Origin of the sequence: Psychrobacter urativorans (assembly GCF_904846695.1) — a bacterium.
GTDB lineage: Bacteria > Pseudomonadota > Gammaproteobacteria > Pseudomonadales > Moraxellaceae > Psychrobacter > Psychrobacter urativorans.
The window spans coordinates 1-115,343 of record NZ_CAJHBR010000007.1 but is presented as its reverse complement, the minus strand read 5'-3'; the positions used below and the strand labels follow the sequence as shown (position 1 = coordinate 115,343).

94 protein-coding genes are annotated in these 115,343 nt (G+C 42.7%); 50 read left to right on the top strand and 44 right to left on the bottom strand.

Annotation, left to right across the window (positions count from 1 at the left end):
- The first annotated feature begins 210 nt into the window (after positions 1-210).
- Complete coding sequence (locus tag JMY09_RS06925) at positions 211-867, top strand: hypothetical protein (RefSeq protein WP_201622866.1); 657 nt, start codon at positions 211-213, stop codon at positions 865-867.
- A 111-nt stretch (positions 868-978) separates the two neighbouring features.
- Here the strand turns inward: JMY09_RS06925 and JMY09_RS06920 are convergent, their stop codons facing one another.
- The 3 genes from JMY09_RS06920 to JMY09_RS06910 all read right to left on the bottom strand — a co-directional run bounded on the left by JMY09_RS06920 (position 979) and on the right by JMY09_RS06910 (position 5,905).
- On the bottom strand, positions 979-2,820 hold the full coding sequence (locus tag JMY09_RS06920; RefSeq protein ID WP_201622865.1) for a hypothetical protein: 1,842 nt from the start codon (positions 2,818-2,820) through the stop codon (positions 979-981).
- An 86-nt stretch (positions 2,821-2,906) separates the two neighbouring features.
- The gene (locus JMY09_RS06915) at positions 2,907-5,045 is read right to left on the bottom strand and encodes a hypothetical protein (protein ID WP_201622864.1); all 2,139 of its coding nucleotides are present in this window, start codon (positions 5,043-5,045) and stop codon (positions 2,907-2,909) included.
- 422 nt (positions 5,046-5,467) lie between these two features.
- Positions 5,468-5,905, bottom strand: coding sequence for a hypothetical protein (locus tag JMY09_RS06910; protein ID WP_201622863.1), 438 nt, complete (start codon positions 5,903-5,905; stop codon positions 5,468-5,470).
- Between the two features lie 190 nt (positions 5,906-6,095).
- On the opposite strand from JMY09_RS06910, the gene ggt reads away from it, so the two are divergent.
- The 4 genes from ggt (at position 6,096) to glcF (ending at position 12,022) form a co-directional block, all read left to right on the top strand.
- A complete protein-coding gene (gene ggt, locus JMY09_RS06905) occupies positions 6,096-8,021 on the top strand; it encodes a gamma-glutamyltransferase (RefSeq protein WP_201622862.1) in 1,926 nt (641 codons plus the stop codon).
- A gap of 201 nt (positions 8,022-8,222) precedes the next feature.
- Positions 8,223-9,704 (top strand): FAD-linked oxidase C-terminal domain-containing protein, encoded by a 1,482-nt coding sequence (locus JMY09_RS06900; protein WP_201622861.1) that lies wholly within the window; start codon positions 8,223-8,225, stop codon positions 9,702-9,704.
- The gene (gene glcE, locus JMY09_RS06895) at positions 9,701-10,759 is read left to right on the top strand and encodes a glycolate oxidase subunit GlcE (RefSeq protein WP_201622860.1); all 1,059 of its coding nucleotides are present in this window, start codon (positions 9,701-9,703) and stop codon (positions 10,757-10,759) included. The genes JMY09_RS06900 and glcE overlap by 4 nt, the downstream gene beginning before the upstream one ends.
- A 51-nt stretch (positions 10,760-10,810) precedes the next feature.
- Positions 10,811-12,022, top strand: coding sequence for a glycolate oxidase subunit GlcF (gene glcF / locus JMY09_RS06890; RefSeq protein WP_201622859.1), 1,212 nt, complete (start codon positions 10,811-10,813; stop codon positions 12,020-12,022).
- A 113-nt stretch (positions 12,023-12,135) separates the two neighbouring features.
- Here the strand turns inward: glcF and JMY09_RS06885 are convergent, their stop codons facing one another.
- The gene (locus JMY09_RS06885; RefSeq protein WP_201622858.1) at positions 12,136-12,660 is read right to left on the bottom strand and encodes a GNAT family N-acetyltransferase; all 525 of its coding nucleotides are present in this window, start codon (positions 12,658-12,660) and stop codon (positions 12,136-12,138) included.
- A gap of 523 nt (positions 12,661-13,183) precedes the next feature.
- Between JMY09_RS06885 and dnaE the strand changes: the two genes are divergently transcribed.
- The 7 genes from dnaE to JMY09_RS06850 all read left to right on the top strand — a co-directional run bounded on the left by dnaE (position 13,184) and on the right by JMY09_RS06850 (position 22,519).
- Positions 13,184-16,873, top strand: coding sequence for a DNA polymerase III subunit alpha (gene dnaE, locus JMY09_RS06880; protein WP_201622857.1), 3,690 nt, complete (start codon positions 13,184-13,186; stop codon positions 16,871-16,873).
- A gap of 263 nt (positions 16,874-17,136) precedes the next feature.
- Entirely contained in the window at positions 17,137-17,544 is a 408-nt protein-coding gene (locus tag JMY09_RS06875; protein WP_201622856.1) for an Hpt domain-containing protein, read from the top strand.
- A 5-nt stretch (positions 17,545-17,549) separates the two neighbouring features.
- Positions 17,550-18,452 carry an RNA methyltransferase gene (locus JMY09_RS06870; protein ID WP_201622855.1) on the top strand — a complete coding sequence of 301 codons (903 nt, stop codon included), beginning with the start codon at positions 17,550-17,552 and terminating at the stop codon, positions 18,450-18,452.
- 147 nt (positions 18,453-18,599) lie between these two features.
- Positions 18,600-19,043 carry a YtoQ family protein gene (locus tag JMY09_RS06865; RefSeq protein WP_201622854.1) on the top strand — a complete coding sequence of 148 codons (444 nt, stop codon included), beginning with the start codon at positions 18,600-18,602 and terminating at the stop codon, positions 19,041-19,043.
- 361 nt (positions 19,044-19,404) lie between these two features.
- A complete protein-coding gene (gene cysE, locus JMY09_RS06860) occupies positions 19,405-20,337 on the top strand; it encodes a serine O-acetyltransferase (protein ID WP_201622853.1) in 933 nt (310 codons plus the stop codon).
- A 168-nt stretch (positions 20,338-20,505) separates the two neighbouring features.
- Positions 20,506-21,252, top strand: a complete 747-nt coding sequence (locus tag JMY09_RS06855) for a glucose 1-dehydrogenase (protein ID WP_201622852.1) — start codon at positions 20,506-20,508, stop codon at positions 21,250-21,252.
- Positions 21,253-21,460: 208 nt separating this feature from the next.
- On the top strand, positions 21,461-22,519 hold the full coding sequence (locus JMY09_RS06850; RefSeq protein ID WP_201622851.1) for a BMP family protein: 1,059 nt from the start codon (positions 21,461-21,463) through the stop codon (positions 22,517-22,519).
- Between the two features lie 39 nt (positions 22,520-22,558).
- Here JMY09_RS06850 and JMY09_RS06845 read toward each other — a convergent pair whose 3' ends face one another.
- From JMY09_RS06845 to pheA, 6 genes are all read right to left on the bottom strand, one after another.
- Positions 22,559-23,077: a 2-amino-4-hydroxy-6-hydroxymethyldihydropteridine diphosphokinase gene (locus tag JMY09_RS06845; RefSeq protein ID WP_201622850.1), complete on the bottom strand. Its 519-nt coding sequence runs from the start codon at positions 23,075-23,077 to the stop codon at positions 22,559-22,561.
- Positions 23,070-23,510, bottom strand: coding sequence for a dihydroneopterin aldolase (folB, locus tag JMY09_RS06840; RefSeq protein WP_201622849.1), 441 nt, complete (start codon positions 23,508-23,510; stop codon positions 23,070-23,072). Before folB ends, JMY09_RS06845 begins: the two co-directional genes overlap by 8 nt.
- A gap of 47 nt (positions 23,511-23,557) precedes the next feature.
- Positions 23,558-24,508 (bottom strand): EamA family transporter RarD, encoded by a 951-nt coding sequence (rarD, locus tag JMY09_RS06835; RefSeq protein ID WP_201622848.1) that lies wholly within the window; start codon positions 24,506-24,508, stop codon positions 23,558-23,560.
- A gap of 256 nt (positions 24,509-24,764) precedes the next feature.
- Positions 24,765-27,065 carry a bifunctional prephenate dehydrogenase/3-phosphoshikimate 1-carboxyvinyltransferase gene (locus JMY09_RS06830; RefSeq protein WP_201622876.1) on the bottom strand — a complete coding sequence of 767 codons (2,301 nt, stop codon included), beginning with the start codon at positions 27,063-27,065 and terminating at the stop codon, positions 24,765-24,767.
- A 322-nt stretch (positions 27,066-27,387) separates the two neighbouring features.
- Positions 27,388-28,512 (bottom strand): histidinol-phosphate transaminase, encoded by a 1,125-nt coding sequence (gene hisC / locus JMY09_RS06825; RefSeq protein ID WP_201622847.1) that lies wholly within the window; start codon positions 28,510-28,512, stop codon positions 27,388-27,390.
- Positions 28,513-28,608: 96 nt separating this feature from the next.
- The gene (pheA, locus tag JMY09_RS06820; protein ID WP_227677212.1) at positions 28,609-29,709 is read right to left on the bottom strand and encodes a prephenate dehydratase; all 1,101 of its coding nucleotides are present in this window, start codon (positions 29,707-29,709) and stop codon (positions 28,609-28,611) included.
- 428 nt (positions 29,710-30,137) lie between these two features.
- On the opposite strand from pheA, the gene JMY09_RS06815 reads away from it, so the two are divergent.
- Together JMY09_RS06815 and JMY09_RS06810 are read left to right on the top strand one after the other, a co-directional pair.
- Positions 30,138-31,076 carry a transaldolase gene (locus JMY09_RS06815; protein WP_201622845.1) on the top strand — a complete coding sequence of 313 codons (939 nt, stop codon included), beginning with the start codon at positions 30,138-30,140 and terminating at the stop codon, positions 31,074-31,076.
- Between the two features lie 360 nt (positions 31,077-31,436).
- Positions 31,437-31,874: a hypothetical protein gene (locus JMY09_RS06810; protein ID WP_201622844.1), complete on the top strand. Its 438-nt coding sequence runs from the start codon at positions 31,437-31,439 to the stop codon at positions 31,872-31,874.
- 201 nt (positions 31,875-32,075) lie between these two features.
- Here JMY09_RS06810 and JMY09_RS06805 read toward each other — a convergent pair whose 3' ends face one another.
- Positions 32,076-32,660: an adenine phosphoribosyltransferase gene (locus JMY09_RS06805; protein ID WP_201622843.1), complete on the bottom strand. Its 585-nt coding sequence runs from the start codon at positions 32,658-32,660 to the stop codon at positions 32,076-32,078.
- Positions 32,661-33,011: 351 nt separating this feature from the next.
- Here JMY09_RS06805 and JMY09_RS06800 point away from each other — a divergent pair, with 351 nt between their 5' ends.
- Both JMY09_RS06800 and JMY09_RS06795 read left to right on the top strand, forming a co-directional pair.
- Positions 33,012-33,176, top strand: a complete 165-nt coding sequence (locus JMY09_RS06800) for a rubredoxin (protein ID WP_201622842.1) — start codon at positions 33,012-33,014, stop codon at positions 33,174-33,176.
- 28 nt (positions 33,177-33,204) lie between these two features.
- Positions 33,205-34,236, top strand: coding sequence for an alpha/beta fold hydrolase (locus JMY09_RS06795; protein WP_201622841.1), 1,032 nt, complete (start codon positions 33,205-33,207; stop codon positions 34,234-34,236).
- A gap of 108 nt (positions 34,237-34,344) precedes the next feature.
- Here the strand turns inward: JMY09_RS06795 and JMY09_RS06790 are convergent, their stop codons facing one another.
- Entirely contained in the window at positions 34,345-35,427 is a 1,083-nt protein-coding gene (locus JMY09_RS06790) for a WG repeat-containing protein (RefSeq protein ID WP_201622840.1), read from the bottom strand.
- A gap of 367 nt (positions 35,428-35,794) precedes the next feature.
- Between JMY09_RS06790 and JMY09_RS06785 the strand changes: the two genes are divergently transcribed.
- Positions 35,795-36,727, top strand: coding sequence for a DMT family transporter (locus JMY09_RS06785; protein ID WP_201622839.1), 933 nt, complete (start codon positions 35,795-35,797; stop codon positions 36,725-36,727).
- A gap of 121 nt (positions 36,728-36,848) precedes the next feature.
- On the opposite strand, the gene JMY09_RS06780 is transcribed toward JMY09_RS06785, so the two are convergent.
- Positions 36,849-38,285 carry a solute carrier family 23 protein gene (locus tag JMY09_RS06780; protein ID WP_201622838.1) on the bottom strand — a complete coding sequence of 479 codons (1,437 nt, stop codon included), beginning with the start codon at positions 38,283-38,285 and terminating at the stop codon, positions 36,849-36,851.
- A gap of 641 nt (positions 38,286-38,926) precedes the next feature.
- Here JMY09_RS06780 and JMY09_RS06775 point away from each other — a divergent pair.
- Entirely contained in the window at positions 38,927-40,360 is a 1,434-nt protein-coding gene (locus JMY09_RS06775) for an L-serine ammonia-lyase (protein WP_201622837.1), read from the top strand.
- 196 nt (positions 40,361-40,556) lie between these two features.
- Here the strand turns inward: JMY09_RS06775 and JMY09_RS06770 are convergent, their stop codons facing one another.
- The 3 genes from JMY09_RS06770 to xthA form a co-directional block, all read right to left on the bottom strand.
- Positions 40,557-40,955 (bottom strand): DUF4377 domain-containing protein, encoded by a 399-nt coding sequence (locus JMY09_RS06770; RefSeq protein ID WP_201622836.1) that lies wholly within the window; start codon positions 40,953-40,955, stop codon positions 40,557-40,559.
- A 309-nt stretch (positions 40,956-41,264) separates the two neighbouring features.
- Complete coding sequence (argJ, locus tag JMY09_RS06765) at positions 41,265-42,500, bottom strand: bifunctional glutamate N-acetyltransferase/amino-acid acetyltransferase ArgJ (protein WP_201622835.1); 1,236 nt, start codon at positions 42,498-42,500, stop codon at positions 41,265-41,267.
- A 240-nt stretch (positions 42,501-42,740) separates the two neighbouring features.
- A complete protein-coding gene (gene xthA / locus JMY09_RS06760) occupies positions 42,741-43,565 on the bottom strand; it encodes an exodeoxyribonuclease III (RefSeq protein ID WP_201622834.1) in 825 nt (274 codons plus the stop codon).
- A 243-nt stretch (positions 43,566-43,808) separates the two neighbouring features.
- On the opposite strand from xthA, the gene JMY09_RS06755 reads away from it, so the two are divergent.
- The 3 genes from JMY09_RS06755 to JMY09_RS06745 all read left to right on the top strand — a co-directional run bounded on the left by JMY09_RS06755 (position 43,809) and on the right by JMY09_RS06745 (position 46,162).
- Positions 43,809-44,414 carry a thioesterase family protein gene (locus JMY09_RS06755; protein WP_201622833.1) on the top strand — a complete coding sequence of 202 codons (606 nt, stop codon included), beginning with the start codon at positions 43,809-43,811 and terminating at the stop codon, positions 44,412-44,414.
- A 3-nt stretch (positions 44,415-44,417) separates the two neighbouring features.
- The gene (locus JMY09_RS06750; protein WP_201622832.1) at positions 44,418-45,290 is read left to right on the top strand and encodes an ABC transporter ATP-binding protein; all 873 of its coding nucleotides are present in this window, start codon (positions 44,418-44,420) and stop codon (positions 45,288-45,290) included.
- An 80-nt stretch (positions 45,291-45,370) separates the two neighbouring features.
- Positions 45,371-46,162, top strand: a complete 792-nt coding sequence (locus JMY09_RS06745) for an ABC transporter permease (RefSeq protein ID WP_201622831.1) — start codon at positions 45,371-45,373, stop codon at positions 46,160-46,162.
- A 225-nt stretch (positions 46,163-46,387) separates the two neighbouring features.
- On the opposite strand, the gene JMY09_RS06740 is transcribed toward JMY09_RS06745, so the two are convergent.
- The 5 genes from JMY09_RS06740 to sohB all read right to left on the bottom strand — a co-directional run bounded on the left by JMY09_RS06740 (position 46,388) and on the right by sohB (position 52,421).
- Entirely contained in the window at positions 46,388-47,257 is an 870-nt protein-coding gene (locus JMY09_RS06740) for an SDR family oxidoreductase (protein ID WP_201622830.1), read from the bottom strand.
- A 244-nt stretch (positions 47,258-47,501) separates the two neighbouring features.
- Positions 47,502-48,263 carry a histidine phosphatase family protein gene (locus tag JMY09_RS06735; protein ID WP_201622829.1) on the bottom strand — a complete coding sequence of 254 codons (762 nt, stop codon included), beginning with the start codon at positions 48,261-48,263 and terminating at the stop codon, positions 47,502-47,504.
- Positions 48,264-48,317: 54 nt separating this feature from the next.
- Positions 48,318-49,700: a phosphotransferase family protein gene (locus tag JMY09_RS06730; protein WP_201622828.1), complete on the bottom strand. Its 1,383-nt coding sequence runs from the start codon at positions 49,698-49,700 to the stop codon at positions 48,318-48,320.
- Between the two features lie 200 nt (positions 49,701-49,900).
- Entirely contained in the window at positions 49,901-51,139 is a 1,239-nt protein-coding gene (locus JMY09_RS06725; RefSeq protein ID WP_201622875.1) for an acyl-CoA dehydrogenase family protein, read from the bottom strand.
- A 307-nt stretch (positions 51,140-51,446) separates the two neighbouring features.
- Positions 51,447-52,421, bottom strand: coding sequence for a protease SohB (gene sohB, locus JMY09_RS06720; RefSeq protein ID WP_201622827.1), 975 nt, complete (start codon positions 52,419-52,421; stop codon positions 51,447-51,449).
- Positions 52,422-52,981: 560 nt separating this feature from the next.
- On the opposite strand from sohB, the gene aspS reads away from it, so the two are divergent.
- The 4 genes from aspS to JMY09_RS06700 are packed head-to-tail and all read left to right on the top strand — an operon-like array spanning position 52,982 to position 57,544.
- On the top strand, positions 52,982-54,811 hold the full coding sequence (aspS, locus tag JMY09_RS06715; RefSeq protein WP_201622874.1) for an aspartate--tRNA ligase: 1,830 nt from the start codon (positions 52,982-52,984) through the stop codon (positions 54,809-54,811).
- 58 nt (positions 54,812-54,869) lie between these two features.
- The gene (locus JMY09_RS06710; RefSeq protein ID WP_201622826.1) at positions 54,870-55,820 is read left to right on the top strand and encodes a lysophospholipid acyltransferase family protein; all 951 of its coding nucleotides are present in this window, start codon (positions 54,870-54,872) and stop codon (positions 55,818-55,820) included.
- A 35-nt stretch (positions 55,821-55,855) separates the two neighbouring features.
- The gene (locus JMY09_RS06705) at positions 55,856-56,656 is read left to right on the top strand and encodes a glycosyltransferase (protein ID WP_201622825.1); all 801 of its coding nucleotides are present in this window, start codon (positions 55,856-55,858) and stop codon (positions 56,654-56,656) included.
- Positions 56,657-56,695: 39 nt separating this feature from the next.
- Positions 56,696-57,544 carry a hypothetical protein gene (locus tag JMY09_RS06700; RefSeq protein WP_227677207.1) on the top strand — a complete coding sequence of 283 codons (849 nt, stop codon included), beginning with the start codon at positions 56,696-56,698 and terminating at the stop codon, positions 57,542-57,544.
- 39 nt (positions 57,545-57,583) lie between these two features.
- Here JMY09_RS06700 and JMY09_RS06695 read toward each other — a convergent pair whose 3' ends face one another.
- The gene (locus JMY09_RS06695) at positions 57,584-58,681 is read right to left on the bottom strand and encodes a glycosyltransferase (protein WP_201622823.1); all 1,098 of its coding nucleotides are present in this window, start codon (positions 58,679-58,681) and stop codon (positions 57,584-57,586) included.
- 301 nt (positions 58,682-58,982) lie between these two features.
- Here JMY09_RS06695 and JMY09_RS06690 point away from each other — a divergent pair, with 301 nt between their 5' ends.
- Together JMY09_RS06690 and JMY09_RS06685 are read left to right on the top strand one after the other, a co-directional pair.
- A complete protein-coding gene (locus JMY09_RS06690) occupies positions 58,983-59,639 on the top strand; it encodes a hypothetical protein (protein WP_227677206.1) in 657 nt (218 codons plus the stop codon).
- Between the two features lie 101 nt (positions 59,640-59,740).
- A complete protein-coding gene (locus JMY09_RS06685) occupies positions 59,741-60,439 on the top strand; it encodes a putative nucleotide-diphospho-sugar transferase (RefSeq protein ID WP_201622822.1) in 699 nt (232 codons plus the stop codon).
- Between the two features lie 182 nt (positions 60,440-60,621).
- Here the strand turns inward: JMY09_RS06685 and JMY09_RS06680 are convergent, their stop codons facing one another.
- Positions 60,622-61,707, bottom strand: a complete 1,086-nt coding sequence (locus JMY09_RS06680) for a glycosyltransferase (RefSeq protein WP_201622821.1) — start codon at positions 61,705-61,707, stop codon at positions 60,622-60,624.
- Positions 61,708-61,793: 86 nt separating this feature from the next.
- Entirely contained in the window at positions 61,794-62,657 is an 864-nt protein-coding gene (locus JMY09_RS06675; protein WP_201622873.1) for a glycosyltransferase, read from the bottom strand.
- A 266-nt stretch (positions 62,658-62,923) separates the two neighbouring features.
- Between JMY09_RS06675 and JMY09_RS06670 the strand changes: the two genes are divergently transcribed.
- The 4 genes from JMY09_RS06670 to JMY09_RS06655 all read left to right on the top strand — a co-directional run bounded on the left by JMY09_RS06670 (position 62,924) and on the right by JMY09_RS06655 (position 67,254).
- Positions 62,924-64,543 carry a glycosyltransferase family 39 protein gene (locus tag JMY09_RS06670; protein WP_201622820.1) on the top strand — a complete coding sequence of 540 codons (1,620 nt, stop codon included), beginning with the start codon at positions 62,924-62,926 and terminating at the stop codon, positions 64,541-64,543.
- Positions 64,544-64,668: 125 nt separating this feature from the next.
- A complete protein-coding gene (locus tag JMY09_RS06665; RefSeq protein WP_201622819.1) occupies positions 64,669-65,766 on the top strand; it encodes a glycosyltransferase family 2 protein in 1,098 nt (365 codons plus the stop codon).
- Positions 65,759-66,247 carry a GtrA family protein gene (locus JMY09_RS06660; protein WP_201622818.1) on the top strand — a complete coding sequence of 163 codons (489 nt, stop codon included), beginning with the start codon at positions 65,759-65,761 and terminating at the stop codon, positions 66,245-66,247. Before JMY09_RS06665 ends, JMY09_RS06660 begins: the two co-directional genes overlap by 8 nt.
- Entirely contained in the window at positions 66,244-67,254 is a 1,011-nt protein-coding gene (locus JMY09_RS06655; protein WP_201622817.1) for a ChbG/HpnK family deacetylase, read from the top strand. Before JMY09_RS06660 ends, JMY09_RS06655 begins: the two co-directional genes overlap by 4 nt.
- A gap of 137 nt (positions 67,255-67,391) precedes the next feature.
- Here the strand turns inward: JMY09_RS06655 and JMY09_RS06650 are convergent, their stop codons facing one another.
- Positions 67,392-68,321 carry a branched-chain amino acid transaminase gene (locus tag JMY09_RS06650; protein WP_201622816.1) on the bottom strand — a complete coding sequence of 310 codons (930 nt, stop codon included), beginning with the start codon at positions 68,319-68,321 and terminating at the stop codon, positions 67,392-67,394.
- A gap of 205 nt (positions 68,322-68,526) precedes the next feature.
- Positions 68,527-71,364, bottom strand: a complete 2,838-nt coding sequence (gene glnE, locus JMY09_RS06645) for a bifunctional [glutamate--ammonia ligase]-adenylyl-L-tyrosine phosphorylase/[glutamate--ammonia-ligase] adenylyltransferase (RefSeq protein WP_201622815.1) — start codon at positions 71,362-71,364, stop codon at positions 68,527-68,529.
- 426 nt (positions 71,365-71,790) lie between these two features.
- On the opposite strand from glnE, the gene JMY09_RS06640 reads away from it, so the two are divergent.
- The 6 genes from JMY09_RS06640 to JMY09_RS06615 all read left to right on the top strand — a co-directional run bounded on the left by JMY09_RS06640 (position 71,791) and on the right by JMY09_RS06615 (position 76,144).
- The gene (locus JMY09_RS06640; protein ID WP_201622814.1) at positions 71,791-73,077 is read left to right on the top strand and encodes an amidohydrolase; all 1,287 of its coding nucleotides are present in this window, start codon (positions 71,791-71,793) and stop codon (positions 73,075-73,077) included.
- Between the two features lie 199 nt (positions 73,078-73,276).
- On the top strand, positions 73,277-74,329 hold the full coding sequence (locus tag JMY09_RS06635; protein ID WP_201622813.1) for an NADP-dependent oxidoreductase: 1,053 nt from the start codon (positions 73,277-73,279) through the stop codon (positions 74,327-74,329).
- 160 nt (positions 74,330-74,489) lie between these two features.
- Positions 74,490-74,936 carry a sulfurtransferase complex subunit TusD gene (gene tusD / locus JMY09_RS06630; RefSeq protein ID WP_201622812.1) on the top strand — a complete coding sequence of 149 codons (447 nt, stop codon included), beginning with the start codon at positions 74,490-74,492 and terminating at the stop codon, positions 74,934-74,936.
- Between the two features lie 68 nt (positions 74,937-75,004).
- Positions 75,005-75,328, top strand: coding sequence for a hypothetical protein (locus JMY09_RS06625; protein WP_201622811.1), 324 nt, complete (start codon positions 75,005-75,007; stop codon positions 75,326-75,328).
- A 64-nt stretch (positions 75,329-75,392) separates the two neighbouring features.
- Entirely contained in the window at positions 75,393-75,737 is a 345-nt protein-coding gene (locus JMY09_RS06620) for a hypothetical protein (RefSeq protein ID WP_201622810.1), read from the top strand.
- A gap of 104 nt (positions 75,738-75,841) precedes the next feature.
- Positions 75,842-76,144 (top strand): TusE/DsrC/DsvC family sulfur relay protein, encoded by a 303-nt coding sequence (locus tag JMY09_RS06615; protein WP_379606678.1) that lies wholly within the window; start codon positions 75,842-75,844, stop codon positions 76,142-76,144.
- A 112-nt stretch (positions 76,145-76,256) separates the two neighbouring features.
- Here JMY09_RS06615 and JMY09_RS06610 read toward each other — a convergent pair whose 3' ends face one another.
- Complete coding sequence (locus tag JMY09_RS06610; RefSeq protein WP_201622808.1) at positions 76,257-76,808, bottom strand: tRNA (cytidine(34)-2'-O)-methyltransferase; 552 nt, start codon at positions 76,806-76,808, stop codon at positions 76,257-76,259.
- Between the two features lie 354 nt (positions 76,809-77,162).
- Between JMY09_RS06610 and JMY09_RS06605 the strand changes: the two genes are divergently transcribed.
- Positions 77,163-77,303 (top strand): entericidin A/B family lipoprotein, encoded by a 141-nt coding sequence (locus JMY09_RS06605; RefSeq protein ID WP_201622872.1) that lies wholly within the window; start codon positions 77,163-77,165, stop codon positions 77,301-77,303.
- Between the two features lie 100 nt (positions 77,304-77,403).
- Here JMY09_RS06605 and hemW read toward each other — a convergent pair whose 3' ends face one another.
- Entirely contained in the window at positions 77,404-78,696 is a 1,293-nt protein-coding gene (gene hemW, locus JMY09_RS06600) for a radical SAM family heme chaperone HemW (protein ID WP_379606679.1), read from the bottom strand.
- A 369-nt stretch (positions 78,697-79,065) separates the two neighbouring features.
- Here hemW and JMY09_RS06595 point away from each other — a divergent pair, with 369 nt between their 5' ends.
- Entirely contained in the window at positions 79,066-79,551 is a 486-nt protein-coding gene (locus JMY09_RS06595; RefSeq protein WP_201622806.1) for an EVE domain-containing protein, read from the top strand.
- A gap of 172 nt (positions 79,552-79,723) precedes the next feature.
- Here the strand turns inward: JMY09_RS06595 and JMY09_RS06590 are convergent, their stop codons facing one another.
- Positions 79,724-80,458 carry a tetratricopeptide repeat protein gene (locus tag JMY09_RS06590; RefSeq protein WP_201622805.1) on the bottom strand — a complete coding sequence of 245 codons (735 nt, stop codon included), beginning with the start codon at positions 80,456-80,458 and terminating at the stop codon, positions 79,724-79,726.
- Between the two features lie 639 nt (positions 80,459-81,097).
- Positions 81,098-81,664 (bottom strand): hypothetical protein, encoded by a 567-nt coding sequence (locus JMY09_RS06585; protein ID WP_201622804.1) that lies wholly within the window; start codon positions 81,662-81,664, stop codon positions 81,098-81,100.
- 957 nt (positions 81,665-82,621) lie between these two features.
- Here JMY09_RS06585 and JMY09_RS06580 point away from each other — a divergent pair.
- The 3 genes from JMY09_RS06580 (at position 82,622) to accC (ending at position 86,557) form a co-directional block, all read left to right on the top strand.
- The gene (locus JMY09_RS06580) at positions 82,622-83,989 is read left to right on the top strand and encodes an MATE family efflux transporter (protein WP_201622803.1); all 1,368 of its coding nucleotides are present in this window, start codon (positions 82,622-82,624) and stop codon (positions 83,987-83,989) included.
- Positions 83,990-84,562: 573 nt separating this feature from the next.
- Complete coding sequence (gene accB / locus JMY09_RS06575) at positions 84,563-84,991, top strand: acetyl-CoA carboxylase biotin carboxyl carrier protein (protein ID WP_201622802.1); 429 nt, start codon at positions 84,563-84,565, stop codon at positions 84,989-84,991.
- 204 nt (positions 84,992-85,195) lie between these two features.
- Entirely contained in the window at positions 85,196-86,557 is a 1,362-nt protein-coding gene (gene accC, locus JMY09_RS06570; protein WP_201622801.1) for an acetyl-CoA carboxylase biotin carboxylase subunit, read from the top strand.
- Between the two features lie 311 nt (positions 86,558-86,868).
- Here accC and JMY09_RS06565 read toward each other — a convergent pair whose 3' ends face one another.
- Together JMY09_RS06565 and leuA are read right to left on the bottom strand one after the other, a co-directional pair.
- Positions 86,869-87,528, bottom strand: coding sequence for a hypothetical protein (locus tag JMY09_RS06565; protein WP_201622800.1), 660 nt, complete (start codon positions 87,526-87,528; stop codon positions 86,869-86,871).
- A gap of 355 nt (positions 87,529-87,883) precedes the next feature.
- Complete coding sequence (leuA, locus tag JMY09_RS06560) at positions 87,884-89,674, bottom strand: 2-isopropylmalate synthase (RefSeq protein WP_201622799.1); 1,791 nt, start codon at positions 89,672-89,674, stop codon at positions 87,884-87,886.
- 219 nt (positions 89,675-89,893) lie between these two features.
- Here leuA and JMY09_RS06555 point away from each other — a divergent pair, with 219 nt between their 5' ends.
- Positions 89,894-90,391, top strand: coding sequence for an Lrp/AsnC family transcriptional regulator (locus tag JMY09_RS06555; RefSeq protein ID WP_201622798.1), 498 nt, complete (start codon positions 89,894-89,896; stop codon positions 90,389-90,391).
- Positions 90,392-90,491: 100 nt separating this feature from the next.
- Here JMY09_RS06555 and JMY09_RS06550 read toward each other — a convergent pair whose 3' ends face one another.
- The 5 genes from JMY09_RS06550 to JMY09_RS06530 all read right to left on the bottom strand — a co-directional run bounded on the left by JMY09_RS06550 (position 90,492) and on the right by JMY09_RS06530 (position 97,006).
- Complete coding sequence (locus tag JMY09_RS06550) at positions 90,492-91,748, bottom strand: YbfB/YjiJ family MFS transporter (protein ID WP_201622797.1); 1,257 nt, start codon at positions 91,746-91,748, stop codon at positions 90,492-90,494.
- 158 nt (positions 91,749-91,906) lie between these two features.
- Positions 91,907-93,256, bottom strand: coding sequence for an ABC1 kinase family protein (locus JMY09_RS06545; protein WP_201622796.1), 1,350 nt, complete (start codon positions 93,254-93,256; stop codon positions 91,907-91,909).
- A 194-nt stretch (positions 93,257-93,450) separates the two neighbouring features.
- Positions 93,451-94,275: a HesA/MoeB/ThiF family protein gene (locus JMY09_RS06540; protein WP_379606672.1), complete on the bottom strand. Its 825-nt coding sequence runs from the start codon at positions 94,273-94,275 to the stop codon at positions 93,451-93,453.
- 113 nt (positions 94,276-94,388) lie between these two features.
- Positions 94,389-95,276 carry a peptide chain release factor N(5)-glutamine methyltransferase gene (gene prmC, locus JMY09_RS06535; RefSeq protein WP_379606680.1) on the bottom strand — a complete coding sequence of 296 codons (888 nt, stop codon included), beginning with the start codon at positions 95,274-95,276 and terminating at the stop codon, positions 94,389-94,391.
- A 119-nt stretch (positions 95,277-95,395) separates the two neighbouring features.
- On the bottom strand, positions 95,396-97,006 hold the full coding sequence (locus JMY09_RS06530; protein ID WP_201622794.1) for an AmpG family muropeptide MFS transporter: 1,611 nt from the start codon (positions 97,004-97,006) through the stop codon (positions 95,396-95,398).
- A 615-nt stretch (positions 97,007-97,621) separates the two neighbouring features.
- On the opposite strand from JMY09_RS06530, the gene katG reads away from it, so the two are divergent.
- The 3 genes from katG (at position 97,622) to JMY09_RS06515 (ending at position 102,542) form a co-directional block, all read left to right on the top strand.
- Positions 97,622-99,814: a catalase/peroxidase HPI gene (gene katG / locus JMY09_RS06525; RefSeq protein ID WP_227677210.1), complete on the top strand. Its 2,193-nt coding sequence runs from the start codon at positions 97,622-97,624 to the stop codon at positions 99,812-99,814.
- 393 nt (positions 99,815-100,207) lie between these two features.
- Entirely contained in the window at positions 100,208-101,152 is a 945-nt protein-coding gene (locus tag JMY09_RS06520; protein ID WP_201622792.1) for a LysR substrate-binding domain-containing protein, read from the top strand.
- A gap of 370 nt (positions 101,153-101,522) precedes the next feature.
- Positions 101,523-102,542, top strand: coding sequence for an LLM class flavin-dependent oxidoreductase (locus JMY09_RS06515; protein ID WP_201622791.1), 1,020 nt, complete (start codon positions 101,523-101,525; stop codon positions 102,540-102,542).
- A 518-nt stretch (positions 102,543-103,060) separates the two neighbouring features.
- Here the strand turns inward: JMY09_RS06515 and JMY09_RS06510 are convergent.
- The 5 genes from JMY09_RS06510 to ispF all read right to left on the bottom strand — a co-directional run bounded on the left by JMY09_RS06510 (position 103,061) and on the right by ispF (position 108,402).
- Positions 103,061-104,020 (bottom strand): AEC family transporter, encoded by a 960-nt coding sequence (locus JMY09_RS06510; RefSeq protein ID WP_201622790.1) that lies wholly within the window; start codon positions 104,018-104,020, stop codon positions 103,061-103,063.
- Positions 104,021-104,225: 205 nt separating this feature from the next.
- The gene (gene mnmG, locus JMY09_RS06505) at positions 104,226-106,121 is read right to left on the bottom strand and encodes a tRNA uridine-5-carboxymethylaminomethyl(34) synthesis enzyme MnmG (RefSeq protein WP_201622789.1); all 1,896 of its coding nucleotides are present in this window, start codon (positions 106,119-106,121) and stop codon (positions 104,226-104,228) included.
- Between the two features lie 344 nt (positions 106,122-106,465).
- Positions 106,466-107,053 (bottom strand): hypothetical protein, encoded by a 588-nt coding sequence (locus JMY09_RS06500; protein ID WP_379606673.1) that lies wholly within the window; start codon positions 107,051-107,053, stop codon positions 106,466-106,468.
- A 261-nt stretch (positions 107,054-107,314) separates the two neighbouring features.
- Entirely contained in the window at positions 107,315-107,665 is a 351-nt protein-coding gene (gene grxD, locus JMY09_RS06495) for a Grx4 family monothiol glutaredoxin (RefSeq protein ID WP_201622788.1), read from the bottom strand.
- A 242-nt stretch (positions 107,666-107,907) separates the two neighbouring features.
- The gene (ispF, locus tag JMY09_RS06490; RefSeq protein ID WP_201622787.1) at positions 107,908-108,402 is read right to left on the bottom strand and encodes a 2-C-methyl-D-erythritol 2,4-cyclodiphosphate synthase; all 495 of its coding nucleotides are present in this window, start codon (positions 108,400-108,402) and stop codon (positions 107,908-107,910) included.
- A gap of 146 nt (positions 108,403-108,548) precedes the next feature.
- Between ispF and mnmA the strand changes: the two genes are divergently transcribed.
- The 3 genes from mnmA (at position 108,549) to JMY09_RS06475 (ending at position 111,972) form a co-directional block, all read left to right on the top strand.
- Positions 108,549-109,748: a tRNA 2-thiouridine(34) synthase MnmA gene (gene mnmA / locus JMY09_RS06485; protein WP_201622786.1), complete on the top strand. Its 1,200-nt coding sequence runs from the start codon at positions 108,549-108,551 to the stop codon at positions 109,746-109,748.
- Positions 109,749-109,906: 158 nt separating this feature from the next.
- A complete protein-coding gene (gene purB / locus JMY09_RS06480) occupies positions 109,907-111,310 on the top strand; it encodes an adenylosuccinate lyase (protein WP_201622785.1) in 1,404 nt (467 codons plus the stop codon).
- A gap of 20 nt (positions 111,311-111,330) precedes the next feature.
- The gene (locus tag JMY09_RS06475; protein ID WP_201622784.1) at positions 111,331-111,972 is read left to right on the top strand and encodes a DUF2238 domain-containing protein; all 642 of its coding nucleotides are present in this window, start codon (positions 111,331-111,333) and stop codon (positions 111,970-111,972) included.
- A gap of 24 nt (positions 111,973-111,996) precedes the next feature.
- On the opposite strand, the gene JMY09_RS06470 is transcribed toward JMY09_RS06475, so the two are convergent.
- Positions 111,997-112,182, bottom strand: coding sequence for an NF038104 family lipoprotein (locus JMY09_RS06470; protein ID WP_201622783.1), 186 nt, complete (start codon positions 112,180-112,182; stop codon positions 111,997-111,999).
- A gap of 123 nt (positions 112,183-112,305) precedes the next feature.
- Here JMY09_RS06470 and JMY09_RS06465 point away from each other — a divergent pair, with 123 nt between their 5' ends.
- Complete coding sequence (locus tag JMY09_RS06465) at positions 112,306-113,532, top strand: cupin domain-containing protein (RefSeq protein ID WP_201622782.1); 1,227 nt, start codon at positions 112,306-112,308, stop codon at positions 113,530-113,532.
- A gap of 126 nt (positions 113,533-113,658) precedes the next feature.
- Here the strand turns inward: JMY09_RS06465 and JMY09_RS06460 are convergent, their stop codons facing one another.
- Positions 113,659-115,080: an SLC13 family permease gene (locus JMY09_RS06460; protein WP_201622781.1), complete on the bottom strand. Its 1,422-nt coding sequence runs from the start codon at positions 115,078-115,080 to the stop codon at positions 113,659-113,661.
- Positions 115,081-115,343 lie beyond the last annotated feature (263 nt).

The following is a 115,343-nucleotide window of genomic DNA, read 5'->3' as shown; positions in this document are numbered from 1 at the left end:
AGCCTAGATTTAGGTAAAATAAATAGACTAAAGAGGGATTAAAGGTGGTCTGATAGTGTTTACAGCTCTTTTATTAGATACTAATAGTCAGCCCTAGCCGCTTTTAAATACTGCCGTTATTGCCTTAGGTACTGTGCGCAATTAGTAATATGAGGGGATGTCGAGCATTAATGAATGAGACGCTAATAATTTTACTACTGAGCATGCATTATGAAAAAGATTGTATTACTAGTCATCACTAGCACAGTAGCAGCTGTCCCTGTCTATGCGGCAAACTATAGTAGTTTTATTGCTCCCAGCTCTTTAGGTAAAGATGTAGAGGTCTTAAATAGTCAGTATAAGCTGGGTCTAAAGAAGCAAAATTGGAATGGCTACAGTAATGCTGGCGCTGGTGCTTGCCAGCTGGATGTTGAAGTCAATAAAGGTAACAAAATCCGCTCCATTAGGATCATCAATAGCGCAAGTTGTCGTTATATAACTAAGTCAAATGTCACTTATAACAGTAAGACCAATACAACCAAAGACTTACTTAGCCAAGTCGATGTTGAAAATATTCAGTTTATTCCGGGTTGCTTTAACTGCCCCTCAACCATTGCGATCAGCGATAACTTGCTGATCGATCGCTCTATAGACCCTTACTACACTAAGTTTGAAATATCAGGTTATAACAAATCTTACTTAGGCTATATTGCCAAAAAGCTGTTCGGTAATCCGGTTGGTGGCAATTACAATGCCATGATGGACATGCTGGAATTAAGAGCCGCGCAAGAGATAGACTTTTACGATCGTAATGCCTTTAAAATACAAGCTATCAAGAGTTATGATCTGCAAGATAAGCCTTTAAGCTACACCATTATTGTTAAATAGTTTGGGGGCATGCTACTGTTGACAGTGTCATCCCCGCTGTTACTGTTCCTCTTCCTGTCCGTGTTCCTATCAGCATTGTTACCTCTATTGCTCCTGTATAGCTCCTAAGCTTTATTCAGCATTTAGTCCCTCAGCTTTTGTCGCATAGATACTCTTATACATTGGCAAGGCGCTAAATAGCATCTTCCCTATCGTAGTACCGCCACCGTTACGGTAATAGTCAGCAAGCTCAGTACTATATTGTCTTATATCAACGCTGTTACTAGCATTAGGTAACTGCGCATCAGCGGGCAAGTTTGGAAACATAGGCTCTTGGCCTCTTAATGGCAGATAGCGCTGCAGAATGTCAGTGCTGATCTGACTGCCAAGCTTAGCTTGACTATCCACTGGCGCATAGCTACGGTTATGATGCCACTGCAACTGACCGCGATTATCGAGGCCATACAGGTCTTGTATTGGCGAGCTTACTAGTGTCTCTGACTCCACTGGCTGTTGTTGCTCTGGCTCATTGCTAGCTTTTTTCATCAGTGCCAATAGCTGCTCAACTAGCACCTTACTAGTAAAGGTCTGATCCTCTGCTGATGCATTACTCAGCTCATCATCTTGGCTTGGGGTGATTAGTTGCGGATACTGTTGAGTGATATCATGATAAAAGCTCTCGGCATAGTCGCTATAAGACTGTTTATAGCTGTCAAGACTACGGGTGCGCCTAATAATTTGAGCGCTTTGTAGCATCGGGATCAGTTGCTGGGTGGATAATTTAGGGGATAGAGCCGTCAAACTATTCGGCGCTATAAAGTCGAACTGGCTAGCGTCAGCATTGGCGTAGTTATTATCCAAAGCCTTGAGATGCGCTTTGATAACCGCACTGCCAAAACCTTTGGGCAAACTGCCATCGTCCAGCGCTAACTTCAACCATTTGTTCTGCCATTTAGTGCCTAATTTATTATCCAACAGCTCTGAATTAAACAGCGCAAAATTATCAGCCCAAAGATAGATATTGCCGCCCTTAAAATCGATATAAACCGGCTGATTCATACTAGTTTGATTATTGCGCCCTTGATACTGCACACTGCCGAGCATAGTGAATCTGCCAGCTAATGGCTGATAGACGCCTTGAGCGTTAATCGATAACGGTTTGAGTAAATAGGCATCTAGTAGTTGCGCTTTTTTATTATCCGTTACTGAGGTCATATCCTCGTAGTTATCGAACAGCTGCTGATAATAAGGCGATACTACTGCGCCTCGGCTAGCACTAGCGGCAGCAATAGTGCTGCTACTGCTTGTGGCTTGATTTTTAGCGCCCTTAATACGGCTAGTCTCAACGATAGTCGCGCCAGCCGCGCCAGAGGTTTCGCTGTTAAGCTTAGCACCTGCTTTTAGCGCTACCGCTGCGTCACGACTATCTATGCTATAGGCTGTGCTTTCACCTTCATCACTATAATCGCCATAACTGCTATCATCTTCAGGATACTGATTGGCATCCCAAGCCAAATAAGCCTCATTACAAGCTAAATAGTTCTGCTTTAGCGCTTGGCGCTGAGTCTCATAAGCGCTAGTAGAAATATCTAACTGCTGCGCTTGAGCTTGCACTAATAGATCGGCATAAGCTTGGTCATGAGTATCCTCACAGTAGTCATCGATATAGCCTGTTTTCGCTAAGGGTTGTATAGCCGCTGGCGTTGTATTGCCAGCGCTAAATTGCGCCTCATTACTTATTTCGACATTGCTATGATAGCTAAAAGACTGGCGACGCTGCTGCTGTAGCGCCGTTGCTAGAGCCGTTTTTGCAGCGCTGGGCGTGTTATTAGTGGCTATATTAGCTTGGCTCAAAGCAGTGGACTGGCACCCTGCCAATAACAAGCCGGCGCTTACTAATGCTCCTGTTAGCACTAGGCTAGTGGTTTTAATTGATTGCAAACGAGCGAGAGTAGATGCAGGTGCTATGTTCATTTTTTATCCTTAAAGCATAGTGTTAGACGTAACAGATGACCGGGAGCTGCCGTTAATTAGGTAGCTCCTACCTTTGCTAGTTAGAATCATTGACTATCAAGAGAGATATCCGCATCTTCAGTCTTTACGGCATCAACAGCGTCTATATAGTCTTGGGTAGTTTCATAGGTACTGTCGTCATCATAGCTATAGCGAGCATAGCGCGCTTGTCTCAGTTGCTCTGTGCGTTGGCGCTGGCTAGTTAACCAAGCATTACCATCCATAGCTGGTTGCGAGTTGGGGCCAAACGACTGGGCTAATAATGGCGTTAAGGCATGTTGGTTAAAGCTAGCTTGGTCATAGCGAATTTGATTGAGGACCGCAGTGCGTGCACCCATCAAATCGCCGCCCATGTTTATAGTCTGCTGTTTGGCCAATAGTCGATCTGCCCGGTCTAAATAGTAATAGTTGACCTGATTAAAGGAGATAGGACCTATAGCTTCTATCAGCTGTAGTAAGGCGCCAACATCAGCGCTTTGGTAGCCCTTATTATAGAGTTGGATTTTATTAATGGCTTTTTTCAGCGCCGCATCATCAGTATATTTATCAGGGTTAGCCTCGACATAGCGGGCTAAAGAGCGGCTGACATATTTGAGCATCTTACCGATCATCTCACCGCTTTGTTGACTACCGAAATAGACTTTTACGGCGCGTTCAGCCCCGACTTCTTTAGCAAAAGCATCGTCACGGATATCGACCGCACTGAAGTTTTCGGCCGACAACTCAGCCATACTATCTTGTATAGCAGCGATCACAGCATCATAAATCACTGCAGAAGGTAGCTGTGAGGTAATCGTTTCCGGTAAGCCAAAATTCACAGTATGGCTGCTCATTTGTTCAGGCAAAGGCGTATGTTCAGGGTTGACTAAGGCTACTAAAGGCAGTAGAGCTGAGGGGTCAATAGTGATACGGCTGTTGTTAAAATCGATCGCTAATGGTATCTGCACTGAGGAGCTAAGCGTTGGGGTGCTATAGTCATAGCTATAAACACTTTGCAGCTGCTTTTGCTTAGGCTGATAGTGGCTAACACTATTGAAGGTTAAATGCTTATACTGATATGCATTCATCGCCTCTACTTGCTCTGGCGTACGTTGCAACATACCTAAAGCTATGCCGATCATGCCAGCGAATGGATCGTACGCAGCAGCGCCACCTTGCGTAGCCGCTTGCTGTTTCTGGTTTTGCATCGCCTCATAATCTCTTAGCAGACCCTTTGGATTTAGCCTCCCTAGTCTTGATGAGCTGGCACTGCTGTCCTCCTCGTCTGAGTTATCGCCATAAACGCCGTCTTTATCATAGCCGTACTCATCCAAGCCGCGATTGTCAAAACCATTTACATCATAGCCATCGTAGTCATAACCTTGATAATCATAACCGTCTGTATTGTAGCCATCTTGGTCATAACCCTCTCGATCGTAACCGTCTTGATCATAGCCATATTGGTTAAAACCATCAGCATCGTATGACTCTGCTTCATCGCTATTTATTGCCGCTACCGCAGCAGCGACAGCTGCTTGTGCTGCTTCTACCGCTTCATCGTCAGTATAAGCCTCTGCTGCATAGTCAATATCAGAGTCTACAACACAGACTTCATAAGCGTCATCGTTACTACTGTCATTACAGCTATTTGATTGCGCTGCCTCTAGCTCTGCCCTAGCCTCAGCGACTTGTGCATCAGTATCACTATCACTATCACTATAGTCAGCTGAGTTTTGGTTTTTATAAGCATAAAGCTCGATCATGGTTCGCAGTAAACTACTAGATCCAGCATCGATACTGTCGGCTTTGGTAAAAGGTACTATCTGATAATGGGCTTGCGCTACCGCCACTTGTTCGCCTGCTAGATGCTGGCGGATGGCGCTAAGCAAACGTGATTTGGCTTGGGATTCGCTATTAGGGTATTTAGTCTGATCAAATAGCTGCTGATAGCGTTGATCATTGGCTAACAGCTGAGCATTAAATGCGCTTCCTTGTGCGCTATCGACTTTATTAAAATCAATCATCGCTTGGCTAGCGTTCTTCGAGGGCGTTGGGCTAGTCTGACAACCTGACAGCACTACAGCGGCGCTACCGAACACTAACAGATAGGCGGCGGTTATTACTGCAGGTTTTTTATTATGAGGGTCAGCTGACTTCCTGAGCTGCCCCTTATAACGACGCTGGAGGTAATGCGTAGGCAATGACATAAAAATCCCTTTATTCATGCTGATAGCTATTTTTGATTACTGTTTTTGCTTGCTATTTTTGCTTAATAAGGTCGAATATTCAATGCTCACTAATGAGCTGGGCATTGGTAAAAATTAATAAAAATAGCGTCTATATTACTATTTATAACACATAAAATTACATATTAGTAATTAATAAGCAATACAAAAATACTTATATATTGACTGCTATTACCAGTGGTAGAGCAAGGAGCATGGCAAGCTGCATTGCAACTAGCTGAACTAGGGTTTTCATGGTGGATAAACGCAGCCAATTATTGAGCTTATAGAGGTAAATAGTCTGATGTATAAACTTCTATCCATAAAAAAAGCATAATCTTTACTAGATAATGCTTTTTGTTAGGCCGTGTTAGCTTTGACTGCCATGAGCTCATAGGAGTAACTCACCATAAGCGAATGTGCTCTTTATTATTTTGGTCTTGAATAACTAGACCGTTATAAAAATTTAAACTAAACCCATCATTATTATCAGTTTTGTAATGATAGCTCCTACTATCGCCTAGATTAATTAACTTATAAACCTCATCACCGCCGATATCTAAATAGCGACCAACATCACCATCTGGCCATTTAATAGTCAGCAGCTCTAAATCTGCGCGGCTACCAAAAATCTTTTTCGCTCGACTATCTATCGATGATTTGACATTAGTTAAAGTTACTAGACACTTTTTACTGGCAATCTGCATCTTATAAGCACAATTATAATAACTAGAAGCTGGGGCTTCTTCTTGTATGAACTCTTCAATTGAAGGGGCGGCTCGTACTTGGGTTACGCTAAACATAACGGCTAAACCCATAGCGGTTGCGAATAGTTTTTTCATAATGATCTCCAGATAGTATTAATAAGGTGACGACCAGGATAAAATTTTATAACAAACTATAGTCTAAGCTTTCACTCATTAATATTACTATTAAACCACTAGCTTTTGAAGTGTTAAGCTGGTTATATATAACGGACAATTCTAGCAGATAAATTGACCTGCCTATCCCTCTCGTAAAAAGGACTTTGCGATGCAAAAACCAAGCTTACAGTCTCAACAGAATCTAGCCTCCATAAAAGCTGCTATTTTTGTTATCAGTAGCTCTTTTTTAATATCAGTATCAGCTAATGCTGCTGTGCCAAGCCATAGCACTATAAACAACAGTGCTATAAATACTAGTGCTATTAACCTAGCTATTATGACTGAGGCTCCAACGGTAGTGTCCGAGACTAAGCGTGTCACACGTGCCGCTCCTAATAGCCTCAAGACTGTGCCTGTTACCAGACCAGCTACCGCTAAAGCGGACCAAGCTATTTATTCAAACGATGCTATCGAACATCCGCTTTGGGCTAAGAACGGTATGGTCGCCAGCCAAGAAGCCTTAGCCTCTGATATTGGCTTACAGATACTCAAACAAGGCGGTAATGCCGTTGATGCTGCAGTAGCCGTAGGCTTTGCGTTAGCGGTAACTCTGCCTCGTGCTGGCAATATCGGCGGTGGGGGCTTTATGATGATTTATGATGCCAAGCAGGGCAAAACTATAGCGCTTGATTACCGTGAAAAAGCACCTAGTAGTGCTACCCGTGATATGTATTTGGATAAAGACGGTAATGCGGTCAGCGACTTGTCCCGCTATCATGGACTAGCAGTAGGTGTCCCAGGAACCGTGGCTGGGCTACTAAAAGCATTAGAGGATCACGGCACTATGAGCCGCGGAAAAGTGATGGCACCAGCGATTGCCTTGGCAGCCGATGGTATTGAAGTGACCCCCGGCTTATCTGAATCTCTAGAAGCCCTAAAAGATCGGATGCAAAAGTGGCCAAGCACTAGCAAGATATTCTTTAAACCTGATGGTAGCACTTATCAGCCCGGTGAGCGTTTGCGTCAGCCGGAGCTAGCTCAGTCTCTCAAACTCATTGCGGCACAAGGCAATGATGGTTTTTATAAAGGCGATACCGCCCGTAAGCTCGTCAAGGCAGTCAATGAGGCAGGGGGTAGTATGAGCTTGCAAGACTTAGCAGATTATCAAGCCATTGCTCGCCAGCCGGTCACCGGCAACTATCGCGGTTATGATATTGTCTCTATGCCACCACCCTCCTCTGGCGGTATTCACATCGTGCAGATCTTAAATATTTTAGAGGGTTATCCCCTAAAAGACTATGGGCAAAATAGTGCCCAAACTATCCATTTAATGGCCGAAGCAATGCAGTTAGCTTATGCCGATCGCTCAGAGTATTTAGGCGATTCTGACTTTATTGATGTTCCTAGCAGTGGTCTTACCGCTAGACCTTATGCCGATAAGTTACGCCAGTTAATCGATCCCAATAAAGCCACGCCAGCAGCAACTATTAAGGCCAATAATCCGCTCCCTTATGAGAGCGATCAGACAACCCATTTCTCTGTCGTTGATAAAGACGGCAATGCAGTAGCCAATACTTATACCCTTAACTTCTCTTATGGCACCGGCTTAGTCGCTGAAGGTACAGGGATTTTGTTGAATAACGAGATGGATGATTTCTCTGCCAAGTCTGGGGTGCCCAATGCTTATGGATTGATTGGTGGTGAGGCCAATAGCGTTGAAGCTGGCAAGCGCCCGCTGTCTTCTATGAGTCCTACTTTAGTATTCAAAGACAGCAAGCCTTATATCGTCACCGGTAGTCCTGGTGGCAGTCGTATTATTACTACTGTTACTCAAATCATCTCTAATGTCATCGACCATGATATGAATATCGCCGAAGCCACTCATGCTCCGCGTATTCATGACCAATGGCTACCCGATGAGATTCGTATCGAAAAAGCGCTTAATGTCGATACTATAAATAAGCTGCAGTCGATGGGACATAAAGTTAGTGCGCAACAAGCTATGGGCTCTACTCAATCTATTATGCTAACCCCAACAGGTATTTACGGCTCATCAGATCCACGCATTGTTGATGCGGCAGTAGTCGGCTATTAATCGTACATAATGTGCTTCTAGGTAAATTTGTATTATCGACTAAAAACGCTTGGTTTTTGGTCGATTTTCAGTTAACAATAAATGACAGCTAGAAGTATTTTTGTTGACCAGCAATCTAAGCTCGGTTAAGGGCAAGACCACGAATGCCAGACCGCAAAATAATTATCATCAACCCAGTTAACATAAGCTAGGGAGAGCAGTATGAACCAGAGCCAAAGACCTAATAAAGCCGAATTAGTACAGATGTTTAGTGCCTTTATTAAGCCTGAGTATGTGATTAGCGACGAAGAAACCCAGCGGCCTTTTGAATGTGATGGCTTGTCTGTTTATTGCGATATGCCGTTAATAGTAGTGTTACCAGATACCGTCGAGCAGATACAGCAAGTGATGCGACTTTGCTATCGCTATCAGATTCCAGTGGTAGCCCGTGGTGCTGGCACTGGCCTTTGTGCTGGAGCGATGCCCAACCCTGATGGGGTGCTGCTAGTACTGTCTCGCTTTAAGCATATTCTCGGTATCGATCCCCTTGCCCGTAGCGCACGTTTGCAACCAGGCGTACGTAACTTAGCTATTAGCGAAGCTGCAAGCGCTTTTGGCTTGTACTATGGTCCAGACCCTTCTTCACAAATCGCTTGTACTATAGGTGGTAATGTGGCCGAAAACTCGGGCGGGGTCCATTGCCTTAAATATGGACTAACCGTTCATAACTTATTAAAAGTGGAAATGGTTACCGTTGAAGGCGATTTAATCACTATTGGTAGTGAAGGTCTGGACAGTAATGGCTTCGATCTGATGGCTCTGATTACTGGTTCTGAGGGACTATTAGGGATAGTCACTGAAGTCACCGTCAAGCTATTACCTAGCCCCGAAAAAGCGCAAGTGATTATGGCCGCTTTTGATAACGTGCAGACTGCAGGGGACGCCGTAGGTAGCGTAATTGCCAAAGGTATTATTCCAGCCGGACTTGAGATGATGGACAGCTTAGCTATTATAGCTGCCGAGGCTTTTGTACATGCCGGCTATCCTACTGAATCCAAAGCGCTGCTGCTATGCGAATTGGATGGTAGCGCCGCTGAAGTTGCTGAGCAAATAAATGAAGTCGAGCAGCTATTTATTGAGCTTGGTGCCACCTCAACTCGGGTGTCTCAAAGTGAGGCGGAGCGTGCTTTATTATGGAAAGGTCGTAAGTCAGCGTTTCCAGCGGTAGGACGAATATCAGCCGATTACTACTGCATGGATGGCACTATTCCCCGTAGCCAACTTGCCTATGTGCTAACTGAAATGCAAAAAATGTCAGAACACTATGGCTTACGAGTGGCCAACGTCTTTCATGCCGGCGATGGTAATTTGCACCCATTAATCTTATTCGATGCCAATGTACCAGGTGATTTTGAAAAGACCGAAGAGTTTGGCGGTCGTATACTAGAGCTATGCGTAGCTGTGGGGGGCTGTATTACTGGTGAACATGGCGTTGGCATAGAAAAGATTCGCCAGATGAGAGTACAGTTCAACGAGCAAGAGTTAATCCAGTTTCATGCTATCAAACATGCCTTCGATCCTATTGGCACTCTTAATCCGGGTAAAGGTATTCCTGTGCTTAAACATTGTCAAGAGTATCGAGCACTCGATAGAGATAAAAACGAGCCAGCGCATCAGCATCAATCACAGGGAGCGCCAGCATGAGTGATATCAGTCAGCAGCTAATAGAGCAAGTTAAACAAGCTAGTGCTAATCGCACTGCGTTAACCATCACTGGCGGTGGCAGTAAGGATTTTATGGGTCGTCAGTCTCAAGGTGAGCCACTTAGTCTAGCCGGACATAGCGGTATTGTAAGCTATGAGCCGATTGAGCTGGTGCTTACGGCGCGTGCAGGTACACCGTTAGTGGAGATTAATGCCGCTTTAGCTGAGCATAACCAACGACTGGCATTTGAGCCGCCTACCTTTGATGGACGAGCTACTTTAGGCGGTACCTTAGCTTGCCATTTATCCGGCCCAGGACGACCTTGGAACGGCTCAGTAAGAGATCATGTCTTAGGTATTCGCTTAATCAATGGCCGTGCAGAAGAGCTGCGCTTTGGCGGGCAAGTGATGAAAAACGTCGCCGGATATGATGTGTCACGCCTGCAGGCTGGGGCTATGGGTACTTTAGGGATTATTAGTGAGGTCAGTCTAAAAGTGATGCCTAAGCCCGCCGCTACTGTAACCCTTAAGCGCGAAATGGATGCTGCCCAAGCCATTACCGAGATGAATCGCTTGGCAGGTCAATCTAAGCCGCTAACAGCAGCTTGTTGGATTGACGGCCAGTTATATTTACGCTTAGAAGGGGCAAGCAGTGCCGTTGCCAGTACTGTTAGTCAATGGCAGGGCACTGAGCTAGAAGACTGCGATGATCTATGGACTCAGTTACGTGAGCAGCAATTGAGTTACTTCGCTGGTGACAAGCCTTTATGGCGGTTTTCAGTTAATAGTAATGCCGAGCACCTATTGGCCAAGGAAGATTGGCTGATTGATTGGGGTGGCAGTCAGCGTTGGCTGCGTGGGGATTTTGTAGCTGCCGAGTTAGAAGCATTAGCTAACCGTGCTGGTGGGCAAGTCAGTGTCTATCGGGGTGGTGATCGCTTGCAAGAGGTCTTTCATACTCAGCCTGAAGCACTGCGTAAACTACACCAGCGCCTGAAACAAGCCTTCGATCCGAGTGGTATTTTTAACCCCGGTCGTCTCTATAGTTGGATGTAATAAATTAACCTACTCGTTAAGTGTAATAGCTAAATAGCATAAGAGGACATCATGCGTACCCAAATTAATGTGAAGTACCTAGAGCATCCAGACATCCAACAAGCCGACTCTATTTTGCGTAGCTGCGTACACTGTGGATTTTGTAATGCCACTTGCCCTACTTATCAAGAGCTAGGCGATGAGCGCGATGGTCCCCGTGGACGTATTTATTTGATCAAACAAATGCTAGAAACTGGTGAGGTCAGTGAAAAAACCCAGACCCATTTAGATCGCTGTTTAAGCTGCCGTAGTTGCGAGACTACTTGTCCTTCTGGGGTGAAATACGGTCGCTTAGCTGAAATAGGTCGTGACATTATGGAAGATCAGCTGCCGCGACCGATGGATCAAAAGGCGCTGCGTTGGCTGATTCGTAAAGTTCTGCCCTACCCCAACCGCTTTGGGTTCTTTCTGAAAATTGGTCAGATGCTGCGAGCATTCTTGCCCCGTAGTTTAAAAACCAAAGTACCAGAGCGACAGCTTAAGCTGTCCTTACCCGTACAACAGCACACTCGCCAAATGTTAGTATTAGCAGGCTGCGCTCAACCTGTAGCCACTCCGAACACCAATATTGTAGCCGCACGAGTGCTAGATAAATTAGGCATCAGCTTACTCACTGCCCCTGAAGCTGGCTGCTGCGGTGCGGTGAGTTATCATCTGTCCGCTCATGAAGAAGGGCTGGCCTTTATGCGCCGTAATATTGACGCTTGGTGGCCTTATATTGAGGCAGGAGTAGAAGCCATTGTCATCAGCGCTTCTGGCTGCGGCTCGATGGTCAAAGAGTATGGCGAAAAACTAAGCCACGACAGTGCTTATGCTGCCAAAGCACAGCGAGTAGGCGAGCTGGCCAAAGATCTAGGCGAGGTATTAGTAAAAGAAGATTTAAGCCAGCTGCAGTTACAAGGCTTAGGCCGTAAAACAGCCGTACACTGCCCTTGCTCACTGCAACATGCTCAGCAGTTAGGCGGCTTAGTCGAGCAAATTTTGCAGCAAGCCGGTGTTGAGCTGACCCGCACCCAAAATGGACATTTATGCTGCGGTTCTGCCGGTACTTACTCGATCCTACAGCCTGAGATGAGCCAGCAACTACTCTCTAATAAGTTACGAGACTTGACTGTTGGCAATCCTGAGCAGATAGTCACTGCTAATATTGGTTGTCAGCTACACTTAGGCACGAAGTCTTCGGTACCAGTGAAGCACTGGATTGAATTGTTAGATCCGCAGTAGGGCTTCCTAGATAAGCTATCGTTGCTATTTAAGCCCTCGATATTATGATGATAGCGAGGGTTTTTTTGTAGCTAGTACTAACAAAAGCTATCACAGCAATTAACTAAAGGCTTTCAAGACTCTCTATCGGGCATTGATCTAACCATTTTTATATCTACTATTTTACTGCCCTCATACCATTCTTCGCTACTGTGTGCACTAGCTACAAAGCCATGCTGTTGATAAAAACTGCTAGCCTTAACGTTAGTTGCTAGCACCCATAAATACAGCTTAGCTCGACTATTAGCCGCTAGGATATGGTCTAAAGCGCTGTTCATTAATTTGCTACCAATGCCTTGGCCTTGATAGTCAGGTAAGATGTATAGAGTGGTTATTTCCCACTCACTATCTTTGTTAAAACAACTGATAAACCCTACGCCATGCTCACAATCTTCATCATTTTTATCTTGAGCTACCCAAGTGCTCGCTTCAGGATGCGCTATGACTTTTTGCCACATCTCCACTTTGGCTGCTAAGCTATCTTGCTCCTTGATATAAGCGCTTGGCAACAGCTCGCCATAAGCAGCACTCCAGCTAACTAACTGTACTTTGGCAATAGCAAGACTATCGCTGCTATTTGCTTGGCGAATAGTAAACATTTTTTACTCCCAGTGTTATTGACTACTCTCTATCATCGTTAAAAACAGTTTATCAACATTAGCTTACTATCAAATCACTAATGGACTACTAGCCGTAAAGCAGATAATAGACATCACTATTACTCTAGCAGCAAAGTCGCCTTGGCCAATTCACTACCTGCACTACCTCAACGTCATATCGGTACTAATATTCAGGCTGATACTTAAGCTGATACTTAAGCTAATACTTAGGCTGATACTTAGGCTGATACTTAGGCTGACTCTTAAGCTAAGATTGAGCTTGCTGATCTGACACTGTGCGCCTTGAATTGGTGGCTGTTAGGCGCAAATAATGCTATTATTAGCCGCTAAGATTAAGTCCGTTATCGAGCAACATCAATCAGAACGACTAAGGCTATTATTAGCGTATGGCGGTCTTTACAGACAGCTAAAACACTGATAAATAGCCTTTATTTGCAGTTAGTGTAAAGCTGATAGCAGTCATTAACCTTAGCCTTTTTTAACCCTTTAGCAAGAGTATTCTATGGCATTTGTACACCTTGGCATTCACAGTGAATATTCGATTACCGATTCTATCGTACGTATCAAGCCATTAGTCAAAGCGGCAGCCGCCGATAATCAGCTAGCATTAGCCTTGACTGATTTATCAAACTTGTATGCGACTGTTAAATTCTATCGCGCTTGCTTGAGTGCTGGTATTAAGCCGATCATCGGTAGCGAAATCATTATGGACGATGAAGAGTCGCGTCTAGTGCTATTAGCGATGAACGATGAAGGCTATCAGAATATTACTCGCATTGTATCCTCAGGTTTTACTGAAGGTCGTGCTGACCCTGCCAATCACGGCACCCCTATTGTTAAACGTAGTGAGGTTATCAAGTACGCTGCTGGGGTCATCGTGCTGTTTACCGAAAAGTCAGATGTCGGACAAGCCTTAGTAGGCTCCATGCCAGAAAGAGCGGATGAGCTATTAATAGACTGGCAAGCGGCGTTTGCTGATCGCTTGTATTTTGCGATTAAACGGACTAACCGTAGCGGTGAAGATGCTTTTACCCAAGCGACTATTCATGCTGGTGCTAAACATCATATTCCTATTATTGCCCATAATGATGTGCGCTTTTTAGAGCAAGATGACTTCGATGCCCATGAAGCTCGTGTCTGTATCGCTGGCTCTTATGTGTTGGCCGACCTTAATCGCCCGCAGACTTATTCAGATGAGCAGTATCTAAAGACGCAAGAGCAAATGCAGCAGTTATTTGCAGATATTCCGCAAGTGATTGACAATACTTTGCAGTTAGCGACTCGCTGTAACGTGACGCTAGTATTAGGCATTAACGTACTCCCTGAGTTTCCAGTGCCTGAAGGCGAGACTACTGAATCTTTTTTTAGAGCTGAATCGCAGCGTGGTCTTACTCAGCGCTTAGCTAAGCTGTTCCCAGTTGAGGCCCGCAGTGATACTTGGGATAATATTAAACAAAAATACGATGAGCGCTTAGAATATGAGCTGGATGTCATTTTATCGATGGGCTTCCCGGGTTATTTCTTGATCGTTATGGACTTTATTCGTTGGGCAAAAGCCAATGGTGTCCCAGTAGGCCCCGGCCGAGGTTCCGGTGCTGGCTCGTTAGTGGCGTATGCGCTGAATATTACCGATCTTGATCCGATCCATTACGATTTATTATTCGAGCGCTTTTTGAATCCTGAACGGGTATCTATGCCCGATTTCGATATTGACTTTTGTATTGATGGGCGTGATCGAGTGATTGATTATGTCGCTCAAACTTATGGTCGTGACGCGGTTTCGCAGATCATTACTTTCGGTACTATGGCGGCCAAAGCGGTAGTTCGTGATGTGGCACGGGCGCAAAGTAAGTCCTATTTTCTAGCCAGCAAAATGTCCAAGCTAATACCTAAAACCCCAGGTATCACTCTCAGTCAAGCTTTAGAGCAAGAGCCACAGCTAAAAGATCTTATCTCCAATCCACACAATATGGATTATGAAGACGCTATTGAAATTTGGGAAATGGCCATTAAGCTTGAAGGTATCTGCCGTAACGTTGGCAAGCATGCTGGTGGGGTCCTTATTGCGCCAAATAAAATAACCGATTTTAGCGCTATCTACTGTGATGATGACGGATCACGGGTTAGCCAATTCGATAAAGATGATGTTGAGGCTGTAGGCTTAGTAAAATTCGACTTTTTAGGGCTACGTAACTTAACAGTAATCGACGCTGCTGTTAAGAATATTAACAAGCGCCGAGTCAATGAAGGCTTAGAGGAGCTGATCCTAGAGGACTTGCCGCTAGATGACAGTAAAGCTTACAAACTACTGCAAGATGCCAAAACTACGGCCGTATTCCAGTTAGAAAGTATGGGCATGAAAAAGTACTTAGCTAAATTGCAGCCGACTAACATCGAAGACGTGATCGCCATGTGTGCGCTTTATCGTCCCGGCCCACTAGATGCCGGTATGGTTGACATGTATATTGATCGTAAGCATGGCCGCGAAGAGGTCATCTATGATCATCCTAATCTAGAGCCTATTTTAGAGAATACTAACGGCGTTATCGTCTATCAAGAACAAGTAATGCAGATATCGCAAGTCATGGCCGGCTATAGCTTAGGCGGTGCTGATATGTTACGCCGAGCGATGGGTAAGAAAAAACCTGAAGAGATGGCCAAGCAGCGTGATATCTTCTTAACGGGCGCCACTGCACAAGGTATCGATGAGGTGACCTCAGGTGGGGTGTTTGACCTAATGGAGAAGTTTGCCGGCTACGGTTTTAACCGCTCGCATTCTGCTGCTTATGGGGTGCTGGCTTATCAGACTGCTTATCTCAAGCAATACTACCCTGCCGAGTTTATGGCAGCGGTATTGACTTCAGATATGAACAACACTGACAACGTAGTGTTCTTTATCAATGACTGCCGCGAGAACTTCAATCTTACTGTAGTCAACCCTTCGGTGAACCGTAGTGAATGGCACTTTGTTGCTGATACTCCGACCAACATTATTTACGGTTTAGGCGCTATCAAAGGCGTTGGTGAAGGGGCAGTTGACTCTATTGTGGAAGCTCGTCGCCGCGAGGGTTATTTTAAAGATTTGTATGATTTTTGCCGACGAGTTGATATCAAAAAAGTTAATAAACGTACCCTTGAGGCTTTAGTAAGTGCTGGCTGTTTTGATGATTTTGCAGCGACACTACGCCCAGACTTGCCAGCAGAGGAAGCCTACGAGATTCGAGGGGCGCTGATGAGTCAATTGCCTAGCGCCGTACAAGCAGCTGAACAGGATCGCCAGAATCGTGAGATCGGCATGATGGATCTATTCGGTGAGATGGATGGCGTAGTCGCCGCCCCACCGTTAGTGATGACCAGCGATCTAATCTGGGGCGATAAGCACCGACTAAAAGCTGAAAAAAACACTTTAGGACTGTACTTAACTGGTCATCCTATAAATGAGTATTTAGAAGAGCTTAAGCACTACACTTCAGGGTTACGCTTAAACAAGCTAACGGATACTGGCTATAACGGTAGCTGCTACTTTGCTGGGTTGGTCATCGATATGGCAAACTTCGGCAATCGTAATGTGATTACCTTAGATGATGGTACTTCAAGATTAGAAGTCAGCTGCTATGCCGAGCGCTTCAATCGAGTCAAAGAGCAACTAAAAGTGGATGAAGTAGTGATCATAAAAGGCAGTATACGTGAGCGTGATGGACGCCTATTCGCCCGTCTTGATAACGCCATGACTATGATCGATGCCCGCTTACGCTGGTTAAAAAAAATCAGTATAAAAATTCATGGTAATGATCTTGAGTTATTGACACAGTTACAACCATTACTAAAAGCCGCGCAAGCGAGTATCATTCCAGCGCCACGCTTAGCTTATGACCAAGATCAAGAGGATCAGGCTAATACCTTCTTTGATCCATCTTTAGGTGGTAGCGTATACGATGAAGCCGGTAACGACTTGATGGCACAAGCGCCAAATCCAGCCCAAGGTAATCACGAATTATCTGAACCTAACTTTGCCACTAACGATGCTCCGATCAATGATAACTGCACTATGCTCGGCTTGAGCGTCTACGCTGATTATGGCATTGCCAATGTGGCATTGTCTGAGCATTGGCGGGTATATCCTAATGATGACAATTTGCAGAAGCTCAAGGAGCTGATTAGTGAAGATAATTTGCACTTTCATTATAGTTAATAGCCTTTAAATGACTATCCAATAATGACTAGTTAAACCGCTGTCCACCTATAGTTAAATAATGGCTAAATATTAAATCTGTTATAGCCCTCATCAGCCCTTAATAAGTAACCGATGATACTGCTGCTAGTAGCACAGTATTATCAATGACTCTGTTTTATTATACTTGCCTATGTTTTATTTTAAATTGACTATACTAAAAGAGTTTATTAGCCGCTAGTTGTTAGCTATTAGTTATTAGTTATTTTTTAAGGTGGTATACCATGTTCGAGTCTCAACTTAGCAATGCCTTTAATAAGCCTTTAGTAGAGGATCAACTGCTAGCAGATAGCTATCAGCTCCTAGATGAAGAGCAGTTTGCAGATATGCGTGAGCTACTTGAAGAGGACTTCGCCGACTTGCTGCGGACTTATTTTATAGACAGTCTGCAACGTATTAAGCTTATGCATTTAGCGCAAGCTAGTAATGACAATGCTGATGGTTTTGAGGCGGCTCATGCGCTAAAAGGAGCCAGTGCTACATTAGGCGCTAAGCGGTTAGAGTTATTGTGTGGTCAGCTACAACAGCTTTGTCGTGAGCAGAAACTTGGTGAGCAAGCCGCCCTTATCGAGCAAATATCAGTAGCCTTGCGAGATACTGAACAAGAAATTAACCACCGTTTGGGTTTGTAATACTTATGATTAGTACTCCTGTAGCAGCTACCCCCTCATCTACGTTCGCAGTTAGCGACTATCTGTCTTGCTTGCAAGTGGTAATGGTCAATACCACATTACCAGCTAATATCGGCTCAGCAGCACGAGCCATGCATACTATGGGTTTATCTCGACTGACGGTCGTTGATCCTAAGCTCCCGATTGATGACACTAGTATCTCTCACGCCGCAGGTGGTAGTAAGATCTTAGCAGCAGCCACTATTACTAGCACTTTAGAGGCTGCTATTAGCGATTGTCAGTTGGTTTTTGCTGCTAGTAGTCGCAGTCGACACTTACCACGGCCTGTAGTGACACCTAGCCAAGCGGCTAAAATCATGCTGGACTTTATAGATAAGCAAAAGGCTATCGATCACTCTGTAAGTAGTGAGCAAACAGACCTCAGTACCGTTAAGCCAAACATCGCCATTTTATTTGGTCGTGAGGATCGTGGTCTAACCAACGAAGAGCTGGCTTACGCTGACTATCATATTCAGATTGATGCTAACCCTGAATACCCAGTACTCAATGTCGCTTCTGCAGTACAAGTCATTGCTAGCTTTATCTTTACTTACATTCAGAGTCATGTTAATAATAGCAGCCATCACAGCGCTTGTAACGCTGAAGCAGCTGCGCTAGACGATCAGTCAAAACAGCCCATGCTAGATACTTATATACGCCAGCAATGGGATGAGCCTGCCATTACTCAACAGCAGTTACAGCAGCTGACTCAGAGTACCACTGAGCTTATGGTTGCGCATGGTCTTGCTAATAGCGATCATTTGAGATCACTACCCTCACGCTTATCTCGTTTAGGTTCACGTATTCAACTTGATCAAAAAGAGTATCAACTACTAAGTGCCTTGATGGCAAAACTTCTAAAAGGCTAGCGCTTATATAAGCTAAGGCTTGCCAAGTTTTTGATCAGCACTGTTAAGGGTTGATATTGTCAGTATGGCCGGTTAATAATGGCGGCACTGTGCAATTGTTAGCTTACTAGCAGTTGCACCTCATTTAATAATAAAACGGAGTTAACTATGAAGTGGACAGTCTATTTATCTGGAGAAATTCACAGCGACTGGCGTCAAAAAATTATGCAAGGTGCTAAAGAACATGGCCTCAATATTGATTTCACCTCAGCGGTGACTGAACACGAAGCCAGCGATGCTGCTGGTGATGTATTGGGTAAAGACGAGAACTCGTTCTGGCGCGATCATAAGTCATCAAAGGTTAATTCGATTCGTACCAAAAACTTAATCCAAAAATGTGATATTGCTATCATTCGTTTTGGTGATAAATACAAGCAGTGGAATGCAGCATTCGACGCTGGCTGTTGCGCAGCTCTAGGCAAGCCTTATATTACCTTGCATGCTGAGGATATCATCCATCCGCTAAAAGAAGTTGATGCAGCCGCAATGGCATGGGCGCAAACCCCTGAGCAAGTGGTTGAACTGCTAAAATATACTACTAGTGATCACTAAAAAGTAGCGCACGCTGTTTGTCAGTTAAGCTTTAGTATCCCTGACAAGCAGCAACTGCCTTTAGCTGCCAGCTAAGTATAAAATAAGTATAAAAATAGCCGACAAAACTACAATGTTTTTGACTCTTCGATCCTAGCATAAGCAACTACACTACTAAGTTTTTACCTTATTGGGCATAGAGCTTGGCGTAATTAATAGCTAGCAACCCTACCTATTTATTATATAACCAACAGACCTCTACCCTGATTTTCACTTTGTACCACTCTTCAATTGCTGCTAATTAATAATTCATAGCTGTATTTAATGATGCAAAGCTGCTATAACTAAAAAAACTGTAATCAAAAATACGATAGGACGCGTTATGTTATCGCCAACCGCCTTGTTCAAATCATTTGCTCGCATAAAAAAAGATCTCAAAGAAGATATCGATGCAGTATTTACTCGCGATCCTGCTGCACGCAATAGCTTGGAGGTAGTACTTACCTACCCTGGTATTCACGCGCTGATTCTGCATCGCAGTGCCCATTATTTATGGCAACATGATCATAAGCTCTCTGCTCGGGTCATCTCCTACGGCTCACGCATTCTAACTAGTATTGAAATTCACCCAGCTGCCAAAATCGGCAAGCGCTTCTTTATCGATCATGGCGTCGGCGTAGTGATCGGTGAGACTGCTGAGATTGGCAATGATGTCACCTTATACCATGGCGTCACTTTAGGGGGAGTATCATGGAATAATGGTAAACGTCATCCCACTTTAGAAGATGGGGTCATCGTCGGTGCTGGGGCAAAAGTATTAGGACCATTCACAGTCGGTAAAGGCGCTAAAATTGGCTCGAATGCCGTAGTAGTCAAGCCAGTGCCTGCTGGCGCCACTATGGTTGGCAGTGCCGCAAGAATGATATCTGAGCATCATGACGAAAAGGGTAATCCTATCGTCAAAAAGGGTAATGATATCAAGCAACAAGAAGCTGCTGCCCAAGTAAATACTACCGAAGATAATGCTCAAGATGCTAGTAGCGATCAAACGCAAGCTCGCCATCAAAGCGCAGCACGAGCCACTACTTTTCAAGCTTATGGTATCGATCAATCTTCACAAGACCCAGTGGCCGAAGCTTTTGCTAAGATGCTTGAGCATATCCAACAGTCTGAGAACCGTCTTGATCAGCTGCAAGATGCTATGTGCAAGATTGATCCGAACTTCTGCAAAAAAGAATATGACAAGCTGTGCTTGCAGGATTTAGATGTGATCGGTCAAAGCGATATGGCGGCAGCCGATGCTAAGCAGAAGTAACTTGAACGTTTATAAGAGGCTGGGCTAAATGCTCAGCCTATTTTTTTGCTATCAATAAAATACCTATTAATGTGACTATTAACGCTGGTTGCTAAAGCTAATCAGTAAAGCTACTCAGTAAAGCTAGTAGCTCTACAACCTTTGCCTATACTCTAACTAGGAAATGCCATGTCTGGTTATCAAAACCGCCTACAAGATAAAGTGATTATTATTACTGGGGCTGCTCAAGGTATGGGGGCAACTCATGCCCGTTTATGCATTGCAGCAGGGGCTAAAGTCGTATTGACCGACCAACAAGCAGATAAGGGTCAACAGTTGGCCGATGAGTTGGGGAACAACGCTTTATTTATTAAGCACGATGTTACTAATGAGCAGGACTGGGCCCAAGTTATCCTTAAAACCGAAGAGACCTTTGGAGCCATTAATGTACTAGTAAACAACGCTGGTATTACCAGCTCTAAATCTATCTTAGACACTTCACTTGATGACTACCGCCGCATTATTGATATCAATCAAGTCTCTGTATTTTTAGGTATGAAAGCTGTCATCCCCTCAATGCAAAAAACCAAGCAAGGCTCGATCATCAACATCTCATCTATCAATGGCTTAGTTGGCGGTGCTATTGGCTATACCGACTCGAAGTTCGCCGTACGTGGTATGACTAAAGCAGTTGCTTTGGAGTGTGCGCCTTTTGGTATCCGTGTCAACTCAGTACATCCAGGGGTAATTGCGACACCTATGATTATGCAAGGAGATACCAAAGCAGCTGTAGAAGCTTTTGCCAAAACTATTCCCATGCAGCGCGTCGCAGAGCCGGAAGAAGTGAGTGGCATAGTACTGTTTTTAGCTTCAGATGATTCAAGCTATGCTACTGGCTCAGAGTTTATCATTGACGGTGGTATCACTGCGCGCTGACCAAATAACTCGATAGCTTTTAACATCACCTAGTGCTGGGCTAAAAGTCTAGCCTACAACAACTAAAAGTAGCTCTGTGTCGTTATTCAAACAAATATTACCCTCATTAATCATTTATTTAGTCACTTATGAGGGTTTATAAGATATAGTCGAAGCTAGCAACACTTATAAAATACAAATTCATATGCGTAATATTAAGGATGATACGATGCTCAAATTTGGAAGCGCCTTACTGCTGGCTGCTGGTCTGATTTTAACCCCTCTAACCCAAGCGATAGCTGCTGAGCGTCAAAGTATTGCTGTATTAATTCCCGGCAAACATAATGACAACGGCTTTATGCAATCTGCCTATCGGGGTTATGAGAAGATTAAGAATGAGCTGGATGTTGATGCCAGTTATGTCTCTAATATATCTGCAACTTCAGATCCAGTACTGTTAACTGACGCTATGCGTAAACTGGCTCAACAAGGCCCTGACATGATTATCGCTCATGGCGGTCAGTGTAATGGTCCGGCAGAAACAGTGAGCAAAGAGTTTCCCGATATTAAATTTGTAGTCATTCAAGGTCATGTACAAGGAAACAATCTGTCGAGCTATGTCGTACGCCAAGAAGATTCAGCTTGGTTAGCAGGTGCCCTCGCCGGCCTGACCACCAAATCTAATATTGTTGGTCATATCTCTGGTGCTTGGCCTAAGCCCGGCTTGATGGGTCGTGCTGCCTTTTACGATGGTCTAAAATACGTAAATCCTAATGCCAAGTTTCTGACGTGGTTCACCGGCGACTTAGATAATACTGATATCAATTCAGCAGCAGCCTCAGCAGAGATTTATAAAGGGGCAGATGTTATTTACACTATGCTCAATGCGGGTCGTCAAGGCGTGATTGATGAAATCAAAACTCATGACGGCAAAGTGCGTCACATCGGTAATGTATCTGACTGGACTCAAGTGGATGATAGTTTTGTCGGCTCAGCGGTAGCCGATGCTAGCGTCGCTATTCTTAATGCGGCGCAAGATCTAACGACAGGTAAATGGCAACCTAATCAAATACAAGAAATCGGTCTAGGTCAAGGGGACGTAGTTAAGTTGGCTTTGGCTGATGATGTATCGCCGCAAGTAAAAGCAAAATTAGACGCTTTGGCTGCTAAAATTGTCAGTGGTGATATTAGTATTTCGACCACTTACAGCGGTAAAGAATTTAACCCAGCTACCGGCAACCTTGTCGATCAGTCGTTTAAAGAAACTTTGAAAAATTTCAAAAACTAGTTATAGGACGCCCCTAACTTATGGACTATCGCGGATAGTCTATAAGCTCACCACAGCCAACTCTTCAATTCCTGCACGCTCATGCGCTTTAAAAGGGTAACGATCTAAGACCACTATCCAGTCATCAGCATCATTTTCTATCTGGACTAATAAAATATCAATGTCCATCGTCACTTGCCGTATAGCTGATGCTGGGTGTTGACGACACCTATTACAATCATCTTCGAGCTGTTTAAATAGCTGCTGTAATTTGTACAAACTCATCGGCAAGCTTAGAATTAGATAAACACACTGATTGATATAATCGGGTTTTGCTTGCTGCAAACTGGCGGTAAAATCAGGATTTTGCAAAGCACTAGACAGTTTTATGTCACCGAGTTCGGCAAGATTTTTACCAACGGTCATTAAATGCTGTTCAGAGTCATGATTGCTACCCAACGCTAACAATACTGCGGTCACTGTCTGCATTTGCAGCTGCTCAGACGACTGTCTTTTTAGTTTAGCTAGCGTTAATTGTAATGCTAAATCTAAAGACGCTTGGTCTATATCTTTATGCATTAGCAGACTTATCATCAGCAGACTTATGGACAGCCGTCTCATTTTCAGTGCTTTGGTCTTCAGCAGCTTTTGCATAGCGGGTAATCTGCACCCCAACTGCGTCTGCTTGTTGTATAGCGGTAGGCTTAGCGACACTTAAAGTAATTTTTTGACAGTCATAGCGGGCGAACAGCCTAGCTACCAGTTGCGCAGCTAAGTGTTCAAGCAACTGGGCTTTGATTTCTTGACACCAAACCGTGACATCATCGCAGACCTCTTTATAGCTCAAAGCATCTTTTACCTCATCTGAGAGCGCCGCATTACGAATATCTGTCTCTAAGGCAATATCGATCAAGATTGGCTGATCAATAGTGCGCTCCCAATCAAAAACTCCTATTACTGCTTCTACTTTTAAACCTTTTACAAACACCACATCAGCTTCAGTATGGAACATATTTTTATCCTTATTAGTGACTTACTAACTTTTATCTTATTATGCTTTTATAGGGCTTCATTATTTAAGGCTGCTATTTTTGACAGTTTACTTGGGCGATGACGCCACAAATCAATGCTGAATAGTAACAGACCTAACCAAATTAGACCAAATACCGCTAAGCGATGTAAATCAAACGCTTCTTTATAATAGAACACCGCTAAGAAGAAAATAAAGGTCGGGGTCAGATAGTTCATAAAACTGAGAATACTGTAAGCCACTTGCTTAGTAGATTTATTAAACAATAATAAGGGTATTAAAGTAATCGGACCTGCCAGCATTAATAGCCAAATATTGGAGCTGAACCAAAAGCTGAGTTGACTGCTCGCTACATCGGCCTGCCAAAACCACCATAAGCATATAGGCAATAGCATAGTAGTCTCAACAAACATAGCATCGACAGCCGTCAGTGGCGTTTGGCGCTGAATAGTACCGTAAGTACTAAAGCTAAAGGCTAAGATCAACGATATCCAAGGCACACTGCCGAGCATGACGACTTGAATCACTACTGATAACAGCGCAAAGCCAATAGCTACCCATTGCAGAGTACGCATACGCTCTTTGAATAAAATCATCGATAGCGCGACCCCAACTAATGGCCCGATGAAATATCCCAGACTGGCTTCTAGTATCTGATCGTTATTGACTGCCCATACATAAGTGAGCCAGTTGATGGCAATAATTATTCCGGATACAAAAGTAAGCGCAATCCATTTTGGATTTTGCTTTAACACGGCAATCCATTGCCAGCGCTTAGTGACCACCAATACTACTAGCAGACAAAGGAACGTCCAAACAATACGATGACCGATAATCTCAGTAGCGTTATAAGCAGCCAATTGCTTGAAGTATAAGGGGAAGGCGCCCCAAATAGAAAAAGCGATTAGCGCAGTGATTATGCCACGTTGAGTGGTCTTGATAGGAACAACTGGTTTTTTGACAACATTTTGGGTGGTCATAATAAAAAACAACTTTTTAGAGCAAAGCGCGCATCTGATTCAAAAAATAATTAGGAATCAGCTATAAAAACGCTGGATTACTGTTGGTGAAATGGAAAATAAAAAGCAATGTGCTAACGCCAATATAGACATCAACACATTGCTAACAAAGATATTACGGTTCCAACCATACTCAATAATTAATACTTAATGGCTGACAGGGCTGTTATTTATTGGCACTGTTATTAGTACTGACATTAGTACTGTTGTCAGCAAATCAATCAGCGTCAGTAACAGTATCAGCACCCCTATCCACTTCGACTGCCATACCGATTTGGTTGGCAAGCTCAGCGAAACCTGGGAAGCTAGTGTTAACGGTCTCCACCCCTTCGATGACGATCTGTCTAGAGGCACGCAAGCTAGCAACCGTAAAGCTCATAGCGATACGATGGTCGTGATGTGAGGTAATATCACCACCACCAAATACTGGATGGCTATTATTTACCACTTGATTGTCACTGCCCTCTACCCCTTGCCCTTCAATGATCAGACCATCTTCGGTAACTGTGCAATCAATACCAAGAGTTTGTAATCCTTCTGCCATCACCGCAATGCGATCTGACTCTTTGACTCTTAGCTCTTTGGCACCAGTCAACACGGTACGACCTTGAGCACAACTAGCAGCAATGAATAATACTGGGAACTCATCGATAGCCAACGGCACTAGCGACTCTGGTATCTCAATGCCAACTAGATTAGAGCTACGAATAGTGATGTCAGCCACTGGCTCACCACCAACGTGAGTCTCATTACTCAAGCTGATATCAGCATTCATGAGCTTAAGAATATCGATAATACCAGTACGAGTTGGATTGATACCTACTTGGGTCAAGGTCAGGGTGCTACCTTGGCTGATAGCTGCTGCCACCATAAAGAACGCTGCCGAGGAGATATCTGCAGGTACTGCAATATCACCACCTATAAGCTTACCACCGCCTTCAACACTAATGCGATTGCCTTGTACTTTTACCTCATAACCAAACGCTGCTAGCATACGCTCAGTATGGTCACGGCTGACCTCTGGCTGAGTAACCGTAGTCGTTCCTTGCGCCCATAGTCCTGCTAGCAATAAGCAAGATTTGATCTGCGCTGAAGCTACTGGCAGGTTATATTCAATGCCTTGTAATGGCTTACCAACGGTAGCGCGACCGGTGATGCTCAATGGCGAAGTGCCGCTAGTACCAGTGCTTTGCACTACTGCACCCATCTGGCGTAATGGCGCAGCTACACGCTCCATTGGACGCTTATTTAGGCTAGTATCACCAGTCAATACACTATCGAAGCTTTGTGCTGCTAGAATACCTGCTAGCAGGCGCATACTAGTACCAGAGTTGCCCATGTAGATAGGAGTTTTGCTAGGCTTTAAGCCATTCATACCAACGCCATGGATAGTCAACTTGCCTTTGTCAGGCCCTTCAATAGTGACCCCCATATCGCGAAAGGCTTGCAAAGTGGCTAGAGCGTCTTCGCCTTCTAGAAAGCCAGTAACTTGGGTGACGCCTTCAGCAAGGCTACCTAGCATAATACTGCGATGAGAGATGGACTTATCACCAGGAATGGCGATAGTACCAGTAACGGTATGACTGGGCGAGATAATGTAAGATGCTGACATGGTAGAGATATCCGTATAAGGAGTGCTGGCTAACATATGGCCAAAATGTCGCCGTGCGGCTTGCGCGCGGCCCAAAAGTCCCATCAGGGCGGTTGAATCTTTATCGATAATAAGCTGACGTATATTGTTCAGATAACTACTGTATTCATCAAGAGCACTGACTATCGAAGTTTGATTGGCAAAGAATATATCGTGCCACATCTTAGGATCGCTGGCGGCAATACGAGTAAAGTCACGAAAGCCTCCTGCAGCGTAGCGAAACATATTTAAATTGTCGTCATGACTAGCCAATTGGTCGACTAGATTGAACGCTAATAAATGCGGCAAATGACTAGTATGCGCCAGTATCGAATCATGGTGTTCAGCATCCATAGCCATTACTGTCGCGCCAATAGCCTCCCACAGCTGTCGTAGCTTAAAGATGGCTGTACGACTAGTCGTTGGTAGCTCACAGATAATGACGCTATGATTGACGAATAAATCGCTGCGCCGAGCATGATATCCTGAATTCTCAGCACCCGCAATCGGATGCGCAGGCACTAAACCTATAGGCAATGAGGCAAATACGCTTTGAGCGGCCTCGACCACATTGAGCTTAGTAGAGCACACATCACTGATGATACAATCAGCTGCCAATCGACCGCTGTCTATCAGCGCTTTTATATCGATAAATACCGCTGATACCGCTTGTACTGGTATGGCAATGATGATCAAATCGCTACCAGATGCCACTGCACTTAACTCAGTACTGCCAGCATCTAGCAGTCCTTGCTCTATGGCTTCAGTCAGACTGAGCTGGTCTCTATCGACTGCTACTATTCGTGCGCTCAGCTGCTGGTCTCTTATCGCTTGCGCCACACTAGCACCAATCAAACCTAAACCTATAATGCATACTTGTTGAAACATAGGCGCATTGTCTAGCTGGCGTTTTTTATTGACTAGCGCCGCAACCGCTATGGACGGCTTATCATTATTGTTCTGTAGGTTGTGCTCAATGTGGTTATTAATACTATGCTGACTGTTCACGGTTGTTCCCGTTATTCAAACTCACCTCTGTAAGCTTAGTTATAAGTTCAACTATCTGTTTATTGAAAGGTTAAGTAGTAAGTATAAATGGCAGTAAAAAGCTACCGCCAGCAAAACCCTAGGCGTTATCTTGTAATCAAGAATTAATAACTAATCACTAAGATAAAAAGTCTTGCCAGCTAGTAGTCATTGTATTAGCGAATTAATCGTTAATCAATATAGACCGCAAGGTATCAATCAGACGGGTGTTATCTTCGGCTAAACCGACGGTAATACGCAACCAGTTCTCCAAGCCATAGCCTAGTAGCGGACGCACAATAACACCTTGCTCGAGCAAAGCTTGGTTGATAACGGCGGCATCTTCTATTTCTACCATGATAAAATTGGCATGCGATTTAACAAAGCCTAAGCCTAACGCATCGAATTGTTTTTTTAGCCAACGCATCTGCCCATCATTGATTCGGCGTACTTCTGTGATAAAATCCTGATCAGATAACGCGGCAGCAGCAGCGGCTAATCCCAAACGACTGACGTTAAAGGGTTGGCGAATACGGTTCAATAGATCCGCTACTGCTGCTGAGCTAAGTGCATAACCAATACGTAATCCTGCCAGCCCGTAAGCTTTAGAAAAAGTACGCACGATAATCACATTATCGAACTCATCTAATAGCGCTCTATTATTACTTTCAGGGCTATATTCGATATAAGCCTCATCTAATACTACTAGTACTGAGGTTGGCAAGCTGGCAACAAACTGGTACAGCTCATCACGATCTAGCTGAGTACCAGTAGGGTTGTTAGGATTTGCAATGAACACAACTTTAGTATTGGGATTGTCTTCTACCGCCTGACGCATAGCTTTTAGATCATGACCGAAACGCTGTGCTGGCACTTCAATACCAGTTGCGCCCTGCATTTTAGCCAACATTGAATACACCACAAAGGCATATTGACTATAGACAATAGCGTCATTAGTACCGACGAAACTGCGTGCTAAAATATCGAGCAAATCGTTAGAACCATTACCCAAAGTAATACATTCAATAGCAACGTTATTAAAATCGGACAATGCTTGCTTGAGATAGTAGCCATTGCCATCTGGATAACGCGCCAGCTGAGATAATTGCTCAGTAATCGCTAACGTCACATAAGGCGAGCAGCCAGTCGGATTCTCATTACTGGCAAGCTTTACCACATCTGAGACCCCATATTCACGTGTCAACTCTTCAACGGGCTTACCCGTTTGATAAGCTGCCAGCTCTAGAATACTGTCATAAGCGGGCGCTGGACGTGTTGAGGGCTGATCAAAATCTTTCGAGGACTGCATAAGTTATCCTTAGATAGTATATCCATCTATGACTGGCTATTAATTACTAGCACTATTTATTATTTTTTCCAGTATTTCGCTGTTCTAAACTAGCGCTTATAGCACCGCTTTTGGATAGGAGCCTAAGATACGCACATCTTTTACTAAGGGGCGAATATCAGCGATAGCGGCACTCACGTTAGGGTCTTGAATATGACCATCCATATCAATAAAGAACACATAAGCCCATTTATTCGGACGCTCAGGACGAGTCTCGATACTAGTCATCGATACCCCATGATACGATAACGGCTTCAATATTTCGATCAGCGCCCCAGCTTTGTCATGAGCTGATACTACGATAGAAGTCTTATCTTGCCCTGAGGGAGCAATCGACTCGTGACCAATGATTAAGAAGCGAGTGGTGTTGCTAGGGTTGTCTTCAATGTTGGCATACAACTTATGTAGGTCGTACTCTGCTGCGGCAACATCGCCAGCGATAGCGGCTGAATGCCATTCATTTTTTAGACGTCGGGCCGCTTCACCATTACTAGAAACTGCGACACGCTCGACATTAGGATAATTGACATCTAACCAATGGCGACACTGCGCCAGCGACTGCTGATGTGAATAAATACGGCTAATACCATCAACCTTGGTATGCTCAGCAACTAAAAAGTTCTGATGAATAGGTAACTCGACTTCACCAATTATCTTTAGAGTTGAGGATAAGAAGCCATCCAAAGTATGATTGACTACGCCTTCAGAAGAGTTCTCAACGGGTACTACCCCGTACATAGCTGTGCCCGCTTCTACTTCGCGAAAGACGTCAGTAATAGTACTAAGGGGCAAAGTATCAGCCGCTTTGCCAAAGTGCTTTAGAGCAGCGGCGTGGGTAAAGGTTCCTAAAGGCCCTAAAAAGGCAATACGCTGCGGCGCTTCTAAATCGAGACAGACCGACATAATCTCTCGAAACAAACGAGCCATTTTTTCATCAGCTATTGGACCGACATTACGCGCCATTACCGCCTTTAATACTTGCGCTTCACGCTCAGGACGATAAAAAATAGGATCACGAGCTAAAGGATCATCGCTGTTAGCAACTTGAGATTTTTTGACAGTCGCTACTTGTTGAGCCAGCTTTGCACGATCATTAATCAACGTATGAATTTCACAGTCTACCGCATCAATATCTTGGCGCAGACGATTAAGAACCATTTGCTCAGTTGAAATATCGTTAGAGTCTTCAACGCTTGGATTTGAATTATTATTTTGCTCTGCTGACTGCTCGCTCATTAGCGCATATCCTTTATTATTTCTGTTAACGATTATTAGCTTGCAAGAGACTACTGTGTTTAGCTATTAGCAGATAATCACCTGACCTTAAAGCATAACTTACTTGTCGCCCCTACTATAACAAAAACTGTGCATAGTGCCCACGGGTAAATAGGCTAAATGCGGTAAACAGCTTAAAATCAGACGCTTTGGCGCTCAGTATTCTATTGGTAGATAAATTAAAGTCTAAACTATGTTAAAGTTTCAAACTATTGCCTGTCAAAGCAATTTTTCTAACAGCGCAAACTTAATAGCAAGCAAAAAAGCAACACTGCTAAAACACTGAATTAATTATACATTAAGGATTCCCAATGAGCGCACTACAGCAGCTTCGCACTATGACTACTATTGTTGCTGATACTGGCGATATTGCCGCTATTGCACGCCTAAAACCTATCGACGCTACTACCAATCCCAGCTTGATTACCAAAGCACTGCTGCAGCCTGATAACCATGCAATGCTAGCAGATATGATGAATCGTCATCAGGGTGATGTCGATGCGGTTATTGATGCGCTAACCATTCAAATTGGTTGCGATATTCTGCAGTTGATCGAAGGGCGAGTATCCACTGAGGTGGATGCTAGACTCTCTTATGATACTCAGGCTACTATCAACAAAGCTTTAGATTTTATGGCCGCTTATGATAGAGCCGGTATCGACTCTGAGCGAGTATTGATTAAAATGGCGGCGACTTGGCAAGGTATTGAGGCGGCGCGTTATCTGGAGACCCAAAATATCCATTGCAATTTGACCTTGCTCTTTGGGCAACATCAAGCGATTGCTTGTGCTGATGCTGGAGTGACTTTGATATCGCCATTTGTTGGCCGTATTCTAGACTGGCAAAAACGCCAACAGAATCGTCAAAATGTCCCCGCTTCTGATGATATGGGCGTACAGTCGGTCAAGCTTATCTATCAATATTACAAACAGCATGGCTACAAAACTCAAGTTATGGGCGCCAGCTTCCGTTCTGCTGAGCAAATTCTAGCGCTAGCCGGTTGTGACTTATTGACTATCGCACCGAACTTAATCGATGAGCTAGCAGCAATGGATATTGAGGTTAGTCGTCAGCTATCCCCTACTATGTCAACTGATATGGCTATTATGAATAAGGTAAGCTTGACCCATGAACAGTTCAGCCAAGCCTATCAGCAAGACAAAGTCACCCAAGACTTATTACCCAAAGGTATCGATGGTTTTATCAGTGCACGCGATGAGTTGGCGCAGACTTTAGCGGCTATTCGCTAGTTAATCAGTATGGACTTTAACTATAAGCTAAACGGGTTTTGTTTTAAATAAGAAAACGCCCCTATTGATTTAGCTAAAAGTATTTATAAAGTCTGCATTTATCCTTTATTTAGCCTGTCCTTAGTCTATATTTCAACTATGATTAGCTGATTATAGAATAACTATAAACTGTCTTTATCAGCCATTATTTCATCTTAATGTAGTTACCGCATGATAAGCTCAATAAAATAGTAATTTTAATCCACTATAAGTAAAACTTAATACCTATTTTGCTAACCAATGTATTATTATACTCAAGTAATACTTACTCACAGGACTGAACTATTGATTTGGTTCTGTTTTAATTAATAAGGATGTTCCATGCTAAATTCTAAAACCAAAAAACAACCACAAGAAGTTTTTATCCATATCGTTCACAGTAAGCGCCTAAAGCCTTTAAAGAAGCAGCCAGCGGTTAAGTGTGTCCAAGCAACAGGCCACATTGATCAACAGTATCTAGCTGAGTTAGCGGGTTCTGAAGAGTATATCTCAATCGCCTTTTGCTATAAAAACTATAACGAAGAAGCCAATCCACGCTTGAGTGAAAACGAGAGCTGTGCGGTAATCAGTGTAGCCAAAGCCAAAGAGTTATTACATACTGAAGTTCTAGCCGAAGAAGCTTTGAGCGCGGTAAGTATCATTTTGTTCAGCGCTGTATCACAGACTTTTGGTGGGTTCTTGACCGATGGCGAAACCAACAAGCGTTATGTACTGTCTAAAGGTACAGAGTATGCTGGCTTGTCATCAGTAGTATTATAGATCCCCTATATAGATCCTTTGTAAAGTCATGGCTTTGAGCATATTACTGCTAAGACAATGATTTAAAAACAGTAGATTTATAAAAAAAAGCGCCCTGACTTTATAATCAAGGCGCTTTTTTTGCTTTATTACTTGTTAAATACCTTAAGCCACTACTCTTACCAGCCCAAGCTTTTTAAATAGTATTTATAACAGGCTGTGTTAAATTTTTAGAACCGTATAAACAGGTACTGGAAATTCGCCATGTAGTGCCACTAGATCTAATAACACTAATGCCCCCACTACCGTATGACCAGCTGATTTACACAGCTCATAAGCCGTAGTCAAAGTACCACCAGTTGCCAAAATATCATCAACTAATAGGACACGCTCAGGGGGCAAATTGTTTTGCATCTCTAGCGTATCTTTACCATACTCTAGCGCGTAGGCCTTGTTTGCCACTGGTGGCGGTAGCTTGCCCGCCTTACGTAGCAGTATAATGCCTTTGCCCAATCGTCCTGCCAGCAAGCTTGCAAACACAAATCCGCGAGCTTCAACAGCCCCTAGACAATCCACCTCCTCCATCAATCCTGCAGGCAGCGACGCTAGCATAGCATCGATAACCGCATCAACGTGGTTACGCAGTAATGGGGTGATATCATAAAAATCGATGCCCGCTTTAGGGAAGTTAGGCACAGTGCGAATGACTTGCCAAAACGGATGATCAGTATTGAGATTATCGGTGTTACGATTAGTCGACGACTCAGATATGGTTTTAGCTTGCTTGTCAGTAGTAGTAACACTCATAATAACCCTTAACTTGGACGGCTTGAATAATGTAAGATTCACCTTAAATAAGACAAGCTCTTATAAAAGATAAAAATTAAAGCTGGATATAATAGCATAATCTTGCGGTCTTTTTTGACGGATAGCGCTAGCTAATACTTGAGAACAAATACGCTCTAAACCTAGCTGACACAAAACCATAACTTAATACAGATATAAAAATAAGCTAATGAGTACTCTGCAGTTCCAATATACAACTGTAAACTTAACTTTATATAGCACGGTTATATGCTAAACTGTGGGCGTTTTTATGGTGTAAATTTAGCTAGTAACGCTTTTAAAGCATAATAGTAATTATTGATAGGACGGTGTATGAAACGTTATGAATGTATTGTCTGTGGCTGGATCTACGATGAAGAACTAGGTTGCTCTGAAGAAGGCATCGCTCCTGGCACTAAATGGGAAGATATTCCTGATGATTGGACTTGTCCTGAATGTGGTGTTGGCAAGTTAGATTTTGAAATGATGGAAATCTAAGTAGATGACATGCTAAGCGGGAGATATCATGATCCACTCAAATAAATCAAGCCAAGATAAGGTTGCTGACGTGGCGACAGAAACAGCTTACTATCCAAATCCTGCATGGGAGAAGTTCGGTGCGCATAATTGGCGTACCTCTGACTTAAGTGAGCACCTTTATCAGGCCATGATCGATATCGGCGATAATATTAAGCTGTGTGTCGAAGCCGGTGGTAATCCAGACCATCCCCCATTATTGATGGTGATGGGTCTAGGCTCACAAATGATCTTTTGGCCAGATGATTTTATCAAGCGTCTGATTAATGCTGGGTTTTTTGTGATTCGTTTTGATAATCGTGATATCGGCTTATCCTCTAAAGTTCAAATCGAAGGATTGCCACGAATCAGCCAACTCAAAATGATGCTACGCTTGCAGACAGGTCTATCCAATAAATCAGCACAAGTCGCTTATAATTTGACCGATATGGCAGAGGATACGGTACGTCTGATAAAGGTGTTACAACTAAAAAGAACACATTTATTAGGAGCCTCGATGGGTGGTATGATTGCCCAAATTGTCGCTGCTCGCTATCCCAGCTTAATAGATCGTATGGTATTGATGTTCACTACTACCAATCGGGCATTTTTAAAGCCACCACGACCTAAGCAGCTCTATACTTTGATCAATAGACCGGAAAGCCATTCTGAACGTGATATCGTTCGGCACAGCGTCTGGTTCATGAAGACTGTAGGGACGCCCGGTCATGTCAATGTCCGTACTGTGCGTGAGATTGCCAAGTTACGTTATCAGCGCAACTTTCATCCGTTAGGAACCGTACAACAACTCAATGCTATCCTATCATCGGGCTCTATTGCGCGTTTTAGTAAGCAAGTCAAAGCACCGACTATCGTCATTCACGGTAGTGCTGATGGCCTATTGCCCTCCTCGCAAGGTCGGGTAGTAGCTAAGACTATTCCTAAAGCCAGCTTTCATCTGATTGATGGTATGGCTCATGATATCCCTGCCTACTATCAGCCATATTTAGTTGATTTGATAAGCAAGCATTTACTGTACTAATTATTCAGAAGATGCTGGAAATTAAAAAAGGGTGAGACTTATAAATAATATATAAGCCTCACCCTTTTTTTGCTGTTTAAAACACTATTATAGAGCTAACCCTAGTGGTTAATCGCAATCGACAACATTGCCTTGCGTGCCTATACAGATCTTAGCGCCGTTATTTAGAGTACCGATCCAAGCTTTACCTTGGTTAAAAATAAACATCGAGGCGTTCTCAGCATTCTGAGTCTCCTCACTATTGCTAAAGTTAAATGGGATAACCAGCTCACCGCCTAAATTTAAGAACCCCCATTTATTGTTAATACGTACCCCAGCCAGTCCTTCCGAGAAAGGTCTTACTTCATCGAACGAATAAGTAATCATGATGGTTTTTTGCTCATCAACAAAGCCCCATTTACCGTCTTGCTGATCGGCTTTTAAAGTAGTAAAAGTTTTGGACGTTACTGCGGTGGAGCTTGCTAGTGGCTTGTCTATTGCCAATGCCGATGCTTGCGCAGACCCCGCCTTAGTATTATTGCCATTGGCATTACTACTATTGCCATTACTACTATTGCCATTAGCGTTGTTAGTATTGTTAGCGTTGTTAGCATTAGCATTGTTAGCATTAGTACTACTAGGCTCGCTAATAGTATTGCCTTTGCTATCCAGCTTGATATTGACTTTATTCTTACGGGCTTTGGCAACCCCATTACTATAGTTATCAATATCACTAAAGGCTGAGGAAAAAGGCACAATAGTTTGATTGCTATTATCGATCACCCCATAGTTACCACCTTTTTTGACTACAATACGTCCTTCAGAAGCGGCTCGTGCCCAGCCTCTAGACTCTGCTAACACATCGTATATCAGCGGGATAATAGTTTGACCTTGCATATTGACATAACCAACACGGCCACTACGCTGTACTGGTATTAACCCGGCAGCTATTTTGTCGGCAGCAACTTTTTGATAGGCTGATAAATCAACTACCGGCTTGCCTTTGCTATCGATAAGAGCTACTGGTGCACCATAATCTTTACTGGCCAAAAAATAACCGCTCATAGAAGTACAAGCGACGTTCTTATAATAACTTTTGGGCGCTTTGCAGCTCGCAGCTTGTGCTGTTGGCAAAGTAAGCACTAACAGCAGCGAACTACTGAGCAGCCATCCTACTGTTGCTTTGAGTGCTAAAGCAGGCAAAAGAGGCATCAATAAGCTGGAACTTTTTTTAGGCTTTAAGGTATAGCATCGAGACATAGTAGAACCTAAGCGGAGTGTAGTGCTGATAAGGTTTATAGGCAATGTGATAATCAGTGTAGCCCTCTTAAATATTACTAGCTTAACAAATGTAGACCTCAGTACCCACTTGTATTCTGTAAGGGTGTGACCCTAAGCTTTAGAAACGGTTAGCTATTTGTCGCGAATTAAGCGGGTGGCTTGAACAAAAGCGCTCAACCTTATTGAGCCATATCCAAGTCTATTAATACTAGCCGTCTTTAGCTTTTAGCCGAAAAGGTTTACCATAGGATTTTTTATATCGCTTATTGATAATAGCGGATTCACACGAGGGCAACTTATGGCCGATTCTGCTTCACGCTCTGCTTCTATCGGCTTAGTCATTGGCTGTATTATTTTTGGCTTAGGCAGCTTAATTGTCGCTCATGTCGATATCGGTGGCTGGGCAATGGCGTTTTGGCGACTGGCTATCTCCGGTGTGGTGTTTGCTATGTTAGCAAAAGTGGCCGGCCAACGGCTACCAGCCTCTAGACGAGCTATCGTTTATAGTTTGTTATCTGGTGCATTTCTTGGATTCGATTTAGCGCTTTGGCATGAGAGTATTCATGCTGTTGGACCAGGTATCTCAACCTTACTTAACAGCTTACAAATCTTCTTTTTAGCGGCTATTGGCTTTGTCTATTTCAGCGAGCGCCAGTCTATCTTGCAGCTCCTTAGTCTCTGCCTAGCCATGCTAGGAGTGGCGATGATTGGCAGCCCTGAATTTGCGCAAAACTCAGCTGCCACTTGGGGCTTTGTTACGGGCATTGTTTCAGGCGCGATGTTAGCAGCCTCGATGACTTTTATTCGTAAGACTCACGATACCGAGCCGACACCGATATTTGTACTGATGCAGCTGATTAGTATCGGTGGGGTGCTGGCGATGATAGTACCGATGTTGTTAATTGATCAAGGTAATATATTACCCAATAGTTGGTCTGAGCTTGCTTGGGTATTGGTCTACGGCACAGTAATGCAGTGCTTAGCTTGGGGCCTGATTGCTTATTCTATTCCTAAGCTCTCACTAACCTTAGTCGGCTTGCTACTGCTCACTGAGCCGATTGCCGCTTTGGTCATAGACTATAGCTGGCTTGATAAACCGATTAATAGCTTACAGTGGGCCGGCGCCCTCCTAACTATGTTTGCTATTTTTTTGGGCTCACTCAAGCCCAAACCTCGGGCCCTAAGACGTTATCGCTTCTTTGCAAAATTCTATAAGCGTAACTATAAATAATAGGGTTAGGCACAACACCCCTATTAACCTTATCGATAATAAAAAAAGCTTAAATCTAAGTAGATTCAAGCTTTTTTTTATAACCGCTACAAGTCTTAGTGACGAATCAGCCTTATAATTCTTAGCCTTTTTGGCGATTGAATAAAGCGTTTAGGATGATAGCGGTCAAAGTTGCTGTACCGATGCCACCCAAATCGAAGCTGCCTAGATGCAAGCTAAAGTTACCTGTACCCATAATTACTGTCACGGCGGCAATAATAAGATTACTATTCTTGCTAAAGTCGATATGACTATCTATCCATATTTTAGCACCAGCGATAGCGATCAGGCCGAATACTACAATAGAGGCGCCGCCTAATAATGCTGCTGGAATAGTCTGAATCACAGCGCCAAACTTCGGTGATAATCCTAACAGAATAGCTACTAACCCAGCTATCACAAATATCGTAGTACTGTAGACTTTAGTGACTGCCATTACCCCGATGTTTTCAGCGTAAGTAGTGACCCCTGTGCCGCCAAAACCTGCAGAAAAAGTCGTCGCTAACCCATCTGCAAAGAACGCTTTGCCCATATGAGGGGTTACGCGAGTTTTAGTCATGCCTTCAACCGCTTTGAAATGTCCGAGGTTTTCGGCAATAAGAATAAAGGCGACGGGTGCTATTAATATGATAGCGCTAAGCTCAAAGCGTGGGGTATGAATGCTAGGCAAGCCAAACCATGAAGCTGCAGCAACCCCACTAAAATCAATCGGCACCCCAAATCCCATTAGGTTGCTGACGATATAGTAGGTGATATAAGACAGTATCAAGCCCACTAATAATAATAGGCGTCTGAGCATACCGCGCGTAAATACCGCCACGCCACTGATCAACAGCACCGTAAAGGCTGCCATCCAAGCGTCAAACTGATTGGCAGATACCCCTTGAATAGTCACCGGCGCTAAGTTAAGACCGATGATCATCACAATCGCCCCAGTGACGATAGGCGGCATCAAGCGCTCAATCCAGCCAGTACCAGTCTTCATCACTAGCAAGCCGACTAAGGCATAAATGATACCACAGACCATAATACCGCCTAACGCGACATCTAAGTTGGTATTGAAGCCGACGCCTGCATAGGCAGTAACCGCTATCACTGGTCCAATGAAGGCAAAACTAGACCCTAAGTAACTGGGCATACGTCCACCGGTGATGATAAAGAACATCACGGTACAGATACCCGACATTAAGATAGCTAAGTTGGGATCAAAACCCATCAGTAATGGAGCCAGTACTGTCGAGCCAAACATAGCAAAAGTATGTTGCACGCCTAGTAGCAAACTCTTAGAGGGCGGTAGATACTCATTGATACCTACCGGATTACGATCTATATCACCTTTGAACGGTCGCCAAGTAGGGAACCAACGGCCATTTTCAAAATCTGGATTGTCAGTATATTGCCTCTTTGCGCTGCTAATACCAGCATTGTGCAAAGCGTTAGGCTCATTATTAGATGATTCATTAGATGAATGACTATCTACAGCTTTAGATGAGGATGAATGCTCTGAGGGAGGTGTCATGCGCGCTTTTCCTTTAAGGCTTGATATTATAAAGCGATATCCTTAACTGACATCAAAAGATAACTGGGTAAAATTGGCTGGTAACAGTATTGGGCTGGGCTGGCTAGCCACTATATTACCTATATTGTATGACACTAGCGTATTTCGCTAGCTGTCAACGATTAGATATGCTTAACTAACTCCACTAGGTTGAGTATTGACAAGATAAGCATATTTTTTGGCATTGCCATATTTACAGGATGTTACATAATTATAGATGCCGAGCATCATAACGGAATTCAATAATAAACAACAGCTATTATTCACGTGTCTCACGTACTCTTACGTTTAAAAATTTCTATAGACCCTAGCATTAACTTACCTTTTTGCCTGCCTTACAAGCCACTGTTATCGATGCTATTTACTTTAGTATTTATGCTAGTGCTTATACTGATAGCTATGTTAATAGTTAAGTTGATAGTTCAGTTAATAGTTATGCTGCTATTGATCGTTATATTTGCCAGCTAATTACTAGCTGATGAGCCACTCAGCTAAACTCTAAAACTGCCCGAAAAACTAGATAAAAAATAAATAATTTTTCAATATAAAGCGGTGTATCATCACCACATTGACTCCCTTTAACTTCTCTTTGGTAATTGACTATGATTAGTGTATTTGATTTATTTAAAATTGGTATTGGTCCATCAAGCTCCCATACGGTAGGCCCAATGGTAGCAGCTAATTTATTCTTAGTCTCCCTACTCAAGCAAGCAAAACTGACGGATGTAACCGCTATTGAGATTGAGTTGTACGGCTCTTTAGCGGCAACTGGTAAAGGTCACGCTACCGATACTGCCATACTGTTAGGTTTACTTGGACATAAGCCAAGTACTATTGACACCCGCTTAACAGACCAGTATCTAACGCCGATATTTTCTGAGCAGCAATTGAACTTATCAGGTGAGCATAGCGTCGGCTTTGACATTGAACGCGATATTCGCTGGTACGGCGACACGGTATTGCCTTATCACCCTAACGCTATGACTATCTGCGCTGTATTGGCTGACGGCACTCGCTATCAGCAGACTTATTACTCCGTAGGTGGCGGTTTCGTCATCAATGAAGAAGACGCCAACGATCCTGAGCAAGATAGTGCTGCGCCAACTATTGGTCGCATTCCTTATCCCTTTGATAGCGCCGCAGAGCTACTTGAACAATGCCACCTGCATAACTTAACGGTTAGCGAACTAGTATTAGCCAATGAGTGTCACTATCGCCATAAAGATGAGGTTTATGCTTATCTAGATTCGATTTGGGAGGCGATGCAGGACTGTGTCACTAGAGGCTGTGAAAATGGCGGTATCCTACCCGGCGGCTTGAACGTTAGGCGTCGGGCGCAGGCTCTGCATTTGCAACTTTGTGCCGAAAAAGATCTTCCTGCTACTAAAAGTGATAAATTAGCAGCGATGGATTGGGTAGATTTATATGCCTTGGCAGTTAATGAAGAAAACGCTAATGGGGGCAACGTAGTGACTGCTCCGACTAATGGTGCTGCCGGTATTATCCCAGCAGTCATGCATTACTATCGTGATTTTATCGCCAGTTATAGTAATGATGGCGCGCGTAAATTTTTATTAAACTCTACTGCTATTGGTAGCCTAATTAAGCAAAACGCTTCTATTTCTGGTGCGGAAGTCGGCTGTCAAGGTGAAGTTGGTTCTGCTTGTGCTATGGCGGCTTCTGGTCTAGCTGAGATTATGGGCGGCGATCCTGCCAAGTGCTTAAATGCTGCTGAGATTGGTATTGAACATAACCTAGGTCTAACTTGTGACCCTGTCGGCGGCTTAGTACAAGTACCTTGCATTGAACGTAATGCTATGGGCGCGGTCAAAGCCATCAACGCTGCACGTCTAGCCTGCCGAGGCAATGGAGAGCATTTTGTCTCTTTCGATAAAGTAGTCGAAACTATGAAACAGACTGGCGCTGACATGCTAGATAATTATAAAGAGACTTCACGTGGTGGTCTGGCAGTTTATGCCGATAATCGTATTCCTACTGTCTCTCAAGGGGTCAGCGTCAAATACAGTCAATGCTAATACCTTGTATATTTTTTAGACACTAACAGATTTTAATATCAAAAGATAAGCAAAAAAAAGCCTCTAACGAATTAGAGGCTTTTTTTATTGAGCATCGCTGTCAAATATTATAGCTATCAGATTAAGCAGCTATCAGATTAAAAACTTATAAATCAGACAGCTATCTAATCAAATAATAACCCAACTTAGGCAATGATTACTCTGCAGTCTTTGAAACCACTTCATTCAAGATCCACATAGGCTTAACTGTACCAGCCGCTTCGTCAGCTACCGCTTCTTGACGTAAGTCTAGGATATAGCGATAGTTTGGCTCATAAGTGAACCCTTGGATGTTACCATTCAAAGTGTTGTAGTTCTTCTGATAAGTTTGACGATACTGAATACATTCAGCTTCAACAACATTGCCATCATTAGCAGTATATTCACAGATAGCCTTACGTGGGGCAATCTCTACTTTAAAGCTTGGAATGTTAACGACTTTAACGTTTACAGACTGGCCTTCAACAACCATAGTGCGCTCGTTATCTAAGCCCATAGTAGAACAACCCGCTAATACAAAAGTTGATGCTAATGCTGCTAATACTAATTTTTTCATTATGCTATTCCTCAGTTAATAAACGTTTTATGACTGTTAAATTATCTATATAAGCTTTTAGAATACTTACTATTGCCAAAACAATTGGTAATAAGCTTTAACCTTATCAAAAGCTATGTATCTTATTTTTTTGCTGCGATAAGTATAGACCGCTTAAAACCTTGTACTCTATAACTGCTTTGTAATTAAACGTCAAAGTTTGCAACAGCATTCGATCTCAGTCTTATAGTTATACCCTTAAACTGGTGCGATAGTAGTTTCTGTCAAAATCTGAATAAGCACTGGGGTTACTTATCTAAAACACCCTGATTAGCTGCGATAATCAGCATTAATCTTCACGTACTCATAAGATAAATCACAAGTATAAACCGTATCACTAGCACTGCCTCGTGCTAAATCAATATGAATAGTAATCTCAGGACGACTCATGACCTCATTACCTGCTTGTTCGTTATAACTAGGTGCTACTACGCCATTCTGACAGATCATCACTTCGTTCAACGACACATCGACTTGTTCTGTATCTAAATCTTCAACGCCAGCGTAACCGACTGCTGCTAATATCCGTCCCCAGTTGGCGTCACTAGCAAAAAATGCAGTCTTAACGAGCGGCGAATGGGCAACAGCATACGCCACATCACAGCACTCTTTAGTAGTCTTACCACTCGTAACTTTAACCGTTATAAACTTAGTAGCCCCTTCTCCATCACGCACAATCAATTGGGCTAAGCGCACAAAGACAGCCGTTAATGCGCTAAATAACGCTTGGTAATGAGGATGTTCTGGACTATCAATAACCTCGGCGCTGGCTTTACCGGTGGCAATCAATACACAACAGTCATTAGTCGATGTGTCACCATCTACGGTAATACGATTAAAGGACTGCTCATTAATAGCAGTGAGCATCTCTTGTAATAGATCAGCTGCGATGTTGGCATCAGTAGCAACATAGCCAAGCATAGTCGCCATGTTGGGACGAATCATTCCTGAGCCTTTAGACATACCAGTGATATGGTAGCTGATACTACTATCCCCACTAGTTATCTCTACTTTTTGGCTGGCTACTTTGGGTATAGTATCAGTAGTGCGGATACCATTAGCAGCGGCTAACCAATTGTCCGCGCCTAGCTGAGACAATGCTGTATCTAGTCCCGTTACTATAGCCTCGCTGTTTAATGGCTCACCAATGACCCCTGTTGAGAATGGTAATACCATTGTCGTATCAACTCCAGCTTTACTGGCTAACGCTTGGCAAATATCCAGTGCACGGCGTTTACCATCAGCACCAGTACCGGCATTGGCGTTACCCGTATTAGTCACTAGATAACGGGGACTATTAGCAGCAAAATGCTCACGCAATACTCGTACTGGCGCGGCACAAAATGCATTTTTGGTAGTGACCACTGCGGTATTAGCGCCTTGCGCAATCTCTATTACCACTAAATCATTGCGGTCTTGGTAACGTACCCCAGCGGCAGTAGCACTTAAAGTAATGCCATCGATAGCATAAATGGTATTTGGTACTGCAACATTGCCAACAGCCATAGTGACTCCTTATTATTGGTAGATTGTTATTAATAAATTATGATTAGTAAATTATTTTTAATGGTGCTCATTAGTACGTCTAACTGTTTATAGATATAACTGCGCGTAGCTATAGTTAAGAGTAGATATAAGCAGTAATTATTAACAGGAGGCGATCAAAAGTGCTGTTTAGAGTTGACGTCTAACAGCACTAGCTACTATAACTAACTGACCTTGAGCTTTATATCGATAAGGCAATAATTAAGATTTGCTTAAGTCAAACTTTGACCAAATAGGAGCATGATCAGAAGGCTTTTCCATAGCACGTAGCTCATAGCTTATACCAGAGTCTAGACATTGCTCAGTGAGATCTGGGGTACATAAAATATGATCAATTCGCATACCACGTTTAGGCTCGTCATTAAAGCCACGGCTGCGATAATCAAACCAGCTATATAGCTCATTGCTCTTTGGATAATGCTGACGATAAGTGTCGATAAGATCACGTGACATCAGTGCTGCATACCATTCGCGCTCCTCTGGCAAAAATGAAGTTTTACCATTTTTGAGCCAACGCTTAGCATTGACTTCACCAATACCAATATCGATATCTTCAGGAGCAATATTCATATCACCCATGACTATCAATGAGCGTCCTTCAGCTTTTAGCGTATCAATATACGCCATCAAATCAGCATAATAAGCACGTTTCATAGGGTATTTAGTGGGATGATCTTGACTCTCACCTTGTGGAAAATAGCCATTAAGCACATCTATCTCACGGCCCTGCAATAGATAACGGCCATGAATAAAACGCTTTTGCGCCTCTTCATCTTCTCCAGGAAAGCCTTTTTGCACAAAGATAGGCGGCTCTTTAGACATCAACGCCACGCCATAATGACCCTTTTGTCCAAAGTACTCTACATGATAACCAAGACCTTCTACATCATCAATAGGGAACTGATCATCATGTACTTTGGTCTCTTGTAGACCTATGACATCAGGGTCGATTATATCGCGTAAAGCCTCTAGCTGATGTGGGCGGGCACGAATACCATTAACATTAAAACTGACAAAACAAGTCATGCCTAATCCTATTCTTTTTAGTGGGTTTATTAACAGCGTTTTATTTTAAACAATATATAATTTTAATCAGCTACTGACATAAACTTTGCTTGGCTCTAGTGGTTAAGCTAAAGTATAAATATTATGGCTGCTATAAGTACTATGACTACCGCTATTGTCTTCTATAATGCTAGTCTAATAGCCAATAATACGCTAAAAACACTAGTAGAAACGCCTAATCATTAATCTCTATTGAGACCCTTTATGACTAATCAAAAAATAAGCAGTACTGCCAATCTATTACAACAAACCACGCCTCTATTCGCCACCGATTACCATATCTATATCAATCATACCGATGCTGGCGGCATAGTCTATCATGCCAATCATCTAGTGTTTTTTGAGAACTGCCGTCGTGACTGGTTTACTAAGATTGGACTTAATACCTATTTTTTGCAAGCTGATGATGGTCAAATCCAACATTTTGTAGTCAGTCAAGCCGAGCTACAATACCGTAAAGCTATCTTTCTCGATGAAATTATCACTGTACAAATCGATAAAGTTGACCTAAAACCAGCCAGCATTATATTTTATCAAAGCATTCACCGCCAATCAGCAGCAGCTGATTCACTAGCCACTACCAGTCCTAGTAGTAGCCTGTTAAGTAGCGCTAGAATTGTCATCGCTTGTGTACAAAATCAAATCAAAAGTGAAACGCCTTCGCCAATTGAAAACTCAGCGGACAACCAAGCAGCGACTCAAGCACCAGCAGCTGCCCCTAGTGCCGCGCCTATTAGACCGATTCGAGTGCCCAAAAAGCTGCATCATCTCATTGAGCAAGCCATGATTCAGCATGCACAAGGTCAATAGCCGTTGCCAATTCCTACTGCTATTAATAACCAGCCCTTATTGAGCTTTAGTGAGCTCAGTGCGCGGGGCACAGCTTCCCTAGGATCTCATACTGATAGTAGTATCGGGACTAGTAACGCTGTTGCTAAAACTGCCACTAACGCTGCCAAAGCACCTAAACCTTATAACCTAGCTAGCATCTATAAACCAGCTAAAAGCTGGTTTGGCAGTTTATGGCGCCAATCATTATCGACCCAGCTACCCTTAGAGACTCAGCGGCCCTTACTACTTGACGGTGCGAATGGTCAGCTATTAGCAGGACAATTGACAGTCTTAACTGGGGCCTCAGGCAGTGGCAAGTCGGTACTGCTACGCTTGCTTGCTGGCCTAACCTCAATCAGTACAGGCGACATTCATCTTAATGGAATTAGTATTTTTGATTCGTCGCCTATCTACTGGCGAGCTCAAGTAGCGTTGCTCAGTCAGCATCCACAGCTAATAGAAGGCAGCGTTCTTGACAATCTACAGTTGCCTTACACTCTAGATGCTCATCATAATCAGCAGTTTGATAAGCAATGGCACCTTAAACAGCTGAGCTATTTGCAGCGCGACGAGCAGTTATTATATCAGTCAACGGCCTATCTATCAGGTGGTGAACGACAACTAGTAAATATCTTGCGCTTATTACAATTAGACCCCCAAGTACTGCTACTAGATGAGCCCACGGCCGCTTTAGACCCACAAAGCGCAGCAGACTTGATTAGACTGTTGCTTAAGTGGCTGCATGATGACTCAAATCGTGCGCTACTATGGATAACTCATGATATCGATAGCATTATGCCGTTTGCTAATAGCCATTGGCAGATGCAAGCGGGGCGGCTGACCAAGCTGGCCTAAACCAGATCTACCATTAAATATATTTTACAGCTTAACCTCGCCCTGATAAAAATGACAAACACTTTTGATGATAAGCCCCTATGACTAACACTAATGAGCTGCAAATCTTGCTAACCACTACTGATATAGCTTTGGCCAGCAGCTTAATTTTGCTAGTCATGTTGGTATCTTGGCGCTTACGTTTACACTTAGGCTCTACTTTGCTGATAGCGGCAGTACGTACTATTGTACAGCTGAGCTTTATAGGGCTGATACTAGCTTGGGTGTTTGCCCGTGAGCAATGGTATGAAGTGCTCTTGATTCTAACCATGATGACTCTGATCGCTGGTATTGCTGCCAAAAACCGAGTCAAGCGGGTCTATAAAGGCTTGTTTACGGATACTTTGCTTGCCGTTAGTTTATCAGCAGTCCTAGTAACTACTATTGCTATCACGATAATATTGCAAGTTAGTCCTTGGTACACCCCGCAGTTCATTATCCCGATTCTAGGTCTCATACTGGGCAATTCACTTACCGCTATCTCTTTGACTAGCAATCAGCTTGTCGAGGCTTTTTATAGTCAGCAGCCACGAATTGAGATGATGTTGTCCTTATCCGCCACCCCTTATGAGGCGATACACTCGCCGATGCGCGCCGCTATTATCAGTGGTATGACCCCTACTCTGAACTCCATGTTGGTGGTCGGTATTGTTAGTTTACCAGGAATGATGACGGGTCAAATACTTGCGGGTGCTGATCCAAGCCAAGCGGTACGCTATCAAATAGTGACTATGTTTTTGATTTGTGCCAGTAGTACTCTTGGCTGCACTTTGAGCGCCCTACTCACTTACCGCCGGTTCTTTAATGCCAATAAGCAATTCGTCCTTCCTTAACTGCTCTTATCCGCTTGTTATTTAACTGATTTAAAATTACGTTTTTCTATAACTTCCTAAATACTTGTAAGCACTTGACTGTGAGGACTACCATTACACAGCCCCTCACTGGATAGTAAATAAAAAAATCAATAAAAAAGCCTTGCAAGCTACTTATTGATAATAAATAACTTACAGGGCTTTTGCTGGCGATTAATCAAAACCAACACCACAACGCTACCGAAATCAGCTTATTTTGTTGACCACATTTAAGGGAAGATGTTTCATTGCTTGACCAACTATAGACCATGGTAAGCTTGGCACACAAGCCTCATCAACCCCAGACTCAATCGCCGCTACCATAGCTTTAGTGCCAGTATCGGCATCCACCTGAAAAGGTAATGGCTTAGCATTAGTATTGATTTCAGTGCGGATATAACCCGGATAAATTGTCGAGACTTTGATCGGTAGCTTGGTGAGCAGCATATCAGCACGAATCCCTTCTGCTAAATGTGCCAAGCCCGCTTTACTAGCCCCATAAGTGGTCATGTGCTTAGGCAGTCCACGCATAGCGGACATACTCGATATCACTACTAGATGACCATTATTTTGTGCACGAAATATTTGCATAGCCGCTTCACACTGGGCCAAAGCTGAGACAAAGTTGATTTCAGCAGTACGGCGATTGGTTTCAAACCGGCCTTTACCGATCCGGCGACTCTCACCAACACCAGCATTAACGACTACCCGATCTATCTGGCCAAAGTCGCTAGCAAAGCGGTCGAACACTTCAAATATAGCAGCATAATCACTGACATCAAGCTCTCGATACTCCACTCGTATATTAGGGTAGCTAGTTGTCAGCTCTTCTTTAAGCTGCTCTAAGCGCTCAGTACGCCGTGCACAAATCGCTAAGTTATAGCCCAATTTGGCAAACAATCTTGCCATACCTTCACCTAAACCTGAGCTGGCACCAGTGATCAAAACGGTTTGGTCTTTCCCAACTTGCTTTTTGTTAAGAGTAGCTAGATAACGGGCAGGTTGAATGGCACCAAACGCTTGATCTTTAGTTTGCTTTGCCGCTTGGGTTACCAAGCTCAATAGTTTATGCTGCATGGGCAATCCTTGCTATGTCTGTAGGCAGATAAAGCCTAAAAATGTTGAGTTCAACCGGACATTATAAGGCTTATCGTTGCAACAATGAATGCAAGTTGTGTAGTTATGTAGGCCTAGCCCGCCCTCTAATTATTGGGCGAGCTGTTTTTGATAAACACCCCAGTTATCCTACGGCTGGAAAAATAGTGCTTAGTACTGATTGCTTGATACTGATTGCTTAGCACTGAGCAGTTACTAGTTAATACTAATGTTTAGTCACAAAACTATTACCGGCACTGAACAGATGACTGTGCTCGTTATACGATAGTAATTGTAGCTTCTGTTGATGAATACTAATAGCAGTAACCCCAGTGTTGACTGAACTCTGAGTCAATTGATAAGCAGTAGCACTATGCTGCTGCAACAGATGGGCAGTAATGGCGGCAATCACCCCACCTGAAGTAAATACTAATACTGTACTGTCTTGATTAAGATGCGCTAGATTGTCTACTTGCGTACGTAGCTGCTGTAGCGCTTGCTGCGCACGTTGGCTAAATTGTGGCCAGCTCTCCAAGTAATCTTCATCATGATCACCAGCATGCCAGCGTTGCATAGCCATCCCAAACAGCTCCCCTAATCGAGACAAGGGCTTATTTTCTCGCTTAAGCTCAGCGGCAATCTGAGCTTGCGTAGACAGCGTCGGATTAGACTTGACGAATACATCCTCGTGATTGAATTCATCGAATAAGGGCAATACATAACTTTCAGGGTTCGCTAGATCTAAAATAGTAGCGGAACCCTGATGATCAATGTTGGCTTGGGCTGGCTGATATGATTGCCAAAAATGCTGTGCTGAATCACGTTGACGCACTAAGCTGCCACTAAAGATAGCATCTATACGCCGCTGACTATTGCCATAATGCTGACCAAGCATCTTAGCTTGTAGCGTCCCAAGCTCTGAGAGCTGATCATAATTCTCTTGTCCAAATGAGGCTTGGCCGTGACGAGCTAAAAGGAGGGTTGTCATAAAGTAGTGCCTGTTATCATTATATTTTAGAATAAGGTTATAAATTTAAGCCGATTACTTATCTATAGCTTTTGCGTCCTGTTCAATAGCCGCTGCTGGCGCAAAATAAGCTTTAGGTAATACACTTTTAATTACCGCTTGTAGCGGGCCAGGAAGCTGTTCAATAGTAGTAGCATCGATACCTCTATCTGCTAAGTGTGGCTGCACGTGATTCATAAACAGCGCATCGCCTTCATACTTAGCGATCAGTTTAAGGCATTTAGCATGCAAGACATGGACAATAATCCAAAAGTTCTTAAAAGCCGGATTGCTAGTTTGTTTATGGTAAAAACGATAATAGATCTGCTGCACTATACCAGCTAAGCGGAACAAGCCAAACACTTCATAAAAGGTCCAATTGTCTAGCTCTAGGCCCGTCTGGGCAAGATAATACTCAACCACTTCATCACGAGTCATCATACCGGCAAGATGAGTGGGCTGTCGACGCGACTGCTGCATAATAATATTGTCATCGGCCTCAATCCAGTAAGCCAAGGCACTGCCTAAATCCATTAATGGATCGCCTAAAGTAGCCATTTCCCAATCGAGTACCCCTATCACTTGGGTGGGATCGTCAGCGGCCAAGATGACATTATCGAAGCGCCAATCATTGTGGATGACGCAAGTGTTACTGTCTTTAGGGGTATGGTTAGCTAGCCATTGTCTCACCACAGCGAAACTAGGTACATTCGGGGTCTTGGCTTTGACATAGCGCTTATCCCAACCACTGACTTGACGCTCACAGTAACCCTCACCGCGGCCTAAGGCTACTAGCTCAGGGTGCTGCTGATAATCAACTTGATGCAGCTTAATTAAGGCATCAATGACGTTAGTGCATAGCTCATGAGTTTGACTAGTATCAAAATCTATTTCTTTAGGCAAATTAGCACGAGGAATAATACCTTCCATGCGCTCCATCACATAAAAGTCGGCACCGATGACCGCCTCTTCAGTACACAGAGCAATCATCTTTGGCACGTAAGGATAGACCTCTACTAGCGCTTTTTGTACTGTATATTCCCGTACCATATCATGCGCTGATTTGGCTTTAGTGCCTTTAGGGGGACGACGTAGAATAAGGTCTTGATTGGCATATTGTAGACGATAAGTCCAGTTTGATGCCCCGCCTGAGAACTGAGTAACGACAGGCTCTCCTACTACCTCTACGCCTTGCTCGCGTAGCCATATAGTTACTGCTTGCGCATCAAGCTCCTCGCCTTCACGCACCTTACCGCCTTTATCTAGTACATTATGGGTCAATGATTTATCGGTGCTATTGGATTTTTGATTAGTATGGCTATCGGTAGCTAGGTTGTCGCTACTGTTATTGCCATTGTCATTGTCATTGCCACTGTTATTTGAGCGGCTACTTTGCAGATTGTTATTATTGTCTGACATGTGATAATCCTTATCTCGATGTTAAGCGAACTGCAAATTTTTATTAAAAAAACGAAATCTAATAAGGGCTAACGAAATTCCATTGTTTACTTAGGCTATTTTACATGAGTTCTTACTGGCTCATCGTAAGGTTGTAGCGGCTATCAAGTTGCTATTATTTAGCTAGTCTTGATAGCGCCATTAGCCTATATTTCGCTTTACTACTTGCGCTTAGAGCTAAAGCCTTGACGCTTAAGCTCCAATTTAGCAATCATAGTTTTATGCACTTCATCAGGGCCATCCGCCAGTCGTAGTGCTCTTGCTTGCGCAAAGAAACCCGGTAGCATAGTATCTTGACAGACTCCCATACCGCCGTATATTTGAATCGCCATATCGACTACTTCTTGCAACATCGTTGGTGCTACTACTTTGATCGCTGATATCTCAGTTAACGCCGCTTTGGTGCCTTGGCTGTCCATCTTTTGCGCAGCATATAAGGTTAGCAGACGCGCCTGATCAATTTTGATACGTGCCTCAGCGATACGCTCGAGATTGCCCCCCAATTGTAGTAATGGCTTACCAAAAGCTGTACGCGTCATACCACGACCGACAGCCAGCTCTAATGACTTTTCAGCAGCGCCAACACAGCGCATACAATGATGAATCCGGCCTGGCCCTAAGCGACCTTGCGCAATCTCAAAACCCATACCTGGCCCACCAATAAAGCTATCTAGCGGCACACGTACATCAACAAAGCTTACCTCACCATGACCGTGCGGCGCATCATAATCACCGAATACTTTTAGCATCCGCTCTATAGTGACACCAGCAGTATTGACGGGCACTAATACCATAGAGTGCTGATGATGACGATCTTTATCTTCGCTAGGGGTATGCGCCATAACGATCAATAAATCAACGGCAGGATCTCCCAAACCAGATGACCACCATTTGCTACCATTAATGATAATCTCATCGCCTTCTACTACTGCTGTTGCTTGCATGTTAGTGGCATCACTTGACGCTACCGAGGGCTCTGTCATGCAGAATACTGAGCGTGTCTTGCCTGCTAACAATGGCGTTAACCATCTGTCCTGCTGAATGCTACTGCCGTAACGCCATAATAGCTCCATATTGCCACTATCAGGAGCATTACAATTGAAGATATGTGGGGCCAATAAACTACGCCCCGTCAACTCGGCAATAGGAGCGTAATCGGTCACTGAAAGACCAGCTCCCAAAATATCATCAGGCAAGAACAAATTCCAAAGACCTGCTTCACGTGCTTGCTGACGTAATTGCTCATACGCTGCTGGCCATTGCCAACTCTTCCAGTTGCCATCAGGATTGAGCTCATGACACTGTTGCCAAAACTGGGCCTCTATTGGCTCGATTTGGGTGGCGATAAAATCTTTTACTTGCTGGTAAATAGCTTGGCCTTGCTCAGTAGTAGTGAACATCAAATCATTAGTAGACATCAATAACTTCCTTTTTATTCTAAATTAATTATCTTATTGAAGGTTGCTGGGAGGTTGGGTAGCAGTAGCTATTAAAAGCCATTTGAATAATAAGGTATATAGGGGCTTATTGTGGTTGCTCAATCCAGTTATAACATAGCAATTATTATTAAACAGTAAAAAAGGCGCGACTAGTTAGGTCACGCCCTTACAAAATACAAACACTGAGGCTATTAAAAAACCAGCACTAATAAATGCAGCTTTTAGTGCGTTTAAAGCTTAAGCTAAAAACACCTTTTATAGTCAATCCTTACTTTAAGATATTGAGGCGACTGTTGAAGTCAAAACGGGCTAAGGCTTCTGGTAATTTATCAATGACTATACTCAACGTGGCCTCTGCTGCTTGTGCTAGTCCTAGCTTTTCAGCAAAGGTTGGCTTTTGACGTGAGTGCAAAGCATAAACTTCATAATCTTCCATCAGCTCTAAAATATAGCTATCTGATGTCTGCAAGCTGTCTACTAAGTTAAGATGTAGCGCATCTTCGCCATACCAATGCTCACCAGTAGCCACTTTATCTAAATCTAGCATTGAGCGATAACGATTGACGAAATGCTTAAATAGCTCATGAGTTTGCTCTAGCTCTTGCTGATATTTGGCACGATCTTCATCGTCATTTTCACCGAATACAGTTACGGTGCGCTTATAGTCACCAGCAGTGAACTGCTCATAATCTACATCGTGATTCTTTAACCATTTATGGAAGTTGGGTAGCTGCGAAACCACGCCGATAGAACCAACAACTGCAAAGGGAGCCGCTACGATCTTGTCCGCAACACAAGCCATCATATAGCCACCGCTAGCTGCCACTTTGTCCACGCATACGGTTAGCTTTAAGCCGGCGTCTCTAAGACGAACCAATTGTGCTGCTGCTAGACCATAACCATGGACTATGCCGCCTGGTGACTCTAAGCGTATGACGACTTCATCACCTTTATTGGCAGTGCTGATTAACGTGCTAATCTCTTCACGTAAATGCTTGACGGCGGAAGCTTTCATATCACCATCGAAATCAAGGACAAAAACTTGCGCGCTTGGGGTTTTATTCTTACTTTTATTTTTAGCTTTTAATGCTTGCTTAGCTTTTTTGGCGAGCCCTTTTTTGAGTAGTTTGAGCGCCGCTTTACCTTGAGTGGCCTCAACCAAATCCTCACGATGCTGTTTTTGAGATTCATTAAGATGCATTACTTTTAGTTCGACAGGATTTTTAGGCGGATGAAATAACATCGATAGTATTCCTTAATTAATAGGTTAAATGACAAAGAGCTGCCAAGTTAAAACAGTAATATTTTTGGTATCAGCATGATATGACCCCTATATTAAAACTTTTCAAGTCGCTCAGCGATTATTGAAAGCTAAAACATTTTACAGGCATTATTTAGTAATCAGGAGTTACAAAATGGGCAGATACAGCCTATCCCTACCAGAGGATTCTATCAGCAGAGTTGTATAACAAAAGCACATTAGGCATAATATGCGTTTACACTTATTTTTATGCACTCCATTGTTATGAGTTTGCTGATATGGTGTTTTTTTGCTAATGGCAATTGTCTATCTAAAGACTAGCGCTTATTATCGCTAAAATTGCAACGCTTACAAGCAACTAACTCTTCAATTAACTGGCCCTAGTCTACAGCGCCAGTTAATTTGAGTGGGTTGAAATCTACTAACGATGGCTGCATTATTGTTCTTTGAATTGAGCAGACAACTGGATAACTATTATTATGACCGACCCTATCACAACCAACAGCATTATAAACCAAACTCAACTCGCCACAGAAAGTGAGATGAGTGTACATAGCGGTTACCGTGATGAATATTGTGGTGCAGTAACCGAAAATCTATTAGAGCAAACCATCACTATCGTCGGTTGGGTACATCGTCGTCGCGATCATGGTGGGGTTATCTTTTTAGACATGCGTGACCGTGCTGGTATTCTACAAGTGGTCGTTGATCCAGATACCCCAGAAGCTTTTGCTACTGCTGATGCTGTACGCCCTGAATATGTACTAAAAATAACTGGCCGTGTACGTCGTCGTTATGAAGGTACCGAAAACGCTACGATGACTAGTGGTCAAATTGAGTTATTGGGCAAAGAAATTGAAGTATTAGCAAAATCTGAAACCCCACCTTTTCCATTAAATGATGAAAATACTACGGTATCAGAAGATTTGCGTTTGAAATATCGCTACTTAGATATGCGCCGCCCACAAATGCAAGAACGCATGGTATTCCGTGCCAAAGCTACTTCAACGATTCGTCGCTACTTAGATGACCATGGTTTTTTAGACGTCGAAACCCCTATTTTGACTCGTGCTACCCCTGAAGGTGCTCGCGATTATTTAGTACCTTCACGTACACGTCCAGGTAACTTCTTTGCTTTACCACAGTCGCCACAGCTGTTTAAACAACTACTAATGGTTTCTGGCTTTGATCGCTATTATCAAATCGCTAAATGTTTCCGTGATGAAGATTTGCGTGCTGATCGTCAACCTGAATTTACCCAAGTCGATATCGAAACCTCTTTCTTAGATGAAGAAGGCATCATGGCCATCAACGAAGGCCTGATCAAGCATCTATTTAAGACTATGTTAGATGTTGAGTTTGAACAGTTTCCTCGTATGACTTACGCAGAAGCTATGCGCGATTACGCTTCAGATAAGCCTGACTTACGCATTCCGCTAAAATTAGTCGATGTCGCTGATCTAATGCAAAGCGTTGATTTTAAAGTATTCGCCGGCCCTGCTAATGATCCTAAAGGTCGTGTTGCCGCCTTACGTATCCCTAAGGGTGCTTCGATAAGCCGTAAGCAAATCGATGAATACACTAAATTCGTTGGTATCTATGGCGCGCGTGGTTTGGCTTATATCAAAGTCAACGATGCTAGCAATATCAATAACGGCGTTGATAAAGAGTCTGGCCTACAATCACCAATCATCAAAAACATGACGGATGAAGTGCTAGCTAGCTTGATTGAACGTACCCAAGCAGAAGATGGCGATATCATTTTCTTTGGTGCGGATAAAGCCAATATCGTTAATGATGCTATAGGCGCACTACGCCAAAAGATTGGTTTAGATCTGCAGATGACTACTTGTGAGTGGGCGCCACTTTGGGTGACTGATTTCCCAATGTTTGAAGAAACTGACGATGGCAAATGGACTTCAATGCATCATCCGTTTACTAAGCCTAAAGGATCTGTTCAAGAGCTAAAAGACAGCCCAGCAACCGCTCTATCTATAGCTTATGATATGGTAGTGAATGGTACAGAAGTTGGTGGTGGTAGCTTACGTATCAATACCTTTGATATGCAGCAAGCCGTACTTGAAGCTTTGGGTATAGGCGAGCAAGAAGCGCAAGACAAATTTGGCTTCTTACTTGATGCACTAAAATTCGGTGCACCACCGCATGGTGGTTTAGCTTTTGGTTTAGATCGCTTGATTATGCTGATGGTAGGTGCCAGCTCTATCCGTGATGTTATTGCTTTCCCAAAAACCAAAACTGCTGAGTGTCCTCTAACTCAAGCTCCTGCTGAAGTAGATAGCAAGCAGCTGCGTGATTTGGGTATCCGTGTACGAGAAAAGGTACAAGCTGACACTACTAAATCTGCTGAATAGATAATCTGACTATGCCCTATTGTATTTTACAGTCTCATCGACTAGCTTGTGATCGGTCATGAACCCTTATCACCTGTTCAAATATGTGCCATTGTCCCTGCTACAGGGGCTAGCACATATTGTCGCTTGGATTGTCATGCGTATGTCAGACGCAAGTTTAGTACGCACTATTGGCATTAATATAACTTTGACAGATCTAAACTTATCTGAATTACAAAAGCAAAAGTTGACTAAAGCTATCGTTGTCAATCAATGTCTTAGTAGCGTTGAGTCTATAAAAAGCTGGGCAATGCCTCCTAAGTGGAGTATGGAACAGATTCGAGATATCTATAATAAAGATATCTTGTTGCAAGGACTGGCTGACCCTAATGGGATGCTCGCAATTATACCGCATTTAGGTACTTGGGAGATGATGAACGCTTGGCTCAATCAGTTCGGTTCCCCCACTATCATGTACAAGCCGGTTAAGGGCAAGCTCATTAATGAGTTTGTACTGCAAGGTCGGCAGCGGCTTAATGCCACTTTAGTCCCTACTGACGGTAGTGGGGTTAAGGCGATTTTTAAAACGCTAAAACAGGGTGGCTTTAGTATGGTGCTGCCTGATCATGTGCCTGAACCTTCAGGTGGTGTAATTGTTCCTTTTTTTGGGGTGGAAACTTTAACTAGCACTTTAGCTTCCAAACTGGCCAGCAAAACCAACTGTGCTTTAGTAGGCGTGTCTTGTATTCGTCGTAGCGATGGTCAGGGCTTTGACATTCATTGTTATAAATTCGATGATCAAGCATTATATAGCCGCGATTCTGCGGTCTCTACTTATGCGCTTAATCAGGCTATGGAGCGAATGATCCGACCTCATTGTAGCCATTACATGTGGGGCTATCGACGTTTTAAGCATTTACCTAATTTAGGTAATCCCTATAATAGTGATGAAAAAACAATCGCTGCTTATGTACTTAATAAGCGCAACAGTACTGTTGAGCTAGATCCCCCTATGGATTTAAACAACTAGTTACCCGTTCTATGTGTTTCACTGACGAGTCCTCTATGACTACCAACAGCCCCAAAATCTCTTCAATCATCGAAACCGCTACTGACACCAGCTCAGCTGATCAGCGTTACGTTATCTGTATGAAATGGGGGGATAAGTATGGTGCTGAATATGTCAATCGCCTCTATAACATGGTCAGCCGTCATTTAACTTTAGACTTTCAGATGATTTGTCTCACTGATGATAGTAGCGGTATCGATCCTGCTATTCGCAGCTATCCTATTCCTGAGCTTAACTTACCCGCAGGACCTGAACGAGGCTGGAAAAAACTCACCACTTTTAAAACTGACTTATATGACTTAAAAGGTGTAGCGCTTTTTTTAGATATTGATATTGTTATCGTTAATAATATCGATGGCTTCTTTACTTACCAAGCACAGCATGAAGATAGCGTAGTCATCATCCGTGATTGGAAAAAGCCTTGGCGAATGATTGGCAATAGCTCAGTCTATCGTTTTAACGTTGGCATGAATACGTATCCTGACTTACTAAGCAATTTTGAGCGTAATTTTGACACTATCCGCCAACAAGTACGCCATGAACAGGCTTATTTATCGAATTATTTGCGTGAGCATCATCATTTAGAGTATTGGGACAAAACTTGGTGTGTCAGCTTTAAATACCAATGCATGGCTCCTGTGCCTTTTAACTTTTTACGCCCACCAAAGCTGCCAAAAGACGCAAAAATTGTTATCTTTCATGGCGAGATAAACCCGCCAGAAGCTATCAATGGTGGTGGTGGAAAATGGTATCGACACGTTAAGCCTAGTCCTTGGTTACAAGACCATTGGCTATAAAACCTAGGGTAATTATTTAAAGATAAAATGGAGCTTAATTTGGAACTACCGCCTACTGTTGTATTTAATATTGATGATCAACCTATCACTATTCACGCTTTTAATAGTAGTGAAGCGAAACAAAGTCTGAATAACCAAGCAGTCAACATTATTGCTTCAGGTCCCTCTGCTGCAAACTTGGCATTCTCAGAACTGATAGAGATAGCGACTATTTTTGTTAATGGTAGTATTAGTTTACTTGCTCAGCACGATTTTACTCAAGTCGTCGGCTGGGTAATAAGCGATGCCCGCTTTATTAATCATCAGCCAGAAATTCTTAAAAACCATTACAGAGGCCAGCCTTTATATGCAACCTTAGCCGTGTTTGAGGCTTTAGCAGCAGCTCATCCTGATATTATGCACAGTTATCATAGTTCGATGCGTATCTTATACCCAGTAGATAGGCCTTGGGGCGTTAAATCAAATAGGCTTTGGTTCAGCAAACTAACCTTTAAGAAAAAGCTACTAAATAAAAAGAAGCCCTTATCCTACTTTGTTAATGATCCTAACTTTGTTATTGATAGTAGCCATAAACCTGCTCCTATCGGCGTTTCATTAGATGTGACTTATGGATTTGTAGAAGCCGGTACGGTAGCTTATGTTGCAGCGCAATTGGCCTTTTCTAGATCTGTGTCTATCATCAATTTATATGGTATCGATTTACTAAACAGTGCTGAGCCTAGATTTTATGAAAATAAAGATAATAGTGCGCCAAGCAAGCTTGATAAAGCTATTACAGACCGTATCGTGCCATCATTCAATCTACTAGGGAAAGTTTATAAAGAGCACGGCGTCCCTATTGTCAATCACTCTGCTATTTCTAAAGATTTATTTAATAGTTTTGACTAATAGCTTTGATTGACTATTCCTCATATACCCAAATCACTGCTATAACTTCTCAGAAAATTTTAGATACTGATCAGCAATATTATCAGGCAGTAGCTGCTTATCAAACGGTGCTTTATAACGTTCAGGACTAATCAGGGCAGCACTGATTAGCTTGGCTAACCCCTCGATATCTCCTACCGCTACTAGGCTTTGCTTAGGCAATAACTCTCTTGGACCAAACGGACAGTCGGTACTAATCACTGGTACATTTAGTGCTTGCGCCTCGACGATGACATAGCCAAACCCTTCAAATTTAGAGGTGAGAACTAGCAGTGCTGCCGCTACTATTAACGGGTAAGGATTTGCTTGAAATCCCAAAAACTTGACGCAATCATCAATACCTAGCTGCTTAGCTAGCTGCTTTATTTGTTCTTCAAGTTTGCCACTGCCTACTAATACCAAAGGAAGTTTGCGATCTGTTTTAGCATAAGCTTGTAGTAAATCTTGATGACCTTTCATAATATCGAATGATGCCACATGAATAATATATCCATTAGCGCTCAGACCAAACTGATTGATGTTTGGCGGTTGTGCTACTGCTTGTTTAATCGTCTTAACGTCACAGGGATTATAAATTGTCTTAGTTCTATTAATATTACCTATTAACGCTAACAAATCTTGACGGGCCCCTTCACTAACACAGCTACACGGATACGCCCCATATACCATTTTTAAATGAGTAAGCGTTGGCACAGGTTCGGCTATCAGCTTGTCAGCGAACTGTTTGGAGAGCGCCGTGTGTAATACATTAATAATGTTGGGCAATTGACTATAGGCCATTATCCAGTTGAGCTTATAGATATTGACTAGTATTAGATTAGGCTTACCTATATTACCAAGCACATAATCATCGATACGCTTGGCAACTGATTTATAAGCAGTGGCTTGTTCTGAGTGTTGCGGCAAAAGCGGTTCATTATATGGCACAACATGATAATTAACCCGCTGATCTAGTGGCATCTTTTGCGTATCTTCTAGACAAAGCACATGAACACAGTAGTTCATATCTGCATAAGCACGCGCTAATGTGGTCACCATGCGCTCAGCACCACGACCTTCTAATGCTTTTAAGATAAGTAAAATAATAGGTTTGGTCATAGAGGCCTTTATATATGGAGGTTTTAAAATGATAAGATACAAGGCTTGCCAGTTTGAGTTGATTATTATTCAACTATGGCATAAGTAGCCATAAAATCGCGGCTTGGATATAGCTTAATGAGGTACTATTTGTCAAAATGTACCTGTTCGATAATTTAACATTGTATTTCTGAGTAAGGCTTAAATGAAATGACAGCACTTTCAAAATGGCAAAGTAAACTTATTTTACTATTCAAGAGTGAAAGAACTTTCAATGCTCAGGCAATCGTTAGTGAATTCACTAAAAAAAACGATTGCCGAGATGAAAGAAACTATTATTACAGAAGCCGTATGTAACACTGATGCACTGTCTGATAAGCCACGAACTAAAGACTTAACCGCTCATTTAGATAATTTAAAACATCAGTTTATTGGACAATCAGAACTGTGTTTTTACCATGCAACACTGGTGGTACTGCTACGTCGCAATTATAAAACAACAGATATCTTTGCTGAATTTCAAGCCTTGTGGGAAAGTGAGTTTGATTACCTATTAAAGCATTTGTCGCTGCGCTGGATTGTCTCTGCTTGTGATACTTTTATTGATTATTCAGACAATAATAACAGAGCTACTATTTTATTGAATGTCGTTACTTTGGTAAATACTTTAAAAGTTTATGAAACTAAGCAGTTTTTGCAACTAAACGATACTATCGAGCAAACCCCACTACTAACAGATAAAGTCAATGCGCTTTACCACAGCCATCTACCTTTATATGACGGACTTACTTATTTCCGTATCGGTACTGATGATAGTTTAAAAAATATGCGCAGTCGTTATGAAAAGTTTTATGCAATCGATAAAATGGCGACAATTATGCTACTATTCATTTTTGATAAACTTCAAAGCAATAACAGTGCGTTTGCTACTCTAAGAGCTCTACACACAGACGAAAAGTCTCAATGGTGGCTAGATTGAGTTTATCAGTTAAATAGGTTTGAATTAGCTTATAGCTTTAAAAACCTATCTCAAACCTATACTAATGCACTTTATCCTCATCTAAATTTATAGAGTATCAAATGTCTACAACATCTCAACCTTTGTCTTTCACCAATATGGAAGCTACAGATAGCTTTGTTGTTTGTTGTTTTTATACTGATAGCTATCTCAACCATGCTCTATCCTTAAAACAATCTTTGGACGACTTTGGCTTAAATTATTACTTTAAGCAAGTTGATGACGCTGGTTATTGGGAAGCCAACACTCGCATCAAGCCGCATTTTATTTTGCAATGCTTACAACAGTTTCCAAATAAAAACATTCTGTATTTGGATGCCGATGCTTTAGTCAAAAAGCCTTTAGATTACTTTAATCATATCACTACTGACGTTGCCTTTTACAAGACTAAAGGTATGCCAGGCATGTCTCATGATTACTTAGCCAGCACTATGTACTTTAGCAACACCCCTAATACTATAAGGCTAGTTGAGCAGTGGATAGAGGAACAAGTAGATGGCAAGCGCACGCAAGTTGATCAAGACAGCCTAGATACTGCTATGGAAAAGCTTGCTGATACCCTATCCGTCGAGCCTCTCAATCCGGGCTACATAAAGATTTTTGATAAAGACTATGACGGAGAGATATACATTGAGCAGTTTCAAGCTAGCCGTGGTCAAACTAAGCTCAAACGTCAAAACATTAGAACCCGTAATCGGATTATTGGTGGCGTCGCACTGTTAGTTATAATAGCGATTGCTAGCTATTTAATAATGAAGTGAAGTAACTTTTATAATCGGTAATAGATAAAATAATACCCGTCTCAATGGGTATAGCTGATAAGAATTGTAGCTCAATATTCAGCTATACTACTTTGCAGAACGGCTAAAAACCTCCCCACTTGTGCTTGCGTGTTTTTATTTCCAATGGTTCTAAAATTAGCCCTGTGCACATTCAGCATCAGTTAGCTTTGTATAAATGCCAAGTACTTCTCAGCTATAGTAGTAGGTAACAGTGCTTCATCAAAGTCAGCATAAAACTGCTGTGGATCTTGCATTGCCTGACTTAGCTTTTTAGAGATGGCGCTGATATCAGCTTTTGGCATCAAATTGTTCTCCGGTAAAAGCTCTCTTGGGCCAGATGGACAGTCGGTGCTAATAACAGGTACGCCAAGCGCTAGAGCTTCTGCTATTACTAGAGCAAATCCTTCCCAATCTGAGGCTAGCACCTTAAACTTTGCGTGTTTGATATAAGGATAAGGGTTTTCGCAGAAACCTAAGAATACTACCTTATCCGTCAGTCCCAACTGGGTAACTAATTGCTCTATATCTTTTTGTAGCTTTCCTTGGCCTAGTAGCAGTAACGGTAAAGACTGATCAGTTTGTGCATAAGCTTTCAGCAGTATATCGTGGCGTTTGGCTTCTTTAAAGCTACCCACATGAATGATATAGTTTTGATACTCTGGGACAAAGGCATCGGCTAACTTTTGAATCTCGTATCTATCTATCGGATTATGGATAGCTGCTATTGGAGTAATATCCGCAAACTGGGTTATAAAATCTTCCTTAACCCCAGCACTGACACAGACACAAGGATGCTTAGAATAAGTAGCTATCAATTTTGACTTCAATTGCTGAAGATTATCCGCTTGAGAAAACCTATAATATAATGACAAAGTATTATGAATGACGTAAACAATATTGGGCAATTTACTATAAGAAAAAATACCATCCGAGCGTTCAAGATTCGATAAAACTAGGATAGGATGACCAATTTTTTTGCCTATGTATTGATCAACGGTTCGAGCAATGACCGAATTGCGAATCTTACCTTTAGGTAGCCACCTATAGCGCTCATAGTCAATTAAATGGTAAGTTAAGTTTTCATTTAAGGTAAACTCAACTTTAGAATTAAAGGTTAATACGTGGACATCAAATCCTAATTGATGAAAAGCTGCCCCTATAGTTAATACAAAACGCTCGGCACCTGCGCCTTGTAAAGAGTTGATAGACAAAACGATTTTATCTTTTTTTGATAAGATAGCAGACATCTGGCACTCATTAAATTAAGTTATATTAGATTACTAATTTCGCATGCTACCTTCTTTTAACCATTATTAGTAGCTTCATTGGTAGTTTAACGATTAAATAAACGTGATAGAAACGACTTAGACTCATTTGCCCGAGTTACTTTATTACCTTTATAGCGCTTATGAGTCTTTTTTGGAAAGCTGCCAAAAGGTTGCACTCTATAGTTATCTAACTGGTAACCATCAGCAAGGGCATCGTTATAGTAGCTATCGAACAATTCAATAAGCTCTGATCTAGGGTGCGGTATTATTTTGCCATCAAACCAATGCTCAAAGCCTTCCTTCTCAACTCTTGCTAACGCATATTTATGGCTAAACTGAGTGCCCATATCTGAGTAATGCAGTATTTTGATATCTTCGATTGCCAGATCTTCTCCATCGACACAGTTATAGCTGTCTTGATACGGTTGCACCAATTGCGCTTTTTCTTTTAGTAAGTCCATCATTTTTTGATGACCGTCAGCATCCATCTTAAGCTGTTCCATAGGCAGGATAACATTTTGTGCTTTACTACAATCCCAGATACAAGTACATAGGCGTGTCATATCCGCTTTTGTTTTGGCTGCAACGATAGCTTGCCCAGCAATAGGATGCTGCCATAGCTTGGCTAGATCGCTTAAAACAATAACATCAGCATCCATATATATTGCTCTTCCAGAGTAGTTACAATACTCCGGAACTGCCCAACGAAATCCTGAAAAAGGGGTGGCCCATTTAGTAGTATTCCAGCCCTCACCCGTTTCAGGGTTAGAGTACCAGTAGCTCTGAGGATCACGTGATAGCTGCATCCATACGATTTCAACAGGCATGCTAGTATGTTTATGAATACTGTAGTCCAATACCATCATTTGTTCTAAATCACAGTTATTAGGATCGCAACCAACAAATACTCGGATAGTGTCATTGTTAATAAGACGTTCTCATAATTTTATAACGATATTAGAAAACAAAAAATTATCACGTCATGCTTTTACAGATGGCGCAATTATTTAGTCAATAATTGAATTTAGCTATATCTACAAATTCAGATAGAATGATAACTCTGACTATGACTTACTAGCAATAGACTTTATACTATCATCCAAACTATTTAGAGTCGCTCATAACACAGTGTTATATCGAGCAACAGCGATCTCAAAATGACTCCAAACCTTTGCATGATAAGAAGAGTTCAAACATGACCCCTAATAATGAACTTCTCTCCAGTTCTACTTCTAAAGATGGTAATTTTAAAGATAGTAGCAATACTGGCAAAAGTAACTTACAGCAATGGCAAAGATTTGGTCTATTGTTATTGGTTTACTTCCTGATTTGGTCAATAGCCCCAGTCTTTCTCGCTAGTAGCGTACCATTCGATGTCAGTGAAGGTATCAACTGGGGCAGCGAATGGCAATGGGGTTATTACAAGCATCCCCCATTTTCATCTTGGGTATTATACAGCTTCTATAAAATTTTTGGTCATGTTGGCCCCTACTTACTCAGCCAGCTCTATGTAATACTAACGCTGTTTTTAGTTTATCAGCTAGGCAAGCAAATTTGGTCACAAGCTATTGCACTGTTGGGCAGCGTGCTGACTTTGGCAATAGTCTATTATACTTACCCTAGCCTTGAGTTTAATCATAATGTAGCTCAATTTCCTATTTGGGCCGGATTGTATTTAGCTTTTTATCAAGCCTTAACTCGCAACCGTCTAACCGACTGGCTATTACTAGGGGTGTTGGGTGGTCTTGGTATGCTCACTAAGTACAGCGTAGTATTTTTGCTGCTACCGATGGCGCTATACTTGATTCTGCCAAGACAATGGCCGCTATTAAAACAGCCACAGCCTTGGTTTGCAGCTTTTATTATGCTGGCTATATTTGCACCGCACTTATATTGGCTAGTAAGCCATGACTGGCTGCCCTTTGGTTATGCCAGTGGCCGCGCCCATGATGTGGGTGAAGGTGCCGATAACATTAAGCGTCATTTTAGTTGGCTAAGTTTTATCATCGCCCAACTAGTGGCTCATATTCCGTTACTGCTGATACTATTATTTAATCGTAAACGCTTATTGGCTATTAGCGACTATAAGCATAGCTTGCCAAAGGGTGCTTCTTTACTTTGGTATCTTTGGCTGGCTCCTATAGGGGTACTAATCATATTGAGCTTATTATTTGGTATAGGTTTGCGTGATATGTGGGGTATGCCGATGTGGGCGCTATCAGGACTTCTTGCGGCCTCCTTTATCTCCCCTGCCAGCCAAAAGCTAACTACGAGCAAGATAACTAAGGCGCTTATTATTTGGTTGACACTCGCTACGGTATTGACAGTGATATACGTAGGGTTTGGTGATAAGATACGCGATAAGCCATCAAGGATGCAATGGCCAGAACAGGCACTTGCGGCACAAGCACAAGCTACTTGGCAGTCTTTAAGTAGTTGTCCACTTGACAGTGTATCAGGTGATCGCTGGCTTGGTGCTTTAGTGGCTATGAATAACGGTTTTCCCTCACAGATGATATCAGGACCTGCTAGCCATTCACCATGGATGAATACTGAGCGCTTACAACAAAATGGTACTTTAGTAGTCTGGCAAAACACGGGTGCTAATGCCAATAGTTATAAACAAGACGATATCGTTTTGCCTTTGCTAGAGGAAGTGGCTGTAAGTACGGCTAATCAGCAAGAAAGTGCAACTAACTCTAATTTATTGACTAAGCAACAAGGTCAATGGAGAATGGCTTGGCGAGATACAAATATCACTGAGCCGTTAGTCATAAACTGGGTTGCTTATATTCCTAGCAACTGTGCTAAGTAGCCTATATGTCCTAGATAGTCTGTAATCAAAGGCTATCTATCTATTATATTAAGTAGTTACTAATTAGAACCATCAAACCCTAATAATAAGCCCTCAATCCTCTTTGTAACCTTAACGAGTTTTTCATGTCGCAGGATTATAGTTACTCACCGTACTTGTCTATCATTATGCCAGCCTACAATGATGCTGAAGCGTTACAGGCGTTCTTACCACAAGTATTTGAGTTTGCCGCAGCATTAGCTACACCTAAAGCCGACGATATTACCGATAACAATAACCATAAGCGCCTAAGCTGTGAGATCATCATCGTTGACGATGGTAGTAGTGATCATCTATTAGAAGTAGTGACAACTTTGATGCCGAGTCGCCCTAATAACACTGAGCTGATTTTATTACGTTTATCGCGTAATTTTGGTAAGGAGCCAGCGCTGAGTGCTGGGCTTGCTCAAGCAGATGGTGAGTTAGTGGCAATGATAGATGCCGATGGCCAACATCCTTTGCCAGTATTAGCCCAAATGCTTAGCATGATTGAGCAGTCTAATATTGACATGGTTGCCGGTATTCAGGCTAACCGTCCTCATGAAAGCAAACTGGCTAAAACTTTAAAGCGTAGTTTTTACTTGTTTATCCAAGATCGTCAGCGTTATGAGATTCGCCCCAATGCTGGCGACTTTCGAGTGATGAATCGTAAGGTCGTAATGGCACTGCGCTCATTGCCTGAGCGTCAACGTTTTATGAAAGGCTTATATGCTTGGGTAGGTTTCAATACGGTTTATTTGCCTTTTACTGCCGATAATCGCGATACCGGCGAGAGTAAGTTTAACTTCGGTAGTCTGTTTGAGTTGGCCTTAGTAGGTATTACTTCTTTTTCACAAAAACCTTTACGCCTGATATCACGTATGGGCTTTATAGTGTCAGCACTAGCTTTTTTATATGGTCTTTATATCGTTATCGAAACCTTATTGTTTGGCAGTGACGTTGCTGGCTGGGCCACTGTTGCCGCTGGCATTATGTTCTCCACTGGTATCCAGCTAGTCTGCATTGGAGTCATTGGCGAATATGTCGGTCGTCTCTACGAAGAAGTAAAACAGCGCCCTTTATATTTAATTGATGAAGCTATTAGTAGCACTGATAACAATAATGGCGCAACTCGTGACATCAGCATCAATAGCTATGAGAGATCCAACTCCTTAACTAAACAAACAACGAACAATAATGAATAAAATAGCTATAACTCAGTCAGCATCGCAGCAAGCACTATGGTTTTTAGCTGTTGGTGCTAGTGCAGCTTTAGTGCATTTTTTGATACTTATAAGCGTTGTAAACTTTACTACTGTTAGTCCGGCATGGGCTAATGTTGTCGCCTTTTTAATAGCCTTTATTGTTAGTTTTTTTGGCCATTTTTATCTTACTTTTAGTCAGTCTAATAGTAGTACTGATAAACATAGTTCTAATAACGATGACTATATAAAAAATCGTCGTACCAGCGTTAACAAAACACCTTCATCTTGGCGCCATTCATTACCAATATTACTTAAATGGTTCGCCAGTTCGTTACTTGGTTTTATAGCCAATCAGAGTTTATTCGTCTTAGGACTAAGCTGGTTCGGTGAGCTTTATTACATAATAATATGGTTGGTAGTCACTGGTGTTATCACCGTGATGACTTTTGCATTAGGTAAACTTTGGGCATTTAAATCATGAATAACACCTCTCAAAATAATAAGGCGCAAAATAACGTGAGCTCTCCTCCTAATAACGCCCGCGCGGTCATCATTAACGTTGATGACTTAGGACTATCAGACGCTGTCAATAAGGCGGTAATACGTTTGGCTGAGCGTGGAATTATTGGTGCTAGTAGCTATATGGTCGGCGGCAATATCAGTGATAGCGATATCACTAAGCTGGCTGAAATGAATGTCGATATTGGTCTCCATTTAGATTTGACTGGTGTCTACCCATCAACGCTAAGTGCTACGCTTAAGTCTTTGATTATAGCTAGCTATCTACGTCGATTAAAACCCATGCAAGTGACTGAGGTTATCCAGCATCAGTTAGATAGTTTTGAAGATAAATTCAATCGTGCGCCAGCATTTATTGATGGTCATCAGCACATTCATCAGTTCCCGATCATACGTGAGCGTTTGATCCAAGAGTTAACTAGCCGTTATGGTAGTAGCAATGATAAAGCAAATAAAAGCTCGCATCATACTATTAGCGCGCGCGTGACCACCCCTCTTGTTAACGACTTTAAGTCTTGGGTTATCTATTCTCTTGGCGGTCGAGTATGGAATAAACTATGTCGGCAGCATAATATCGCTACTAATGATAAATTCGGTGGGGTTTATGGTTTTGATGTTACTAGCCAGCAGCTAGCAGCCCTATGGGACAAATGGCTGAGTGCAGCTCCACGGACTAGATATCTGCAGCCAGGTTTATATATTGAGTCTTTTACTTTTGAGTCTTCGGGGACTTATGCTCAGTATGGGTCAACCACCCCGCCTATTCATTCTGTACCGTTGTCTTTACCACGTGATGTAACGACTACTTTACTAATGTGCCATCCTGCTGTGCCTGATAATAGCTGGCAAGATGAGATTAAGGCGGCACGTGAGCGCGAGTTTGCCTGGTTGATGAGTAATCAATTTGAAGACTTATTGCAGCAGCAGCAAGTTAGGTTAGTGCGTTGGTCTGATATCGTAGCTATGTAGAGTAGACGATAATTATTTTTACTTTAGCCCAATAAAAAGCCAAGACTCGTAACAAGTCTTGGCTTTTTATTGGCACTATTCTTAGCTAAAAAGCTTTAATTAAAAGACTCTAGCTTAACAAACCTAGTTAATAAAGCTTAGTCAATAAAGCTTAACCAATGCATATACTGCTCATTACGGCCATGAACCACATCGAAGTACAAGGTTTGCAGTTTTTCAGTCAATGGGCCACGACCACCGTTACCAATAGTGCGGTCATCGTATTCACGAATAGGAGTGACTTCAGCAGCAGTACCTGTCATAAAGATTTCATCGGCTAAGTAAAACTCGTCACGAGTGATACGACGCTCAGTGACTTTAATGCCTAAATCGTTAGCGAATTGAATGATACTACGACGAGTAATGCCATCTAAAGCTCCGCCTGCTAGATCTGGTGTATGTAGCTCACCGTCTTTGACTAAGAATAAGTTCTCACCTGATCCTTGGCAAACATAGCCTTGTGAATCCATCATGATCGCTTCATCATAGCCGTTACGAGTCACTTCACGGTTAGCCATAATAGACACCGGATAGTTACTTGAGGCTTTGGCCTTACACATGGTGACATTTGGCAGATGATGAGTATAAGAGGAAGTCTTGACTCGGATACCATTTTGGATGCCCTCTTCACCAAGATAAGCGCCCCAATGCCAAGCAGCAACCATAGCATTGATACTATTATCATGAGCCGCTAAGCCCAATTTTTCAGCGCCAATCCATATTAATGGACGGATATAAGCTTCTGCTAAGTTATTCTGTTTGACTACATCTTTGTGCGCTTGCTCTAGAGTCGCTGCATCAAAAGGCACTTGCATTTGGAAGATTTTTGCTGAGCCTAATAGACGATCTACATGATCTTTTAGACGAAATACGGCCGTACGCTTGTCAGCAGTTTGATAAGCACGAACCCCTTCAAATACGGCGATACCATAATGCAAACTATGAGTAAGTACATGAATTTTGGCATCAGGCTGATCGATCATCGTGCCATTCATCCAAAGCTTGCCGTCTTGTGTTGCCATGTTCATTTGATATTCCTTATGCTAGCGCTAACGTCTAACTTGTATGTTGAGTTTTAATTTTTATCGTGATTTTATTATCTAGTTTACTGCTCGATTGCTTGAGTGCTATAACAGTTAAGCGAGTTATTGTTGCAAGCTGCGAGAGATTATATCACCAGCAGCTATCGCAAATGAAATCTTTTAGTTTACCCTTATAGGGCTTTTATTTATGCTAAACACCCATCAAACGCTGCCACTGACCTTGTACTAAAGTGCGCGTTTCCACCCATAATCCTTCATCTACTAGCAGTGATTGCTCGGATAGCGCTAATTGATGACTGGCGGCACGAATACGCAGGTAGGCTTCAGTCAAGTCTTGACAGATCTCAGTGCTCCAAATACCCAGTAAGGCCATTTCCTCAAAGATACGTACGTTATCACTCCATTTGGTCAAGCTAGGATAGTCATGAGAATAAGCCAATACTGCAAACTGCGCTAAGAACTCGATATCAACGATACCGCCTGCGTCTTGTTTTAAATGAAACTTACCTTCTTGTTGTTCCCACTGGCTAGTGCCTAAATGCTTTTGCATTTTTATACGCATACTAGTCACCTCTATGCGCACTTCATCTAAGGTGCGTGGCAGCGCTAGTACTTCACGGCGAATATCACAAAAGCGTGCCATCACCCTTTTATCACCACATATTGCCCGCGCACGAACTAGCGCTTGATGCTCCCAAGACCAAGCTTTACTGAGCTGATAAGTCTCAAACGCATGACAGGAGACCACCATCATGCCCGCATTGCCAGATGGTCGTAGGCGCATATCTATCTCATAAGCACGACCGTCTCGAGTCTGAGTATTTAGATAAGTCATTAGCTTTTGTGCCAGACGAGCGGCAAACTTCATACCACTGACGGAGGTTTCACCAGTCGTCATGCCCTCCTCTTTTATCTTGTGCAAGAACACTAAGTCTAAATCAGAAGAATAAGACAGCTCAAGCCCGCCAAGTTTGCCATAGCCGATAATAGCAAAGCCGCAATCAGCCTCTGTTACTGGATCTCCATCTTGGCCAATAGGATAACCATAACGTCTAACGAGCTCAGAGAAGCCACGCTCAAGCGCCGCTTCTAATACTACAGCGGCAATAAAAGTCAGCGAGTCAGATACTTTCATGATCGGTCTTTCTGCTAGTACATCGCTGGCCGCTACTGCTAACACCTGATTCTTTTTAAACAGTCGTAGTACGCTTAGCAGCTCCTCTTCGTCCTCACGCTCTACACGCAGCAGGCGTTGACGCAATATATCACGCAGCTCAGGCTTATCTGGTAAGTGGCGATAGCGCTGCTGTAAAAAGGTGTCAAGCAATACCGGATATAGCGCCAGCTCATTAGCAATCCACGGGCTTGCCGATAGCATAGGAATTAGCTCAACGGTCGCATTGGGATTTTCAGCCAGCATGACTAAGTAGATAGAACGCCGACAAATAGCTTCTAACAAAGTGATCAATCGGGGCAAAGCGGTATTGGCTAGCTGTTGCTGTTGTTGATGGGCAAGCAAAGCATGCAACACTACAGGATAAGCTGCATCCAAGCGAGATCTGGCCTCATCACTGAGGTTTGCTACCATTTTTGACTGCCAAAAAGCATCTAACTGCGCTCGGCTCTGTTGCGTCAGCACAGTGTCAAGTTGGGCGATTTGCTGAGCAATGTTAGCAAGCTCAAGGGTACTGTCTTCTTGCGCTGGCATTTGCCGTTCTGTCACCATACGCTCAAATGGCGCATTAACGTCCTCTCGATGATCATTTAAGGTTACTAACAAGGCCGACCAGTCGGCAAAGCCTAAAGTTAATGCCAAGTTATGCTGCCAAAACTCATCATGAGGCAGGCGCTGGGTCTGCTGATCATTGATAGCCTGAATAGCATGCTCAAGACGACGCAAAAATCGATAAGCGGCTTGCAGTTTCTGATAAGTGGGCGGCTCGAAGTATTCAAGCTCATACAAAGCTTGCATCGCTTTTAGACAAGACTTGACCTGTAACTGCGGCTGACGTCCACCGTAAATAAGCTGAAAGGCTTGCACAATAAATTCAATATCACGAATACCACCAGCACCCAGTTTAATATTATCCAAATCCTCACGCTGCGCCACTTGATTTTGAATCAAGGATTTCATTTCACGCAGTGCTGAAAAGGCACTGTAATCCACATAATAACGAAAAACAAAAGGCTTTATCATTGCCTGTATTTCATCATAAAACGGTGATTCAATTTGACCCACTACTCGCGCCTTCAACCAAGCAAAACGCTCCCATGCACGACCATGATTGCTAAAATACTTCTGTAATGCTGACAGATGAATCGCCAAGTCAGTACCGTCACCCCAAGGACGCAAACGCATGTCTACTCGAAATACAAAACCGTCAGCAGTATTATTATCGAGCAGCCTAATGATCCCTTGACCTAGACGAGTCATAAAGCGCTTGTTATCAATACTACGTGTGCCTTTTGATTTATCTCCATCAGTCTCGCCGCGACCTTGATGGATAAATACTAGATCAATATCACTGGACAAATTAAGCTCTTGCGCGCCCAATTTTCCCATCGCCATAATAGCCATATCATCGACTTGTGGCTTGCCTTGCGCATTGATAAAAGTGGGCTGGCCATACTTAGATACTAACTGCTGATAAGTATAGCTCTTGGCAAATAACAGACAGCCATCAGCAAAGTCAGAGAGCTCATCGGTTAATTGTTCAAGCTTAATCAGAGCCAAAGCATCTTGCCAAATCCAGCGCATCATCATCAGCATACGTAGATGCCGTAAGCCACTCATCACCTTACTCTCATCGGCCAGCTGATAATTCTCATCTAAAGTATAATCTTGAATCAAATCGTCGATCTGCTGGCGAGTGAGCGTCTGCTCTAATGGGTAGCTGCGCAAAAACGTCTGACAGGATATGGTCCGACTTTCCCATATTTGATAAGCGAACTCACTGGCGGTTTGCAAAACTTGTAGCTGCTCAGGTGTTGGCTGGTAGTCTTTATGATTGGATGTAGCAGAGGACATAGGGGCACAGACTCCTGGCGAGATAATTGAGAATACTGAGATTTAAAACCATTAAAACCATTGTTAAAACTAAGCTTTGAGCAGTAGCAGCGCTAATTTTTATATAAACATTAGTGACCACAGCAAGCGTTATATTAATTAAAAAAAACTTACTAATCGTAGTGGTAAGTGTCTAAGCCTATACTGAGCTAAAATCATTCCCAAAGAATTATAAAGACATCTATAGCAACAGTGCTTAGCATAAAATTACTTTTAACAACGTTGACACTCTTGGATTGAACCTGCTTTATGGTAGCATAAATACCCTGAGCATGACCGATCTAGCCGTTGTCTGAGGGTTCATAAAAATACTTAGCAGTAACTTGGTTAAATATTTTGCAACGCTATCTTAAAATAATCCATGCCATGATTCTAAGTGAGTACTCTATGTCACCTACTAGGCTGAACTCTATAACTAATAATGATTTTTTGCTAAGTAATGTTCGCTTAGAAACCGGCTTTGTTTATGATGAGCAGCAACAAGTCATCGCTACCCAAACGGCTATTTTCGATATTATAGTCACTAACGGCATCATTCAACAGATAACTAAAAAAGCAGCCATAAGCTCTGCGGGCTTACCGAATAATTCGAATGACGATTTACAGAAGCACTCAAACAACGTTGATGCTAACGGTTTGTTGATGTTACCTACTTTTCAAGATATGCACATCCACATCGATAAGACTTATTATGGTGGGGTTTGGCAAGCAGCGCCGTGGACTGGCAGTATCAAAGATATGATTAGCTTAGAAGAAAAACTAATTCCTAAGTTATTACCTAACTCGCAACACAGAGCTGAACTCGCTATCGAGCTGATGCAAAGTCACGGCTCTACTTTTGCACGCTGTCATTGCAATGTAGACCCAGTCAGCGGTCTTAAAAGCTTAGAGCACTTGCTATTAGCCTTAGACAATTATAAAGACCGTTTTAACTGGGAAATTGCGGCTTTTCCGCAGCACGGTATTCTCTATTCACAATCTGAGAGCTTATTACGAGAAGCGGCCCAGATGGACATCGACTTTATCGGTGGTCTTGATCCGACGATTGTAGATGGTGATGCGAAAAAGTCTTTAGATATCATGTTCGATATCGCCTTAGATTATGACAAAGGCGTCGATATACATCTGCATGAAGACTTGCCCTCTGGTAAAGCGGTCATGGAGCACATGATAAAACGCGTTAAAGAAAACCAAGCCCTACAAGGCAAAACCTTTATCACGCATGCTTATGCTCTGGCAATGCTACCACCACTAGAGCTTGAGCATCTAGCCGCTGAGTTCGCAGAATATGGTATCGGTATTGTCACTAGTGTGCCTATAGGACAAAATGCGTTACCTATTCCTATTCTATTGAAACATCAAGTTCAGGTGCTAACCGGTACCGATAACTTAATGGATAATTTTTCGCCCTTTGGCTTAGGCGACATGCTACAAAAGGCTAATTTATGTGCGCAACTTTATGGTTGGACTGACGAATATCGTCTAAATCGTGCCTTACAGATGGCTACTAATAATAAGCAAACTTTACCCTTAAACGATCAAGGCCAGCAAGTTTGGCCTTATGTAGGTGCCGACGCTAATTTTATATTAGTCAAAGCCTGTTGTTCAGCGGAAGCGGTCGCCCGTCTACCCAAACGTGAAGCGGTTTATTATCAAGGTAGAGCCATACTTTAGATGCGTCCTTCAATAAAGCCTTAAATAGGCTAGCCTCTGTTAATAGCTTATCGCTAATATTAGAAGCTTATCAAAGCTAATAGTTTTGATTATAAATAGTGTTTAGTTAATAATTAATTATTGAACAATTGCCTATTATAGTAAAGCTTTAGAAAAATATAAAATATAAAATATAAAATATAAAACAAAGGATATTACAATGAATGACTCACAACAAAATCAACAGATCGTCTTGGCTCAGCACCCTAAAGCTCAAGTGAATCAACAGACTTTTAGACTTGAAAATATCGCTATGCCTGACTGCCAAGCTGGGGAGGTACTGCTAAAAAGTATCTACGTATCCGTCGATCCGGGTATGCGCGGCTTTATGGATAAAGGTGATAGCGATAATGCGGGTAAGAAATTTCAGATTGATGAGGCTATTACTAGTAGAAGTGTAGCGCAAGTCATCGATAGTGCTAGTGAGGATTTTAAAAAAGGCGATATCGTTCATGGTCGCTTAGCTTGGAAAAAGTATCAGAGCTTTGCTGTAGATACTCTTGAAAAAGTAGATCCGGATATCGCACCGATTTCAACCGCAGTAAGTATGCTTGGCATACCAGGCTTAGCGGCTTATTTTGGTATGCTAAAAATCGGCCAGATCAAACAAGGCGAAACTGTAGTAGTATCCGGTGCCGCAGGTTCAGTAGGTAGCATCGCCGTACAGATTGCACGCATTAAAGGCTGTAGAGTTATCGGCATTGCTGGCTCTGCTAAAAAGATAGACTATCTACAAGACGACTTAGGGGTAGATAAAGCCATTAACTATCATCAAACTACTGATATGCAAGCGGCTATCAAACAAGCCTGTCCGGATGGGGTCGATGTGTTCTTTGATAATGTCGGTGGTGAGCTATTCGATGCCGTATTCGCTAATATTAATGAGCATGCCCGCATCGCTATCTGTGGGCAAATCGCTGATTATAACCACGGTGAAGTACCACAAGGCCCACGCCCTATGCATCATTTGATCAAAAAAAGCGCTCGTATGGAAGGCTTTGTGGTTTATGATTTTGCCGATGAATTCGATGCTGCTAAGCAGCAGCTTAGTCAATGGTATAATGAAGGTAAAATGACCTACAGAGAAAACCTAATAGAAGGTTTTGAAAATATACCTTCAGCCTTTATTGGCTTATTCGAAGGTGAGAATATCGGCAAGCAAATGGTGCAAGTTGCTGATGTCGATACTAATGCTCTAGTCGATACCCAATAAAATAACCACATCACTCTATGAGGCGACACTGCGCTTTGCTTGGGGATCTATCTTTGTCATAATAGACTCGATAACGTTAAAAATGACTTGATAATATTCTTCAGTGACTATGAATAACAATGAACAACCATAAAACCCGACAACTTGTGATGCTACGCTTATGACTACTGTTACTCCGCTATTGTTAATTACCAAAGATCCTAGCCATCCACTCGCTGAGCTAGCATTGCGTTACGCCCGTGCTTTCGTTGAACAAGCGGCTGAAGTAAATACTAGTAATCAAACTCAGATCTCTGATAACAGTGAGGTCGCTTGTACACCCTTAAAGCTTTTCTTTTATGCGGATGCCGCCCATATGGCTAATCGCCTACGTTGGCAATCTGCCGATCAAGCCAATCTCACCCAACAGTGGCAAGCACTTGCACAGCGCTATAAGTTACCCTTAGCTGTCTGTGTCAGCACTGCCCTTAGTCGTGGTGTTAGTGATAGCGATAACAGCGCCCGTCATCAATTACAAGGTGACAATGTCGCTCAAGGTTTCGACTTAGTCGGCTTAAGTGATCTGGCTATGATGATGCAAAGTGACTGCCGTCTAATACAGTTTTAGCAAAAATGGCAATCAAGCAATAACCATAACAACGGCAAGCTATAGCAAAGCCTAAGTAAGGATAAATAATGAAGTTACTGATTCAGCTGCGTACTCCAACTGAGATGGCAAGCTATGAGGGCTGCGCACTGGCCTTAACCTTAGCGACTTTTGGTCATCAAGTGCAGCTTTATTTAGATGCGCCAGTGTTTGGCTTATTGATGCAGCCTAAATCACGCTTGCACGGCATGATTCAATCGCTAGAATTATATGACATGCCAGCAGCTTGGCTACCTAATGATGTCTTTAGCGGTTGGCTGACAGGTATGGTGCCTCTCGACTTAGCTAGCCAGTTAATGCTCATTCCTGAAGTAGTTAACAGCCAAGACTTTGAGCAAATATTAACTTTTTAGGGGTTATTGCAAACCTTATCCCAAGCGCTTTTAGCCTCTTTATTTTGTAAAAACGGACACTTGCATGGCAACTCTATATCAATTACATAGCACGATGGATACCCTAAGAAGCTGTACTAGTGAGATGGCTCTTACTTGGCAGGACGGTGACAGTATTATCTTGCTCGGTTCAACAGTGGCTTTTGTTGCATGGTTAACCGCTTATCTCGATGATGCCGATATAGTAGATATCAAAGCCATCTATGCCTTAGCTGATGATGTGGCGCAACTTAGTACTGATACCGCAGCCCAACTCAATCTTGATAGCAAGCTCACCGCTATATTGACGGATAGTGAATGGGTGGCTTTGACTCTAGGGGATTATGCTGACAGTCAGCCGTTCGATAAAGTAGTGACTATTGCCTTATGACCGATAAAACCTTAAATGCTGAGGTAACTGGCACGGCTTGTAGCACGGCTAATAAGGACTGTAATAAAAGTAATGCTGAGCTTAGTAACGCCACCCCCTTAGTATTGGACGAAGACGGCCATCTGTGTAATCATAATATTTGGACAGCAGCTATCGCCCAGCAACTCGCCGATACTTTAGAGGTTGAGCTAAGTGCTGAGCATTTAGCCGTTTTACAGCAAGTTCGCAGCTTTTTTGATAAGTTCAATCATGCTCCTGCTACTCGTCCACTGATCAAATGGCTACAGCAGACCTTACCTGAGCACGATATCAGTAACCAAAAGCTACAGCAGCTATTTAACACTGGATTGGTGGCGCGTCATGTCAATCGCTTAGCGGGTCTACCTAAACCACCAAACTGTTTATAGTTAGTAGTCAGCAGCATTTTATATATACTTTTTCAGCTTCTCTAGACTCAGCTCTTAGCGTAGTTAACTGCTCGTTGAACTGGCTTTTTTTAAGCCAGCTCAGTTAAACTGGCTATTTGGCATCATAGACAGTCAAAGTATCATAACCAGTGCTACGACCATTGTCACCATTGAAGCACTGCTGTCGCCATAATTCATAAAGACATATTGCTACGCTGTTAGACAGATTCAAGCTGCGCGAATCAGGAAGCATTGGTAGTCTTAGCCAATTATTAACACCAATGTCTTCTCGTATCTCATCAGCTAATCCAGCTGTTTCAGAGCCAAACACTAAAGCGACATTGCTAGCATTAGCTTGACCAGCATCAGCCTGTTCTGTGAAGCTATAATCGTAGAAGGGCTTGCTAAGTTTAGTAGTCAAGGCAGTAATGGTGTGACAGTCACAAGCGATTAGAGCTTGCTTAGCAGCTGCCCAATTATCATGAACTTGCAACTGAGCATATTCATGGTAATCAAGCCCTGCTCGACGCAACTTTTTATCATCTAGCTCAAAACCTAGCGGCTGCACTAAATGTAGTTGCGCACCAGTATTAGCACATAATCGAATGATGTTACCAGTATTGCTAGGCATCTTTGGTGCTACTAGCACGATATGAATGGTCATAGAGTTTCCATAAATTAAAAAAAGACCAAAAATTGACAGCTATAGTATAGTGCAAAAATATATTTTATGGGGTTGCAAGCCCAGTAACTATCTATAGAAACTTACAGAGATAACGATTTAAAGCTGATTACGGTAATCAAAAGTTACAGTTTATTAGTAATAATTACACTTTGATACTTTGCATATTTTTTAACTTTTATTATGATGTCTGTGTCGGATAGCAAGCATATGTTAAGATTGATATTTAATCTTTTGATAGAACTACCTATTCAATATTTGATAAATAATGCTCAAGCCAAGCGCTTAGTATCATTTGTTTTACCTGTATTACCCACCCATTTTGAGGAAAATATTATGAAAAAAGTAATTATCGCATCTTTAGCTGCTATGGTTGTATTGACTGGTTGTAACACATTCAAAGGTTTTGGCCAAGACGTATCAAGCGCTGGCGATGCTGTAACTGGTACTGCTAAAGAAGTACAGAAAAAAATCTAAGCTACGCCCATTTAGAAGTTATAAAGGGCTTACCATGTCATTTGGTAAGCCCTTTTTTTGTTTAAAGATACGGCTTAGTCCGCACTCTGTTATTTGATGGTCACAGAAACTCGCGCAAGATTTGATTAAGATAGCGCTGACCCAGCTTAGTCGGTTGCAGTCTATCTGTGCTAGCGACCAACAAGCCTTGGTTCACCAGCTTATCTACTTTCGCTGCAATGTTGTCATAAGCCAAGCCAGTGCGCTGCGTAAATAATTGCCAACTCACCCCAGTATGTAAACGTAAGGCATTGAGCATAAACTCACTGACCAATTCATCACTAGCAATCGTATGCCAGTCAACCATTTTGGGCGCACTTGGCTTGCTTGTAGCCATTATAGAAGAGCTATCTAGAGTAAGGCCGGGTAAGTGTTGGTAGGCAACATAATCTTTTGGTAGTCGTGATTTGCTAAAGCGATAAATATCGGGCTGTAGCGATGATTCACCCTTTACTACTGAGCCTGATAGAATATTTGCTAAGCGTTTTGACTGATCGTCACTAACCGTCACTTTACCGTGCGCCCCCGCTCCAATCGCCAAGTAATCACCAAATTGCCAATAATTCACATTATGACGACAAGGCTGATCTAATCTACCCGCCCATGCTGATACTTCATAATTGCTATAGCCTAAACTTTGGAGTAGCGCATTGCCTGCCTGCTCAATATCCGCCAAGTCATCCTCATCAGGCAAGATAGGCTGACTTCGATAGAATACTGTATTAGGCTCGATAGTTAGCTGATACCATGAGATATGCGTGGCACCCGTATCATGGGCGGTTTGGATGTCATGCAAGGCCTCAACGAGGGTTTGCTGCGGTAAGCCGTGCATCAAGTCTACATTTACTCGAGTAAAGCCAGCTTCGCGTGCAGCTTTAATAGCCGTCACAGCTTGCATAGGATCATGGATACGCCCAAGCGTCACTAGCTTATCCGCACAGAAGCTTTGCACTCCTATGGACAATCGATTAATTCCTACCTTTAGATATTCAGCAAACGGCGCGTGCTCTAAGGTTCCAGGATTAGCTTCCATAGTGATTTCGATATCATCAGCAAAATCAAAGACCTGACGTAACCCAGCAAAGAGGCGCTGATATTGTAAGATAGGCAATAATGACGGCGTGCCCCCACCAATAAATATTGAGCTGATCTGACGTCTTTGAGTCAGGGGCTGCTGCAGTTTTGCATCTAGCAGTAGCGCATCTACATACTCATCATATCTCTCATCCAGCGCCTGCTCACTATCCACTGGTAATTCATGTGAATTAAAATCACAATAAGGGCACTTTTTTACGCACCATGGAATATGAATGTACAGCGCTAGCGGAATATCTAACGCTTTTATAGTAGGCAAGCCCGTATCATCCTGCTTAGCCTCAGCTTTAGGAACGTTAGCTTTATGAACATTAGCTTTATGAACATTGTTATTAGTATCAGGTTGAGATATTGACATAGGATAAACTTATAGTTGCAAGACTGCATTAAGCAGTAGACGTGGCTGGCTAGAGTAACGGCTAAACCAATAAAAGCAAAGCTTTGATGATATTTGATTAATAGTGGTTGTCTGCTAAAAAAACAATGACTGATAAAGATAAGAGCTGAAATAGGCTATATCGATAACATAACCAGTAACAAACGCTAATACTAACCGTCTACACTTATAGGCAAAATGGTTGGCAGATATTGATAATATTCTAACAATATTAAAAAAAGGACATCAAGCATGGCGTATTGGTTAATGAAATCTAATCCTAAGTTTTTTGGTATTGACGATCTGCGCCGCATGGGGACTGATGCTTGGGACGGCGTACGTAACTATCGTGCTCGTAATTTTATGCGTGATGATATGAGAGTCGGTGATCAAGTGATTTTTTATCATTCAAGCGCCAAACCCTCTGGTGTCGCTGGAATCATGACTATCAGTAAGGCGGGCTACCCTGATCCCAGTCAGTTCCATCCCGAACATCGCCATTATGACCCTATAGCAACCGAAGAGAAGCCACGCTGGTATATGGTGGAGGTTACTTTTGAGCAGGCCTTGATAGAAACCTTACCCTTATCTGCTATTAAATTCATACCCGCTCTTGAAGATTCTTTATTACTTAGAAAAGGCTGTCAGCAATTGACGGTTATCCCCCTTGAGCCTAAGCACTGGCAAGCGATAATGGATATGGCTGAAAGCTTAGAGTTGTTAGAGGACTATGAATAAAATATAGCTATAGGAGCCAATCCGATTTCTTAGGGGTTCGGCTCCTTGGTGAGAACTTGAATCTTTGGGTAAATACTATTGTTATCAATAGTTTAAGTTAATGAATATTAAACGATAAACGCCCCTATTACGGCAAATAGTAGGGGCGTTTATTTTTTTGTAAGCCTTGACTCTATTCTGTTTGAAGTAGAAATAAATTCGCATACCTATGACAAGCTGATGGGTAATCGTTGTCACATGCCTTATTTAGTAAATCTTTTGCAGTAGCTATGTCTTTGTATACTCCTTCACCATCGTAGTACATTAAGCCCAGAGTAAATTGAGCACTGCCACTTCCCAAATTGGCTGCTTTTGTATACCAATCTATAGCTTGGGCATAACTTTGTTTTACACCCCAACCTTCTTGGTTTATTTCTCCTAATCTATAGTGCGCTTCAGCGTTTCCCTGTTTAGCGGCTTTTTGATACCAATCTATAGCCTCATTGTAGCTAGCAATTGTATAATAGTGCCAACCAAGCATATTTTGTGCTTCAGCGTTTCCCTGCTTAGCGGCTTTTTGATAAAATTCCAGTGCTCTGGCAGCATCTAAACGTACTCCATCTCCTAAGTCATACATTACCCCAAGACTATATTGCGCCTCAGCATAACCCTGATCAGCTGCCTTGTGATACCATTCTAATGCTTGAGCATCATTTTGAAGTCTATCTTCACCAGTTTGATATGCTCGTCCAATTCTATACTGTGCCTCAGCATTTCCTTGCTCAGCTGCCTTCTGATACAAATCTACTGCTGTAACAAAATCTGGAAATATATCTTTAACAGTTTTATCGCCAAAATAAAGCCTGTGTACCTCTTTAGCATCACCTTTACTGGTTAATTGTTGAGTTTGGCCAAAGTCTACTGCCATAGCAGATACCGATAGCATCGTAGGTACTAACAAAAGCGTTATTTTGCTGATAAATGAGGCTTTACACAGTGGCATGGTGAGTCTCGAATGAGTCGTTTTTAGGATTATATTTTTGCAGTAGTGCCATGGTAGCATAACCATTTTAGGTCGCTCGGCTCGGTAACTTTTTTATGTCTAAAGCCATTCATCATAACGTCCTTTTTTTGCAGTATGTTCGCTGCCTGTATAGCGCACCGATCACAAATTAAGATTACTTTCAGGTATGCAAAGCTTAGTAGCCAACATAAGGTTAATCCAATAAATGTCTCATTTGGATATCTATGCGCAAGCAGAGATTGGCAAAACAAGCTTGGTAGTGATTGGCATAGCCTAATAGCAATAGGTATGGGTATGGGTATAGGAGATGAGTTTGTATTAGCGCAAAAGTCGTGTGTGCAATCTATCGACAAGCTACTTACTCAATAGATTATAGCAAAAACGCTCGTTTGAGCTAAATGCCCCGATTATTGGCACCAGTAGCCTATAACTTGCTATTCAAGTCCTCACTAGGGTAGCGAACCAGTGAAAGCAGATTACTGATTCGCCAAAAGTTTAGGCTAAAAACTTGGCTTTAAAAGGTAAATACAGGAAAAATTTAGTTTAAAATTGACTGTAGTCCACTTTAACGAGTTTAGATTGCTGAACCTTTTTTAGTTTGAATGTCTTGGAATTTTCATCCCAAATGTTGACATAATAGGTGATAAGTTGTTTACCGGTGGTTTCGTTGACTTTCTCGCCTTCACAATTGCGGCTGATAAATAAGCGGCTATTAGGATAGAAAGCCAAACGCTCGTTGTCATCGAGTTCCGCTTCGTCTGCAAAGCATTCTGCGCCACTTTCATAAGGGGTGACACTATCCTCAGTTTCACCCAGTGGGATATCGTATACTTTGCCAGTACGTTTATCAATCATAGCCCCTGACACACAGCTTGTACCACAGCCCCAGGTTGTTACGATATAGTTACCCGCGAAGTTAATGTCACCATCTTTATGAGCAGCTTTTAGACGAGTAAGAAAAGAGCTCCAGTCACCTAGTTTTAAGGGGGCTTGTTTACCGTTATAAATTTTAGCAGGGTATTTCTCAAAGCTGTAACCAGCGATGGTTTGGGCATGAGAAGTAGAGATACAAGCCAAGGCAAAACCAAGACAGGTCGCAAGCTTTTTCATAAGAATTCCTTTTTTAATAGGGATTAGTACAGAAAACGGAAGTTATAGTTATAGTACGGTAAATACATTTTTTAATTATATATAAACTCCATTAAATAAGTTTTTCTCAAATTACTTATGCAAATAATAATCTGATAAGGTTTAGTAAAGTCTTACAAGCTGTATGTTGAGCTTTAATACAATCAAATTTAAGCTATGCTTGAGCAAACGTATAGGTAAAATTGGTAAACTAACGACTAGATGAGGAGTTTGCTATGACTAAGAAAAAGCAAAGCTATAGTACGGGGTTTAAAGTACAGGTCAATCTCGGACGCTCTAGCTTTCACATAAATTCTGTCTGTCATAGCGTAATCTTCCGTGATTGGCTATAGCTCAGGGTGGGAGCAAACTTATTAACAACTGGCTAGGAATTAACTGTACTATTAAAGAAGCCCCCTATATTTAAAGTAGATAACTATGTTGTCGGTAAAGTTGTCGGTAAAGTTAGCGGTAGTCTAGATGCTTTAGAGTTTTTTGATATGAAATACCTTAATGACTCAGGAATTGAGACTATAAACCTATTGACCACTTTTGCAGGTAGCTTAAAGGATAAGCAAGCAGGCTCACCTTGCAAAGCGTCGTTGAAAACGTTGACATCATAGCGTAGCTTGTTTACCATCGTGCCTAGTTATCATTATGATGATCTGTTCGCTTTAGACCTGTCAATTCACTCTTTGAATTGACGGGTTATTTTTATTTTAGTGACTAGCAGTTTCGGTACTTGGCAGTTATTGCTATAAAATTGTTGATACTGTTTTATCATCCTGACTGTTTCTACCTTCCTGACTGTTGTATCGTACTGACCGTTTTATCATACTCACTGTTATAGCTTGCTAACAGTGACTGTAATCGACTTTTAAGCTCAAACCTTAATATTAACCATCTATAACCATCGTAAATAATGAAAAGTTGCTAACCATGGCTTTGCCGATATCCTTTACCGATTTTAAAAGCTATAGCTTACGCTTAGGCGTACTAGCGCTACCTATTTTAGTTACCCAGTTTTGCCAAGCCGCACTTGGTGTCGTCGACGCTATCATGGCCGGACAAGTCTCTGCCCTTGATTTGGCCGCAGTCGCTGTCGGCTCAGGTATTTGGCTGCCGCTATTTCTCCTAGCAACCGGAATATTGATTGCCACGACTCCACTTATTGGCGAGGCAATAGGCCAAAATAACCAACATCAAGTTCCGCACATTACCCAGCAATCCTTATGGACAGCCGCGGTAATCGGTATTATTGGTTTTATTATTGTCAATCTCATGCCCAATGTACTGGCACTTATGGGTGTCCCCGAAAACATTCAACCTATAGCCGCCCAATACTTACATGGCGTATCCTTTGGTTTCCCTGCTATGGCAGTGTATGCCGTGCTACGCAGCTACTGCGAAGCGCTGGGTCGTCCAGAGCCTGTGACTGTTATCAGTATAATTGGCTTACTCGCTGATATCCCACTCAACTATATTTTTATTCATGGGCTTTATGGCATGCCTGAGATGGGTGGCGCTGGTTGCGGAGTTGCCACGGCTATCGTGTTATGGATAACCGTATTACTATTAGCTGCTTATACCGCCTTTACTAAACGCCAGCAGTTTGCCAAAACTCGATTTTTTCAAAATTTTGCGGCGCCTAATCGTGTGCAGATCACTAAGCTGCTTAAGTTAGGAATACCTATTGGTATTTCTATCTTCTTTGAGGCTAGTCTTTTTAGCTTAGGAGCCATCATTATCAGCCCCTTAGGGGAGATAGCTACTGCCTCGCACCAAGTGGCGCTATCGGTGACCGGTCAGCTGTTTATGATACCGATCTCCGTAGCTATGGCCCTAACTATCATGGTCTCTAATCGCTTCGGTGAGAAGAACCTGTTGGCCCTACGCCATGTCCAAACTACTGGGCTTATCTGGACTATTCTTATCGCTGTAACTTGTATGCTAGGAATTTGGTTATTTAGACCTTATTTAGCAGCTGCCTTTACTGACAATCCACAAGTACGAGCGCAAGCGATGCACTTATTAATCTTTGCCCTAGCTTATCAGTTGTTTGATGGCTGGCAAGTTAATATCGCCGGTATCCTACGTGGTATGCAAGATACTACTGTCCCTATGTGGGTGACGCTGTTTTGCTATTGGATAGTGGCGTTGCCATTAGGTATTTATTTAGTACGCTATACTAATATAGGGGCACAAGGCTTTTGGATGGCGCTAATTACTGGTCTGTTTTTATCTTCAATTCTATTGACGCTACGTTTACGCCATCAGCAAAAACGCTTACAGAGCCTATGGGCTTAGAGCGCAGATAGCCCTTATCGACATCTAGGACAATCATAGAGTCTTGAAGTTGTAAATAGTCAACTGTTATAAATAAAAGTCGTCGTGCCATTGGGTGCAGCGGCTTTTTTTATAGCAGTGACTGTACAATAGGTTTATTACTAGGCGATAAGTCTCAGTAAAACAGCTGTTAATCAATGCTAGCGCTACTCAGCCAGTTAGACTATGATAAATGCATCGCTGTAGGTATTGTTGAGTTACGGAATTGGGTGCTATGTTTTGACACACCCCTATATCTAGAGCTTTAAAATGCTACAACACTAAGCTAAATCCTAGCAATAGTTAAGCGGTCGTTAAAATTATGTAAAAAATCCAGTTAACAACTGTACATTGATTGCTCATTGAGACGAATATAGGTATCATGAGCAATTGCTTAAACTATATCTTGTTACACTATCGAGCCAATTGCTCTTTTGATAACGAAATTGTTAATTAGCAACCTTTTAAACGGCTTCTTTAAATAGTCATCTTAAGTAATCACCTTTGTTTTTTCTTATAATCTTTTTAACCTCAGTATAAGGTCTTATAAAAACTATGGATATTGAAAAAATACGCACCCTAATAGCGCTCATGGAAGAGAACGAACTAGTCAATTTAGAAGTGAGTTCAGACGATGAGCATATCAGTTTAACTCGTCATTATGACGCCCCGGCGCCAACGATGATGGCTGCACCTACTGCTGGTGTAGCACCAGTAGCGGCTACTACAAAACCTGCTGGTAAAGCGGGTAAAGTTGAAAACTCGCCAATGGTCGGTGTGTTCTATTCAGCTCCTACTCCTAATGACCCACCGTTTGTAAAGGTTGGTCAGCAGGTTAAAGCTGGTGACACTATTGGTATCATCGAAGCTATGAAGATTATGAACCCACTTGAAGCCACTCAAAGCGGTATTATCGATGAAATCTTAGTGGATAACTCTGAGGTTGTACAGTTTGGTCAGCCCGTTGTACGCTATAAGGCTTAAGCTTTAGCACCTAAGGTTAATATTAGTTATTAACCTTAAGTCTAGCAATAAGCCCAATAGTATCTGCCCGACTCTACCTTCATGATTGATAGGTTGTTACCCAGATTGCTGTGTTAAATGCTAGGGTCTAATCACCCCTGCAAACTATGACCAGTAATCAGTGACAACCGTATCAGTCAACGCCGCTTTGACAAGGATGAACCCATGATAAAAAAACTGCTCATCGCCAACCGAGGTGAGATTGCCCTACGTATCGTTCGCGCTTGTAAAGCGCTTGGTATTGAAACTGTAGGCGTCTACTCTACTGCTGACGAAAATCTAATGCATCTACGTTTCGTTGACGAAGCCATATGTATTGGTAAACCTAATGCCAATCAGAGTTATCTTGATATCAGTACTATTTTGACTGCTGCTGAAATCTCTGGTGCGGATGCTATCCATCCCGGCTATGGTTTTTTAGCTGAAAGTGCTGAATTTGCTGAGCGTGTTGAGGAAGCAGGGTTAACCTTCGTCGGTCCTAATGCTGATCATATTCGCCTAATGGGCAATAAGGTGTCAGCTATCAATGCCATGAAAAAGGCTGGCGTGCCTACTGTACCCGGCTCAGTGGGTGCAGTTAATATCCATAATGCTGAAGAGCAAGCCCGTAATATCGGCTTTCCACTATTGATCAAAGCAGCCTCTGGCGGCGGTGGTCGTGGGATGCGTGTTGTTGAGCGTTTTGACGAGGTGGTCAGTCAAGTACAAGCCGCCAAGCAAGAAGCTGAGCTGTGGTTCGGTGATGACACAGTCTATATGGAACGCTATCTACAAAACCCACGTCACGTCGAAATCCAAGTGCTAGGTGATGGTAATGGTAATGCTATCCATCTGTATGATCGTGATTGCTCACTACAACGTCGCCATCAAAAAGTACTAGAAGAAGCCCCTGCTCCTGATATCCCTGATGATGTACGTCAGCCTATCTTAGATGCTTGTGTCAAAGCCTGTGAATTAGTTAAGTATCGCGGTGCTGGTACTTTTGAATTCTTATTTGAAAACGATGAGTTTTTCTTTATTGAAATGAATACTCGGGTTCAGGTTGAGCATCCTATTACTGAGATGATTACGGGTATCGATGTGGTCGTTGAACAGCTGAAAATTGCAGCAGGTTATGGATTATCTTATCGCCAGAGCGATATTGAGATTCAAGGGCACGCTATTGAGTGTCGTATCAACGCTGAAGATGCTACTACTTTTGCCCCTTCGCCAGGTACAGTCACTCAGTTGTTTGCCCCTAGTGGCGCTGGCGTACGTTTTGACTCTCATCTATACCCAGGATATGAGATTCCTAGCTATTATGACTCGTTGATTGGCAAGCTTATCTGCCATGGTCAGACTCGTCAACAAGCTATAGCCAAGACCTTACATGCTTTAGATGAGTTAATCATCGAAGGGATCAAAACCAACGTTCCCCTGCACCGTGATGTTATTTTATCTGATGAAAATTTTGTAGAAAGAGCGCAGAATATTCATTATTTGGAAAAAGAACTATTGAAGCCAAAAGATCCTAAAAAAACGGCTTAATTATCTGTTGATTAGGCGGTGTTGAACCTTCATAAGTAGGCACTGTTGATTAGGCGGTGTCGAACCTTTATAAGTAGACACTGTTGATAAACAGCCTTTAAATAAAAAACCGCTATCTCTAGTAGATAGCGGTTTTTTATTGTCTGGCGTATTGTTTGAGCTACTACATTTTAACTTTACTACTATAAGGAATCATAGCCTTAATATGGTCATCAACATTAGCATACTTATAGAAACGGCTTTGCTTTTAAAAATTATTTTGCTATGAAAAATTGCTGTGATTGTACAAGTTAAGCCGTTTATTAGAACACTTAAGGCAGTACTCTATTAAAGTCCATAAAGCATTCCTCACCTTCAGAATCTGCACACCACTGCATATTATTACCATCATGCTTTAAAAAAGCTATCAAAGCATCATCAGTTTGATCCACTTGATTGCCCGAACAGTCGGGCTGATTATTATCATAAGTAGTTTTCATAGCGATAATAGGCAAACCCTCTTCGCGATGGGTAATTAGATAGCGACCATAAGTAAGCTCTTTGCCACTAACGGCTAACATCTCATTATCGGCACCGAAATTATATAACTCACGGCACTGATTGTTGCGTAGCGAAGCCGCTTTGATGTTTTGGCTAGCTATGATCTTAGCGCTATCACTTATGAGCATGCCATCAGGCGTAGGTTTGACTATACGAAGCTCACTGCTGTCAACTATCCCCTCAGCTACTTGGTTTATTGATTCGCCACTCAGCGCTTTGCTAGCGCTGAGCTCTTGCTTCTCAGCAGCTTTTGCTATCTTTGCTACTCGTTCGCTCATCGCCTGTGTCCTCTCTAGATCAATCTCCCACTGCCCAGCAATGGCGGGGCTAATATGAGTTGTAATCACTGCTTGGCTGACTTGCTCACCAGCAGTTGGAAAAGTTGACAAGATACCAGCTAAGGTAAAAGAAGCAAGAGAGAGCGGTTCCATAATTAACCTTTTTATTTATACTAAGAGATAATCCGTCTAATAGCGTAAGTGCTACACCATAAAAACACAAGTAACATTATGCTATTAGCCACTAGAGGTAAACCATAACTTTAAGCTTATCTTTACTGGATACTAAATATAGCAACCTTAGTCAAAATTAGTCTACAGACATAACCTTGGCTAGCTTAAGACAAAAAAATAACGCCCTATCTTAAGCCGGTTTAAGGCTTGCGATATAGCATTATATTTATAGCCATTACCGTAGCTACAGTAATGGCTATAATTTTAACGAAGCTTTTAACTCTATTACTAGTTGCAAATAACTAGAATATTAACTAAAAGCTAAGATTCTACTCTAAGCTGCCGCTTTGCTAGTTGCTTGTGCAAAAGCTGACAACGCGCCTTTTAGCATAGCGGATACTGTACTGCTACAAGTGCCGATACCTGAGTAGACGTCGCCATCTACATTAAGCTGGATATAAGCTGCGGCATTGGCATTGGTTTTATTATCACTATTGTTATCATCGTCAATGCTATTACCATTACTGGCACTATGCTGCGGATTAATGGCATGCTCTGCATAGTTGATGATGTGTAACGACTTACCAGTATGCTGAGCTAAGCCATTAATAAATGAGGATAGAGGTCCATTACCAGTGCCTTCAATAGTGATAGTTTCATTGTTCATCTGCACTTGACCGTTAAAGAAGACTTCACCGGCTTTATTATTGACACTGTAATCAAGTAAATCAAAATTACCTTGCTGCAAATAAGTGTTTTCAAAAGTCTGCAAGATCTCATCGTTTTGCAATTCACGCGCGGTGCTTTCTGCTTGCTTTTGCACGACACCACTAAAGTCGATTTGCATCCAGCGTGGCAAGTTAAAGCCGTAATTGCGCTGCAAAATATAAGCCACGCCGCCTTTACCTGATTGGCTGTTAATACGTACCACATCTTGATAGCTGCGACCTATGTGTGCAGGGTCTATAGGTAGGTAAGCGACATCCCAAACGTTATCCGTCTGCTCTTTATGCTGCTCATTATAATCAAGAGACTTCTTAATAGCATCCTGATGCGAGCCACTAAAGGCGGTAAATACTAGCTCACCAACATACGGATGGCGTGGGTGCACTGGTAAGTTATTACACTCACTCACCACTTGCACAATCTCACTCATGTCACTGAAATCAAGCTCTGGATCTACGCCTTGGCTAAATAAGTTCATAGCCATGACCATGATATCCATATTACCAGTACGCTCACCATTACCTAATAGTGTGCCCTCGATACGATCAGCACCAGCAAGTACACCAAGCTCAGCGGCAGCTACTGCACAGCCACGGTCATTATGAGTATGGAGACTGATAGTCACGTGCTCACGTTTGGCAAGGTGGCGACAGAAGTATTCAACTTGATCGGCAAAGACGTTAGGCATAGAAGCCTCAACCGTCGCTGGCAAGTTCAAAATCACCTCTTGACCAGTTTCAGGTTTCCAAACTTCACAAACCGCATCACAAACTTCTACGGCATACTCAGTTTCGGTTTGGCTAAAGCTCTCAGGCGAATACTGAAATACCCACTCGGTTTCAGGATATTTGGCCGCATATTGTACTAATAGATTAGCACCTGCTATAGCAATTTCTTTTATCTCAGCTTTATCTTTGCCGTAGACTTTTTCACGCTGGATACGACAAGTAGAATTATAAACATGGACGATAGCACGCTTAGCACCAGCTAAGGATTCAAAGGTGCGAGCGATCAAATGCTCACGGGCTTGCACTAATACTTGCAAAGTTACATCTTCAGGAACATGGTTCTCTTCGATCAACTTTCGAGCAAAATCAAACTCCACTTGCGCCGCTGACGGAAAACCAATTTCAATCTCTTTAAAACCAACCCCAACTAAGGTCTTAAAGAAACGCATTTTTTGCTCGATAGTCATCGGATCAATCAAAGCTTGGTTGCCATCACGCAGATCTACACTAGCCCATATTGGCGACTTTTCTAGGGTTTTACTCGGCCAAGTGCGATCTGGTAATGAAGGCGCAAAAGCGAATGGACGATATTTCTGAAAGTCAAAAGCCGCATGTTTTGGGGTGATTTTTGCAGCAGTAGATTTAGCATGGTGTGGGGCTTGTTGAGACATAATCAATCCTTAGAGAAGGTAGCAAGTTGCGTAGGGTCTACTACCGTTGCAATTTAAATAGTGAGACTATCATAGAAGATAATAAAAGTTTATGCGATTATAATAACAAAGTTTGTGAGGTGAAAAACTGCTTAATTTTACTTAATATAGCACTATATTAGTGATAAACATCGACTTAAGTATTATAATTAGCTAAATCCGCTAAAATTAAGTCTCGTAATGCAAAGTAATGATAAAAGTAGCCAACTCTCTATAATTATTGATGAGACTGATAAGCAGTTATTGCGTTTATTACAGACTGACGCAAGAATGAGTATCACTGAGCTTGCCGAACAAGTCAACCTGTCCGCTACTCCTTGTGCAAGACGAGTTAAGCGCTTAGAAGACAGTGGTATTATTACTGGTTATCACCTGCAAACTGATGCGCAAAAGCTCGGTTATCCCCTAGCTATTTTTATCTCTGTTAGTATGGATCGTCATACCGCAGAGCGCTTTGAGCAGTTTGAAAGCAAGGTAAAAAGCTTCGATGAAGTGATTAGCTGTAGTATCGTTACTGGGCGTAGCGAAGACTATTTGATCAAAGTACGCGTACGCGACATGGCCCATTATGAAGAGTTTTTATTGCATAGACTCAATCGCATTGAAGGAGTCGCACAAGTACATACTAGCTTTGAGCTACGTGAGATATTCTCTAGAAGTATAGTCAGCGCAAACTAACTTGGCAGAGTTCACAAAGTAAATTGCAATCCGCTAGATAAACTTATCGATGATGGCGTGGTATTGTCAGCTAACCGCTAGCGATATAAGGCATCAGCAATCAGTCTTGCTCTATACGCTGCGGCTGGCGACGAAATAATAGCAGCAACACTACACCTATCACTAAGCCGATACCAGCAACTAGTAGACCTGCATTAAAGTTATCATCCTTTCCTGCCAGCGCTACAGTCACTAAGGGCCCGACAAACTGACCCGCCGCATAAGCTAAGGTGGCCAGTCCCATCAGTAAATTTGAAAAAGCAGGATTGATATTTTTAATAATATTAAGGGTCATCGATACCATACCGGCGAAGCTCAAGCCCAAGATAACTGCATTACTATACAACCCTAGCGCCCCATCGAATAATGAAGGGATGAACATACCGATAGCTTGTAGCACAGTCAGACCAATCAAGGTATTAATCTCGCCAATGCGTTTGGCAAGTGCGCCCCAAAGTGGATTAGAGAGCATCGCAAAGATACCTACTATCAGCCAAATCAGTAGCCCAGCGTAAGTTTGATTAGTCAGCTGTTGCGTCGCCATAACTGGCAAAAAGGTTGCTGAAGTAATATAACCGAACCCAGCCAGCACGTAGCTACCAGCTAATAGAGAAATAGCTTTAGTATGCCCTACTACTGCCTCGTATAATGAGCGCTTAAAATTAAAATAGGTTTGTTTTATAGAAGGGTATTTAATATCAGCGGTTAACTTAGCTGCGTCCGTCTTTATAGGGCGTATTGCATATAACAATACTAATAACGGCAGACTAGTTATCCCAGCGACTAGCCATATCACATTGAAATGGTAGCCCAACGTCAATAGCCACCAAGTCAAGATAGCCGAGGCACTGATTCCTGTACCGATCCCAGCATAATGTACCGTTGATAGCAAAGAGCGTCGTGCTGGACTGAACTTTTGAATAATAAAAGACGAGCCCAATATCAGACCGATGCCACTAGCAATGCCTGCTAGCAGACGAATAATGTACCATAAGCTCAAGGGCAGATGCGGTATCACCAGCAGCGTCGTAGAGACTATACTGACAATCATACCCATCATCAACGCCTGCCAAGTAAGGCGCTGCGGTACAAACATCGCAATCAGCGCCCCAATAAAGTAGCCGATATAATTGATCGATGCTAGCCAGCCTGCAATAGTAGTCGACAGCGTTAGCTGAGTCATAATATCGGGCAAAGTGGCGGTAAATAAGAAGCGACCATAACCCATCGCCACAGCCAGACAGTATAGTCCTATCCAAGCAATGGTGGTTTGGTTAGTAATAGTTGGTATGATAGAGCGGCGAGATATAGTCGTCATGATAGACCCAGTTTATGCCAACTCACAGCAATCAGCGCAGCATCTTGGTTTTGAATAATTTAGTATCAACACCTTAGTACTGATAACTTGCTATTAGTATTTTAGTATCAATACCTTAGCATTGATATTGCCAACACTTCGATAGGACTACCCTTTGGCTAAGAAGCGATAACTTTCGATGTGGTCGCTATTGAGTCATTTTGTCCCAACATCGCTACCCGATTATCGCTAAACATATCCATATCTGGAGCTAAAGTACGCATAAAACGGTCAAAATATAACAGCTGCTTAGTCAATAGCGCAAAGTCACGTGGGAAATGGATACCATGACGTTTACCAACATCAACAATCTCAAGCATCATTTTATTGAGCTCATCCGCTTGCTCTTTGACATTAATAGGCACGCCGTTAGTGAAGCTAATATCTTCCGCCATAATAGTCTTCATCATTCGCTGCAAGTCTTCAGCTAAAGCAGACGCATCTACTTGCTTATGTTTATGAGTCATCTCCATATCGATCATGTGCTGAGCCATAGCCTGATAATCGTTAGTTTGCAAAGCTTGCATCATACCCATACAAGCGCGCCAGCTCTCAGCTTTTAACTTACCAACGATACCGAAATCCAAAAAGCCAATACGGCCATCAGTTAATAGCATTAGATTACCAGCATGTAAATCGGCGTGGAAACTATTGCATAGCATCAAACTGGCAAACCAAGTATTGAGAGTATCGGCCATCACTTGCGCAGGATCGCTGCAATACTGACGCATGGCTGTTTCATCGACCATAGAGATACCACGCAAGCGGCTCATAGTTAATACGCGCTTAGTAGTGAATTCATCATAGACTTTTGGCGCAATAACTCGTGTATTACCTGACATCGCCAAAAACTGCTGAAAGTCGCGAATGTTTTGCGCTTCGGCAATAAAGTCGGTTTCCGCCAACATGCGCAAACGAATCTCATCGATAATCGGCGCAATACTAGCGAACTTCATCGAAGGCATCATAATCTCTAACAGTTTTGTTACTGCATGCAGCACCCCCAAGTCAGTCTGCATAATAGTTTCGACATTAGGCTTTTGTACCTTTAATACTACTTCGTCACCGTTATGCAGCCGTGCCGCATGAACTTGGGCAATAGAAGCCGATGCAAGGGGTTCTTTATCGATATACGCAAACTGATCGGCTAGCGTTTGACCATAGACGGCTAGCTCTGCGGTTAATACTTGCTCGATATAAGCATAAGACAGTGGCGTAGTCTGATCTAAACAGCTTTGAAAAGCTTCGACATACTCACGCGGAAATAACGAGGGCGTGCTGGCAATAAACTGACCTATTTTGATATAAGTGGTGCCTAACTGTTCAAAAGTTTCTTTTAATAATTGCGCATCAGGTTTTTCACCAGTAGCGACTCGGAACGCAGATAGTCCTGCTACGCTGGCGGTCTGACGAATGCGATTCATCACATTAAAGGTGTGTTTTAATAAGTGGGGGCGATGAATTTTCATAAAGGACAACTTTATTAATAAGAGAGATAATAAAATAACTGCTCAATGAGTTAGGCAGTCATAATCGCTATTGATACAACTATGATAATAATCGATAAAAAAAAGGCTAGTAACAAGCTTAGCTTAGCTTAAAATATAACTCGAAGACATATCTTAAAAAAATATGAGCTTAAGCTTAGTAGACGTAGCTAATACTAAGTTAACTCACGGCACACCGTACAGCGTTCATCGAGGCGATAACCCATCAGCCGTTGCTGCATGCGGCTACCATCCCATAATAACAGCTTGCCTGCTAGCGGGTTCTTACTCAAGCCTAAATATTGTAAGGCAGCATTAGCCTGTAAGCTACCCATAATTGCGGTGGTACTAGCTAGCACCCCTGAATTGGCACAAGTTCGCTCATCTGCTGTTTGCTCAGCCTGATCACTAGCGGCTGCATTAGCAACCGTAGCATCACCAAATACACAATGGTAACAGCCAGTATTTAATTGCGGCTCAAATAGTGCCAACTGTCCCTCCATTGCTATGGCTGAGGCAGATAATAATGGAATTTTATAGCGCACACTAATGCGATTGATGATATCACGAGTAGCAAAATTATCAGTGCAGTCTAATAGCAAATCAGGGAAGCCTAAAGCCATATCAAGTAGCTCATAAGCATTGTCTATGCTGAGACGCGCGACGGTTCCAAAAGCCTTTATCAACGGGTTAATAGTGTTTAACATCTTCGCTGCAGTCAAAGCTTTGGCTTGACCAATATCTTCTGGCAAAAACAAAGTCTGACGCTGTAAGTTACTGGCCTCAATCACATCGTCGTCTATTAGATGTAGTTGCCCAACACCTGCCCGTGCTAGGGTTTCTGCAGCAGGACAGCCAAGGCCACCAGCGCCAATCATCACAATACGTGCAGCCTTTAGGCGCAGCTGAGCGTCAATATCCCAACCATCGAGCAATATCTGCCGAGTATAGCGAAGTAGTTCATCATCGGTTAGCGACTGATTATCTGTTGACTGCATCATATTGAGTACCAAAGCTAATAATAAAACAGCTAATCTTCTAAGCTTGACTAAAAAACTGTACTGAAAAAACGGACTTAAAGTGTGTCGTTAACAGGGATTTTCCAAAAAAGTAGTTAACGGGCAAGCTGCCCAAGTGTCACCCTATCGTTACCGCCAAAATCCTTAACGGTTCGCACGCTATCAAAGCCGCTATCAATCAACAATTGGCGCACAGCTAATCCTTGATCAAAACCATGCTCGATAGCTAGTAGACCACCCAGTTGTAGATATTTCGGGGCCTGTTGTACTATATGCTCTATATCTGCCAAACCCTTATTGGCCGCACTCAAAGCACTGATTGGTTCTGCCTGCAAGCGGGCTAAATGCTCATCGGCTTCATCGATATAAGGGGGGTTGGAGACGATAACATCAAACAGCTGGCTGGCCTCAGTAGACAGTTCACTATACCAGCTACTAGGTACAAACTTGATATTGTCGATCCTGTTTAGCTGAGCATTAGCAGTAGCTACTTTTAGCGCCTCTAGCGAGAGATCAACGGCCACAACTTGCCAGTTGGCTTGCTTTAATTCGTAAGCCAAACTAATAGCAATACACCCTGAACCCGTACCTAAATCAAGTAGTCGTTTCGGCATTACTGTATTAGCTTGCGTATTTGCAGGATTAATCTTGTGCTGTGCATTTATCCAGTCAAGCACTTGCTCAACCAAAACCTCAGTATCTGGTCTTGGGATCAGGGTATGCTCATTAACTTGGAAGCTAAGCGACCAAAACTCCTGCTGACCCGTTAGATAAGCTAGTGGTATGCCCTGCTCCATCTTAGTCACGCCAGCATTAAATTGGTCAAGCTCGCTAGCTGTCAGCTGATAGTGGTCATCATTGATCAAAAATAACGCTGGCTTATCGATGACATAAAGCAGCCAATCAGTAAGCCAAAACGATGGCACAGCTAACGCTTTAGCTGTGCTTGCCGCCTGCTGTTTGATTTGCTGAACGTTAAGCATAGTCATAGTTGGCTCTTAACTACTGAATAGTTAATGTTAATATTTCTCTTAAGGTTGCTATAGATATTCATATAGATATCTAGGTTGATATCCACATGAATATCTATAGCAATAATGAGCTACTCTGATGCTCGCGGTGGCTCATTAGTTTTGGTCAATAAAGAGTCTTCATCACCATAGATATCATCGTTTTCGCCGATCACAATATGCTTATCGACCAGATAGACAATCAGCAAGATAGGTACCCCTATCAGCGCGGTAAAGGTGAAGAAAAATGGATAGCCCAAGTTATCCACGATGGCTCCTGAGTAGCCACCAAACACTTTAGGCAGTAGCGTCATTAATGAGGAAAAAATCGCATATTGCACGGCAGTAAAGCGGATAGAGGTCAGAGCGGATAAGAAAGCAATAAACACCGCACTAGCCAGACCAGCCGCTAAGTTATCAAAGATCACTGCCGTATACATCACTGGTAAACTGCCCGGATGATAGGTCAAAACCACAAACAGCATATTACTAACCGCCGCTAAAATAGCACCGATCATCATCGCCTGCATCATACGTATCTTTTGTGCCAAGATACCGCCTAAAAAGCCACCAGCAATGACCATAATGACGCCGACTAACTTCACAGCTGTAGCGATATCGGTCTTACTAAAGCCCATATCTTGATAGAAAACGTTAGACATGATACCAGCGACGATATCAGAAACACGGTACAGACCAATCAAGGCCAATAGTAATAAGGCCTTTTTACCATAGCGGCGGAAGAAATCGACGATAGGCTCAATCCAAGTAATATAAGCCATTTGCTTATTCACTAGACCTAGCATGACCAATAGATAGCCGACCAGTAACGACACCCCTAGGCTTGAGAGCATACGAATGACTTCGTATAAAAATGCGACTGCCACATTTTCACTATCAGGCAGTATCTGTCCTGTATAGATAAACATCATGACAAAAGCTGAAACGGCTAAGACGAATACAAAAACTAGGCGGCCATAATCACTCGCTTTTTGCTCAATACGTACTTGGGTACTAATAGGCTCTTTAATTACCAGAGTCGTCACTATGCCGACACCCATCACAGCCGCCATAATCCAATAAGTATTGCGCCAAGCTTCATAACTATATAGAGCTTCCGTTGAGCCGAAATAGTCAGCTAAATATAACGCCCCTGCGCCCGCAAAAATCATGCCTAAACGATAGCCTGCGGTATACATCGCTGATAAGACCGACTGCAAACTCGGCGGTGCTAATTCAATACGATAGGCATCAACCACGATGTCTTGAGTGGCCGATGAAAACCCGAGCAAAACTGCCCCTACTGCCATGTAGGTCAACATATCGTCATTAATAGGATTGACGCTGGCCATAATGCAAATAGCACCAATAATCAGCACTTGCGACACCAACATCCACGCCCGTCTGCGCCCTAACCACTTCGTCAATATAGGCAATGGTACGGCATCGATAAGCGGCGCCCAAATAAACTTAAAAGAATAGCCTAATGCCGCCCAACTAAAAGTCGTAACCACACCACGTTCTATACCCGCCTCACGTAGCCATAACGATAGACTTGAGAAAATTAGTAGAATCGGAATACCGGCGGCAAAGCCTAAAAACAACATGATAATAGCGCGGCGATCAAGATAAGCTTTAGTAGCCTCAGACCAAGACTTTTTGGCGGCTATGCTAGGGGTATTAGCAGGTGGGGTTGCAGACATAATAACTCACCAAAAATTAAAACAAAGAACACAACAGGCGTAACTTTTATCATCTACTCATTATCTATGAGATGATTATACTAATGATAAAACAACTGACGCTGCACTAAGAAAACAGGACTTATGACAAAATTGAATTATGGTACTTGAGAACGCTTATTTTGACTAGACTTTATAGCGATATATTTGCACTCGCAAGCTTAATAAAAGCTCTATTTGTGTTTTATCTATCATAGTCGTAACACCATGTAGCCTAAACTTGCGCAAATGTTGATGGTCACCTTTCATCTCGATCTATTCCGAAGTAACAACTAAGCCAGCATTTTAGACAATAACTATTCTCTAAACAACGATTGATAATTTAAAACATATAATTATTATATATTAGTTTTATAAATCGAAATAACTCTATAATATGTAATGATCGATAACGATAGTGACTCAGGCTATTTTTTATTAAAGTAGCCTATTTAATTTTCACAAAGGAGAAGGCAGATGAGTAATTCGACCTCTAACGATACTAGCAGCAATACCGCCTACAATCTTGGCGATGGCCAAGGTCCGACCATACATAGTGAAAACGTTGATCAATCACAAGCCCCGCAACGCCCTAGCATGGGTGGCTGTCCAGTTATGCATCAAGCCCATACCACTCACGCCTCTGCAGCAACAGACTGGTGGCCTAATGCCCTGAATTTAGATATCTTACATCAGCAAGATCACAAAACAAACCCAATGGGTGCTGACTTTGATTATGCAGAAGCGTTTAAACAGTTAGATCTAGAAGCAGTGAAACAAGACCTTAAAGATTTGATGACTGACTCGCAACAGTGGTGGCCAGCAGATTGGGGACATTATGGCGGTCTAATGATTCGTATGGCTTGGCATTCAGCTGGTACTTATCGTAACTCAGATGGTCGTGGTGGTGCGAGCACAGGTAATCAGCGTTTTGCCCCCCTTAACAGCTGGCCGGATAACGTCAACTTAGATAAAGCTCGTCGTTTGCTTTGGCCAATGAAGAAAAAATACGGTAATAAATTGTCTTGGGCCGATCTTATGATTTTAGCCGGTAACATGGCTTATGAATCAATGGGCTTCAAAACTTTAGGTTTCGCTGGTGGTCGTGCTGATATTTGGCATCCAGAAAAAGATATCTATTGGGGTTCTGAACGTGAATGGCTCGCTGCAACTGAAAATCGCTATGACGATGATAGTGTGCGTACCTCACTTGAAAACCCACTAGCTGCGGTACAAATGGGTCTAATTTATGTTAACCCTGAAGGTGTTGATGGCAATCCTGATCCGCTAAAAACGGCGCAAGATATCCGCACTACATTTGCGCGTATGTCGATGAATGATGAAGAGACTGTGGCTTTAACTGCTGGTGGTCACACCGTTGGTAAATGTCATGGTAACGGCGATGCTACTGTCCTAGAAGATGAGCCAGAAGCTGCTGATATCAATGAGCAAGGTCTAGGCTGGCGTAACCCGAACGGTAGTGGCAACGCAGGCGATACCGTCTCTAGTGGTATCGAGGGCGCTTGGACGACTCATCCTACCCAATGGGATTATGAGTACTTCGAACTGCTATTCAATCATAACTGGGAGCTAACCAAGAGTCCAGCAGGCGCATGGCAGTGGGAACCTACTGATATTAAAGAAGAAGACAGACCTTTAGATGCTCATGATCCTAGCATACGCCGCAACCCTATCATGACTGATGCCGATATGGCGATGATCAAAGATCCTGCTTATCGTAAGATTTCAGAGAACTTTCATCAAAACCCAGAATACTTCGATGAAGTATTTGCTAAAGCTTGGTTTAAATTGACTCACCGTGATTTAGGGCCAAAGTCACGTTATCTAGGTGCTGACGTCCCAGCTGAAGATTTTATCTGGCAAGATCCTATCCCAGCAAGTAACGCTGACTTGAGCGCTGACGATATCGCCAACCTAAAAGCAGAAATTTTGGCAAATATCGACAGTGAGACTTTTAGTCGTCGTGAACTAATCATCACGGCTTGGGATAGCGCTCGTACTTTCCGTGGTTCTGACATTCGTGGCGGTGCCAATGGTGCTCGAATTAGCTTAGCACCCCAAAAAGACTGGGTCGCTAATGAGCCTGAGCAATTGCAACGTGTGCTTGCAGCTTTGACTAACATTCAGACTGCATTTAGCAAAGAAGTCAGTTTAGCCGACCTTATCGTATTAGCCGGTAACACTGCTATTGAGCAAGCAGCCGCTGAAGCTGGAGTAGAGACTAGCATACCGTTCACTGCTTGGCGTGGCGATGCAACTGATGAGATGACTGATAGTGAGTCATTTGACGACCTTGAGCCTCGCCATGATGGCTACCGCAACTGGGTAAAAGAAGACTATGCGGTGTCGCCTGAAGAGATGTTACTTGATCGTACTCAGTTGATGGGACTTACTGCGCCTGAAATGACCGTACTTATCGGTGGTATGCGTGTCCTAGATACTAACTATGCTCATAAGCAGCATGGGGTATTCACTGATCGTGCTGGCGTGCTTAGCAATGATTTCTTCGTTAACTTAACGGATATGAATCTTACTTGGCATCCCCTTAATAACACTAGTGAGGCAAGCCATACGGCCAACTTGTATGAAGTACGCGAGCGTGGTACTGGTGAAGTTAAATGGCAAGCTACTCGTGTCGACTTAGTGTTTGGCTCTAACTCTATTTTGCGTTCTTACGCTGAATTATATGCCCAAGACGACAACTTAGAAAAATTTGTCAATGACTTCACTAAAGCTTGGAACAAAGTAATGAATGCCGATCGTTTTTAATCAATAGCACTCGGTTACTACTCAACGTTAACTAAAACAGCCACCTTACTTAAGGGGGCTGTTTTTTTATTAAAAAGTTTCTCTGAGTACTGCTTAGCTTGGAACATTAACCTTTTTAACAGCTAATCCTAATATCTTATATTCCATAATAATATAAGCAGATATCTTTTTATTATATACAAGAATAATAACTTTGTTTTACACTAGGCGCTGGTTAGGTTTTGCTCAAAGGGTATGCAACACTCTACCCTCAACCTACTGCAAGATATTAATAGTTGCTGATAGGCATCAATTTAACAAGCATCAATAGCTACTATAGCCGTTAATAAGCACCGATTAACAACCACTATTTTATAAGAAATAATCAACAAGCACTAATTAATAGGAAGTAACATGGCAATCGATGTAGTAGTCAATCAGCGGCATCTACAGATTCAACTTAAGCAGTTGGAGACGGTATGGCATACGGTCATCAATGGCTATAATCTAAGCCAAGCCGCCATAGTGCTGCACACCAGTCAATCGAGCTTGTCTAAGCATATTGCTGCGCTAGAGAACCAACTCAAAACTGAGGTATTCGTTCGTCAAGGCAAACGGCTTACTGGCCTGACCACTATGGGTACTGCCCTGCTACCCCATATTGAAGCCATATTTGCTGAAATACGTACCATTGAGAACTTGAGCCTTGATTTTAATAACCCTAATACGGGTACTTTAACGATTGCCACTACTCATACCCAAGCACGCTATGTATTACCGCAAGTGGTTAAAGAGTTTAAAGCGCGCTTTCCTAAGGTAAATCTAATACTACAACAAGCCGATCCCGAGACTATCGCCCAAATGGTTATTCGTGGCCAAGCTGATATTGGTATCGCTACTGAATCTTTACTGCATAATAATTATCTACGCTGCTATCGTTATTATGATTGGTCACATCGTATTATTTTGCCTAATGACCATGAGCTTGCAGGGGCTGAGAGTATTGACTTGCCGACGCTCGCCAGTTATCCAATCGTCACTTATCATGGCGGCTTTACAGGTCGCGGAGCTATTGATAAAACCTTTGAAGCAGCTGGGTTAGAGCCTGATATTGTACTAGCGGCGCTCGACGCAGACGTGATTAGTACTTATGTAGGGCTGGGCTTAGGGATTGGTATTATCGCTGAAATGGCCTTTGAGCCTAGTCATTACCATAACCTCACTGCTATTCCAGTTGATCACTTTGGCCGCTTTACTAGTTGGATGGCGGTGCGTGATGATGCCGAAATTCGTCAATATGGACGTGCTTTTATAGAGCTCTGTCAAAAGCAATTTGATCATAAAGATGAGATTCAATAGCTGATACTTGGGTAGCTATTAATGCCCTATACGCGGCTAATGCTAAAACTTAAGGTCTCACTATTTATTGATAGTGAGACCTTTTTTTAATATTTATAAGCTGCGTACTGTAAAACCTTAATATAGAAATCGCTTAAATGAGTCACTGCAGCCTATTAATTTATGAAATCTTATTAAGAATTGTTATCATAATGAACCCTGTCCTTTATATCTATAATAACTGCCCCATTATGTTAAGGGTCAAGCGCTCAAAGCTCTCAATAGACGGTATATCAAAGACCGCCACAATAAGCTAGGAAACGCTTTTAATCCCATAACAATGTCATCACTATTATCTGGTGGAAACTGACATTACAAAAACAGGTAAGTTATGAACACTACTATCCCTTTATCCTTTTTAGACTTAGCCCCTGTACCAACCGGTAGCACCATCGCTGACGGTATAGCGCAAACTGTTGAAATTGCCAAAAAATCTGAGCAGGTTGGCTTAAACCGCTATTGGATGGCGGAACATCATAATATGGCTGGTATTGCTAGTGCAGCTACTTCAGTCTTGCTATCACATATTGGTAGCCAAACTAAAAGTATTCGCATCGGCTCCGGCGGTATCATGCTGCCAAACCATGCACCTTTAGTAGTCGCCGAGCAGTTCGGCACTCTAAAAGCACTATATGGTGATCGTATCGATTTAGGTCTGGGCCGGGCACCTGGTACTGACGGCGCTACTTTTCAAGCATTACGTCGGCAGATGAGCGATGCTGAGCGTTTCCCTAATGACGTTCAAGAATTATTATATCTACTAGGCGATGATACTGATGACAGTCCAGTACAAGCCTTTCCTGGCGCCAAATCGAATATACCGCTCTGGATTTTGGGCTCGTCATTATTTGGCGCAACTTTAGCCGCACATTTAGGACTACCGTACGTTTTTGCCTCACATTTTGCCCCGCAAATGCTAGAGCATGCTATCACCGCTTATCGTGAACAGTTCCAACCTTCAGCTTATCTTAGTAAGCCTTATGTAATGCTAGCGGCTAATCTATTACTAGCTGATGATGACGCTACTGCGAACTATCACTTTAGCTCAGCGCAGCAAAGCTTCGTACGCTTGCGTCGCAATGAGCGTGGACAAATGCCTAAGCCAGTACACGACATGGATAGTATTTGGAGTGCAAGTGAAAAAGCAATGGTAGATAGTGCGTTATCAGTATCCTTTGTCGGTTCAGTGGCAACTGTACAGCCCAAACTTGCTGATTTTATAGCCAAATATCAGCCTGACGAGTTGATTGTCACAGCGAATATTTATGATCAAGCAGCACGCCTACACTCGCTTGAACTTATACCGATGCTAAACTTATTTACTTTACACTCTCCTGTCGCCGCAGCATAATCAGTAGTCAATGATCAACAACCTAATAGATGATCAGCAATAACCAGCAGTCAAAGTCTTATAGTAAATTTTTGGCATGACTGATGTGCTAAGATTTTGGCTGCTGATAGCGAGATTGGGCGACACGCCTAATAATACATAATCGAGCACAGTCAAGGGTAGCTCAAGACGCTCATGCTGCCCCACCTAAGCAATATGCCCCCGCTGCATCACCTCAATGATCGACTGGCCTTGCAGCCTAATCTGCCCATCATTAGTTAGTCTCGATCCTGTATTTAAATGCAGACTATAGTGGCCGTATCTTTGATGAGCAGCCTAGGTATGAATATAACTTAAAAGGTATGCAGCAGTTATATGCGAAAAATCGGCTTTATGTTATTACTAGCGACTGCCAAACCCTACTCTTAAAGCTATAAGATGGCAGCTAAAACAAAAAAACCAGTATCGTTATTGAGTGCGATACTGGTTTTTACTAATAGGGATCTGTATTAAGCCCCGACTTGCCTGTTCTATAAGCGCTACATTAGCCCAAAGCCGCGCAATATAGCGGCACCAATCGCCATACCAAACATGCCAATTACCGTAGTAAATCCTAAAATATTAGCCGCCAAGGTATCGTTACCACCCATTGCTTTGGCCATGACATAGCTGGCGGCGGCAGTGGGTGACGCTACCATCAAAAATAATACCCCCATATGCACCCCAGATAATCCAAAGCCTAACCCGACTGCGATCGCTAATAGAGGTGCAACTACAATACGACCCACACTAGCCTGCATGGATAATCCTGAAGGGCTAAGCATAGCCTTCAAATCAATACTGGCCCCTGCACAAATCAATGCTAAAGGTAACGCTACAGCAGCCAGCAACTCACCAGTAGTATGGATAACGCCCGTTATAGGCGGTAACGCTAGGGCTTTATAGGCAAAAGCCGCTAGCAAGGCAATCATTAGCGGATTAGTTGCTAACTTTTTAGCAATCATTAGGCCACGACTGCTCCAAGTGTCATCAACACTTTTGGACACCCGACTCAAAGTAATCACTGCTAAAATATTAAATAATATAGTTACGATGCCCATATAGACGGCACCGATACTTAATCCTATTTCGCCATAAGCATTAGTCACAGTAGCTAGACCGATAATGGCCATGTTACTGCGGAAAATACCTTGAACAAAAACCCCTTGGTCAGCAGGCGCATTAATGAAGCGCTTGGCATAAGCCTCGGAGCCAAAAAACAGAATAAAGGTAATAATAATACCAGCAATGATCAGAGTCACTTGTTTGGCATAATCAACTTCACTATCAACCACACTGAAGAATAATAAGGCTGGCAGGCAATAGTTAAAGACAAAACCTGATGCTTGGTCAATGAAGGCTTGACTGGCTTGTCCTTTGCGACGCATAAAAAAACCCAACCCCATTAGAGCAAGGTTGGGCAGTACAATAGTAATCGCAAAAATAATAGCAGCGGTCATATATAGGCCCAGATCAATAAGGTAGCTTACCATATAAAATAAAAGTATAAAAAAGCCATCGTTACTGATAACTGGACTGAGTACTAAAAAGCGTAGACGCTAAATACTAGCTTGGCGCAGTAGTAACTATAATTGACTCTAATAAATAATGCGCCTTTATCATAACGATAAAGACGCACTCTATGCTACCATTATTAGGCTTTTATTAAGACCCTAAAGCAGCTTTGGCTTTTTTCTGTTTTTTGACAGTCATCGCCAGCAATTGAATAGCGGCTGGTGTCACGCCACTTACTCGGCTAGCCTGCGCTAAAGTTGCCGGACGTACTTGGCTTAGCTTTTGTACCACTTCATTGGACAAGCCTGACACTACGCTATAGTCAAAATCTACTGGTAGCGCCGTGTTCTCAAGGCGTTTCATCTGCTCGATGTCTTCTTGTTGACGGTCAATGTAGCCGGCATATTTGACCGATATTTCGATCTGCTCACCGACTTGGGTGGCCACTTGGGAATCAGTGATAGTCGCGATATCAGCGAAGTGTATTTGGGGGCGCTTGAGCAAATCATAAGCAGTTGATTCTTTCGATAGTACTTCACCAGTCTGCTCAGTAACTTGCTTGCCTAACGCATTGCTTGGCGTTGCCCACATGTCTTTTAAACGCGCTGTTTCAGTACTGATAGCGTCCATTTTTTCTTCATAAGCTTGCCAGCGTGTATCATCGACTAAGCCTAATTTTCGACCAATTTCTGTCAAACGCTGATCGGCGTTATCTTCACGTAGCAGTAGACGATATTCAGCTCGGCTAGTAAACATCCGATACGGCTCAGTAGTCCCATGAGTGATTAGATCATCGACTAGCACACCTAAATAAGCTTGATCACGACGCGGGGTCCAAGTATCGAACTCGCTATTATTGCTAGTCACTAAGGCTGCGTTAGTTCCTGCCAGTAGCCCTTGCACGCCAGCCTCTTCATAGCCAGTAGTGCCGTTGATTTGACCGGCGAAGTACAGTCCATCGATAGACTTAGTCTCTAAGGTTGGCTTTAGGTTTTGTGGATCAAAGTAGTCATATTCAATGGCATAGCCCGGACGTGTAATATGGGCATTCTGTAGGCCTTTCATACTATGAATAAACTCTAGTTGCACATCGAACGGCAAGCTAGTTGAGATACCATTTGGATATAGCTCATGAGTAGTTAAGCCTTCAGGCTCGATAAATATCTGATGGCTGTCTTTATCTGCAAAGCGATGTATCTTGTCTTCGATAGACGGGCAGTAGCGTGGCCCTACGCCTTCGATTTTGCCCGAAAACATCGGCGAGCGATCTAAATTTTCACGAATGATGTCGTGAGTACGCGCGTTAGTATGCGTAATATAACAATTGACTTGTTGTGGGTGCATGGAGACATCGCCCATATAACTCATCACTGGCAATGGGGTATCGCCAGGCTGAACGCTCATCACACTAAAATCAACACTACGCGCATCAATACGTGCTGGCGTGCCGGTTTTGAGACGGCCTACTGGCAGCTTTAGTTCACGCAAACGATCGGCAAGCTTAATGGAGGGCTGATCCCCTGCTCGTCCGCCTTTTGAGTTCTCTAAACCAATATGTATTACCCCGCCTAGGAAAGTTCCTGTGGTCAAAACAACGGTTTCCGTTTTGAAGATAATACCAGTAGAAGTCACTACTGCGGTGGCACGACCGTTTTCTACTAAAATATCATCAGCGGCTTGCTGGAATATATCGAGATTGGCTTGATTCTCCAAAGTATGACGGATAGCAGCTTTGAATAGGACGCGATCGGCCTGCGCACGGGTCGCTCGTACCGCAGCACCTTTACGACTGTTCAATACTCGAAACTGAATACCAGACTTGTCAGTAGCTAGTGCCATAGCGCCACCAAGCGCATCGATTTCACGCACTAGATGCGATTTTCCGATACCGCCAATAGCGGGATTACAGCTCATCTGCCCAAGCGTCTCAATATTATGAGTCAATAGCAAAGTCTGCGCCCCCATACGTGCAGCCGCTAATGCCGCTTCTGTTCCGGCATGACCACCACCGATCACTACCACATCGTAAATTTTTGGGTATTGCATGTTTGCCTCGCTTGATTGGCTATACAGTATTACTATAAAGTCCAGCCATTATTTAGCTGATACCTTATTGAGTATTAGATAAGCGTCAATCGTATGTAAAAAATAGATAACCGTTAATTATAGCAATTTTTGTCACTATACTGGTAATAACTATAAGACTGATTATAAAAACTATCTTTATAGCAAACCGTATGTAATAGACAGCATGATTATGGAGCAGTAGCAGAATAAACCTTCGTAGCAAAAATCTCAGCGCTATAACTGATATCGCCCTAAACTATAGCGCTATGAACCATAACTTGTTAAATCATAGCAGTGTAAACAACACCCTTATAATTTAGTCATTAAAAATCATTGCTGTTATCAGTCTCATCAAAGCCATTACTTATACCAGTGCCCATAGACGCCACGCTATCCGGTTGACTGGCCACCATATGCTGGCTGCCATAACCTTCAGGATTAATTTGTAAATAAGCGTTCATCTGACCTATAGCATCACCATCATCACTTAGCAAAATTTGTGCTTTAATGATATCAACTGGCGGAAAAGGTAAATTTTTCAACAGAGCTAAGCGTTGCTGATTATCACCCTTATCAACGACCATCTCGATTAGCTGACGCACATCAATAGGTAGGTCTGGTGTACTCTGAGCTAGCAAAGCCAAATGATAAGCGCCCGCTGCATCTTGATCGGCAACCACTCGACGTTCAATCGCTAAATAAGTGGCTTCAGTTGCACCGCCTGCTACGCTGAGCTGATGAATACATTTTAGTGCTGAATTCGCTTCATTATCAGCAATATCAATGATGCGTGTTGAATCCAGTTTTAGCCGTTCACGTCGAATCTCTATAGCTTGTTGCGCGCTATCGTCTTGAGTATTAGCTTGGTGCTCACTAGCTTGGCTAGTCATATCAGTAGTTTGGTTAGTCATTGATGCCTCTTATTATTCATTCTGTGTTAATGCACTAATTATCTTATGGCCTATATGGGGTTATAAGCCATAAAAACAATAAACCCTGCCAGCTTGCTGATCAATAGCAAAAAGCCCAAGCAATCATTAGCAGATTACTTGGGCTTACTACAGATTGCTTAGACTTAATACTTAGGTGTGTCACTTGTGATAAGTTTTATTAATTCTTAAAAAACAGCTATTCAAGTATTATAAAACCCACAAACAGCTTCCCTGCTAAAATTAAGCAGCTGGGCTGTTAGCTTCAACTAAAGGCTTAAGCTCGCCCGATTGATACATTTGCAAGATAATATCAGAACCACCCATCAATTCACCATCAATCCACAATTGTGGAAAAGTTGGCCAGTTAGCCACTTTAGGTAAAGTTGCACGAATTTCTGGGTTCTCTAAAATGTTTACGAAGGCAAATGGACGACCGATCTGAGTCAACACTTCGATAGAACGCGCTGAAAAGCCACATTGCGGAAATTGTGGCGTGCCTTTCATGTACAAGATAACTTTATTGTCTTTAATTTGATCACGGATCAATTGTTCGACATCATTTGCAGCAGTATTTGGGGTCTGTTCGCTCATAAAAGCTCCTATCGGTTAGACGGTTTGTTAAAAGTAATAGTATTTAAAAAATTTTAAAGCTGAAAATTTAGAAAACAAATTTAAAGACGCTATTCAAAGGCTGTATTTAAAGGCTATGTTTAAACGCCATGTTTAAAGTCTAATTGAGCTATTGCTGATAGATGAGGCAGTCATTACCCTATTACAAGCACTAGGCCATTGATTTGTCTGTATCAAGCAAACCACAGCTCATTTTTATTTGGCTATTGATCATTTTTTATCAATAGTACCACGGCATTGGCCATTATGCCCTCTTGGCGACCAGTAAAGCCTAACTTTTCGCTGGTAGTCGCCTTAACGCTAATACAGGAGATATCTGTCTGTAAGTCGCTGGCAATGTTAGTGCGCATAGCTTGGTTGTGAGGAGCAATTTTTGGCCGCTCACAGATAATCGTAATATCAGCATTACCCAAACGATACCCTGCCGCTGCTATTTTGCCATAGACATAACGTAGTAATACCCGCGAATCCAAACCAGCATGCGCCATATCAGTATCAGGAAAGTGTTGACCGATATCGCCTAGCGCCAAAGCACCAAGCAAAGCATCAGCTAGTGCATGTAGTACCACATCGCCATCAGAGTGTGCCAACAAGCTGTGGCTGTGTTCAATCGCCACCCCTGCCAGCATTACCTGCTGCTGCTGCTCACCATTATTATAAAAAGCGTGAACATCGATACCTTGACCGATTTTTATCATGATAACTCCAAAGTTTAGCAAAACTATTAACAAACTTCTAAAGCCGTTAGTAAATTTATAAAACGATTACACGGCTCAGCTCGTCAGTTGTTTTAATTAACTGCTATAATATGACGCTTATTTTATCATACGTTGTTGAGTGCACTATGTCAGCTACCCAAAATTTTTGTTCTCATGCTCCTCTAACCTTAAGCAATATTGCTAACCCAACAGCCACACGAGTTATCGTTGGTATGTCAGGCGGGGTTGATTCCTCTGTATCTGCAGTATTGTTACAGCAAGCCGGTTTTATCGTCGAAGGGCTGTTTATGAAAAACTGGGAAGAGGACGACGGTAGTGAATACTGCACAGCGATGGACGACTTAGCGGATGCTCAGTCTGTCTGCGATAAGATCGGCATCAAGCTGCATACCGCTAACTTTGCTATGGAATATTGGGATCGTGTCTTTGAGCACTTTTTAGCGGAGTATAAAGCTGGTCGCACCCCTAATCCTGATATCTTATGCAATAAAGAGATTAAGTTCAAAGCCTTTTTGGACTACGCCTTAACCCTTGGCGCTGATTATATTGCCACTGGTCATTATACTCGTCGCAGTGTCAATTATACCAACAGCAATGGGATTGAAGTTGCGCAGTTATTACGTGGCTTAGATAACAATAAAGACCAGAGTTACTTTTTGCATGCGGTTGGTGGCGATAAACTTGCCAAGACATTGTTCCCCGTTGGTGAGCTTGAAAAGCCAGTTGTCCGTCAAATCGCTGAACAGCATGATTTGATTACGGCTAATAAAAAAGACTCTACTGGTATTTGTTTCATTGGTGAACGTCGGTTTAAGGACTTTTTACAGCAGTACTTGCCAGCACAAAAAGGCGAGGTGGTCACTGATGATGGTCACGTCATAGGCACTCATGATGGACTGATGTATTACACTTTAGGTCAGCGCGGTGGCATCGGTATCGGCGGTGTGAAAGACCGCCCAGAAGAGCCGTGGTTTGTATTGGCAAAAGACTTAGATAACAATCGTCTTATCGTCGGTCAAGGCCATGAACACTCAATGATGATGAGTACTCAGTTACAGGCTTATAAGCTTGATTGGGTTGATGGTCTACCGCCTGCTGCTATCTTCAGTGCTGAAGGTTTACCTTGTATGGCAAAATCACGCTATCGTCAACCAGACCAAGCCTGCCGAGTTTTCGCTACTAACGCTGATGGTAGCGAGGTAAAGGTAGTATTCGATGAGCTCCAGCGTGCCGTCACCCCAGGTCAGTCAGCGGTATTTTATATCGATGAAGTGTGCTTAGGCGGTGGAGTGATTGCCTCTATTAATGCGCCTCGCCACCTCTAAAGCCAATTATAGAAGCGCAATACTAGCTACTGACCAAAAAAAGCCATAACCCGCTTTAATCCTCAGTTTTTTGTGCTAACTCTTGTTATAATCATCTGCCAAAACCTCACAACCGCACCATAAATTGTTTCACTTACTTTTAATTGAAAGGTATTGCTATGACTACCCCTTTATCTGCCTTGACTGCCCTCTCTCCAATCGATGGCCGCTATGCATCGAAAGCTGACAGTCTCCGTCCTTATTTGTCTGAATTCGGTCTTATTAAAGCTCGCGTTACTGTTGAAATTCGTTGGTTGCAGTCGTTAGCTGATAATAATGCAATCGGCGAATTAGCCGCTTTTGATACCGCTACTAATGCCTTTTTGAATGCTATCGTTGATAACTTTAGTGAAGAAGATGCACAAGCAATCAAAGATATCGAAGCAACAACCAATCACGATGTCAAAGCAGTTGAGTACTTTATAAAAGATAAATTCCGTGGCCAAGCAGCGCTAAACGATTCTCTAGAGTTTATTCATTTCGCTTGTACTAGCGAAGATATCAATAACTTGTCTTATGCCTTGATGCTTAAAGACAGCCGTAGCATCGTGTTAGACAAAATGCAGCAAATGATTGATAGTATTGTCGATTTAGCGATTACGCATGCCGACCAACCTATGCTGTCACGTACGCATGGTCAAACCGCTAGTCCTACCACTTTAGGTAAAGAGATGGCCAACGTCGCTTATCGTTTGGCTCGTCAAATCAAACAGATCGAAAAAGTTGAATTATTAGGTAAAATTAATGGTGCAGTAGGTAATTATAATGCCCATTATTCGGCATATCCTGATGTTGACTGGCAGTCTCATGCTGAAGCCTTTATAGATGAGCGTTTGGCATTGACTTTCAACCCGTATACTACTCAGATTGAGCCGCATGACTATATCGCTGAATTGTTCGATGCTATTAAGCGCTTCAACACAATTCTGATCGATTTTAACCGTGATATTTGGCAGTATATTAGCTTAGGCTATTTCAAACAGCGTCTAAAAGAAGGTGAAGTGGGCTCCTCTACTATGCCGCATAAAGTAAACCCTATTGACTTTGAAAACTCAGAAGGCAATCTAGGGGTAGCTAATGCCATGCTGGCTCATTTGGGCGAAAAATTACCTATCTCACGGATGCAGCGTGATTTGTCAGATTCGACAGTATTACGTAATATCGGTGTCGGTCTAGCCCAAAGTATGATCGCCTATGATGCTTGCCTAAAAGGCGTCAGTAAGCTTGAGCTCAATGCACAACGTTTAGATAGCGATCTTGATCAAGCGCAAGAAGTACTAGCAGAACCGATTCAAACCGTTATGCGCCGCTACCGTGTTGAAAACCCTTATGAGAAGCTAAAAGCATTGACTCGTGGTAATGCTATGACTCGTGAAGCGATGCTAACTTTCGTCGAAAGCGATGAGCTATCTGCGGTGAGTGCTGAGGATAAAGCTCGCCTTCGTGCCCTAACACCTGCCACTTATATCGGTAATGCCGCTGAACAAGCACGTACTATTAAAGAGTGGATTGCTAAGCTATAGACAACCCAATAGCAGGCCAAATGAGTCGATCCTCAAAGGCGGTAGTGATAAGCAGCATTATGGTAGTAATCATAATGCTGCTGGCCAGTATCGAGCCATTAGAATGGTCGAGCTACTTGCTACATCAAGCAGGTACCTTAGTGTTTTTAGCTATGCTATTGGCGCTGTATCGTTACTGGCAAATAACTTCGCGAGCCTATGTGCTCGCGACTTTTTTTTTGTTAATTCATATTGTCGGGGCACGCTACTTGTATTCGTACGTACCTTATGATGAGTGGACACAGCAGTTATTCAACATAAAGCTAAGCACACTATTTGGCTGGCAACGTAATATGTACGATCGCTTAGTGCATTTCAGCTACGGCTTATTATTATTTAGCGCAATGTATCAAAGCCTACAACACTTACTGAAAATACCATCGCCAAAGCAATTGATCGTCATTGCTTTAATGCTCAATATGTCTACTAGCTTACTCTATGAGCTTTTTGAATGGGGTATCGCCACTACTCTATCGCCAGATGCCGCTGAAGCCTATAATGGTCAACAAGGGGATGTTTGGGATGCGCATAAGGATATGGCACTAGCCTTAGCTGGTGGTATTATTGCAGCGATTTTTTATGCTAAGCGCCTAAGAGTAAACACCATAAATAAGTACCCATAAAGCCTATAGCACTGGTCATTAGTCTTACTCCTTATCGTGCTTTTTACTACTGTCACCAGGGATAATGGCCTTACCAACGGCTACCGTGCCTTTGGCAATACCTTTAGTGGTTTTATAAGCCACTTTTACTGGTACAGTGACTAACTTGTGTACACAAGCTTGTAGGAAAAACAGGCTAGCAATTATGGCGATAATCTGTAATTTTTTCATGAGCTTCTTACTGTAAGTAGAATAATAAGCAATCATAAACTATTAAAATATTTTTCTAAAGCAAAGCTAGCATTTTTATGCAAATAGTTGTTTTTTAACCCCTTAAATAATACGGATTTATTAATGAGCTCTTTAAAATTATGCTTGCCTGACTCGATAACCCCAAAGCAGTTTTTAAGTGACTACTGGCAAAAAAAACCGTTACTAATTAGACAAGGTTTGCCGCAGCTCATAGCTATGTTTGAACCTGATGATATTTTGAACTTGGCACTAGATGAAGATGCTACGGCTAGATTATTAACTCAGCAAGCATCCCCTTCATCAGCCTCCACTAGCCTCAAAAATGGTGACCCTGATAAACAAAACCATGCTCAATGGCAAGTAAAGAAAAGTCCTTTAAGCGCCGCGGACTTTGATGGCTTGCCAGAGCAATGGACAGTGCTAGTACAGAACCTCGAGCAATGGTCGCCTGAGCTTGGCCAGTTGTGGCAAGCTTTTGACTTCATTCCGCAGTGGCAGCGTGATGACATCATGGTATCTTACGCTCCTAAAGGCGGGTCAGTAGGTAAGCATTATGATGATTACGATGTATTTTTAGCACAAGGCTATGGCTCTAGACGCTGGCAATTAGGTAAGTTCTGTGATGAGCATACTGAGTTCGTCGAAGGTGAGCCTATTCGTATCTTTGATGATATGGGTGAGATAATATTTGATGAAGTTTTAGCTGCTGGTGATGTGTTATACGTACCGCCTAAGCTAGCTCATTTTGGCTTAGCAGAAGATGACTGCCTTACTTTTTCATTTGGCTGTCGCCGTCCGAATCTGATGCAAATCATCGATAGCTTAGCTGATGTAGCCACTAATGATAGCAAGCTGTTTATTCCGATGTTATTACCACAAACCGTGCAGGTGTCAGGTGAATTGCAAGCCGCTAGTATTGAGGCTATTACCGCTCAATTACTACAGCTACTGCAGTCAGACTTGGGTGCTGATATCATTCGGCAAGCCGTCTGCGAAGTAGTCAGTAAGCGTCAATACGATGTGCTGGTTCCAGAAGAAAGCTTAACTACTGATGAGCTGATACAAGCCTTAGCTGAAGGGGCGACCTTACAAGCTGACTATAGTAATCGGCTTCTTTATAACAAAGCTGGCACTAAGCCACACAATGGTTTAGTGACGTTATACGCTAATGGTCAACGACTTGACGGCTTGGATGAAACCGCAACTAAGCTTTTAATGCGCTTAGCGGATGGTGAAGTTATTAAAGAAGATGACGTAAATGATGTTGATGCTGACGAGTTAATGGAATGGTTAGACAATGGGTGGATATGGCTAGATTATCCAGAGTAATGTCACTTAGCGGCTGTTAGATTGAGCTTATACACCCTAAGAACCCGATGACTAGAGATGATAGACGCTAGACATCGGGTTTTTTATCGGCTATTACTAGCTTGAATGACAGCAATATTCATTTGATTACAGTAAGAAAAAATACGCCCACAGCCCTACGATCACCGTACAAATGATATTAAGAACTACCCCAACACGTATCATCTCGGTCTGCTTAATCAGCCCAGTACCGAACACAATGGCATTGGGTGGCGTGGCCACAGGTAGCATAAAGGCACAAGAAGCACCGATACCTATGATTAATACTAACACCTCTTTTGGTAAGCCCATCTGTTGAGAAATAGCTGCAAATACTGGGACTAGTAAAGCGGCTGATGCAGTATTTGAGGCAAACTCTGTTAAGAATATAATAAATCCCGATACGGCAATCATAACCACAATGATAGGCGATGCTGCTAAGGCATTAGCGACTGTAGTACCTAATACTAGCGATGCACCTGAAACCTCCAGCACTGTGGATAAAGCAATACCACCACCGAACAGCATAAGCACGCCCCAGTCCGTATTATCAGACACCTCTTTCCATGAGACTAACCCTAAGCTGACAACCGCTGCTGCTGCCGTTAGGGCAACGAGAGCATCGGTATCGGTAATATCCAATGCCGCGCCAATCTTCTTGGAGAATATCCAGCTCAATGCCGTCACTATAAATACGATAATGGTCACTACGCGCGGCTTAGTCCAAGCAATAGGCTCAGCTTCAGTAAGCGTGACCTTACGCTTAAGGTTAGGTTTGAGTACTACGTACATCGACCCTATCACCACTGGCAATAGTACCAACATAATAGGAATGCCAAATTTCATCCAGTCAATAAAGGTGATATCCAGCGCCTTAGCAGCGATAGCATTGGGAGGGGAACCGACGATAGTCCCTAACCCTCCTAAGCTGGCAGAATAAGCGATACCTAGGAGCACAAATACAAAAGTACCTCGGTCTTCTTCGCGGTCAACTTGAGTCAAAATACCTAAGGCTAAGGGCAACATCATAGCAGCAGTAGCGGTATTAGAAATCCACATTGACAAGAATGCAGTGACCCCAAATATCAAAAATACTGCAGTGCCCAGCTTACCTCCTGACAGTGACAAGATCTTTAGCGCAATCTTTTTATCCAGCTGTTGGACATGCAAAGCTGCTGCTAGGGCGAAGCCACCAAAAAACAGATATATAATGGGACTAGCGAAACTCTGCAAACCTATTTTAGCATCGAAATCTGGTATACCGATTAGGGCACCAATCACTATCACTAGTAATGCGGTAATAGTCACGTGCAAGGCTTCAGTTAGCCACAGCACACCAATGAAAAACAGTAAAGCTAGCCCTTTATTGGCACTATCATCGTAAGGTAATACATTATAAATGAGTATACTAATGATCGCTGCTATCGCTACAACTATTAGGCCTTTACCTGTGCCTTTAGGAAAGGTGTCGGTAAATAAATATCCAGCGCCATCATCAGGAAGATGGCTATCTAATTTTTGCTCTGACATAAGATATCCTTATTGTGCAAAGAGGGTTCATTAGGAATAAGGGATGAAAAATATATAAAAACCCAAAAAGGCTAGCTGGTTTTAGCTATAACTCTATCCCTCTGTGCTGTCATACACTTTACCATTACCAAAGGCTTATAGTCAAGTCTCTATAAAATCGATACAGCCCATATCATGAAACAGTTTAGGCAGATTATTCTCCATCCATCCTTGGCGCAGAAACTTTGCTTGTGCCCATTTCTTTTCAATGGGATTGAGATCAG

Bases quoted from the DNA above. Each gene is read 5' to 3' on its own strand.
- JMY09_RS06640 (WP_201622814.1), top strand. From the start codon at position 71,791: ATGTCACCTACTAGGCTGAACTCTATAACTAATAATGATTTTTTGCTA.
- accC (WP_201622801.1), top strand. From the start codon at position 85,196: ATGATAAAAAAACTGCTCATCGCCAACCGAGGTGAGATTGCCCTACGT.
- leuA (WP_201622799.1), bottom strand. From the start codon at position 89,674: ATGTCTCAACAAGCCCCACACCATGCTAAATCTACTGCTGCAAAAATC.
- tusD (WP_201622812.1), top strand. From the start codon at position 74,490: ATGACTACTGTTACTCCGCTATTGTTAATTACCAAAGATCCTAGCCAT.
- JMY09_RS06530 (WP_201622794.1), bottom strand. From the start codon at position 97,006: ATGTCTGCAACCCCACCTGCTAATACCCCTAGCATAGCCGCCAAAAAG.
- JMY09_RS06620 (WP_201622810.1), top strand. From the start codon at position 75,393: ATGGCAACTCTATATCAATTACATAGCACGATGGATACCCTAAGAAGC.
- JMY09_RS06770 (WP_201622836.1), bottom strand. From the start codon at position 40,955: ATGAAAAAATTAGTATTAGCAGCATTAGCATCAACTTTTGTATTAGCG.
- JMY09_RS06550 (WP_201622797.1), bottom strand. From the start codon at position 91,748: ATGACGACTATATCTCGCCGCTCTATCATACCAACTATTACTAACCAA.
- glcF (WP_201622859.1), top strand. From the start codon at position 10,811: ATGCGTACCCAAATTAATGTGAAGTACCTAGAGCATCCAGACATCCAA.
- JMY09_RS06545 (WP_201622796.1), bottom strand. From the start codon at position 93,256: ATGAAAATTCATCGCCCCCACTTATTAAAACACACCTTTAATGTGATG.
- JMY09_RS06670 (WP_201622820.1), top strand. From the start codon at position 62,924: ATGACCCCTAATAATGAACTTCTCTCCAGTTCTACTTCTAAAGATGGT.
- JMY09_RS06790 (WP_201622840.1), bottom strand. From the start codon at position 35,427: ATGCCTCTTTTGCCTGCTTTAGCACTCAAAGCAACAGTAGGATGGCTG.
- JMY09_RS06875 (WP_201622856.1), top strand. From the start codon at position 17,137: ATGTTCGAGTCTCAACTTAGCAATGCCTTTAATAAGCCTTTAGTAGAG.
- folB (WP_201622849.1), bottom strand. From the start codon at position 23,510: ATGTTCCATACTGAAGCTGATGTGGTGTTTGTAAAAGGTTTAAAAGTA.
- JMY09_RS06920 (WP_201622865.1), bottom strand. From the start codon at position 2,820: ATGAACATAGCACCTGCATCTACTCTCGCTCGTTTGCAATCAATTAAA.
- grxD (WP_201622788.1), bottom strand. From the start codon at position 107,665: ATGAGCGAACAGACCCCAAATACTGCTGCAAATGATGTCGAACAATTG.
- JMY09_RS06925 (WP_201622866.1), top strand. From the start codon at position 211: ATGAAAAAGATTGTATTACTAGTCATCACTAGCACAGTAGCAGCTGTC.
- JMY09_RS06660 (WP_201622818.1), top strand. From the start codon at position 65,759: ATGAATAAAATAGCTATAACTCAGTCAGCATCGCAGCAAGCACTATGG.
- cysE (WP_201622853.1), top strand. From the start codon at position 19,405: ATGTTATCGCCAACCGCCTTGTTCAAATCATTTGCTCGCATAAAAAAA.
- JMY09_RS06735 (WP_201622829.1), bottom strand. From the start codon at position 48,263: ATGACAACCCTCCTTTTAGCTCGTCACGGCCAAGCCTCATTTGGACAA.
- JMY09_RS06580 (WP_201622803.1), top strand. From the start codon at position 82,622: ATGGCTTTGCCGATATCCTTTACCGATTTTAAAAGCTATAGCTTACGC.
- JMY09_RS06695 (WP_201622823.1), bottom strand. From the start codon at position 58,681: ATGACCAAACCTATTATTTTACTTATCTTAAAAGCATTAGAAGGTCGT.
- JMY09_RS06795 (WP_201622841.1), top strand. From the start codon at position 33,205: ATGATCCACTCAAATAAATCAAGCCAAGATAAGGTTGCTGACGTGGCG.
- JMY09_RS06810 (WP_201622844.1), top strand. From the start codon at position 31,437: ATGCTAAATTCTAAAACCAAAAAACAACCACAAGAAGTTTTTATCCAT.
- JMY09_RS06785 (WP_201622839.1), top strand. From the start codon at position 35,795: ATGGCCGATTCTGCTTCACGCTCTGCTTCTATCGGCTTAGTCATTGGC.
- JMY09_RS06500 (WP_379606673.1), bottom strand. From the start codon at position 107,053: ATGACTAACCAAACTACTGATATGACTAGCCAAGCTAGTGAGCACCAA.
- xthA (WP_201622834.1), bottom strand. From the start codon at position 43,565: ATGACTTGTTTTGTCAGTTTTAATGTTAATGGTATTCGTGCCCGCCCA.
- JMY09_RS06605 (WP_201622872.1), top strand. From the start codon at position 77,163: ATGAAAAAAGTAATTATCGCATCTTTAGCTGCTATGGTTGTATTGACT.
- aspS (WP_201622874.1), top strand. From the start codon at position 52,982: ATGAGTGTACATAGCGGTTACCGTGATGAATATTGTGGTGCAGTAACC.
- katG (WP_227677210.1), top strand. From the start codon at position 97,622: ATGGGTGGCTGTCCAGTTATGCATCAAGCCCATACCACTCACGCCTCT.
- JMY09_RS06610 (WP_201622808.1), bottom strand. From the start codon at position 76,808: ATGACCATTCATATCGTGCTAGTAGCACCAAAGATGCCTAGCAATACT.
- JMY09_RS06555 (WP_201622798.1), top strand. From the start codon at position 89,894: ATGCAAAGTAATGATAAAAGTAGCCAACTCTCTATAATTATTGATGAG.
- argJ (WP_201622835.1), bottom strand. From the start codon at position 42,500: ATGGCTGTTGGCAATGTTGCAGTACCAAATACCATTTATGCTATCGAT.
- JMY09_RS06585 (WP_201622804.1), bottom strand. From the start codon at position 81,664: ATGAAAAAGCTTGCGACCTGTCTTGGTTTTGCCTTGGCTTGTATCTCT.
- JMY09_RS06685 (WP_201622822.1), top strand. From the start codon at position 59,741: ATGTCTACAACATCTCAACCTTTGTCTTTCACCAATATGGAAGCTACA.
- JMY09_RS06475 (WP_201622784.1), top strand. From the start codon at position 111,331: ATGAGTCGATCCTCAAAGGCGGTAGTGATAAGCAGCATTATGGTAGTA.
- JMY09_RS06465 (WP_201622782.1), top strand. From the start codon at position 112,306: ATGAGCTCTTTAAAATTATGCTTGCCTGACTCGATAACCCCAAAGCAG.
- JMY09_RS06915 (WP_201622864.1), bottom strand. From the start codon at position 5,045: ATGTCATTGCCTACGCATTACCTCCAGCGTCGTTATAAGGGGCAGCTC.
- JMY09_RS06755 (WP_201622833.1), top strand. From the start codon at position 43,809: ATGACTAATCAAAAAATAAGCAGTACTGCCAATCTATTACAACAAACC.
- JMY09_RS06730 (WP_201622828.1), bottom strand. From the start codon at position 49,700: ATGTCAGACAATAATAACAATCTGCAAAGTAGCCGCTCAAATAACAGT.
- JMY09_RS06910 (WP_201622863.1), bottom strand. From the start codon at position 5,905: ATGAAAAAACTATTCGCAACCGCTATGGGTTTAGCCGTTATGTTTAGC.
- JMY09_RS06595 (WP_201622806.1), top strand. From the start codon at position 79,066: ATGGCGTATTGGTTAATGAAATCTAATCCTAAGTTTTTTGGTATTGAC.
- JMY09_RS06855 (WP_201622852.1), top strand. From the start codon at position 20,506: ATGTCTGGTTATCAAAACCGCCTACAAGATAAAGTGATTATTATTACT.
- pheA (WP_227677212.1), bottom strand. From the start codon at position 29,709: ATGGTTCTTAATCGTCTGCGCCAAGATATTGATGCGGTAGACTGTGAA.
- JMY09_RS06510 (WP_201622790.1), bottom strand. From the start codon at position 104,020: ATGACCGCTGCTATTATTTTTGCGATTACTATTGTACTGCCCAACCTT.
- JMY09_RS06805 (WP_201622843.1), bottom strand. From the start codon at position 32,660: ATGAGTGTTACTACTACTGACAAGCAAGCTAAAACCATATCTGAGTCG.
- JMY09_RS06540 (WP_379606672.1), bottom strand. From the start codon at position 94,275: ATGATGCAGTCAACAGATAATCAGTCGCTAACCGATGATGAACTACTT.
- JMY09_RS06865 (WP_201622854.1), top strand. From the start codon at position 18,600: ATGAAGTGGACAGTCTATTTATCTGGAGAAATTCACAGCGACTGGCGT.
- JMY09_RS06565 (WP_201622800.1), bottom strand. From the start codon at position 87,528: ATGGAACCGCTCTCTCTTGCTTCTTTTACCTTAGCTGGTATCTTGTCA.
- JMY09_RS06655 (WP_201622817.1), top strand. From the start codon at position 66,244: ATGAATAACACCTCTCAAAATAATAAGGCGCAAAATAACGTGAGCTCT.
- JMY09_RS06520 (WP_201622792.1), top strand. From the start codon at position 100,208: ATGGCAATCGATGTAGTAGTCAATCAGCGGCATCTACAGATTCAACTT.
- sohB (WP_201622827.1), bottom strand. From the start codon at position 52,421: ATGTTATTTCATCCGCCTAAAAATCCTGTCGAACTAAAAGTAATGCAT.
- JMY09_RS06845 (WP_201622850.1), bottom strand. From the start codon at position 23,077: ATGCATAAAGATATAGACCAAGCGTCTTTAGATTTAGCATTACAATTA.
- JMY09_RS06710 (WP_201622826.1), top strand. From the start codon at position 54,870: ATGAACCCTTATCACCTGTTCAAATATGTGCCATTGTCCCTGCTACAG.
- glnE (WP_201622815.1), bottom strand. From the start codon at position 71,364: ATGTCCTCTGCTACATCCAATCATAAAGACTACCAGCCAACACCTGAG.
- mnmG (WP_201622789.1), bottom strand. From the start codon at position 106,121: ATGCAATACCCAAAAATTTACGATGTGGTAGTGATCGGTGGTGGTCAT.
- JMY09_RS06590 (WP_201622805.1), bottom strand. From the start codon at position 80,458: ATGGCAGTAGACTTTGGCCAAACTCAACAATTAACCAGTAAAGGTGAT.
- JMY09_RS06815 (WP_201622845.1), top strand. From the start codon at position 30,138: ATGAGCGCACTACAGCAGCTTCGCACTATGACTACTATTGTTGCTGAT.
- hisC (WP_201622847.1), bottom strand. From the start codon at position 28,512: ATGCAGTCCTCGAAAGATTTTGATCAGCCCTCAACACGTCCAGCGCCC.
- JMY09_RS06705 (WP_201622825.1), top strand. From the start codon at position 55,856: ATGACTACCAACAGCCCCAAAATCTCTTCAATCATCGAAACCGCTACT.
- JMY09_RS06680 (WP_201622821.1), bottom strand. From the start codon at position 61,707: ATGTCTGCTATCTTATCAAAAAAAGATAAAATCGTTTTGTCTATCAAC.
- JMY09_RS06470 (WP_201622783.1), bottom strand. From the start codon at position 112,182: ATGAAAAAATTACAGATTATCGCCATAATTGCTAGCCTGTTTTTCCTA.
- ggt (WP_201622862.1), top strand. From the start codon at position 6,096: ATGCAAAAACCAAGCTTACAGTCTCAACAGAATCTAGCCTCCATAAAA.
- dnaE (WP_201622857.1), top strand. From the start codon at position 13,184: ATGGCATTTGTACACCTTGGCATTCACAGTGAATATTCGATTACCGAT.
- JMY09_RS06885 (WP_201622858.1), bottom strand. From the start codon at position 12,660: ATGTTTACTATTCGCCAAGCAAATAGCAGCGATAGTCTTGCTATTGCC.
- JMY09_RS06515 (WP_201622791.1), top strand. From the start codon at position 101,523: ATGAACACTACTATCCCTTTATCCTTTTTAGACTTAGCCCCTGTACCA.
- JMY09_RS06690 (WP_227677206.1), top strand. From the start codon at position 58,983: ATGAAAGAAACTATTATTACAGAAGCCGTATGTAACACTGATGCACTG.
- JMY09_RS06800 (WP_201622842.1), top strand. From the start codon at position 33,012: ATGAAACGTTATGAATGTATTGTCTGTGGCTGGATCTACGATGAAGAA.
- JMY09_RS06625 (WP_201622811.1), top strand. From the start codon at position 75,005: ATGAAGTTACTGATTCAGCTGCGTACTCCAACTGAGATGGCAAGCTAT.
- JMY09_RS06740 (WP_201622830.1), bottom strand. From the start codon at position 47,257: ATGCAGCATAAACTATTGAGCTTGGTAACCCAAGCGGCAAAGCAAACT.
- JMY09_RS06745 (WP_201622831.1), top strand. From the start codon at position 45,371: ATGACTAACACTAATGAGCTGCAAATCTTGCTAACCACTACTGATATA.
- JMY09_RS06850 (WP_201622851.1), top strand. From the start codon at position 21,461: ATGCTCAAATTTGGAAGCGCCTTACTGCTGGCTGCTGGTCTGATTTTA.
- glcE (WP_201622860.1), top strand. From the start codon at position 9,701: ATGAGTGATATCAGTCAGCAGCTAATAGAGCAAGTTAAACAAGCTAGT.
- JMY09_RS06725 (WP_201622875.1), bottom strand. From the start codon at position 51,139: ATGTTCACTACTACTGAGCAAGGCCAAGCTATTTACCAGCAAGTAAAA.
- JMY09_RS06780 (WP_201622838.1), bottom strand. From the start codon at position 38,285: ATGACACCTCCCTCAGAGCATTCATCCTCATCTAAAGCTGTAGATAGT.
- ispF (WP_201622787.1), bottom strand. From the start codon at position 108,402: ATGATAAAAATCGGTCAAGGTATCGATGTTCACGCTTTTTATAATAAT.
- JMY09_RS06665 (WP_201622819.1), top strand. From the start codon at position 64,669: ATGTCGCAGGATTATAGTTACTCACCGTACTTGTCTATCATTATGCCA.
- JMY09_RS06775 (WP_201622837.1), top strand. From the start codon at position 38,927: ATGATTAGTGTATTTGATTTATTTAAAATTGGTATTGGTCCATCAAGC.
- JMY09_RS06830 (WP_201622876.1), bottom strand. From the start codon at position 27,065: ATGTTTCAACAAGTATGCATTATAGGTTTAGGTTTGATTGGTGCTAGT.
- rarD (WP_201622848.1), bottom strand. From the start codon at position 24,508: ATGACCACCCAAAATGTTGTCAAAAAACCAGTTGTTCCTATCAAGACC.
- JMY09_RS06900 (WP_201622861.1), top strand. From the start codon at position 8,223: ATGAACCAGAGCCAAAGACCTAATAAAGCCGAATTAGTACAGATGTTT.
- prmC (WP_379606680.1), bottom strand. From the start codon at position 95,276: ATGCTTAACGTTCAGCAAATCAAACAGCAGGCGGCAAGCACAGCTAAA.
- JMY09_RS06870 (WP_201622855.1), top strand. From the start codon at position 17,550: ATGATTAGTACTCCTGTAGCAGCTACCCCCTCATCTACGTTCGCAGTT.
- accB (WP_201622802.1), top strand. From the start codon at position 84,563: ATGGATATTGAAAAAATACGCACCCTAATAGCGCTCATGGAAGAGAAC.
- purB (WP_201622785.1), top strand. From the start codon at position 109,907: ATGACTACCCCTTTATCTGCCTTGACTGCCCTCTCTCCAATCGATGGC.
- JMY09_RS06460 (WP_201622781.1), bottom strand. From the start codon at position 115,080: ATGTCAGAGCAAAAATTAGATAGCCATCTTCCTGATGATGGCGCTGGA.
- JMY09_RS06650 (WP_201622816.1), bottom strand. From the start codon at position 68,321: ATGAACATGGCAACACAAGACGGCAAGCTTTGGATGAATGGCACGATG.
- mnmA (WP_201622786.1), top strand. From the start codon at position 108,549: ATGTCAGCTACCCAAAATTTTTGTTCTCATGCTCCTCTAACCTTAAGC.
- JMY09_RS06635 (WP_201622813.1), top strand. From the start codon at position 73,277: ATGAATGACTCACAACAAAATCAACAGATCGTCTTGGCTCAGCACCCT.